General features: G+C 32.3%; 87 protein-coding genes and 4 pseudogenes. 65 read left to right on the forward strand and 26 right to left on the reverse strand.

Annotated elements, in window-relative coordinates; genetic code table 11:
- Positions 1-362: 362 nt before the first annotated feature.
- The 7 genes from rimP (at position 363) to RWR88_RS02090 (ending at position 6947) form a co-directional block, all read left to right on the forward strand.
- Positions 363-836 carry a ribosome maturation factor RimP gene (gene rimP, locus RWR88_RS02060; protein ID WP_006702587.1) on the forward strand — a complete coding sequence of 158 codons (474 nt, stop codon included), beginning with the start codon at positions 363-365 and terminating at the stop codon, positions 834-836.
- Positions 837-874: 38 nt separating this feature from the next.
- Positions 875-1984, forward strand: a complete 1110-nt coding sequence (nusA, locus tag RWR88_RS02065; RefSeq protein ID WP_314450402.1) for a transcription termination factor NusA — start codon at positions 875-877, stop codon at positions 1982-1984.
- 18 nt (positions 1985-2002) lie between these two features.
- Complete coding sequence (gene rnpM / locus RWR88_RS02070) at positions 2003-2305, forward strand: RNase P modulator RnpM (protein WP_006702589.1); 303 nt, start codon at positions 2003-2005, stop codon at positions 2303-2305.
- Positions 2292-2618 (forward strand): ribosomal L7Ae/L30e/S12e/Gadd45 family protein, encoded by a 327-nt coding sequence (locus RWR88_RS02075; protein WP_006702590.1) that lies wholly within the window; start codon positions 2292-2294, stop codon positions 2616-2618. Before rnpM ends, RWR88_RS02075 begins: the two co-directional genes overlap by 14 nt.
- 12 nt (positions 2619-2630) lie before the next feature.
- A complete protein-coding gene (infB, locus tag RWR88_RS02080; protein WP_314450404.1) occupies positions 2631-5006 on the forward strand; it encodes a translation initiation factor IF-2 in 2376 nt (791 codons plus the stop codon).
- A 36-nt stretch (positions 5007-5042) separates the two neighbouring features.
- Entirely contained in the window at positions 5043-5402 is a 360-nt protein-coding gene (gene rbfA, locus RWR88_RS02085) for a 30S ribosome-binding factor RbfA (RefSeq protein WP_314450406.1), read from the forward strand.
- 393 nt (positions 5403-5795) lie between these two features.
- The gene (locus tag RWR88_RS02090; protein ID WP_314450407.1) at positions 5796-6947 is read left to right on the forward strand and encodes a DUF819 family protein; all 1152 of its coding nucleotides are present in this window, start codon (positions 5796-5798) and stop codon (positions 6945-6947) included.
- Between the two features lie 210 nt (positions 6948-7157).
- Here RWR88_RS02090 and RWR88_RS02095 read toward each other — a convergent pair whose 3' ends face one another.
- Positions 7158-8003 carry a DegV family protein gene (locus RWR88_RS02095; RefSeq protein ID WP_314450408.1) on the reverse strand — a complete coding sequence of 282 codons (846 nt, stop codon included), beginning with the start codon at positions 8001-8003 and terminating at the stop codon, positions 7158-7160.
- Positions 8004-8187: 184 nt separating this feature from the next.
- Between RWR88_RS02095 and truB the strand changes: the two genes are divergently transcribed.
- The 27 genes and pseudogenes from truB to RWR88_RS02230 all read left to right on the forward strand — a co-directional run.
- On the forward strand, positions 8188-9090 hold the full coding sequence (gene truB, locus RWR88_RS02100; protein ID WP_314450409.1) for a tRNA pseudouridine(55) synthase TruB: 903 nt from the start codon (positions 8188-8190) through the stop codon (positions 9088-9090).
- A gap of 15 nt (positions 9091-9105) precedes the next feature.
- Positions 9106-10047, forward strand: coding sequence for a riboflavin biosynthesis protein RibF (ribF, locus tag RWR88_RS02105; protein WP_314450411.1), 942 nt, complete (start codon positions 9106-9108; stop codon positions 10045-10047).
- Positions 10048-10058: 11 nt separating this feature from the next.
- A complete protein-coding gene (locus tag RWR88_RS02110; protein ID WP_314450413.1) occupies positions 10059-10490 on the forward strand; it encodes a GNAT family N-acetyltransferase in 432 nt (143 codons plus the stop codon).
- 11 nt (positions 10491-10501) lie between these two features.
- The gene (gene purB, locus RWR88_RS02115; protein ID WP_314450414.1) at positions 10502-11797 is read left to right on the forward strand and encodes an adenylosuccinate lyase; all 1296 of its coding nucleotides are present in this window, start codon (positions 10502-10504) and stop codon (positions 11795-11797) included.
- 61 nt (positions 11798-11858) lie between these two features.
- The gene (gene efp / locus RWR88_RS02120; protein ID WP_006702601.1) at positions 11859-12422 is read left to right on the forward strand and encodes an elongation factor P; all 564 of its coding nucleotides are present in this window, start codon (positions 11859-11861) and stop codon (positions 12420-12422) included.
- A 113-nt stretch (positions 12423-12535) separates the two neighbouring features.
- Positions 12536-13183 carry an aspartate/glutamate racemase family protein gene (locus RWR88_RS02125; protein ID WP_314450415.1) on the forward strand — a complete coding sequence of 216 codons (648 nt, stop codon included), beginning with the start codon at positions 12536-12538 and terminating at the stop codon, positions 13181-13183.
- Positions 13184-13509: 326 nt separating this feature from the next.
- Entirely contained in the window at positions 13510-14550 is a 1041-nt protein-coding gene (gene hrcA / locus RWR88_RS02130) for a heat-inducible transcriptional repressor HrcA (RefSeq protein WP_314450417.1), read from the forward strand.
- Between the two features lie 14 nt (positions 14551-14564).
- Positions 14565-15128 carry a nucleotide exchange factor GrpE gene (gene grpE, locus RWR88_RS02135; RefSeq protein ID WP_314450419.1) on the forward strand — a complete coding sequence of 188 codons (564 nt, stop codon included), beginning with the start codon at positions 14565-14567 and terminating at the stop codon, positions 15126-15128.
- 45 nt (positions 15129-15173) lie between these two features.
- Positions 15174-17009: a molecular chaperone DnaK gene (dnaK, locus tag RWR88_RS02140; protein WP_314450421.1), complete on the forward strand. Its 1836-nt coding sequence runs from the start codon at positions 15174-15176 to the stop codon at positions 17007-17009.
- Positions 17010-17080: 71 nt separating this feature from the next.
- Entirely contained in the window at positions 17081-18265 is a 1185-nt protein-coding gene (dnaJ, locus tag RWR88_RS02145) for a molecular chaperone DnaJ (protein WP_314450422.1), read from the forward strand.
- A 298-nt stretch (positions 18266-18563) separates the two neighbouring features.
- Positions 18564-19127, forward strand: a complete 564-nt coding sequence (locus RWR88_RS02150) for a hypothetical protein (protein WP_314450424.1) — start codon at positions 18564-18566, stop codon at positions 19125-19127.
- A gap of 192 nt (positions 19128-19319) precedes the next feature.
- The gene (locus RWR88_RS02155; protein WP_314450426.1) at positions 19320-20051 is read left to right on the forward strand and encodes an ATP-binding cassette domain-containing protein; all 732 of its coding nucleotides are present in this window, start codon (positions 19320-19322) and stop codon (positions 20049-20051) included.
- Entirely contained in the window at positions 20035-20808 is a 774-nt protein-coding gene (locus RWR88_RS02160) for an ABC transporter permease (protein WP_314450427.1), read from the forward strand. Before RWR88_RS02155 ends, RWR88_RS02160 begins: the two co-directional genes overlap by 17 nt.
- On the forward strand, positions 20808-21533 hold the full coding sequence (locus RWR88_RS02165) for a hypothetical protein (RefSeq protein ID WP_314450431.1): 726 nt from the start codon (positions 20808-20810) through the stop codon (positions 21531-21533). The genes RWR88_RS02160 and RWR88_RS02165 overlap by 1 nt, the downstream gene beginning before the upstream one ends.
- 23 nt (positions 21534-21556) lie before the next feature.
- Entirely contained in the window at positions 21557-22228 is a 672-nt protein-coding gene (locus tag RWR88_RS02170; RefSeq protein ID WP_314450432.1) for a response regulator transcription factor, read from the forward strand.
- The gene (locus tag RWR88_RS02175) at positions 22213-23292 is read left to right on the forward strand and encodes a HAMP domain-containing sensor histidine kinase (protein ID WP_314450433.1); all 1080 of its coding nucleotides are present in this window, start codon (positions 22213-22215) and stop codon (positions 23290-23292) included. The genes RWR88_RS02170 and RWR88_RS02175 overlap by 16 nt, the downstream gene beginning before the upstream one ends.
- 172 nt (positions 23293-23464) lie before the next feature.
- A complete protein-coding gene (locus RWR88_RS02180; protein WP_314450434.1) occupies positions 23465-24034 on the forward strand; it encodes a hypothetical protein in 570 nt (189 codons plus the stop codon).
- A gap of 263 nt (positions 24035-24297) precedes the next feature.
- Positions 24298-25635: a magnesium transporter gene (gene mgtE, locus RWR88_RS02185; protein ID WP_006702613.1), complete on the forward strand. Its 1338-nt coding sequence runs from the start codon at positions 24298-24300 to the stop codon at positions 25633-25635.
- A gap of 18 nt (positions 25636-25653) precedes the next feature.
- Positions 25654-27483, forward strand: coding sequence for a translation elongation factor 4 (gene lepA / locus RWR88_RS02190; RefSeq protein ID WP_314450436.1), 1830 nt, complete (start codon positions 25654-25656; stop codon positions 27481-27483).
- 362 nt (positions 27484-27845) lie between these two features.
- A complete protein-coding gene (locus RWR88_RS02195; RefSeq protein ID WP_314450437.1) occupies positions 27846-28112 on the forward strand; it encodes a metalloregulator ArsR/SmtB family transcription factor in 267 nt (88 codons plus the stop codon).
- 1 nt (position 28113) lies between these two features.
- Positions 28114-28755: an SdpI family protein gene (locus RWR88_RS02200; protein ID WP_314450438.1), complete on the forward strand. Its 642-nt coding sequence runs from the start codon at positions 28114-28116 to the stop codon at positions 28753-28755.
- Positions 28756-28897: 142 nt separating this feature from the next.
- Entirely contained in the window at positions 28898-29083 is a 186-nt protein-coding gene (locus RWR88_RS02205) for a hypothetical protein (RefSeq protein ID WP_314450439.1), read from the forward strand.
- 57 nt (positions 29084-29140) lie between these two features.
- A complete protein-coding gene (locus tag RWR88_RS02210) occupies positions 29141-30316 on the forward strand; it encodes a hypothetical protein (RefSeq protein WP_314450440.1) in 1176 nt (391 codons plus the stop codon).
- Positions 30317-30458: 142 nt separating this feature from the next.
- Positions 30459-31058 (forward strand): abortive infection protein, encoded by a 600-nt coding sequence (locus RWR88_RS02215; protein WP_314450441.1) that lies wholly within the window; start codon positions 30459-30461, stop codon positions 31056-31058.
- The gene (locus RWR88_RS02220) at positions 31055-31897 is read left to right on the forward strand and encodes a nucleotidyl transferase AbiEii/AbiGii toxin family protein (protein ID WP_314450442.1); all 843 of its coding nucleotides are present in this window, start codon (positions 31055-31057) and stop codon (positions 31895-31897) included. Before RWR88_RS02215 ends, RWR88_RS02220 begins: the two co-directional genes overlap by 4 nt.
- A gap of 16 nt (positions 31898-31913) precedes the next feature.
- Complete coding sequence (locus tag RWR88_RS02225; protein ID WP_314450443.1) at positions 31914-32078, forward strand: hypothetical protein; 165 nt, start codon at positions 31914-31916, stop codon at positions 32076-32078.
- A 454-nt stretch (positions 32079-32532) separates the two neighbouring features.
- Positions 32533-32661: pseudogene (locus RWR88_RS02230) on the forward strand (transcriptional regulator); the annotation flags it as partial.
- A gap of 97 nt (positions 32662-32758) precedes the next feature.
- On the opposite strand, the pseudogene RWR88_RS02235 reads toward RWR88_RS02230, so the two are convergent.
- Together RWR88_RS02235 and RWR88_RS02240 are read right to left on the reverse strand one after the other, a co-directional pair.
- Positions 32759-32940, reverse strand: a pseudogene (locus tag RWR88_RS02235) (CPCC family cysteine-rich protein).
- Between the two features lie 31 nt (positions 32941-32971).
- Complete coding sequence (locus RWR88_RS02240) at positions 32972-33160, reverse strand: hypothetical protein (RefSeq protein ID WP_314450445.1); 189 nt, start codon at positions 33158-33160, stop codon at positions 32972-32974.
- 253 nt (positions 33161-33413) lie between these two features.
- Between RWR88_RS02240 and RWR88_RS02245 the strand changes: the two genes are divergently transcribed.
- From RWR88_RS02245 to RWR88_RS02295, 11 genes are all read left to right on the forward strand, one after another.
- A complete protein-coding gene (locus RWR88_RS02245) occupies positions 33414-34541 on the forward strand; it encodes a PD-(D/E)XK nuclease family protein (protein ID WP_314450447.1) in 1128 nt (375 codons plus the stop codon).
- A 164-nt stretch (positions 34542-34705) separates the two neighbouring features.
- On the forward strand, positions 34706-35683 hold the full coding sequence (locus RWR88_RS02250) for an SIR2 family protein (protein WP_314450449.1): 978 nt from the start codon (positions 34706-34708) through the stop codon (positions 35681-35683).
- Positions 35676-37571, forward strand: a complete 1896-nt coding sequence (locus RWR88_RS02255) for an ATP-binding protein (RefSeq protein WP_314450450.1) — start codon at positions 35676-35678, stop codon at positions 37569-37571. Before RWR88_RS02250 ends, RWR88_RS02255 begins: the two co-directional genes overlap by 8 nt.
- 365 nt (positions 37572-37936) lie before the next feature.
- Positions 37937-38305 (forward strand): hypothetical protein, encoded by a 369-nt coding sequence (locus RWR88_RS02260; protein WP_314450452.1) that lies wholly within the window; start codon positions 37937-37939, stop codon positions 38303-38305.
- Positions 38306-38369: 64 nt separating this feature from the next.
- Complete coding sequence (locus RWR88_RS02265; protein WP_314450453.1) at positions 38370-38714, forward strand: hypothetical protein; 345 nt, start codon at positions 38370-38372, stop codon at positions 38712-38714.
- A 297-nt stretch (positions 38715-39011) separates the two neighbouring features.
- Complete coding sequence (locus RWR88_RS02270; RefSeq protein ID WP_314450455.1) at positions 39012-40817, forward strand: DUF2075 domain-containing protein; 1806 nt, start codon at positions 39012-39014, stop codon at positions 40815-40817.
- Positions 40810-41112 carry a nucleotide pyrophosphohydrolase gene (locus tag RWR88_RS02275; protein WP_314450456.1) on the forward strand — a complete coding sequence of 101 codons (303 nt, stop codon included), beginning with the start codon at positions 40810-40812 and terminating at the stop codon, positions 41110-41112. The genes RWR88_RS02270 and RWR88_RS02275 overlap by 8 nt, the downstream gene beginning before the upstream one ends.
- 70 nt (positions 41113-41182) lie before the next feature.
- Entirely contained in the window at positions 41183-42448 is a 1266-nt protein-coding gene (locus tag RWR88_RS02280; protein WP_314450458.1) for a hypothetical protein, read from the forward strand.
- 45 nt (positions 42449-42493) lie between these two features.
- On the forward strand, positions 42494-42913 hold the full coding sequence (locus RWR88_RS02285) for a type II toxin-antitoxin system HicB family antitoxin (protein WP_314450460.1): 420 nt from the start codon (positions 42494-42496) through the stop codon (positions 42911-42913).
- 153 nt (positions 42914-43066) lie between these two features.
- Positions 43067-43471 (forward strand): YbgA family protein, encoded by a 405-nt coding sequence (locus RWR88_RS02290; RefSeq protein WP_314450462.1) that lies wholly within the window; start codon positions 43067-43069, stop codon positions 43469-43471.
- Entirely contained in the window at positions 43455-43823 is a 369-nt protein-coding gene (locus RWR88_RS02295; RefSeq protein ID WP_314450463.1) for a TIGR02328 family protein, read from the forward strand. The genes RWR88_RS02290 and RWR88_RS02295 overlap by 17 nt, the downstream gene beginning before the upstream one ends.
- A 68-nt stretch (positions 43824-43891) precedes the next feature.
- Here the strand turns inward: RWR88_RS02295 and hemH are convergent, their stop codons facing one another.
- Positions 43892-44989: a ferrochelatase gene (hemH, locus tag RWR88_RS02300; protein ID WP_314450465.1), complete on the reverse strand. Its 1098-nt coding sequence runs from the start codon at positions 44987-44989 to the stop codon at positions 43892-43894.
- 129 nt (positions 44990-45118) lie between these two features.
- Between hemH and RWR88_RS02305 the strand changes: the two genes are divergently transcribed.
- The 4 genes from RWR88_RS02305 to RWR88_RS02320 all read left to right on the forward strand — a co-directional run bounded on the left by RWR88_RS02305 (position 45119) and on the right by RWR88_RS02320 (position 47579).
- A complete protein-coding gene (locus tag RWR88_RS02305) occupies positions 45119-45601 on the forward strand; it encodes a prolyl-tRNA synthetase associated domain-containing protein (RefSeq protein ID WP_314450467.1) in 483 nt (160 codons plus the stop codon).
- A gap of 86 nt (positions 45602-45687) precedes the next feature.
- Entirely contained in the window at positions 45688-46254 is a 567-nt protein-coding gene (locus tag RWR88_RS02310; RefSeq protein WP_314450469.1) for a hypothetical protein, read from the forward strand.
- A gap of 9 nt (positions 46255-46263) precedes the next feature.
- Complete coding sequence (locus RWR88_RS02315) at positions 46264-47226, forward strand: LD-carboxypeptidase (protein WP_314450470.1); 963 nt, start codon at positions 46264-46266, stop codon at positions 47224-47226.
- A gap of 119 nt (positions 47227-47345) precedes the next feature.
- Entirely contained in the window at positions 47346-47579 is a 234-nt protein-coding gene (locus tag RWR88_RS02320; protein WP_006702633.1) for a YneF family protein, read from the forward strand.
- 80 nt (positions 47580-47659) lie between these two features.
- Here the strand turns inward: RWR88_RS02320 and RWR88_RS02325 are convergent, their stop codons facing one another.
- The 3 genes from RWR88_RS02325 to RWR88_RS02335 all read right to left on the reverse strand — a co-directional run bounded on the left by RWR88_RS02325 (position 47660) and on the right by RWR88_RS02335 (position 49135).
- The gene (locus RWR88_RS02325; protein ID WP_314450472.1) at positions 47660-47932 is read right to left on the reverse strand and encodes a type II toxin-antitoxin system YafQ family toxin; all 273 of its coding nucleotides are present in this window, start codon (positions 47930-47932) and stop codon (positions 47660-47662) included.
- On the reverse strand, positions 47932-48207 hold the full coding sequence (locus RWR88_RS02330) for a type II toxin-antitoxin system RelB/DinJ family antitoxin (protein WP_314077652.1): 276 nt from the start codon (positions 48205-48207) through the stop codon (positions 47932-47934). The genes RWR88_RS02325 and RWR88_RS02330 overlap by 1 nt, the downstream gene beginning before the upstream one ends.
- Before the next feature lie 298 nt (positions 48208-48505).
- Positions 48506-49135, reverse strand: a complete 630-nt coding sequence (locus tag RWR88_RS02335) for a 1-acyl-sn-glycerol-3-phosphate acyltransferase (RefSeq protein ID WP_314450474.1) — start codon at positions 49133-49135, stop codon at positions 48506-48508.
- Between the two features lie 335 nt (positions 49136-49470).
- Between RWR88_RS02335 and RWR88_RS02340 the strand changes: the two genes are divergently transcribed.
- The 12 genes and pseudogenes from RWR88_RS02340 (at position 49471) to phnE (RWR88_RS02395) (ending at position 60535) form a co-directional block, all read left to right on the forward strand.
- Entirely contained in the window at positions 49471-50109 is a 639-nt protein-coding gene (locus tag RWR88_RS02340; protein WP_314077657.1) for a 3-keto-L-gulonate-6-phosphate decarboxylase UlaD, read from the forward strand.
- A 20-nt stretch (positions 50110-50129) separates the two neighbouring features.
- Complete coding sequence (gene ulaG / locus RWR88_RS02345; RefSeq protein WP_179944358.1) at positions 50130-51194, forward strand: L-ascorbate 6-phosphate lactonase; 1065 nt, start codon at positions 50130-50132, stop codon at positions 51192-51194.
- 99 nt (positions 51195-51293) lie between these two features.
- Positions 51294-51704 (forward strand): annotated as a pseudogene (locus tag RWR88_RS02350) (PTS sugar transporter subunit IIA); the annotation flags it as partial.
- A gap of 24 nt (positions 51705-51728) precedes the next feature.
- Positions 51729-53225, forward strand: a complete 1497-nt coding sequence (locus RWR88_RS02355) for a PTS ascorbate transporter subunit IIC (RefSeq protein ID WP_314349577.1) — start codon at positions 51729-51731, stop codon at positions 53223-53225.
- An 87-nt stretch (positions 53226-53312) separates the two neighbouring features.
- Positions 53313-53597 carry a PTS sugar transporter subunit IIB gene (locus RWR88_RS02360; protein ID WP_314077662.1) on the forward strand — a complete coding sequence of 95 codons (285 nt, stop codon included), beginning with the start codon at positions 53313-53315 and terminating at the stop codon, positions 53595-53597.
- A gap of 21 nt (positions 53598-53618) precedes the next feature.
- Positions 53619-54311 (forward strand): L-ribulose-5-phosphate 4-epimerase, encoded by a 693-nt coding sequence (locus tag RWR88_RS02365; RefSeq protein WP_227931340.1) that lies wholly within the window; start codon positions 53619-53621, stop codon positions 54309-54311.
- Between the two features lie 9 nt (positions 54312-54320).
- Positions 54321-55157 carry an L-ribulose-5-phosphate 3-epimerase gene (locus RWR88_RS02370; RefSeq protein WP_227931339.1) on the forward strand — a complete coding sequence of 279 codons (837 nt, stop codon included), beginning with the start codon at positions 54321-54323 and terminating at the stop codon, positions 55155-55157.
- Between the two features lie 593 nt (positions 55158-55750).
- Positions 55751-56500 (forward strand): AAC(3) family N-acetyltransferase, encoded by a 750-nt coding sequence (locus RWR88_RS02375; RefSeq protein ID WP_314450476.1) that lies wholly within the window; start codon positions 55751-55753, stop codon positions 56498-56500.
- A 514-nt stretch (positions 56501-57014) separates the two neighbouring features.
- Positions 57015-58070: a PhnD/SsuA/transferrin family substrate-binding protein gene (locus RWR88_RS02380; RefSeq protein WP_314450478.1), complete on the forward strand. Its 1056-nt coding sequence runs from the start codon at positions 57015-57017 to the stop codon at positions 58068-58070.
- Positions 58071-58139: 69 nt separating this feature from the next.
- Positions 58140-58901 carry a phosphonate ABC transporter ATP-binding protein gene (phnC, locus tag RWR88_RS02385; RefSeq protein WP_314348987.1) on the forward strand — a complete coding sequence of 254 codons (762 nt, stop codon included), beginning with the start codon at positions 58140-58142 and terminating at the stop codon, positions 58899-58901.
- A complete protein-coding gene (phnE, locus tag RWR88_RS02390) occupies positions 58891-59709 on the forward strand; it encodes a phosphonate ABC transporter, permease protein PhnE (protein ID WP_314348988.1) in 819 nt (272 codons plus the stop codon). The genes phnC and phnE (RWR88_RS02390) overlap by 11 nt, the downstream gene beginning before the upstream one ends.
- A gap of 16 nt (positions 59710-59725) precedes the next feature.
- The gene (gene phnE / locus RWR88_RS02395; RefSeq protein ID WP_314450480.1) at positions 59726-60535 is read left to right on the forward strand and encodes a phosphonate ABC transporter, permease protein PhnE; all 810 of its coding nucleotides are present in this window, start codon (positions 59726-59728) and stop codon (positions 60533-60535) included.
- Between the two features lie 19 nt (positions 60536-60554).
- Here phnE (RWR88_RS02395) and RWR88_RS02400 read toward each other — a convergent pair whose 3' ends face one another.
- The 13 genes from RWR88_RS02400 to lspA all read right to left on the reverse strand — a co-directional run bounded on the left by RWR88_RS02400 (position 60555) and on the right by lspA (position 75652).
- Positions 60555-61169 (reverse strand): DUF624 domain-containing protein, encoded by a 615-nt coding sequence (locus RWR88_RS02400; protein WP_314450482.1) that lies wholly within the window; start codon positions 61167-61169, stop codon positions 60555-60557.
- 428 nt (positions 61170-61597) lie between these two features.
- The gene (addA, locus tag RWR88_RS02405) at positions 61598-65329 is read right to left on the reverse strand and encodes a helicase-exonuclease AddAB subunit AddA (RefSeq protein ID WP_314450484.1); all 3732 of its coding nucleotides are present in this window, start codon (positions 65327-65329) and stop codon (positions 61598-61600) included.
- Positions 65330-65332: 3 nt separating this feature from the next.
- Complete coding sequence (locus tag RWR88_RS02410; protein ID WP_314450486.1) at positions 65333-68902, reverse strand: PD-(D/E)XK nuclease family protein; 3570 nt, start codon at positions 68900-68902, stop codon at positions 65333-65335.
- 133 nt (positions 68903-69035) lie between these two features.
- On the reverse strand, positions 69036-69272 hold the full coding sequence (nrdH, locus tag RWR88_RS02415) for a glutaredoxin-like protein NrdH (RefSeq protein WP_006702652.1): 237 nt from the start codon (positions 69270-69272) through the stop codon (positions 69036-69038).
- 228 nt (positions 69273-69500) lie between these two features.
- Entirely contained in the window at positions 69501-69665 is a 165-nt protein-coding gene (locus RWR88_RS02420) for a hypothetical protein (protein WP_314450488.1), read from the reverse strand.
- A gap of 58 nt (positions 69666-69723) precedes the next feature.
- Positions 69724-70350 carry a thermonuclease family protein gene (locus RWR88_RS02425; protein ID WP_314450490.1) on the reverse strand — a complete coding sequence of 209 codons (627 nt, stop codon included), beginning with the start codon at positions 70348-70350 and terminating at the stop codon, positions 69724-69726.
- 79 nt (positions 70351-70429) lie between these two features.
- On the reverse strand, positions 70430-70990 hold the full coding sequence (gene frr / locus RWR88_RS02430) for a ribosome recycling factor (protein ID WP_314348994.1): 561 nt from the start codon (positions 70988-70990) through the stop codon (positions 70430-70432).
- Position 70991: 1 nt separating this feature from the next.
- On the reverse strand, positions 70992-71714 hold the full coding sequence (gene pyrH / locus RWR88_RS02435; protein WP_314450492.1) for a UMP kinase: 723 nt from the start codon (positions 71712-71714) through the stop codon (positions 70992-70994).
- Between the two features lie 99 nt (positions 71715-71813).
- Complete coding sequence (tsf, locus tag RWR88_RS02440) at positions 71814-72695, reverse strand: translation elongation factor Ts (RefSeq protein ID WP_314450493.1); 882 nt, start codon at positions 72693-72695, stop codon at positions 71814-71816.
- Between the two features lie 104 nt (positions 72696-72799).
- A complete protein-coding gene (rpsB, locus tag RWR88_RS02445; protein WP_314450495.1) occupies positions 72800-73570 on the reverse strand; it encodes a 30S ribosomal protein S2 in 771 nt (256 codons plus the stop codon).
- A gap of 167 nt (positions 73571-73737) precedes the next feature.
- On the reverse strand, positions 73738-74280 hold the full coding sequence (gene pyrR / locus RWR88_RS02450) for a bifunctional pyr operon transcriptional regulator/uracil phosphoribosyltransferase PyrR (protein WP_314450496.1): 543 nt from the start codon (positions 74278-74280) through the stop codon (positions 73738-73740).
- A 12-nt stretch (positions 74281-74292) separates the two neighbouring features.
- Positions 74293-75186: an RluA family pseudouridine synthase gene (locus RWR88_RS02455; RefSeq protein WP_314450516.1), complete on the reverse strand. Its 894-nt coding sequence runs from the start codon at positions 75184-75186 to the stop codon at positions 74293-74295.
- Between the two features lies 1 nt (position 75187).
- Positions 75188-75652: a signal peptidase II gene (lspA, locus tag RWR88_RS02460; RefSeq protein ID WP_314450498.1), complete on the reverse strand. Its 465-nt coding sequence runs from the start codon at positions 75650-75652 to the stop codon at positions 75188-75190.
- A 283-nt stretch (positions 75653-75935) separates the two neighbouring features.
- Here lspA and RWR88_RS02465 point away from each other — a divergent pair, with 283 nt between their 5' ends.
- Both RWR88_RS02465 and RWR88_RS02470 read left to right on the forward strand, forming a co-directional pair.
- The gene (locus RWR88_RS02465; protein WP_314450500.1) at positions 75936-76568 is read left to right on the forward strand and encodes a YkyA family protein; all 633 of its coding nucleotides are present in this window, start codon (positions 75936-75938) and stop codon (positions 76566-76568) included.
- A 7-nt stretch (positions 76569-76575) separates the two neighbouring features.
- Positions 76576-77769, forward strand: a complete 1194-nt coding sequence (locus RWR88_RS02470; RefSeq protein ID WP_314450502.1) for a putative glycoside hydrolase — start codon at positions 76576-76578, stop codon at positions 77767-77769.
- A gap of 155 nt (positions 77770-77924) precedes the next feature.
- Here RWR88_RS02470 and parC read toward each other — a convergent pair whose 3' ends face one another.
- Both parC and parE read right to left on the reverse strand, forming a co-directional pair.
- Positions 77925-80381, reverse strand: a complete 2457-nt coding sequence (gene parC / locus RWR88_RS02475; protein ID WP_314450503.1) for a DNA topoisomerase IV subunit A — start codon at positions 80379-80381, stop codon at positions 77925-77927.
- Position 80382: 1 nt separating this feature from the next.
- The gene (gene parE / locus RWR88_RS02480; RefSeq protein ID WP_314450504.1) at positions 80383-82431 is read right to left on the reverse strand and encodes a DNA topoisomerase IV subunit B; all 2049 of its coding nucleotides are present in this window, start codon (positions 82429-82431) and stop codon (positions 80383-80385) included.
- A gap of 173 nt (positions 82432-82604) precedes the next feature.
- On the opposite strand from parE, the gene plsY reads away from it, so the two are divergent.
- Positions 82605-83204, forward strand: a complete 600-nt coding sequence (plsY, locus tag RWR88_RS02485) for a glycerol-3-phosphate 1-O-acyltransferase PlsY (protein WP_314450506.1) — start codon at positions 82605-82607, stop codon at positions 83202-83204.
- 184 nt (positions 83205-83388) lie between these two features.
- Here the strand turns inward: plsY and RWR88_RS08690 are convergent, their stop codons facing one another.
- Positions 83389-83493: a helix-turn-helix domain-containing protein gene (locus RWR88_RS08690; protein ID WP_369011004.1), complete on the reverse strand. Its 105-nt coding sequence runs from the start codon at positions 83491-83493 to the stop codon at positions 83389-83391.
- A gap of 92 nt (positions 83494-83585) precedes the next feature.
- Between RWR88_RS08690 and RWR88_RS02490 the strand changes: the two are divergent.
- Positions 83586-84101, forward strand: a pseudogene (locus RWR88_RS02490) (endonuclease); the annotation flags it as partial.
- A gap of 35 nt (positions 84102-84136) precedes the next feature.
- Here RWR88_RS02490 and RWR88_RS02495 read toward each other — a convergent pair.
- The 3 genes from RWR88_RS02495 to RWR88_RS02505 form a co-directional block, all read right to left on the reverse strand.
- Positions 84137-86668, reverse strand: coding sequence for a DEAD/DEAH box helicase (locus tag RWR88_RS02495; RefSeq protein ID WP_314450508.1), 2532 nt, complete (start codon positions 86666-86668; stop codon positions 84137-84139).
- Positions 86669-86698: 30 nt separating this feature from the next.
- Entirely contained in the window at positions 86699-87514 is an 816-nt protein-coding gene (locus tag RWR88_RS02500; protein ID WP_314450510.1) for an abortive infection family protein, read from the reverse strand.
- 36 nt (positions 87515-87550) lie between these two features.
- Positions 87551-87732, reverse strand: a 182-nt coding sequence (locus RWR88_RS02505; RefSeq protein ID WP_314450513.1) for a helix-turn-helix transcriptional regulator, incomplete at its 5' end; no start/stop codon positions are given.

The raw sequence follows: 87732 nt of genomic DNA on the forward strand, positions 1-87732 counted from the left end.
AATCTGGGCTTATAGCCCCGGTTCAAACCACCCGTTAGACGGGTGGTCATGATTTCACAACAGCGCCCAATCCCAGGTGTTTCGGTCATAATACGAGGGTACGTTTAGGATGTAGTGTATGGAAATCTCATTAACGTTCTTTCGTTTAGCAAATGCGCTTCGCTGTTTGCTTGATGGGGTGCTATTTAAGATTGTTAGTTAGTTTGGTAGTAGCTCCATTATTGTTTCGCTCATCCGTTTGAGCGTTTTGTTTGATTGATATTTTTATCTGTGCTATACTATTTATGAATTAAGATGACGTGGAAAGGAGAGTGAGCAGGAATGCTCACTCTTTTTACGCAGTTATGTAAAGGAGGTTATCTATGAGTAAAGTTGCAGAATTAGTTTCAACACTCGCTTTGCCAGTTATTGAAGCAGAAGGGTTTGAATTAGTCGATTTAGAGTTTGTAAAAGAAGGGAAAAATTGGTTTTTACGTTTTTACCTTGACAAACCAGGTGGAATTGATTTAGATGATTGTGCGTTTATGAGTGAAAAATTTAGTGAATTATTAGATGCACAAGATCCAGATCCGATTCCTCAAGCGTATTTCCTTGAAGTATCTTCTCCTGGTGCTGAACGTCCTCTGAAAACTGAGAAAGATTTGAAAGAAGCGATTGGACAATATGTTCATTTATCTTTTTATCAACAAGTTGAAGGTGAAAAGTTTTTAGAAGGATTTTTAACAGAAGTAACTGATGAGTCAGTGACTTTAGAAGTGAAAATTAAAACGCGTAAAAAATCAGTTACGATTGTACGTGAAAATATTGCAAAAGCTCGATTAGCGATTCAATTCTAGGAATCAATTAGAAACATTTTTGACAAAGGAGTCACATTATGAGTAAAGAAATGATTAAAGCATTAAATATTCTTGAAGAAGAAAAAGGGATTTCTAAAGAAGTTGTGATTACAGCTTTAGAAGCGGCTCTTGTTTCTGCTTATAAGAAAAACTATGGACAAGCACAAAATGTTGAAGTTGAATTTGATGCTAAAAAAGGAAAAATGCATGTATACGCAGTGAAAGAAGTTGTGGAATATGTATTTGATTCAACACTTGAAGTGAGTATTGACGAAGCTCATGAATTACATAAAGCTTATGAAGTTGGAGATAAAATTCGTTTTGAAGTAACTCCAAAAGATTTTGGACGTATTGCTGCACAAACAGCGAAACAAGTCATTATGCAACGTTTAAGAGATGCTGAACGTACAAATATTTATAACGAATTTATCGAATATGAAAATGAAATTATGACAGGTGTAGTTGATCGTCAAGATTTCCGTTATGTATATGTGAATTTAGGTAAAATTGTTGCAGGAATGACAAAACAAGATCAAATTCCTACTGAAGAATATTTACCAGATCAACGTATTAAAGTATTAGTATCTAAAGTTGATAACACAACTAAAGGTCCATTAATTTTCGTAAGTCGTACACATCCAGATTTATTAAAACGTTTATTTGAACAAGAAGTTCCTGAAATTTACGAAGGAGTTGTAGAAATCGTTTCGATTGCTCGTGAAGCAGGAGATCGTGCGAAAGTTGCAGTACGTTCTAGAGATACGAACTTAGATCCAGTTGGTACTTGCGTAGGACCTCGTGGACAACGTGTACAAAATATCGTAAATGAATTAAATGGTGAAAATATGGATATCGTTGAATGGAACGAAGATCCATCTGTATACATTGCGAATGCATTAAATCCTGCACAAGTTGTGAAAGTAGATTTTGATTCTGATCGTAATAGCTGCATCGTTGTAGTTCCAGATCATCAATTATCATTAGCGATTGGGAAACGTGGACAAAATGCTCGTTTAGCTGCTAAATTAACTGGTTTCCGTATTGATATTAAATCAGAATCAGCTTATCAAGAATATTTAGACCAATTAGATTCAGAATTACCTACAGTTGAAGAAGCTTCAAGCGAAGAAGTTCAAACTGAAGAATAATCAAGAAGGAGGCATCTTATGAAAAAAAGAAAAGTTCCAATGCGTCGTTGTATAGCTTCTGGAGAAATGATGCCTAAGAAAGAATTGGTACGGATTGTTCGTAACAGTGAAGGTGTCGCTCAAATTGATCCTACTGGAAAAGTCAATGGAAGAGGAGCTTATATTACATTAGAACCGACTCTTGTTGAAAAAGCGTGGAAGAATCATTTATTTGAACGTCAATTAGAAATCGAAATCCCAGATAGTTTCTATGAAGAACTATTGCAATATGTGGATCACCAAAAAGCTAGAAAAGAGTTATTTAGTGATGGAAAGCATTGATAAAAAGAAAGCTCTCAATTTATTAGGTATGGCGACTCGTGCTCGTAAACTAATATCTGGAGAAGAGCAAGTACTGCAAAGTATTCAAAAAGAAAAAGTGAATCTCGTTATTTGTACAACAAATAGTAGTGAGAATACCGTAAAGAAAATCAAAAACAAATGTGAATATTATGAAATCCCTTTTATTCAGCAATTTACAACGGAAGAAGTTTCGCAGGCGATTGGAAAACAACGTTCGATTATCGCCATTGCTGATCAAGGTTTTACAAAAAGTCTGATGAAGATGAAAGGATTTAACGATATGAACGAATAGGAAGGTGAACGTATGTCAAAAACACGTGTATATGAACTTGCAAAAGAGTTAAAACTACCTAGTAAGGACATTATCGAAAAAGCAAAACAATTAGGCATTAGTTATAACAGCCATATGTCAACAATGGAAGATGGAGAAATCGCAACAATTAAAGCTTCAATGTCAACAAAGAAAGAAGCTCCAAAAAAAGTTGTTGAAAAGAAAGAAACTCCTGCGCCTAAAAAAGTAGAGGCAAAAAAAGAAGCAGCGCAACCTAAAAAGGAAACTGCTAAAAAAGAATCAGTGAAAAAAGCTGAACATAAACCAGCACATTCACCAAAACAACAGGATAAAAATCATCAACCAAACCAAAATCAAAATAAACATGGACATAAGAAGGAATCTATGCAAAAACAAGAAACAGTAGCAAACAAAGGACCAAAACATCAATCACGTGATGAAGAATCATATTCAAATCATCGTGAATCTAAAAAGAATAATGATTTCAAACGTGGAAATCAAAAACGTGGTGGCGAACGTAATCAACAAGAAAACTTTAATAAGAAAAATCGTCATCAAAAAAATAATCGTAAACAACAAAAGAATGCTGAACAAAAACCAGCAGTTCCAGCACGTAAATTCCATGAATTACCAGATGTATTAGTATATACTGATGGAATGACAGTTGCTGAATTAGCTAAAAAGATTAAACGTGAACCAGCAGAAATTATTAAAAAATTATTCTTATTAGGAGTAATGGCAACATTAAATCAAGGATTATCGAAAGATGCGATTGAATTATTAGCAGCAGACTATGGTATGGATGCTGAAGAAAAAATCGAAAAAGATATTTCTGATTTAGATGTATACTTTGAAGAAGCAGCTGCTGAGAGCGACTCACATGCAGTTCGTCCTCCAGTTGTTACAATCATGGGACACGTTGACCATGGTAAAACAACTTTACTTGACCAATTAAGAAATTCTTCTGTAGTAGCTGGAGAAGCTGGAGGAATTACACAACATATTGGTGCATACCAAATTAAAATTGATGGCAAACCAATTACATTCTTAGATACACCAGGTCACGCGGCATTTACAACAATGCGTGCTCGTGGTGCGGATATCACTGATATTACAATTATTGTAGTTGCTGCTGATGACGGTGTAATGCCACAAACAATCGAAGCAATTAACCATGCAAAAGCCGCAGATGTTCCAATTATTGTTGCTGTAAACAAAATTGATAAACCAGCTGCTAATCCAGGTCGTGTAATGCAAGAATTATCTGATTTAGGTTTAGTTCCTGAAGCATGGGGTGGAGATACAATCTTCGTTGAAATCTCTGCTAAATTCAATCAAAATATCGAAGAATTATTAGAAATGATTTTATTAGTAGCTGAAATGCAAGAATTAAGTGCAAATGCTAATCGTTTAGCCTTAGGTACAGTTATTGAAGCTCGTTTAGATAAAACAAAAGGACCTATCGCAACATTATTAGTTCAAGAAGGAACTCTTAAAGTTGGAGACCCTATCGTTGTCGGAAATACATTTGGTCGTGTTCGTGTAATGGTGAATGACCAAGGTCGTCGTGTGAAAACAGCTGTTCCAGCAACTCCAGTTGAAATTACAGGGTTAAATGCATCTCCACAAGCAGGAGACCGCTTCGTAGTATTTGAAGATGAAAAATCAGCTCGTGCAGCCGGTGAAGAACGTGCAAAACGTGCTTTAATTGAACAACGTAATGCATCAAGCCGTATTACTTTAGATAACTTATTCTCAACATTAAAAGATGGAGAAATGAAAGAAGTTAACGTCATTATTAAAGCTGACGTACAAGGTTCTGTAGAAGCATTAGCTTCAAGTTTACAAAAAATTGAAGTTGAAGGCGTACGTGTGAAAATTATCCATACAGCTGTTGGGGCAATCAATGAAAGTGATATTACTTTAGCAACAGCAAGTAATGCGATTATTATTGGTTTCAACGTAAGACCTACACCTCAAGCGAAGATTCAAGCTGAATCTGATCAAGTAGATATTCGTTTACACCGTATTATTTATAATGTTATTGATGAAATTGAAACAGCGATGAAAGGTATGTTAGATCCTGAATTTGAAGAGAAAATTACTGGTTCTGCTATCGTTCGTGAAACTTATACAGTATCTAAATTAGGTACAATTGCTGGTTCATATGTTACTGAAGGGGTTGTTAAACGTTCTAGTCAAGTTCGTTTAATCCGTGATAACATTGTTATTTATGAAGGTGAATTAGCAAGCTTGAAACGTTTCAAAGATGATGCTAAAGAAGTGAAATTAGGATTTGAATGCGGAATTATGATTGAAGGCTACAATGATATTAAAGTAGATGATATTATCGAAGCATTTGAAATGGTTGAAATTAAAAGAAAATAGTCATTAAATGATGGAATGAAGAGAGGAGAGTATCAAATGGCGAATTTCCGTGTTGGTCGTGTTTCTCAAGAGATTTTGAGAGAAGTGAATGATATTTTGTCAAAAAAAGTTCGTGATCCTCGTGTGCAAGAAATTACGATTACTGAGGTAGATGTAACGGGTGATTTACAAATTGCGACGGTTTATTATACAACTTTGCAAACTTTAGCGAGTGAGCGCCAAGCAACTGAGTGTGGATTGGAAAAATCTAAAGGTTTAATTCGTCGTGAATTAGGGAAACGTTTATCTCTCTATAAAACGCCTGAATTAATTTTTAAACGTGATGAGTCTGTTGATTATGGAAACCATATCGAAGAATTGTTGAAGAGTATCCAACAAGAAGACGAGGATCGTTAAATACAAGCAAAAAAATATGACTGCTAAAACAGTAGTAAAGGACGGCAGCAGCTTCGCAAAGCGAATCTCATGCCTAAAGTTCGAGCCTAGGTCTCGAACTTTCCTAGTAAAAGTAGCCAATTGGCTACTTTTACGCTTACTACTGTGGGCAGTCATTTATTTTATAACAAATAAAAAAACTCTCCTTAGTAGCTCCAGTAATGGAATCCTTTATCAGGATTCCATTACTGGAAAAATTGAGACCTTAGGCTCAATTTTTAGCAATGAGACTCGCAAAAGCGAGGCTGCTTGCGTCCCAAGCTACTACAGAGAAGTCAAATTTTATTTATAAAAAATAATAAATTTAAATTAACTGTGGTATAATAAAAACACTATGAATAAAAGAGGTGTGTTATGATTTCTGCAAATGAGACATGGATTCTTTGGTCCATTATTATCGTCATTGCAACAGCAAGTATTTATTTAGAAAATCATTATGAATGGGCATCGAAAATTAGTGGTCCTATTATTGGTTTATTAGCAGCAGCTACATTAAGTAATGTTGGCATCATTCCTGTTGAATCTCCTGTTTATGATCAAGTATGGGATGTTGTAGTTCCATTAGCGATTCCGATGTTGCTATTCACATGTGATTTAAAACAAATATGGAAAGAAAGTGGACGTCTATTAATGATTTTCTTAATTAGTTCTGTAGGAACTATATTGGGGGCTTTAGTAGGATATGCTTTCTTAGGAAAATTGATTCCCGTATTGAATCATATTGCCGGAATGATGGTTGGAAGTTATATCGGTGGTGGAGTTAACTTTGTGGCAGTTGCTTCTGCATTTGATATTCCAAAAGAATTAATTTCTGCAGCTACCGTAGCTGATAATTTATTAATGGTATTTTATTTCTTAATTTTATTAATGATTCCATCTATGGCATTTTTCAAAAAACATTTTAAATCTGCTTATTCAAATGAAGAATTAGAAGACTCTAAACAATATCATTCAAAAACAGTAGTAACGTTACAAGATATTGCCTTTGTATTTGCGATTGCAGTAGTTATTGTAACGGTAAGCTTTAGTTTATCAAAAGGAATTGCGACTCTTGGACAAAATAGTGTGATTCAATTTATTTCTAATAAATATTTGATTCTAACAACTTTAACAGTTGCGGCTTCAACAATTTTTTCTTCATTTTTCAAGAAAATTCATGGAGCAAATGAAATTGGAACTTTCTTAATTTATTTATTCTTTGTTGTAATCGGGATTCCTGCTTCAATTGAGGCAATTATTGCGAAATCTCCATTACTTTTAGTGTTCTGTGCCATTATGGTCTTTGTAAATATGTTCGTGACATTCTTAGGGGCAAAAGTGTTTGGATTTACCATTGAAGAAGCTATTTTAGCATCAAATGCAAACATTGGAGGCCCAACAACAGCAGCAGCCATGGCAGTATCAAAAGGCTGGCATCGCTTCGTAGCACCAACCATGCTAGTAGGAACATTAGGATATATATTAGGAACCTATATTGGAATATTAATAGGAAACTTACTCATGTAAAACAAAAGACAAACATCAACTTAGAAAAAACTAAGAAGATGTTTGTCTTATTTATTTGGAAAAAGACTTCCTATAGTAGTATGGGAACGATAAGCCTCTGGCTTATCGTTCAGGAAATTTTGAGATCAAAGGCTCAAAATTTAGGCATGAGACCGCAGGTCTGCTGCCGTCCTAATACTACTATCACAGGAAGTCTATAAAAAAGATAAATTATTTTGTTAGGTAAGTAACCGCCATTGCATCTACGCCTGTATGGCTCATAATAATTGGTGAAGTCATTACAATTGTAAGTTTAGCGTCTGGGAATAACTCACGTAAAGTATCGATTTGAGATTGATTAAACTCATTCAATCCAGCATGCATAATCCCAATTTCTTGAATCCCATTAGGGGAAGCTTTCATTTCCTCAAAAACTTCATCATATTTCTTTTGAAGAGACTTTAAACCTCTCCCTTTTTGAACAATTTCAATTTTACCATTGATGACTTCTAAGAATAGTTTAATGTTTAATAAATTCGAGAAAGCTCCCATGACACGACTAATACGGCCACCTTTAATTAAATTATCTAAGTTTAAAACCGTTAAATATAATTTTGTGCGTTGACGAGTACTTTCAATAACTTCTAAAACTTCTTCAGCACTTTTGCCTTCTTTGGCAGCATTCGCAGCTTCACGAACAATAATTCCCATTGAACGAGAAGTGAAGTCTGAATCAACAACCGTTACAGTTGATTCAGTAATATCTGCTGCTTGTCTTGCAGCATTTACAGTTCCACTAATCGAATTCATCAAGTGAATAGAAATAATTTCAGAACCGTCTTTTCCTAATTCATCATACAGTTCTACAAAACGACCAATAGAAGGTTGAGCAGTCATTGGTAATTCAGAACTTGCAATCATTTTATTTTTGAATTCTTCTTTTGTAATAGTTTCACCGTCTAAATAATGTTCCTCTTGAATGGTAATATTTAATGGAACTACATGAATATTGAAATCTTGGATTTCTTGTTCGGTTAAATCAGCAGTTGAATCTGTCACTATGATTATACGAGACATGTTGTCACTCCTTTTAACTTAATGTATTTCTATCATAGCATATTTTTTTACTAAACACCTAGCATTAATATTTTTTACTAAGGATAGAGGAGTATTCTAGCATAGGATTTGTTTTTTTTTAAGAAAATCTGTGATAAAATATGATAAGTTATTAAGTTAAATTTATTGAAAAAGGAAGAAATCAATGGACGGAATTTTACCACTATGGAAAGAAAAAGGAATGACTTCTTTCGACTGTGTCTTTAAAGTTAGACGCTTATTACAAACGAAAAAAGTAGGGCATTCAGGTACATTAGATCCAGAAGTAGATGGAGTTTTACCAATTTGTGTTGGAAAAGCAACAAAAGTGGTAGAGTATTTATTAGAATCCAATAAAGTCTATCAAGGAGAAATTTGTTTAGGGATTGCGACTGAAACAGAAGATGCTCATGGAGAAATTGTGAAACAAGAAGCGATTATGACTCCATTTACAACTGAAGAAATTGATGCCATGATGGAAACCTTTATTGGAGAAATTACTCAAATTCCTCCAATGTATTCTGCTGTGAAAGTTAATGGTAAAAGAATGTACGAATATGCTCGAAAAGGAGAAGTTGTAGAACGTCCAGAAAGAAAAGTAAATATCTACGAGTTTAAACGAACTTCGACTCCTAAATATGATGAAGTGACGAAAACACAAAAATGGACTTTTGAAGTTAGTTGCAGTAAAGGGACTTATGTTCGTACATTAGCTGTTGATTTAGGAGAAAAACTAGGAGTACCTTCTCATATGTCGCAGTTAACTCGTATTAAAAGTGGACCATTTATGTCAGAACAATGTGTGACCTTATCACAATTAGAAGCTTTAGTGGAACAACAGCAAGCAGAATCGATTCTTCGACCTTTAGAAGAAATGTTTAGTACATATCCTAGAGTAGATATTAGTGAGGAATTCATGACAAAAGTAAAAAATGGTGCCATTTTAACTACTAAAGAATTACCTCAAGTGGTAGAACCTTCAACTTTTTATATTGAAGGTGAATTAATAGCCTTATACGGACCTCATCCTGAGAAAAAAGGACTATTAAAACCGATTAAAATGTTTTAAGGAAAGAGAGATAACATGCAAATTATAAAAATCACCCATCCTTATGAACCTTCTCAAATTGTTCAAGAGCCGATTGTGTTGGCACTAGGATTTTTTGATGGAATTCATTTAGGGCATCAGGAAGTGATTCAACAAGCAAAGGAAAAAGCTCAAGAATTAGGCGTGAAATTAGCGTTAATGTCATTTGACCATCATCCTTCCATTATTTTCCAAGGAGCAGATCCAGATGAGTTACAATACCTTTCTCCTTTTGAAAGAAAGGTAGAGTTATTAGAAGAGTTTGGCGTAGATATTTTCTACGTTATTGATTTTACAAAAGAATTTGCTTCATTAAGTCCTCAAGAGTTTGTTGACCAATATATGGTTGGGCTAAATGCTGTAACGGTTGTTGCTGGATTTGATTACACTTATGGAAAAAAAGAGATTGCTAATATGGAATTATTACCCACTAATGCAAAAGAAAGATTTTCAATTGTTACGATTTCTGAACAGCAGACAGAAAAACAAAAAATTGGTTCAACAGCGATTCGACACTATTTAGAAACGGGTCAAATTGAAGAAGCAAATGCCTTATTAGGCTATGAATATACAATGATTGGAAAAGTTGTTCATGGTTTTGGACGTGGAAGTGCCTTATTAGGATTTCCAACAGCGAATATTGATGTTTCAACGGACACTTATTTATTGAAAAAAGGAGTTTACATTGTAGAAATTCAAGTAGAAGATAAGTGGTATCCTGCGATGGCTTCGATTGGAGTGAATCCAACGTTTAATGATGTAACGAAAATTACCATTGAAGTTTATATTTTAGATTTTCAAAGAGATATTTATGAATTCCCTGTAAGAGTAAAATGGTTACATTATTTACGAGACGAATTAAAATTCGATGGAGTAGAAGCACTTATTGCTCAATTAAAAGAAGATGAAGTAAATACTAAAAAATATTTTAAAAAATAATGGTGAAAAATATGTGGTACTTGAAAAATTTTGACGAATTATCTAAAAAAGAAGTCATTGAAATTTATAAAGCAAGAATTCAAACTTTTATTGTTGAACAACAATTAAATTATCAAGAAATTGATGAGATTGATAAAAGAGCGTGGCATTTATTTGAAACAGATGAAAATGGTAAAGTGATTGCTTATTTACGAATTTTCCAAGAAGTGGATGGAGCTCATATTGGACGTGTCATTGTTGATGAAGATTATCGTAGACAAGGAAAAGGAACTGCACTGATGGAAAGAGCGATAGAAATTTGTCAAGAATGGTATGTCGATCAGCCGATTATGATTCATGCACAAATGTATTTACAGCAGTACTATGAATCATTAGGCTTCGAAGTTTGGTCACAACCTTATCAGCTAGTTGGAATTGAACATATGGATATGATTTTAAAATAGGAGGCATTTGTATGATTACTCGTTACACAAGACCGGAAATGGCCAATATTTGGTCAGATGAAAATCGTTATCGTTGTTGGTTAGAAGTTGAGATTTTAGCTTGCGAAGCTTGGGCAGAGTTGGGAGAGATTCCTAAAGTTGATGTCCAAAAAATTCGTGAGAATGCTAGTTTTTCAGTGGAAAGAATTTTAGAAATTGAAGAAGAAACAAGACACGATGTTGTAGCTTTTACTCGTGCAGTGAGCGAAACATTAGGGGAAGAACGTAAATGGGTTCATTATGGTCTAACAAGTACAGACGTTGTGGATACTGCCTATGGTTATCAATTAAAACAAGCGAATGATATTTTACGCAAAGATTTAAGACGTTTCTTAGAGATTATCCAACAAAAAGCACTTGAACATAAATATACCGTCTGTATGGGAAGAACGCATGGGGTACATGCAGAGCCAACGACTTTTGGATTGAAGCTTGCATTATGGTATTCAGAAATGAAACGTAATATCGAACGATTTGAACGTGCTGCCCAAGGTGTTGAAGCTGGAAAAATTAGTGGAGCCGTTGGAACTTTTGCCAATATTCCAACTTCTGTAGAAGCGTATGTATGTGGGCAGTTACAAATTCGTCCTCAAGAAATTTCAACACAAATTTTATCGAGAGATTTACATGCGGATTATATTTCAACGATTGCTTTAATTGCGACTAGTATTGAAAAATTCGCCACTGAAATTCGTGGCTTGCAAAAATCAGAAACACGTGAAGTCGAAGAATTTTTTGCAAAAGGTCAAAAAGGTTCTTCTGCAATGCCACATAAGAGAAACCCGATTGGTTCAGAAAATATGGCTGGCTTATCAAGAGTGATTCGTGGACACATGGTAACAGCGTATGAAAATGTCAATTTATGGCATGAAAGAGATATTTCGCATTCTTCAGCAGAACGTATTATTATTCCAGATAGCACAATTTTACTAAATTATATGTTAAATCGTTTTGGTAATATTGTTAAGAACTTAACGGTATTTCCTGACCGTATGCTTAAAAATATGGATGCAACATTTGGATTAATTTATAGCCAACGTGTTTTATTGAAATTAATTGATAAAGGATTAAGCCGTGAAAAAGCTTATGACTTAGTACAACCATGTACAGCATTAGCTTGGGATGAACAACGTTCATTCAGAGAAATTATTGAAAACAACGAAGAAATTATGTCACATTTAACGACTGAAGAATTGAATGATGCCTTTGATTATCACTATCATATTCGACAAGTTGATGAAATTTTCCACAGAGTTGGACTTGACTAGTGCATTTTTCTAAAAAATATGGTATAAACGTATAGTAAACAAAATATGAAGGAGAGTTAACATGATTAACGTAAGTGATTTAAAAGCAGGAATGACTTTCATTCTTGATGGAAAATTAATTAAAGTGTTGGAAATCAGCCACCACAAACCAGGTAAAGGAAATACTGTAATGCGTATGAAAATCCGTGACGTTCGTAACGGATCAACAGTTGATACTACTATGAGACCTGATGAAAAAGTAGAACGTGCTCACATTGATACAAAAGACGTTCAATACTTATACAGCCAAGATAACGTTGGTGTATTCATGGACTTAGAAAGCTATGAACAATATGAAATTCCAGAAGAAACAATCGAAAACGAATTGAAATACATTTTGGAAAACATGGAAGTTAAAATTCAATTCTACGGAACAGAAGTAATTGGGGTTTCATTACCTTCAACAGTTGTATTACAAGTAACTGAAACTCAACCATCTATTAAAGGTGCTACTGTTACAGGTTCTGGTAAACCAGCAACAATGGAAACAGGATTAGTCGTAAACGTTCCAGACTTCATCGAAGCTGGCGAGTACTTAGAAGTAAACACTTCAGAAGGTACATACGTACGTCGTGCAACTAAATAATGAAGAAAGAAAAGAAACAGTTTGCGAAAGCAAACTGTTTTTTTGATACGCTTCTGTTTCCATTTCTACTATCCTATGTTACACTAGCAAAAAGTGAACAAGAGGTGATAGAGATGAAAATTGCAGTAATGGGTGGAACGCCTGTTGATTCAAGATTAGGAAAGGAATTATTAGAAAAGCATGGCTTTGTAGATATTTTGCCAGTGCCTATTTCGAATAATCCGATTGAACAAACAACTTTTCAATCTTCCTCTAGTGAATATAGAATGGCTTTTATGAGAGAAAAAGTTGAAAAACTACGTGCGGAATATGATGCCATTTTTGTTTATTGTAATTCTCTTAGCTCGGTAGTAGATTTTGATCAATTATCTCAGGAGTATGAGATGCCAATGATTACGCCAATGCAAATGTATCGTCAATTAGCAATGGATTATCAACAAGTAGCTGTAATGGCAGCAAACTCTCATGGATTAATGGGAGTGGAGAATAATTTATATAAAGCTAATCCTAGTTTACAAGTCATTGGAATTACGTTACTTGAATTAGTCAAATCGATTGAAGCCAATCTCTCACCAAAAGAAATTGCAACAAAGTTTGACTTTAGTAGTTTATTTTCATTTTTCAATGGAAGTAATGTAGAGGCTGTTATTTTAGGATGTACTCATTTTCCATATATCAAAGAAGAATTAGAAAGTTTGACCAAACTCCCAATTATTGACGTTGGAGAATACATGGTTCGCACCTTAAAAGAGAAACTATAATAAAGGTCAAAAAATATTAGACTGATATGTAGTAGCAAACTATAGGGAAAAATTAAGACTACTGTCTTAATTTTTAGCAATGAGACAGTGTTAGCTGGCTGCTTGCGACCTTGTTACTACATAGTACAGTCTATATATTATTAGATTATATAAGGTTATGTAAAAGGATAAAATCCCGATACATAGCCTTTTTTAATATATAAAAAATATTTTAAAAATCAGACTAAAGTCCGAGTGTTTTATTATTGACTTACTTTGACCAATATGATAAATTATACATGTGGTTAGCACTCGTCTTAGTCAAGTGCTAAAGAGAGGTGACCAAAATGTTAACCGATAGACAATTGCTAATCTTACAATCGATTATTCAACTATATACGGAAACATTAGAACCAGTTGGATCAAAAAAGTTGATGCAGCAAACGGGTTTAGCAGTTAGCTCTGCAACCATTCGTAATGAAATGATGAAACTAGAAGAGATGGGATATCTTGAAAAAAACCATTCCTCTTCAGGAAGAGTTCCATCGAATCAAGGGTATCGTTATTATTTAGATAATATTCTACCCGTTCAGAACAGTCCAGTTTCATTAAGTATTCGAAATCAAATCCGTGAAACTTTCCAACAATCGACCATGGAAATTCAAGATGTCTTTAAAGTTTCGGCAGATATTTTGTCGACACTGACGAATTACACAACAATTTCCATTGGACCCGAAGTAAGGAGTGCTACATTATCCGGATTTCGACTCGTTCGACTAGGGCTAAACCAAGTGATGGCGATTTTAGTCATGAGCAATGGTTTAGTTGAAAATAAAGTTTACTCGATTCCAAGTGCGATTGATGATTCCGACTTAGATAAAGTCGTTCGAATCATTAATGAGGAATTGATTGGCTTGCCACTAGAAACAGTTCTCCAACGTTTGAAGTCTGATTTACCAGCTTTAATGAATCGATATATGAATTCTCAAATTCAAATTGTTAAAGTGATTCAAGATATGATGAACCAATTTGAACAAGATAGACTCCATGTTGCAGGAAGAAGATATTTATTAAACTACTTCGACTCACATGCCAATGTCCATCATTTAAAAGAAATTTATCGATTAATGGATGACCAATCGAAGATGCACGAATTAGTGATGCCTTCTAACCGAGATATCCAAATTCGTTTAGGGTCTGAGATGGATGATCCATTATTAGGAGAATTTAGTATTATTACAGCAAGCTATGAAACTCCAAAACACGATAAAGGAATCATTGCTTTATTAGGACCTAAAAATATGCCGTATTCGAATGTCCTATCGATTGTTAAAGGATTACAAGAAGAGCTCACAACAACAATGGAGCAATATTATAAAAATTTATAAAAGGAGATGGAAGCTTGGAAACAAATGAAGAAAAAGACGTTCAACAAACTCAAAAAGTAGAAGAAGAGAAATCTCCTGAAGTAGAAGAGTTTGAAGAAACTGTCGAAGAAACCGAAGAAGTTGAGCCTTCTGTTGAAGAAAAATTACAACAAGAAGTTTCTCAATTAAATGACCAAGTATATCGCTTATCTGCAGAAATTGCGAATATTCAAAAAAGAAATGCAAAAGAAAGACAAGATGCAGCGAAGTATCGTAGTCAATCTCTAGCACAAAACTTATTGAATGTCATTGATAATCTAGAAAGAGCGATTGCCTCACCTAGTGAATCAGAAGAATCGAAAAATCTTAAAAAAGGGATTGAAATGGTATATGAAGGTTTCTTATATGCCTTAAAAGAAGAAGGTATTGAAGAAATTGAAGCATTAAATCAACCATTCGATCCAAATAAACATCACGCTGTTCAAGCAATTCCAGCTGAAGAAGGACAAGAAAGTGATGTTGTTGTTCAAGTATTTCAAAAAGGCTACATGTTGAAAGACCGTGTATTAAGACCAGCAATGGTTATCGTCTCTCAATAAGCCAACTAAAAAATTTAAAATTAAAATTATAGGAGTGTATGAATTATGAGTAAAATTATTGGTATTGACTTAGGAACTACAAACTCAGCAGTTGCTGTATTAGAAGGAAATGAATCTAAAATTATTCCAAACCCAGAAGGAAATCGTACAACACCATCAGTTGTAGCGTTCAAAAATGGTGAAATTCAAGTAGGGGAAGTTGCAAAACGTCAAGCTGTAACAAACTTAAACACTATTTCATCAATTAAACGTCATATGGGTGATGCATCATATAAAGTTGAAATCGAAGGTAAACAATATACACCACAAGAAATTTCAGCAATGATCTTACAATACTTAAAAGGCTATGCTGAAGAATATTTAGGAGAAAAAGTTGAAAAAGCAGTTATTACTGTACCAGCTTACTTCAACGATGCTCAACGTCAAGCAACTAAAGATGCAGGACGTATCGCAGGTTTAGAAGTAGAACGTATCGTGAACGAACCAACTGCAGCAGCTTTAGCATACGGTTTAGATAAAGTAGACCACGAAGAAAAAATCTTAGTATTCGACTTAGGTGGTGGTACATTCGACGTATCTATCTTAGAATTAGGAGATGGCGTATTCGACGTATTGTCAACAGCAGGAGACAACCACTTAGGTGGGGACGACTTCGATAACAAAATTATTGAATTCTTAGTTGCTGAATTTAAACGTGATAACGGAATTGATTTATCTCAAGATAAAATGGCAATGCAACGTTTGAAAGATGCTGCTGAAAAAGCTAAAAAAGATTTATCAGGTGTAACTTCAACACAAATTAGCTTACCATTCATTACTGCTGGTGAAGCTGGACCATTACACTTAGAAGTAACACTAACTCGTGCTAAATTCGACCAATTAACATTAGATTTAGTAGAACGTACAAAAGAACCAGTTCGTCGTGCATTAAGCGATGCAGGTTTATCAGCAAGTGAAATCGACCAAGTTATCTTAGTTGGTGGATCAACTCGTATTCCAGCAGTTGTAGAAGCTGTTCGTAAAGAAACTGGTAAAGAACCAAACAAATCTGTAAACCCTGACGAAGTAGTAGCAATGGGTGCTGCAATCCAAGGTGGAGTTATCTCAGGTGATGTGAAAGATATCGTATTATTAGACGTTACTCCATTATCATTAGGGATTGAAACAATGGGTGGTGTATTTACTAAATTAATCGATCGTAATACAACAATTCCAACAAGTAAATCACAAGTGTTCTCAACAGCTGCAGATAACCAACCAGCAGTAGATGTTCACGTATTACAAGGGGAACGTCCAATGGCAGCAGACAATAAAACTTTAGGTCGCTTCCAATTAACAGATATCCCAGCTGCACCTCGTGGTGTGCCTCAAATCGAAGTAACATTTGATATCGATAAAAACGGTATTGTAAATGTTCGTGCAAAAGACTTAGGTACTGGTAAAGAACAAACAATCACAATTAAATCTTCATCAGGTTTATCAGACGAAGAAATCGAACGCATGGTAAAAGATGCAGAAGCGAATGCTGAAGCAGATAAAAAACGTAAAGAAGAAGTAGATTTACGTAATGAAGTGGATCAATTAATCTTCACTGTAGATAAAACATTGAAAGAATTAGAAGGCAAAGTAGATGCTGAAGATGTTAAGAAAGCTGAAACAGCTCGTGATGAATTAAAAGCAGCTGTAGAAGCAAATGACTTAGAAGCAATGAAAGCTAAACGTGACGCTTTAAATGAAGTTGTTCAAAACTTATCTGTAAAATTATATGAACAAGCAGCAGCAGCTAGTCAAGCAGCTCAAGGAGCAGCAGGAGCTGAACAAGCAAGCTCTCAACCACAAGATGGCGTAGTAGATGCTGACTTCGAAGAAGTACAAGACTAATATAGAGCAAGTAAGAGTGGGAGAACTTCTTCCACTCGCTCTTTTGTAGAATGATATGATAAGGAGGGATAATGGTGGCAAAACGTGATTTATATGAAGTACTCGGAGTCTCCAAAGATGCCTCCGATGCAGATATTAAACGAGCTTATCGTAAATTATCCAAACAATACCATCCAGATATTAATAAAGAAGCTGGAGCGGAAGAAAAATTTAAAGAAATAGCAGAAGCTTATGAAATTTTAAGTGATAGTCAAAAACGAGCTGCGTATGACCAATATGGTCATGCTTCATACGATCCAAACTCAGGATTCTCTGGTGGCGGTTTTGGTGGCGGTTTTGAAGGCTTTGGTGGTTTCGGAGGTCAAGGATTCTCTGGAAGTTATACAGGTGGATTCGAAGATATTTTCGATACATTCTTTGGTGGCGGCGGTGGTCGTCGTGGAAATCGTGCCAATATGCCACGTCAAGGGGCAGATTTACAATATGTCATGGACTTAACATTTGAAGAAGCGATTTTTGGTAAAGAAGAAGTGATTCATTACCATCGTAATGCAGAATGTGAAACTTGTCATGGTACTGGTGCAAAACCTGGTACAGATCCTGTGACATGTTCTAAATGTCATGGTTCAGGTGTGATCAATGTTGAAAGAGCAACACCATTTGGTAGAATGATGTCTCAAACAACGTGTGATGTCTGTGGTGGTACTGGACAAGAAATCAAAGAAAAATGTGAGACTTGTCATGGGCACAAACATGTAGAAGAAACGCATAAAGTGAAAGTAAAAGTCCCAGCCGGTGTAGAAAATGGAAATCAAATGCCATTACGTGGACAAGGGGAAGCTGGAGAAAATGGCGGCCCTTATGGTGACTTATATGTGATTTTCCGTGTTGGTAAGAGCGATACGTTTGAACGTGAAGGGGCAGATATTTTTTATGAACTTCCAATCAACTTTGCTCAAGCTGCATTAGGAGATGAAGTGGATGTTCCGACTGTTCACGGCAAAGTGAAATTAAAAGTTCCTGCGGGAACTCAATCTGGTACGGTTCTTCGTTTAAGAGGAAAAGGTGCGCCTAGACTTCGTGGTAATGGAATGGGTGATCAGCATGTTACAGTACGTGTTGTAACACCTAAGCATTTAACGGACAAACAACGTGAGGCGATGCAGATTTTCGCAAAAGAAGCGGGTACTCATGTTGAAGGTGAGGGAACTTTCTTCGATAAAATGAAGGATGCTTTTAAGGACAGTTTTAAATAATACATTAAATTTTTGAATGACTTCCTGTCATAGTAGTATTAGGACGGCAGCAGACCTGCGGTCTCATGCCTAAACTTTGAGCCTAAGGTCTCAAAGTTTCCTATAAGATAAGCCAAGTGGGCTTATCTTACTCATACTACTATAGGAAGTCTTCTTTTTTTGTTCATTTTATGATTTTTTTCACAAATATATTGTATTTCCTTAATAAATCCATATAATTATAATTAGAAGGAGGACAGCGTTTTCAAATTTTATTTTAAGAATTACGAAACAAGAAGATGATTAGGGGGAGTTAACAATGAAATGGTGTAAAATTATAAAATTTATTATATTAGCATTACTTGTCTGTTCGGTTTCTCTTTTATCAAGTTGTTCAAAAGAAATAAAATATGCTATAAATCCTTATACGAACCTAACAGTTGATTCTGAAAATGATGAGAGCGATGAATTGTTATTTGAACGAGAAGGCGAAATAGATTCAACTTATCTAGAAAGAGCTAAGCAAGTATTTTTAGTAGACTATCCAAAAGAAGAGAAGGAACAATTAGTCGGTAAGACGATTACGATACGTGAACCATATACTCTTTTTAACAATAATAAAAACGTTTCTTTTCACTTTATGGTTTATGTAGAAGATGAGCCTTATGCTTATATTGGTTTAAGAAAAGTTGATAAAGATAAGTTTTCTACCTCATTTATGCAAGCGAAATTTTTGCCTGAGAGATTTCCGATGAAACATGGGTGTTATCGTTTTACAGCGCTTGATAATGGAATGCATATTGAATCTGTGAAGTATGATTCAACAAAGGAATATGGAAATTTGAATAATGTAGTTTATACTTTTGATCCAACAGAATTGTAATAGTTTTCGAATGACTTCCTGTTATAGTAGTAAAGGACGGCAGCAGCCTAGCAAATGCGAGTCTCATGCTTAGCCTACTACTATAGGGAGTCTTCTTTTTTTTGCATAAATTTTCTTTTTCATTGTTTTTCTGAAATTATTCTGAAGAGGGTACTCTACAATGAATTTATAAAGAGTATGAGGAGTGATTTTATGGAAAAAAATATTGAAATTAAGAATTTATGTAAAGTATATGGAAATATTACCATTTTAGACGATATAAATTTTGTAGCAAAGGAAGGGAGAGTGACTGCATTTTTAGGTCCAAATGGAGCAGGTAAAAGTTCTACCTTAAGAATATTATTAGGATTAGATCAAGCAACTTCGGGTAGTGCAACAATTGCAGGAATAAACTATAAAGATATCCGTAATCCTTTATTTGTTGTAGGAGCAACTTTTGATGGACTAGGATCACCTAGTGATCGAACGGTTTATCAACATTTAAGAATTGTGGCAGCCTCTAATGGAATTAAAAAAAGTAGAATTGATGAAGTATTAGCAGTAACGGATATTGCCCATAAAAAGCATGAATCCATTGGACATTTATCTCTTGGGGAGACACAAAGGGTTAGTCTTGCAACTGCATTACTAGGAAATCCACAATTTCTGATATTAGATGAACCGACAAATGGATTAGATCCTAGCGGTATTCGTTGGCTAAGAAATTTTTTAAAAGAACAATCTGAAAAAGGGAAGACTATCTTATTATCTTCTCATATTTTGTCAGAGGTAGAAGCTGTTACGGATGATGTAGTATTCATTCATAAAGGAAAAATTATTGCAAATGGAGAATTAAAGAAAATTATGAAGGATACGGTAAGTCTAGAAGAAGTCTTTTTCAACCTTATTCAAGAAGGAGGAAAAAAAGATGAAGTTATTTTATAGTGAATTATTAAAGATTACTTATTCCAAACTTTTCAAAATTGTTTTGCTAATCCTTTTTATCGTACAACCATTTTTTGCTTATCTTGGTATAAAAGCAGTTTTAGAAATAGGGTTACACGCTACTCCTGAGAATACAGCTATTTTGGCAGAAGCGATTCCTCCGATTGAATATTTAGGATTTGATACAGTTATGTTAGGAGTGATGCCAATGATTATTTTGGGTGCTGTTTATGGTGGAAATGAATTCAAAAATCATCAACTGCGAACTACTCTACTAGCTAATAGTAATAAGAAGAGATTATACTTTTTTAAATTAATAACGTTAACACTTTTATCAGCTATCCTTTCATTTCTATCGATTATAGTTACCATTGAAGTGGCTCATTTTACATTAGGAAATTTAGGACTAAGTGTTTTATTAAGTTTTAAAGTTTGGTACTTTATTTTATTGGCGATACTAGCATGGGTAAGTCTCACGATTTTATCTTACTTTATAGCTTTTCTATTTCGAACAGCTATTGCTAGCTTATTATTTTTAATTCCTCAAATTTATAATGTTGGGGAGTTTCTCTCTACTCATTTTGTATGGGGAAAGGTTCTTCCGGTTGCTTTAGGAAATAGCTTCATTGCATCATCGGAAATTAGATTCTCACCTCATCCATTTTGGACAGCTACTTTATTATTCCTTTGGGTTTTTATTTTTGGGCTAATTGCTTATTGTCAATTTAAAAAAAGGGATGTAGGAGGGAAATTTTAATGCTAGGAAATCAGATAAAAAGTGAATATTTAAAAATAATATATTACAAAGGATTATCGGTAACGTTAGTATTTTCTATTTTATTTCTATTAGCAATGTTACTGGCATTAAATCCTTCTTTTCTAATGATTAATGGAGATTTTATAGTGACACAGTTTTTGCAAAGTATCTATTTAGCGCAAACAATTTTTGCAGTTTTTTCTGCGGTGTTTTGGGGAAGAGAGTTTCTTAAAAGTTCTTTAAGGACAAGTTTATTATCGACCTCTAGTCGTGTGAAATTTTTTTGCATTAAGGTAATCGTAACTTTGTTATCGATTTTATGCTGTTTTTGTATAGCTATTGGAATAGGAATTGGATTAGTATCGTTTTATTTTAAATTTCAATTAAATCCAGAATTTGTAAGTTTACTATTGTCAAAACTTATTCCACCTATAATTGCTACGATTCAAATTAGTATAATTACATTCTGCTTAACGATACTTATGGAATCGATGGTTTCTTCTTTAACAATTGTATTATCCATGATATTAGGACTAGGGCAGTTATTATTACAATATTCTTCTATGATGAATGTACTTCCTGTATTGGTGACTATGAATAGTTTTTCTATCAAAGAAATTTCTATCTATCCAACTGTTACAGAAGGACTTTTCCTTCAATCATTATGGACAATAGTTTTTATTGGATTAGCCTATTACCATTTGCATCTAAAAAGTGTAAAATGAAAGCAAGATAGGAGTGTTGGGGTATGTCATATAAAATTCTAGTCATTGATGATGACGAATCTATTTTAAGATTAATCAAAAATATATTACAGTTAAATAATTATGATGTTACTACTAGAAATGGCATTGAGGAAGTAAATATCTGTGACTTTGTCGACTTTGATTTAATATTATTAGATATTATGATGCCACTAGATGGCATAGCGATTTGTAATGAAATTAGAGAACAGATTAAAGCGCCAATTCTTTTTATTACGGCTAAAGATATGGAGGAAGATTTAGTGAATGGATTGTTAGCAGGAGCAGATGATTATATTACTAAACCATTCTCAGTAAAAGAGTTTTTAGCAAGAATTAAAATGCATCTTAGACGTGAAGAACGAAATAGACAAAATGGTAAACGATTAGAATTTGGTTCGATTTTGATAGATATGAATTTAAAAACAGTTTTTGTTGAGGAAATTGAAATCAAATTAACGAACCGGGAATTTATGATTATACAGTTACTAGCTAGTCAAACCTCAAGAATATTTACCATTGAAGAAATTTATACTGTTGTCTATCCTAATAGTTCTAATACTCAATTTCGATCTATCTCTGAATATATGTATCAAATACGTTCAAAATTTAAACCCTACCACTTAAATCCGATTGAAACAATGAGGGGAGGCGGCTATAAATGGAAAATAAATTAAGCTTTAAACAACTTGTTCAAAAGACATGTCTTACCATTTTAGTAGAGTTTGTGATTGCTATTTTAGTATTGTACCTACTTCCATTATTGTCGATTTCTATTAAAGTCGCTGGTGAAGAAACAGCTCATCCTGTATTATTGAATATTTTTTCTTGGATATATATATGTATCGCTTTATTAGTAATTGTTAGTTTTAATATACGACAATTACTATTGCAAATTCATAAAGAGATGAATATTGTTTACCATCAATCCATGTGGTTAGAATCTAGTGATTTAACAGAATCATTAACGATTACAGAATTTATCGAAACGAATCAAAAAATTAATCAAATGCAACAACAAATCAAAGGGATGCTTGAAAAAGAACGACAACAAAAGGAAGCATTAGTGTTTAAAGTATCCGCAGCTTCCCATGATTTAAAAACACCATTAACTGTTATTCAAGGAAATTCTGAACTATTATCTCATTCAGCTATTGAAGAAAAATATCTCCCTTATATTCAAGATATCAATATAGCAAGCAATCGTATGATTGAATATATTAACCGATTACTATTGTATTCGAAAACTTTTTATGAGAACGAAAATGAATGGAAAGATTATTCCTTACAAGATGTCATCGAGTCTATTGAACAAGAAATCCATTATTTGCTAAAAGACAAAACTATTGTTACTTTCCAATATGATGAACAGCTAGATAAAAATACAACAGTTTATCTTCATTTGAATTATGTATTAAGAGCAGTGATGAATATGATGCAAAATGCTCTGGAATATAGCACAGCAGATAAAAAAGCAATAAAGGTTAATGTACAATACGCTTATCAGCAGTTAGTGATTAGTGTTTGGAATAATGGTTCCCATTTAACTGAAGAAACATTACAACATGCAGATTCATTATTTTATAGGAAAGATAAAAATCGAAAAATGAATGATTCACATTTTGGGATAGGACTAGCATTTGTTAAAAGGGTGTCAGAATTACATCATGGAACATTAGAAATTAAAAATGAAGATGATGGAGTGAAAGTAACGATTAGTGTTTATACAGGAAAAAAATAAAAAATAGTGACATAAATTTTTTTATCGTTCTAAATTAGAATAAAACGATTTTTTTCACAAAGATATTGTATTTCCCTAAAAAATCCATATAATTATAATTAGAAGGAGGATAGCGTTTTCAAATTTTATTTTAAGAATTACGAAACAAGAAGATGATTAGGGGGAGTTAACAATGAAATGGTGTAAAAATTTAAAATTTATTTTATTAGCATTACTTGTCTGTTCGGTTGCTCTGTTTTCGGGTTGTTCTAAAGAAATAAAATATTCTCCAAATCCTCATTTAAATGTAATAGTAGATTCCGAAAATGATGAAAGCGATGAATTATTATTCGAACTGAAAGAGCCATTCGATATGTCTTATGTAGAAGAAGCAAAACGATCTTTTCTTGATTTTTGTGATGAACAAGAAAAAAAAGAATTACAGGGAAAGACTGTAACAATTCGAGAACCATACAACATCTATAATACTCAATCTGAAAATCCGGGATTTCATTTTGTAGTGTTTGCCGACCAAGAACCTTATGCTTATATTGGTGTTTCAAAATATCCTAATGGTAAATTTTATGGTTCATATGTAAAAGCTGCAAATTTCCCTAAATGGTTAACAATGAAAAAAGGCTGTTATCGATACACTCTTATTAAGAATGGAAAAAAAATTGAATCTGTTAAGTATGATTCAGCGAAGAATTATGGAAATATAAATTCAATTCTTTATACCTTTACTCAAAAAGAATTAGAATGAATCTAATTAGTTATTCGATTAAATAGGATAATAAAACAATTTATTAAAGGAATTAAGCAATGTTAGAGAGCTTGATTCCTTTTTTCGTTATAATTACGGAATTGTACATGATTTTTATAACAATGATAAGATTAAGAACTTTAATATTTTCAAGCAAAATAATCTTACAAACAACAGAGATATCTTGAGGGTATCTCTTTTTTTATATCGCTAAAATATGGTATACTACTAATAGTATGTTTACAGAATGGAGTGATAAAACGATGGATATGTCCAAAGTCATTGAACAAATGGTTGAATCGAAAGATGTCAAAAGAATTAGGGAATTATTCAACCAGAATTATCCGATCGATATTGCTCTAGGATTGGAAGAAGTAACCGATGAAGTGCTTAAAAACTTCATGTATACTATTTCCAATACACGATTAGCTTCTATTTTAGAAGTTAGTGACCCCGAACTTCAAATTCGAATGTTAGAAAAATTACCTTTCCGACGTGTAGGGTTATTATTCCAACAAATGTCTAATGACGATGTCGTGGATATTTTAGGAAATCTGCCAATTGGAATTCGTAAAAAATATTTGAATATGATGAAGGGTTCTTCTCAAGATGAAATTCAAACGATGTTAAAATATCCTCAAGATTCTGCCGGAGGGATTATGACGACAGAATTTATTTCCGTGAAGGAACATTTAACCGTTGAAGAAACATTGACGAAGTTAAGAGAAATTTCTCCAAATACAGAAGTCATTCATACAATATTTGTCACAACATTCCAAAATCAATTAATTGGTTGGATTGATATTCGTGACTTATTTACAAATGAATTAGATGTCAGTTTACACGATTTAATGCATACAAATATTATTTCTGTAGTTCCTGAAGAAGACCAAGAGGAAGTTGCTCGTCTATCTTCAAAATATGACTTATCAGTTGTACCAGTAGTTAGTACGAAGGGCGTTTTAATTGGGATTATTACAATTGATGATATCGTCCACGTTCTTCAAGAAGAGCATCATGAAGATATGCTTTTAATTAGCGGGGTTGAAGGAACAGAAAGAATTGGTGGCCCATTTATCGAATCTATTAAGAAACGGACACCTTGGTTATTAATTAATTTAATTACAGCCTTTATGGCTTCAGCAGTTGTTGGGATGTTCCAATCAACGATCGAACAAGTGGTTGTTCTTGCGGTTGCCATGCCGATTATTACGGGAATGGGAGGAAATTCAGCTTCTCAAACTCTAGCTCTAGCAATTCAAGAAATTGCATTAGGACAATTATCATTGGAAAAAGACAAAAAGTATGTTTGGAATGAAATTGTTTTAGGCTGTATGAACGGACTTATTACTGGAGTTGTAGCGGCACTTGCGCTATATATTCCTTATCAAAACTTTTATTTATCGATTATTGTAGTTTTAGCGATGGCAATGAATTTAATGGTGGGAGCGATTTTTGGGTTCTTTGTACCTTTAGTTTTAAAAGCTATGAAATTAGACCCAGCCATTTCATCAACCATCTTTGTAACAACGGCAACAGACGTTCTAGGATTTTTCTTTTTCCTAGGAATTGCACAAGTCTTTTTACCGTTATTAATTTAGATATGAAGGAGCTTATGAATGAATTTAGAAGAAATGAGAAAACGACAAGAGCGCATCAGAAACTTCTCAATTATTGCGCATATTGACCATGGAAAGTCAACTTTAGCCGATCGTATTTTACAAGCAACAGATACTGTAGCTGACCGTGAAATGCAAGACCAATTATTAGACTCTATGGATTTAGAACGTGAACGTGGAATTACAATTAAATTAAATGCGGTTGAATTAACATATGATGCCAATGATAGAACAGAGTACATTTTTCACTTAATTGACACTCCAGGGCATGTAGACTTTACGTATGAAGTGAGCCGTAGCTTGGCAGCCTGTGAAGGAGCAATTCTTGTAGTAGATGCTGCTCAAGGGATTGAAGCTCAAACATTAGCGAATGTGTATTTAGCGATTGATAATGACTTAGAAATTGTTCCAGTTATTAATAAAATTGACTTACCTGCTGCAGATCCTGAACGTGTGCGTACTGAAATTGAAGATGTAATTGGAATTGATGCAAGTGAAGCCGTTCTTGCAAGTGCTAAAGTGGGAATTGGAATTCCAGAAATTTTAGAACAAATCGTTCGTAAGATTCCAGCACCTACTGGGGACTTAGAAGCGCCATTACAAGCGTTGATTTTCGATTCAGTTTATGATGCGTATCGTGGAGTAGTCTTAAATGTTCGTATTCAAAACGGAATTGTAAGACCTGGTGACAAGATTCAATTAATGAGTAATGGAAAAACATTTGATGTTGTTGACGTTGGTATTTTCTCTCCAAAACCAATTAGTCGTGATTACTTAATGGTTGGGGATGTAGGATATATTACAGCTTCTATTAAAACAATCCAAGATACTCGTGTAGGGGATACTGTTACATTAGCGAATAATCCAGCAAGCGAACCGTTATCCGGTTATCGTAAAATGAATCCAATGGTTTACTGTGGTTTGTATCCAATTGATTCTTCTAAATATAATGATTTACGTGATGCATTAGAAAAATTACAATTAAATGATGCTGCGTTACAATTCGAAGCAGAAACTTCTCAAGCATTAGGATTTGGTTTCCGTTGTGGTTTCTTAGGATTACTACATATGGACGTTATTCAAGAACGTTTAGAACGTGAATTTGATTTAGACTTAATTACAACAGCTCCATCGGTAATTTACCATGTTCAAAAAACTGATGGAACAGAAGTAGTGGTTTCTAACCCTGCTGAAATGCCAGATCAATCAAGTGTTCAATCGATTCAAGAACCATATGTAAAAGCATCTATTATGGTACCGAATGAATATGTAGGAAGTGTCATGGATATTTGCCAACGTAAACGTGGTACCTTTGTAACGATGGATTACTTAGATGAATATCGTGTTAATGTGATTTACGAAATGCCTCTATCTGAAATTATTTTTGATTTCTTCGATTCATTGAAATCAAGTACAAAAGGATATGCATCATTAGATTATGATTTAATCGGATATCGTGAAAGCAAACTAGTGAAGATGGATATTATGTTAAATGGTGAAGTTGTCGATGCCTTAAGTATTATCGTTCATAAGGACTTTGCTTATAATCGTGGTAAAGCCATTACGGAAAAATTAAGAACATTAATTCCTCGTCAACAATTCGAAGTGCCAATTCAAGCAGCAATTGGAAACAAAATTTTATCTCGTACAAACATTAAAGCACTACGTAAAAACGTATTGGCGAAATGTTATGGTGGGGACGTTTCTCGTAAACGTAAGTTATTAGAGAAACAAAAAGAAGGTAAGAAACGTATGAAACAAGTGGGATCAGTTGAAGTACCACAAGAAGCGTTCATGTCAGTGCTTAACCTTAACGAAGAAGAGAAATAGCATTTTAATAAACTTTTCTATTGTAGCAATGGACGGCAGCAGACCTACGGTCTCATGCCTAAAAATTGAGCCTAAGGTCTCAATTTTTCCAGTAAAAGAAGTCTTTCTAGACTTCTTTTACTCGTGCTACAATGGAGAGTTTTTTTATTTCCATTCATTTATGACAATAATATATTTCTTCCATTTGAATTTCTTAAAACGTACACAATAAGTCAGCTAAAGCTGTCTCATTGATAATACTACGGTAAAAAGTCATTTTTGTAATTATCTATTTAAAAATATTTTTAAATAACTCTTGCATTTTGATTTCAGAAGGAGTATTATCTATTTAAAGAAAATTTTAAATAGAAAGAGATGATTATATGTCTGTAAATGATATTTTGTCTGCATTATCGGATGAAAACCGTCGTAAGATATTAGAAATTTTACGACAGGGACGAACGAATACTGGAGACTTAGCACAGAGCTTACAAATCACACCACAAGCATTGTCGTATCATTTAAAAAAATTAAAAAAGGCAGATTTAATTTATGAAACAAAGGAAAAGAACTTTATTTATTATGAATTAAATTTAACCGTTTTAGAAGAAGCAATTGTTTGGATGAATTCAATTATTGGAGGAAATTAATATGTTAGTAGAACAAAGAAAGATTTATTTATTAGATGTCATTTTAACCTTTTTACCTATCTTACTTGCTTTATGCGTTGTTTGGTATGCTCCTGAGACAATCGTATCTCGTTTTGATTTGGAAGGAAATGTTGTCGCAACAGCTTCACGTTGGACAATTCTGATATTACCAATCCTCATTCTATTATTTTCAGGTTTGATGAAATGGATTGATGATAAAGAATTAGTTGGAAGTCAAAATAAGGAAGTTAGCCGTTATATTTTTAGACTCACATTATTATTGTTTAATGCTATTGCCTATTTTCAATTTGTCTTAATTTTGACAGGAGTTAGCATAGGTACACAAAAGGTACGTTTTCTTGCATTTCTTATGGGATTATTTATGATATTCATTGGAAATGTTAGTCCTAAAATCAAAGAAACGAATAAACACTTTGGGTTCCGTGTTCCATGGATTATGAATAAAGATGAAGCTTTTCGAAAAACACAACGATTCTTTGGATTTGCGAGCATGGTTTCTGGTGTAATCTTTATCTTAATTTCATTATTTGCGGGGAACAAATTAGCATTGTTTCTTGTAAGTATTGTTTTAGTACTAACGATTGGCATTACTATGGTGTATTCGTATAAAATTAGCAAATAAAGTATAAGTGACTTTTCTTCGTAATAGTTTTGGGTAATATTCTCAATTACTACGGAGAAAAGTCTTTTTTACATTGCTTTTTAATTTAATGAGCAGTATACTATCTGTGAAAACGATAACAACTTAAAGAAAGGAGATTATGATGCAAAAAGGGCAAAAATTATTAATCGGTATTTCTATTGTAGTAGGAGTGATATGTATTGAATTAAGTATGTATGTCATTCCTTTTATAGAAGAAGTTAAGGACTTTGAATTCCCTATGTTTGTCGTAGGTGTTATTCTTTGCATCATCTCCATTATTTTTGGAATTAGACATCAAAAAAGTTAAGGAGGGTAGAAGAATTGGGTTACAATCATTTATTTAACAGTAATAGGGGGAGTCTTTATGTTAGGAAAATATAGAGTAGTTAGTATTGTATTGTTAAGTATTTGTTTAGCTTCTTGTGGTCAACAGAAAAATACACAAGAAACAACGGTTCAAGAAAGTGTTACAACGGTGGAACAAAGTAAAACCACTAACTTTCAATTAGGAAAAGGAAGTAATCAGTTTAATACTGTTTCATTTAATGAAATGTTTAAGGACAAGAGTGTAGTCGCTCATTATGCAGATGAGTATCCAGACTTTATTCCGCAAATGTTATCAGAGGATGGAAAATTATACGGAAGTGTGGATCATGTTGGAATTTTGGAAATTGATTTAAAAACAAATACTCATTCATTGGTTCATGAAATGAGTGATGCAACAGTTTCCCATCAATGGGTTCGAGAAGTCGACAAAAATTGGGTATTTTTTGAGGAATATACAGACTCAAAAGAAAATGCAAACTTCTACTTATTGAATCGTACAACGGGTGAAGTTACAACTGTCAAAGAGAATGAAAAGATGCCACTAGTTCATCAGATTACAGCATTCTTTACAGAAGATTCGAAGTTAGTATTTAATATTGTTAAAGATAGTAAAGAAGATACATCTTTAAACACGCTTCATCAATTGGAAACAACAACGATGAAAGATAAAGTCATTGATCAAAATACTTTTTCACCGATTCAATTCAATGGAAAACTTTATTATATTCGCTATGATGCAAGTGCTAACCATTCAGAAGTTGTTCAATACGATATGAAGAGTGGAGAGAAAGAAGTAATGTTGACGCATCAAAGTGCAACAGAACATTTCAATCAATTATTTACGGACCAATATGAATTATATGTTTCACTAGGAACAGATTTGAAGAGTGGAACCATTTACCACGTCAATCAAGCAGAAAAGAAATATGATTGGGTGTATGGGTATACAAGCACAGGATTTATCCAACAAAATCACCTTGGATTCATGAGTTTCTCAGCAACTGATACTGAATCAGGACGATACAAAACACCTTATCGTTTGATTGACTTACAACATCAACATGAATATGACTATGATGGAAGCATGGTATTCCTATCAGAAAAAGGCATGGCATGGATAGCTTTCAAGAAAGATACAAAAGACATTCCAAAAGGTGAAACATTCCGAAACGAAAATTCAGAAATTCATTATGTTGAATTTGAAAGAAGATGAAAAGTGATATACAACTACAAGCTCCTAGAATGAACTAGGGGCTTGTTTGCACTATAAAGTTCTTTGAGGAAATTATTAGTATTAACTCTTGACTTTTGTTCTTAAAAACATTATATTTTAAGCACGAAAAGGTGGTGTTAGTATGAGTAAAAAAGAATTATTACTTGAAAAAATAAAGGAAAACAATGGAGTCATTACTACTAAACAAGTTATTGAGTATGGTATTCATAAAGACGTATTAAAAAATATGGTTATTAAAGAAGAACTGGAAAAAATTGCTAATGGACTATATGGACTTCCTGGAGAAAGTATTGATGAATATTTATACTTTACACATCGAATTCCGAAAGGAATATTTTCTCATGAAACCGCAGCTTATTTACATGGATTTACTACAAAATTGCCATTTAGTTATGTTATGACAGTTGCTATAGGGGATAATGTCAGTCGTGTAAAGTCTGTAAAAAGTAATATACTATTCAAGTATGTTAATAAAGAGTTTTATAAAATTGGGAAAAGCACTTCCCTAAGTCCATTTGGTAGAGAAATTGTAGTATATGATAAAGAACGTACGATATTGGATCTTATAAAAGACAAAGATAGAGTGGATACCCAAGTTTTTACTGAAAGCATAAAAAACTACTTTTCGAATAAAGATAAAAATATTTTACGTTTATCAACTTATGCTATGCAACTAGGAATGGAAAATGAGTTAAGAGCTTATACAGAGGTGTTGTTATGAAGACATCAGAACAAATTAAAGGAGCAATAAGAAATATATCTAAGAAAACTGGTGTAAATGCAAATTCTTTACTACAAATGTGTCTGTTTGAAGGGATACTAGAGAAAATTTCTAAATCTAAATACAAGAATCATTTTATCTTAAAAGGCGGTTTGTTGATTTCTTCGCTAATAGGTGTTGAAATGAGAAGTACACTTGATATGGATACAACTATTAGAGGACTTCCAATGAATGAAGAGAATATCTCAAAAATCCTTCAAGAGATACTGGAAATATATATTGATGCAGATATTGTATATCGTTTAGTAAAATTAGAACGTATTAGAATAGAAGATTTCTATGAAGATTTTTCTGCTACAATATCTTGTAGATATGGAAAAATTAATACGAATTTAAATATTGATATCACAACCGGGGATATTATTACTCCAAATGAAGTACAATATTTTTATGAAAAAATTTTAGAGGAAGGTAGTATTTCAATTTTGACATATACTATTGAAACTATTATTGCTGAAAAATTTGAAACAATTTCAAGTAGAAATATTACAACTACAAGAGCCAGAGATTTTTATGATTTGTATATGTTATATAATCTTTATAAAAGTAAGATTGACAAAAATATACTCAAGGAAGCAATAACACTGACCAGTCAGCACAGAAATTCTTATTCTTTAGTATTGCAAAATAAAGAGATAGTAAAATTATTTTATCAAAGCGATTCTCTAAAAAATTTGTGGGCGAAATATGTTCAAAACAATTCATATGCTAAAGATATTTCTTTCAATGATACAATATCAATTTATGAAGAGATTGGTTCTATTCTTGAAAATAATTAAGAAAAGAGGAGTAGGAATGAATAAGACTAATGCAATTGGTAGTAATTGGAAAGAGATTCGAAAAGAACTATTCTCACAAGAAGAAATTCATAAAACTGATGAAAGAGTTGCAAGTATTCGTAAAAAATTGAAGAAAAAAGAAAGAACAGCAAAAAAGATTAGAAATGTCCATGAGTATTAATTCTGATTAATAAAATGGAATCTATATAAAGTAATTATTAGTATCAACTCTTGACTTTTTTTCTTAAAAATATTAAGTTTTAAGTACAAAAAGAATTATTAATTGAAAAAATAAGGAGATAAGTAGTTATGAACACCGTACTTTGTATATACAGTTTAATGTTATGTATGTTAGCATTTTTTGCTTATAAAAATGAGTTAGGAATATCTATTACTTCAATTGTACTAGTTGTATTGTTAACATTTTTTGCAGGGATTCATCTGTTTTATACACATATCATTATTAAAGTAGTAATTTCCTGTTTGTTGTTATTGGTTTCGTTCATGTTTTTTGTGGATAGAAGGAAGAGTCTTAAGGAAGTACATTTGTCGCATCATATTATTAGATTACTGCTTCATTTAGTTTTAATATTTAATTTATGGGTAGTTTAGATTTAAAGAAAAGAAGAGTAGAAATGAATAAGACTAATGCAATTGGTAGTAATTGGAAAGAGGTTCGAAAAGAACTATTCACACAAGAAGAAATTCATAAAAGTGATGAAAGAGTTGCAACTATTAGTAAAATAATTGAAGAAAAAAGTAAGAACAGCAAAAAAGATTAGAAATGTCTATAAGTATTAATTTTGATTAATAAATTGGAATCTATATAAAACAAGCTCCTAGAACGAACCAGGGGCTTGTTTATGTTATTGGTAAGTCTTTTGCGTATGCTTCTTTAGCTTCAGATAGTGTCATTATATTAGGGCCCCATCAATATTCGTTTCACCAGTATTTTGCCAATGGCAGGTATCGCATATATCGTAAGTTTCAACTAGATTGCCACAAACGGGGCAATGAACGTGCTCCCAACCGTCAATGAATATTAATTCCTTTTTTCATTCTTACTCATCATTATCACCCATCAATAGATTTTGGACTTCTATAAACTACTTTTTTAATGTCATCGATTGTAATAGTAATCGTATCCCAGTCTTCAGGAGAGTCTCCAATATCAGCTATAAACGTATCTTCACTTAACTTATCTAGAATTGCTGCTGTTTGTCCATCTTTTAAAAGAACAGTATCAAATTCTTCTATATGCATATTAACACTACACTCATACGTATTTTCAGGGTTATTAAATCGTAAATATGCAAATAAAGCACTGTAAAACATTAGCTGTAGTACCAATTGAAAAATAAGAATTTTAACTACACCATGGCATTTCCCACAAAGCGCAAAAATAACAAATCATAGAGGCATCTACTGAGAAGTAGGTGTCTTTTTGCATCATTCATTGAAATCAAACATCGACTATGTTAACGTTAAGGTACTAACAAATTTAAAGGAAAATGACATGAAAAAGAAAACAACAAGCATCATAGAAGAACAATTACAACGACTAAACCGTTCCCCATTATTTGCCATCTCCTTAAGTGGAAAGGAATTATCTCATTCTAATTTCTGGGCATGGTTATTAGAACAAGAAGTCGAAGGAAAACATCCATTTATCGAAGTATTTATCCCTGATTTTTATCAAAATGGATGTACCTTCATATCAGTCGAAAGAGAAAAGAAACATGTGGATTTAACGATTACTTATAAAAACAAAGCCAATGAAACAGAAGTACTGATTATTGAAAACAAAATCAAATCTATTCCAACAAAAGAACAATTGATGAGATATGAAGAAGAATTAGGAAAACAAGACTTAACGATTACAGGAATTCTAACAGGATTATACGCCTCATTAGATATCCGAGATCTAGGAAAATGGTCATTCTTAAGTTACCAAGAAATTGCTAAACGTATCATAAATATCCAAGAACAATATCCAACAATGGATTTTGCAGATTATATCAGACAATATGCAGAGGATATCGAAGTACTCTATGACTTATTCCAAAGCAAAATGGAGCAAAATAAAGGCAAATACATTATTGGAGACAAAGACTTAGAAAAAATCCGCTATTCTGATATTTATGTAAAACTTAAAGGATCAGAATTCATGGAAGAAATTAATAAACGACTCAACTTTGAGAATTATAAAGAATGGACAAAACCAGTTTGCGGACTTAGTTTCAATCATAAGAAACCAACTCTCAGTATCGTGTTTTCTCAAAGAATTTATGGAGATCCAACAAAAGAAATTGGAATGATTGGTGTACAAATAGAAGGAGAACAATTCAGAATTTATGGAGGAGCTTCGCAAGAAGGTGATTATCACGAGAAAACAGTGATTGATAAATTATACAATTGCGATTACTTCAAGAGAAATTTTTCATTAGAAATCGCAAAACAAGGTCGTACTTCTAAAATGAGAAATAACTATTGTAAGTATGGAAATGTTGCAGCTAAATATTGCCATTGTTACCAATACTGGAAAATAGAGGATTTTAGATATGATGCTATTATTGATGAGTTAATGAAGCAAATGAAAATTGCAGAAGAGAAGATTATGGACGGCTTGACGTTTTCGGAGTAGAAGACGGCGTGAGCCGTTTTTTGTGTAAATAGGAATGATTAGTTAAATGTATTAATAGCATAAGTAATCAACTTAAAAAACACTATATATTGTACTATGATTGAAAATTAAAACAATATAATGTATGATATTTGTGTAAAAATATAAATTCAAGTAGGTGACATATGGGTGAAAAAGATATAGTAAAAACTATTCGTAAATTAGCAATTACTAAACAACTTAATTTTTTAATTGGATCGGGAGCTTCATTACCAGCTATTCCATTAATGAGTGATTATAGTGTAGAAAATAGGAATGATGCTTTACTCAAGAAGGTTATAGAAAAGAGTAAAATAATTTTAAGTGGTGAGGAAGCAATACAAAATGATACTGATATCTTAGAAACTATTCAAAATTATGAACGTTTTATATTGAGTATTATACAATTACTAAATTATTCAAATTCACGTCAAACTCCAAAAAATATAAATATATTTACAACAAACTATGACTTATTTATTGAAAAAGCGATAGATATTCAACAACAAAAAAACTATTTCGTATTTAACGACGGAAGTCGAGGATATTTTAATCGTATATTGGATAGTTCAAATTATAATAGCACTGCTTCATATAAAGGATTAAATGATAATTATATTAATGAAATCCCTTGTATATCGTTAATTAAGCCACATGGATCTGTAAATTGGGAAAAATTTCAATATAAAAATTCGAAATTTATAAAAGTAAATAATTTTGTTCCAGATAATCCAGTTGTTGTACCCCCTACCGGATATGAACAACAAGAAACTTTTTTAAATGATCATTTTCATGAGATGTTAAGAGTATTTCAATTGGAACTTGATAAACCTCAGTCTGTTTTATTTGTTATTGGGTTTTCATTTCAAGATAGTCATATTGCCAAAATGATACGAAGAGCATGCTTAAATCCTGAGTTAATGATATATATATTTGCGTATAATATCGAGGATAGAGTAAAAATCATGAAAAATTTAAATTATATTTCTGAAAATTTAAATTGTAAAATCTTAATTCCTGAAGATTTTGGAACATTATATGAAAATTCTATTCCATGTTTTACAATAAAAAATTTAACAGATTTACTAAACATCGGAAAAAATGAGGATGATTTTAATGATTGATATTTCAAAGAAAATTGGTGTTATAGTTGCTGTTGATGGAGATTCATCACAAGTTGGTATGTATAGTTTAACCAATGATGTTGAGTATATTTGGAGAGGGGAAATTTTAACAGGACCAAGAGTAGGTGCTTATTTGACAATTAATCAGAATGATATAAAGATTATAGCTTCAGTATCTAGTGAAAAAATGATTGATACTCAAAATAATGTTAAAAGTGAAGTTTTTGATAATAGATTTAGTAAGGGATCAGTAAATAGAATTTTAACTTTAAAGACAAAAGGTGTTATAGAAGGAAATAAATTTACAGTAACAAGTAAATATTGTCCAATGATAGGAAATGAAATTTCAATAACAACAAAAAAAGAATTAGATATTATTTATGGAGTAGAAGCAGTAGAAGATTCGATTTCCATTGGAACTTCAATTCTTGAAAATCAGCCGATTCATATCCCAATTAACAACTTTTTTCCTTCTCATATTGGAATTTTTGGAAATACTGGTAGCGGAAAATCAAACACATTGCATAAATTATATTTAGAATTATTTAGATCAAAATATAAAAATATGATACTACAGACTTCACAGTTTTTTATTATAGATTTTAATGGAGAATACACTTCTGAAAATATGTTTGGAATAAACCAAAATAACAAGTGTGTATTTAATATCAATACCAGAGTATATGATAGAAGTGATATGTTACCTATAAAAGAGGAATATATTTTAGATCCAGAAATTCTGTCTATCCTTTTTGATGCAAGACCTGCTACACAGGTACCATTTTTAAGACAAGCTTTAAAATTATATAAAGAAGTTACTTCTCGTAGCAAGTTTAATTTTGGTAATTTTGTTACAGGGACACTAAGAAAAATATTAACCTCAGGTAATTCTATTCCACAAGATAGCTTGGATAATTGGATAGAAACAGCTAAAAAGTATTCTGATAATAATGATGATATTTTTTCAGAAATAGAAAAAATTCAATTTAATTCATCTAAAAATAGTTACTATTATAAATGTGAAGAATTTATATACTTTAACTCAGGAAGTAAAGATTCGATTCCAGATTCAAGTTTAGAAAAAATCAAGCTAAATAGAATAATTGAAAAACTAAATGAAAAGTTTACTGAATCTCAAAATTTAATTGATCGTTTGTTAATTTTTTTAGATTTTCAAAAAGAACATCGAACAGCATGGGATAAAGTAAATAGAGAACACTTAATACCATTATTCAATAGAATTTATTCATCACTTGATAGTTTAAAAAAGGTTGTTTTAGTTACACCAGATATATCAGATTCTTTTAAGGGTGTAAATATTATAAACCTTATAAATGCAAATCAAGAAATTAAAAGATTAATACCAATGTTATTATCTAAAATGATTTATGATGAACAAAAAAAATTAGTTTCTAGTAATGTAGTAAATAATACTAAGCATCTTATTATAGATGAAGCTCATAATATTTTAAATTCTGAATTAAAAAATATAGGAGATAGTTGGCAAGATTATAGATTATCTGTTTTTGAAGAAATCATTAAAGAGGGAAGAAAATTTGGCTTTTATTTAACTTTATCTAGTCAGAGACCAGCAGATATTTCGCCTACTATTATGTCTCAACTTCATAACTATCTTATTCATCGGTTAGTGAATGAAAAAGATTTGAGAATGTTAGAAAGTACCATACCCACACTAGATAAGACATCCTATAATATGATATCAATGTTAGGGAAAGGGGAAGCTATTTTCACTGGAAAGGCTATAAAAATACCTGTGTTTGTTAAAGTTGAAAAAGAAAATCAAATTAGACCAAATAGTGATGATGTTGTTTTAACAGATATTTGGGCAAATGCTACTCAAGTAGAAGATTGGAAAATAAAATTCTAGTATCTTTTATAAATATTATTTTAAAAAGAAATCTCTATGAAATAATTTTATTACTAATGTTAAATATGGAGGAATAAAATTTTAAAAGGAACAACATATAGATGACGACTTTCTAATTCCACTCGGGAAATTGAAAATGAAATTACAACAAAAATAATATGGCGTCGTCTGGGAACAACATGAAGAAGAAGTAGATGTTAAGAGGAAAAATTTTAGAAAAAAATAATGCACTGGAGTTTATTTCAAATTCATTAAAAATGGAGAGGCGAATAGAATGATTAAATATTGTAATTATTCTAGTTGTTAATTTGAGATGGCTATTAGTGTAGCATATAGTTCTTTATTTAAATTTAGGTGGTGATTTTTTGAGTCGTAATAAGATTGAATGTAAGTTATGTCATAAGTTATTTGATTTTGATGAAATGAGTGAAGAACATTATCCAGCTAGGAGTGTTGGAAACGAAGATATTGTTTTGTTAGATATTATTAAAATGATAGATTTTTTTCAGACTGATGGAATGAAAAGATTTGAAAAAAGATATCTGCAAGGAGAAAGTATAGGACAAATTTCTGATGATATTTTTGACAATGAATTATCTCTGCCACTATATCCAAATGGACGTACTGCTAGAACACTTTGTAGAAAATGCAATACTTTTTTAGGAAAATATGATGAAGCGTATTTAAAGTTTTTTTTCTATAAATGGAGAACCAAAGATTGTAAAAGGCTTTAATAAAATAACTAAGCTTAAAATCATAAAATCAATTTTCGGAAAGTTTCTTTCTCTTCCTGAAACGATGGATGAGAAATTTGATTTTCTTGATTTTCTTAATGATGAATATGCTGTAGAGTATAGAGGAAAATGGAAGATATATTTTATAAAAAGAGATTTTAGCAGTGACATTATGGGAATGAGAGATATAGGTACAGGTAAATTAGAATTTAATGAAGGAGTGGTATACGAATTATCTGATGATAAGTTTATATTTAACCTTATGAATTTTGAGAAACATTCATGTTATGATATGACTAATTTATTTGATATTTTGAGAAAAAATTACAAATTGGTTACTGGTACTGGATCAAATGGTGGATACCATGCACAAGTACTACTTTCTCGTTTATTTAAAGAAATATATTGAATCTTAAGTTAATTACCTTTATTTGCTTCACTTTATAGAACCAAAAGTCGGCAATAGCCGTCTTTTTTTGCGCAATAAAACAAAAACTTCCATCTTAAAAGACTGGAGTTCCAAATTCAAAGAAACCAATTGCTTGTTTGTGACGCAAACATATGACGCTTACCTAGATAACGGCACGAGAACAAGACTTACTGTTGGTGAATGTATATTAGTACGTATTTATGAAAAAAACAAATATTAATTGAAATTATTTCATAAAGATATTATGATTACGGTAAGAAAGTTGGAGGTAGTTATATGGAGAGAATTGCTGAACCAATAATATATAATTTAGATTATACTGAAAAAATGGATAATCAGTATGAGATTGTTGAACTAAATGATGAAAGAGTAATTTTTAAGTTTCCTACTGTTTATATTGTTCATCACAAAAAGGATTCTAAGTATACTGTTTATGTCGGAGAAACTACAGATATTAAGAAACGAACTTTTCAACATTTAAAAGTAGATATAAAATCAAGAGAAGATTGGTTAAACTTTTCAGAGGAATCTGATGTAAAAATGTTTGTAATTGGACATGAAATGTTTAATAAATCATTAACATTAGATATTGAAAATAAATTAATGCATTATTTAAGTAGTACAGATACTGTAAGTGGTGTTAATAATAGACGATTAAATCAACAAAATGAATATTATACTTCAGATAATATGGAGACAATTTTTTCAAAAATATGGAGAAAATTGCGTTCGTTTGAACCAGATATTTTTCCTACTAGAAAAAGAATTGAAGACGCGGCTGTATTTAAAGCATCTCCATTTCATAAATTAACTCAAGAACAAGTAAACGCAAAAGAACAAATTATGTTAAGAATCGTTAGTAATATAGCCAATAGCATTTCTTCTAATGATGTAGAAAGTAAATTAATAATGGTGAATGGTGAAGCTGGTTCCGGGAAGACAGTTTTAATGAGTAATTTGTTTTATGAACTATCTCAGGAGTCTAGTTTAGGGAAAAGTGAAACTGTATTGAGTGGAATTACACCATATCTTTTAGTGAACCATGATCAGCAATTGAAAGTATATAAAGAAATTGCTAAAAAATTAGGTATTAATAAAAAGGGTGAAGAGAGTTTAGTTCAAAAACCAACAAGTTTTATTAATAATCATTCTCCTGAAAATAAAGTTGATGTAGTTATAGTGGATGAAGCTCATCTATTGTTAACACAAGGTAAGCAATCATATAGAGGTAAAAATCAGTTATTAGACTTATTAGAGCGAGCAAAAATAGTTGTAATTGTTTTTGATGAAAATCAAATATTATTAACTGAACAAGTCTGGGAATCAGAATATTTAGATAAGCTAAAACATGATTGTAATTTAAATCAAAATTACATTGAATTAAAAAATCAAATGAGAATACATTCTGGACAAGAAACAGTTCGTTGGATAAGAAATATTATTGATAATAACACCATAGATGATATTCCTAGAGATTCAAAAGGTTATGATTTAAAAATTTTTAATTCTCCATCTGAAATGGAAGAAGAAATTATAAGAAAAAATAATAATGAAGATATGGGCTTATCTCGTATGGTAGCTACTTATGACTGGGAATATAGTCAAAATAATGCCCCTGAAGGAGAGCTATGGAAAGTTACAGTTGGTGATTGGTCAATGCCATGGAATTTTGAACTCTTAAAGTCAAAATACAAAAAATCTAATAATTCTAAAAAGTCGATTAATGATAATTCATTAGCTTGGGCAGAAAATCCTCATTCTATTGAAGAGATAGGTTCTACATTTTCAGTACAAGGATTTGATTTAAATTATGTTGGTGTAATTATTGGTCCATCTGTAAGTTTTAAAGATGGTAAGGTTGTTTTCTTGCCAGAGCATAGTAAAAATAAAAAAGCAGTTCGCAATAGAACTTTTGAATCTGAGCATGAAAAACCAAAAAAACAAAAGTTTGGTGAAACATTATTAAAGAATGAATTGAATGTACTTCTGACAAGGGGAGTAAAAGGATTATATATTTATGCAGTAGATCCTGATTTACAAAGAGAATTATTAAAGAGACAGGGAGAAAAAAGTAATGCCTAATGAAAATAATATCAGTATGAAACGTATTAATAAATTTCATGATGATCATAAATGGAGACAGTTCCATAATGCAAAAGATTTAGCTTTATCCATTTCTATAGAATCTGCAGAATTATTAGAATTATTTCAATGGACAACAGCTGAAAAAGCAGTAGAAAACAAGTATGAATCTATTGAAGAAGAATTAGCAGATATTTTAATTTATTCATACACACTTGCAGAAAAACTAGGTATGGATATAGATGAAATTATAGAGAAGAAACTTGTTAAAAATTTAAAAAAATATCCTGTTTAGTTGATAGTATTTATTTGCAACTAATTTACTGTATACAGTGTAATAAAAAGTTTTTTTAAAAGGATGGATTATGTTACTAAAATTATTATTATTTTCAATAAATGAAGAATTAGAAATAAATAGAAATATTGTACTAAATTATTTATCGAAAAAATTTATAATAGAAAATGATAAATTATTTTTGAATAATATTTCATTCGATTACAAATTATTTGAAAGAGAAAATTCTGTATCATTATTTTTATCTAGTAATAATAGAGGTACTATTAAGGAAGCACAAGTATTTGATAGTGTAAGAAATACTATTATTTCAGGTAAAGAAAGAAAAGATTTTGGTATAGTTACTCTTTATAATGAAGCATCCAATTTATTTAATTCAAAGTTAAACAAATTAATTTCAGAGTTTGAAAATAGGTTACGACAAGTTATGTATTTAACTCTTATAAATGCATATGGTAGAGAGTGGGTTGTTAAATCATTCTCTAAAGAACAAAAAGATTACTTAAAAAATAAGAATATTAAAGTTTTAGATTTATTAGATAATATTTTTGAATCTTTAACTTTCTATGATTATATTGAATTTTTATTTACTGAGATTGCAATAATGACTCCTGAGACTGCTATTGAAGAAGCGTTATTAAAAATTGAAAATAATCTTTCAGATACTTTAACAATAAAAAATGTACTTTTATCTTCAAAACAAAAAATTTCACTGTGGAATAAGTTATTTAAAAAGAATTTTGATATTTTTAACAAAAAAATTTTAGAAGATATCAAAAATATAAGAAACAAAGTTATGCATAATAAAAATATTAGTTTTAAAGATTATTCAATGTATTCATCTTTATTAAAAAGGATTAATAAGGAGATAAATAAAGTAATTGATGTATTAGAAAATCAGGATTTTCTTAAAAATAAACCAGTTAAAGATGTAATAAATTCATTTAATCAAATCCTTATTAAAAATAATAATTTTTATAACCAGTTATTAGATATAAATAATAAGATATTAGAGCATTCTAAAATATTACAAACAACTTTTCAAAATATTGCTTTAAAGTTTAATCCAGCTAATCAAATCCTTATTAAAAATAATAATTTATACAACCAGTTATCAGGTACAAGTAATAAGATATTAGACCATTCTAAAATGTTACAAACGACTTATCAAGATATAGCTTTAAGTTTTAATCCATTGTTGAAAATGAGTGGAAATTTTTATAAACAAGAAGGAATGATTAAAGTCTTTAATAATATAGGTTATTATCAAACATTAATGTTAAATTCTTCAATAGGTAGTAATAGATTCAATTTTCCTACAAACAATCTATACTAACATCGTAGCAACATAACTGATTGAGTGTAATAACGAGGTGATAATATGTTCGTAACGTATCCAGCAATTTTTTATAAGAACAAAGACAATGAAGGTTACACAGTTGTATTTCCTGATTTAGAATATGGAGCAACTGAAGGTAGAAATGAAACAGAAGCTGTACAAATGGCACAAGATTATATTGGAAGTTGGTTATATGAAGATTATTTAGAGAATAAGGCTTTTCCAAAATCAAGTAGTATCGAAAATATCATAGTTGAAGAGGATGAATTTTCTGATATGTCTAAAACATTTGTTAGTTTGGTTGGAATGGACATTGCAGATTATGTTAGAAAAATAGAAACAAAAATTGTTCGTAAAAATGTTTCAATTCCAAGTTATTTAAATGAATTAGCAAAAAATAGAAATTTAATTTTTAGTCAAATTCTACAAGAAGCATTATTAGCTGAATTAAATCGTGTGTAAATTTTACCCTCGCCTAATCGTAGCATCATACGATTAGGCGAGGGTTTGCTAATTTATAATAAAAGTTCATAAATTTCCGGAATCACACTTTCAATGCTATAATGATGTAACAAGACATTCGTTAGTTAATTTCTAGTGTAAAGAAGGTGTAAAGTGAATCAAAAAGAAATCAGAAAACAATGTGAACAGATATGGGCAAGAAATAAATATTACGTATTGAGTAAATCGCATAAAGTTTATTTGGAAATAAGAGAATATTTAAAAGAACCAGAGGTTGAGTTAGAAGTGTTATTTCAACAAATCAATAAAGTGAATGAAATACAGGAAAGTAAAAAAGATTTTCATAACGCAATCCTTCATATATGGGGTTATTTTAAAAATACAGCTGAAAAAGACGAAAAAGATGAATTGTTTCGTTTACTAGATGAATATAGAACTACCGCAATAGATAAAAGTTCTATCATTCATTATATCCATACTTTATTAGAGAAATACCCCAATCACTATTTACAACAATCAACATTAATAACAGGAGAACAAGATGAGATTATGGCATGAACAAATGATACCAAAATTACCGAAGAATCAATTATTAGGACAGCATAGAGAATGTTGTGCGCTTAGGGGAAATGGATGGAATAAGAAACATAAAACAGTCGATTATGTGTTTTTATATTCTCCTTATCATCTATTTTGTTATCATACATTGATTATGAATGAGATGAATAATAGAGGCTATAAAGTAGCAACTGAGTGGCGAGATAAGAATTATCGTGGAAAGATTGCAGAAAGCTACTGTAATCTCGAGAAAGTAAAGACAAATACTCCAATTTATAAAGAACATAATGAAGCATATCTACAGGAATGTATCGAGAATTTACGAGTAAAAGGGATTGAAATTGAAGAGTAGTTAATCATATAAATGATGAAACCCTGCACCCAAAAGTATAGATTTTTTGGTGCAGGGTTCTTTATGTCTTATTGTTTTTTCTGTTTTGCACGTTGTTCTAACATTCGTTTAACGAACTCCGGCATTTTTACATTCTCTCTACCTTTTTTAGCAATTAATTTCTTTACAAATTCCGGCATTTGAATATCAGATTCTTGGTCTAGAATATCTTTTGATGTTTCTGGCGGTAACATTTCATCCAGTGTTTCTTCTTCCTGTGTTTTAATAGTGAAGCTTTCTGTTTCGTGAGCTCGAACCGTTTCGTATAAGGCTTCGACTAAGAGTGGATGATCATCTGGCATTGGTGGTCTGTGATAATGTACGCCAAACTCATCGCATAAGTCCTTACATTCGATATCATTGTCGTATAAAACTTCGATATGTTCGCTAATAAAGCTAATTGGAATGAAGATATAATGTTCAGGGTGTTCCGTTTGTTCTCGTAAGTATTCTAGTACATCTGGTTTCATCCATGGTAGTCCAATATCACTTTCGCTTTGCCATGTATGAGTGTACTGATGTTTTTTCAATCCTAATCTTTCTGCAATGATTTGTCCATTTTTGTAAATTTGGTCGATATAAGGATCTTCGAATTCCAATGCAATAACGGGTACGCTATGTGCTGAGAAGAATACTTTAAAACTTTCATCTTTGACTTCTTCGGTTAAAATCTTTTTAATTTCATTTTCCCAAAATTGTAGTAAGTTTGGATTATGATACCAATCTTTTACAACGTGAAAACGAATCGTTTTGCTTTCGATGAATTTCTCATATCCATAAATGGAGTAGTAAGAGTAATGGGGTTCAAGAGCTAAGCCAAGGCATTCTTCGATTCCGTCTTCTTCCATTTGTTTAACGACTTCTGGAATGAATGGAGAGGAGAATTTATTAGCAAAATAAACGGTATATTCTCCTTGTAGGCGTTCTTGTAATTTTGCGGCTTGCTGTTTCGAAATTTCTTGTAGAGGACTTCCACCAATTTTTTGGTAGTTGTCATACAAATGTTGAATTTCTTGATCTGTTGGGCGAACGCCACGTCGAATATTTGTAAAAAATCTTGCGATATCTTCAAAAGTATATCCTTCAGGTGACCCAAAGGTCATAAGTAAAATTGCTTTTTTTGTCATATAACCACTTTCCTATGTGAATTTTTTCTCATCATAACATGATTTAGTTCATCTGCATAGTAGTATACATTGAAAAGCAGTATACGAAGAGTTTATAATAAAGAAAACAAATGATAAGGGGGTTTTTCTATGTATCAAAAAGTAGTAGATCAATTAAATGAATTAGGCATTCCATTTCAAATTGTAGAACATGAACCTGTACTAACAACAGAACAAGCAGATCGTTTTATTGAAGGAATTGAAGGTGTTCGTACAAAGACAATGTTTTTAACAAATAAGAAAAAGAGAAATTTTTACTTAGTCATTATAGATGATGCAAAACGATTAGATATGGATGTTTTTAAAGAAATCGTAGAAGAAAATCGAATCAAAATGGCTTCAGCTGAAACGTTAAATGATAAAATGATACTCCTACCAGGAACTGTATCTCCATTTGGCTTATTAAATAATAGAGACAAAGATATTCAAGTATATTTCGATCAAGAAATTGTATCTGAAGAACGAATGTGCTTCCATCCAAATACAAATGAGAAGACGATTTTTGTTAATACGGAAGATTTGTTTACCTTCTTAAAAGAGATTGGATATGAACCGCACGTGATTCAGTTGTAAAGTGAAACTGACACTATCAATGAACTGCTAGTTTCCAGAAAAAATTAAATACTACAAAACTAACCCCAGAAGATTAGGAGAAATACATGACATATAAATTTTGGACCATTCAAAAAAGAGAAATTTTAAAAACAATTGAAGAGACAGGAATGTATATTCCGAAACGTCAATTAAGTGAATATGTACAAGGGAATGAAGAAATGACGGAGTTATATGACTTTATAACAGATTCCTTTAATCGATTGAATGATATTGAATTAGAAGGAGTGTTATTTGCTTTTGCAAAAGGGACTGAAACGGGAGTTTCATTTTTCCAAGACTATGAAGAATTTGTCACTTATATGAGAGAACATAAAGACGTTATTAAAGGTTTGTGGAAGAGATTTTTATCTGATGATTATGTGGTCATTGAAGTAGATTTTCCAAGAATTTATAATCCAATGTTTGTTGATTTAAATGACTTCCAATTTATTATGCCACCATTTATGTTAGTTCCACCATATACAGAGCAAGATTTTTTACAGATTGTACAAGCGTTAGAACAAGGGAAGTTTTACCCTTCTGTATTTCCAAGTTACATTATTCAAGGGCTTGTACCATTTTTACGAGATGAAAATGTGACAAATATTTATCCAATGTTTGAATTAGAATGAGGTGATGATATGAAAAAACTACAAAAAGGAATGCATATTCGAGTACTAAGTCCATCTTCGTCAATTGAACGAGTTGGCGGATTTGAAGCGAATAGGGCTGCTAAAGAAAGATTAGAAGAGTTAGGGTTTAGGGTTAGCTATTCAAAACATTATTTTGAGCATGACTTACTTGATTCTGCAAGTATTCAAAGTCGTGTGGAAGATTTACATGATGCATTTTTAGATTCTACAGTAGATGTCATTTTGGCAACCATTGGTGGATTTAATTCAAATGAGCTTCTTCCATATTTAGACTATGAGTTAATTGCGAAACATCCTAAAATCATTTGCGGATATTCCGATACAACTGCTATTTTAAATGCCATTTATGCTAAAACTGGAATGCTAACGTATATGGGACCATCCTATACAAGCTTTAAAATGAAGGAACTACAAGAATATCAAACAGCATCATGGCTTAAAGCATTAAGTAATACAAAGTATGAATTAACGCCAAGCAAAAAATGGGGGAGTAATGCTTGGTATTTACCAGATTCACCTTTGATGTTTCAACCGACAAAATGGAAAGTATACAACCACGGTAAAGCTACTGCAACTGCAATCGGTGGAAACTTATCAACCTTTTCATTATTAAGAGGAACTCCTTATGCTCCAAAACCAGAAGAGTATACCTTTTTCATAGAAAAATCTGAAGATAGCGACTACTTTGAATTTGACAGAAATTTAGCAGCATTATTACAAGCTTATCCGAATCCAAAAGCAGTACTAATTGGAAGATTCCCAAAAGAATGCCGTATGACTGAAGAATTATTATTGTATATATTAGACAAATATCCAGTCTTAAAACAAATCCCAGTGATGTACGACTTAGACTTTGCACATACACAACCATTATTTACGATTACTATTGGAGCAAAAGTAACGGTGGATACAGAGGAAATGTCTATTACAATGGATGAAAAAGGATTATAAAATATACAGTAAAAGATACGAAGAAAAGCACAAATTTTACAAAATTTTCAAAAAGCCTTTTCATTATTGTTATAATTTAGTACAATAGCAATGTAGATCAATGAAGGGAGAGAACTTGCATGAGTACAGGTGTATGGATTTTAATCGTCGTTGTAGCTGCTATCTTAGGAGCAATCGGTGGATTCTTTATCGCACGTAAAACAATGATGAATTACTTTCTAGAAAATCCTCCATTTGATGAAAGTATGATTCGTAGTATGATGACTCAAATGGGTCAAAAACCATCCGAACAAAAAGTTCGTCAAATTGCTGCTTCAATGAAAGCACAAGCAAAGAAAAATGCTAAAAAATAATTGAGTAGAAGAGTAGACGCTGTCTGCTCTTTTTGTTTTGATTGAAAGAAAAAGAAAAACCACTCAAAAGTGAGTGGTGTCTAAAATAAATCGGAATGTGAACCAGTATCGATTAAAGTTAAAGTTAAAATATCATTTTCTATAAGATAAATAAGTAGCCAATCCGGTTTAATATGACATTCATAATAACCAGTATAATCGCCTGTTAACATATGATTACGATATTTCGGTTCAAGTGGAATCCCTTGACTTAGTTGATAGATAACTTCTTCTAGTAATGAAATATCACAACCACGTTTCTTCATCATCTTATAACTCTTTTTAAACTTATTTGTAAATTTTAATTTATACATTATTCTTCATCCAATGCTTTAAAAAGTTCATTAATGCTTGAATACCCTTGAATATCTGGATCTCTTGAAATTCTTTTTGCATCTTCCATCGCTGCTAATGTTTCTTCATTATATTTTGGAACTTCAACTGAAAAAGGTAAACCACCTCTTAAAAGACATTGACGTAAAAAAATATTAACGGCACTAGACATATCAAGACCCAGTCTTGAGAATAAGACGTTTGCCTCTTCTTTAATGGTAGTATCAATTCTAATTTGAGTAGGACTTGTTGCCATATTCATTACCTCCTAATTTTCTTTAATTATATTACAAATGGTATACATTGTAAATTTTTTAGTTTTTCAATAGAATCAAAGATGGTGAAAATTAAACTCACGACTGACCGTCAAGAAATGCAACATAAGCACTAAATAAAAGCAAGAATCTCCACTCTACAGTGGCAGTGATAATCAGCCATGATTATCACAAAGGAAAATTTGAGACCAAGGCTCAAATTTTAGGCATGAGCCCCATAGGGGCTGCTGCCGTCCTCACTGTAGCAGTGGAGATTCTTGCTTTTAATTTATAAAAACATTATTTCCGTTTCTTCTCCGGAATCACATAAACAAAGTTAGGATTAATTTCTTTATCCAATTCATCGAATTTTTGAATTAATAATTCATCATATTGCGCTAATTCTTCCTTAGACAAACGTCCCTCAGGTAAATGAATTGGCTCCCCAATTTTTACAAACATCTTTTGACGTTTCAAAATGTTCATAAAAGTAAAAGGTCCCTGATAAACAATCGGTACAATCGGAGCTTTTGCCATACGAGCAATTGTTACAGCCCCACCTTTCATTTCATTAGAGTAACGAGTACCCGTTGGGAAAATCACTAAAGCTTTCTGATGTTCCTTAATCTGAGTAACCGGATGCTTAATTGCACTCGGACCAGGTTTCTCACGATTCACCGGAAACGCACCTAACTGACGGATGAACCATGCAAAAGGTTTCGGTTTAAACAATTCTTGCTTTGCCATCAATACTAATGACTTTGGATATACCGCAATCGCAATTAGTACTGGATCTAACCATGATCGGTGCGGAGCAACAATCACATACCCAGAATCCTTTGGCAGATTCTCCAAACCCGTTACTTTCGTAAATCCATTTAATAAGATAATTAATAAACGAACAATAAATATAGTTATTTTATAAATCATATGAAACTCCTTAAAAGTTGATTACTCAAACAGTATGAAGTAGAAAGGCATATTTTGCAAGATTTTCGATAAAAATTTTACAAAAAATCTTAAAGAAATCTTGTAAATAAAGAACTTTGACAAAAAAATCATAAAAATGAAAACGTTCATAAAACTCGATTAAAGATTGATTACACAAGATGCGTTGTTATAGAAAACGTTTTATTATATAATGGTTTCATTAATAATTACTAGTAATTATGAAATGATCATGAATTAAGAGACGTCTTAAAAGTTATGATTATTTCAAATTTTTGTGTGGCAAAAGCCCTGAGAGAGAAAAGGAGAATGACAAAATGGCAATTCCAAATTTACAAGTTGCATTAGACCATTTACGTATCGAAGATGCGTTAAAAGATGCACTTGCTGTTGGTAATGAAGTAGACATTATCGAAGCTGGTACAATTTTAATCTTGAATGAAGGGGACAAAGCAATTAAATGCTTACGTAATGTATTCCCTGATAAAGTTGTCATTGCAGATACAAAATGTGCCGATGCTGGATCAACAGTTGCTAAAAACTGTAAAGATGCTGGTGCCGACTGGATGACTGTCATTTGCTGTGCTACCATCCCTACAATGAAAGCTGCTCAAAAAGAAATTGGCACTTTACAAGTAGAATTATATGGTGACTGGACATTTGAACAAGCAGAGCAATGGCGTGAAGCTGGTATCGACCAAGTAATCTATCACCAAAGTCGTGACGCTCTATTCGCTGGAGCAACTTGGACAGAAAGTGATTTGAATAAAATCAAACGTTTAATTGAGATGGGATTCAAAGTTTCTGCAACTGGTGGATTAACAAAAGATACATTGAAAGTATTCGAAGGTATCGATATTTATACATTCATTGCTGGACGTGGAATTTACGCTACAGAAAATCCTGCACAATCAGCTCGTGAATTTAAAGAAGAAATTAGAAGAATTTGGGGCTAATCTCAAGGAAGGAAAGAAATATAATGGCAAACATTAAAGATGTAACAAAAGAATCATGGATTTTATCAACATTCCCAGAATGGGGTACATGGTTAAACGAAGAAATCGAACGTGAAGAAGTTAAACCAGGAACATTCGCTATGTGGTGGTTAGGATGTACAGGTATCTGGTTAAAATCAGAAAAAAACACTAACATCCTATGTGACTTATGGTGTGGAACTGGTAAACGTAGCCACGGAAACGGAAAAATGAAAACTGGACACCAAATGCAACGTATGAGTGGTTGCCAAAACTTACAACCAAACTTACGTACACAACCATTTGTTATCGATCCATTTGAAGTGAAAAATGTAGATGCTTTAGTAGTAACTCACATTCACTCAGACCACTTAGATATCAATACAGCAGCAGCAGTTGCTAACAACTGTCCAGAAGCTAAATTCGTTGGACCACAAGAAGTAGTAAACACTTGGTTAGGTTGGGGAGTTCCAGCTGAACGTACAATCGTTGTACACCCAGGAGACTCAGTGAAAATTAAAGACATCGAAATCGTTGCTTTAGAAGCATTTGACCGTACAGCTTTAGTAACTGCTAAAGATGGCGAAGTATTAAAAGGTAAAATGCCTCAAGATATGGACGAAATCGCAGTTAACTACTTATTCAAAACAAGTGGTGGTAACTTATACCATGCTGGTGACTCTCACTACTCAAACATGTTTGCTAAACATGGTAACGAACATGAAATCGATGTGTGCTTAGGTGCATACGGTGAAAACCCTCGTGGTATTACAGATAAAGTGACTTCAGTTGATATGTTACGTATGGCTGAATCATTAAATGCTAAAGTGGTTATTCCAGTTCACTATGATATCTGGGCTAACTTCCAAGCAGATCCTAAAGAAATTACAGAAATCTGGAAATTCAAAAAAGATCGCTTAGAATATAAATTCAAACCATTCATTTGGCAAGTAGGTGGTAAATACACTTACCCAACAGATAAAGATAAATTAGAATTTAACTTCTACCGTGGATTTGACGACGTATTCTCAGTAGAAAACGACGTTCCATTCCCATCATTCTTATAATATAAACATCTGATTGACCGTTACTACGGTAACGGTCAAATATTAAAATATAGATGTATACGATTTCTTAACTAAAATCGTCAAAAAGGAGTTTTATCAGTGTTAAAAGAAATTATTCAAAACAATCGTTTTAGTTTCCAAAAAGGTTTTTCTTCTTGGGAAGATGCGATTCGCACAGCGTGTCAACCATTGTTAGACCAAAACATTATTACTGCTGACTATCCAGGTTACATTATTAATAATGTTCACGAATTTGGTCCATACATTGTAATCGCACCAGAAATTTGCATTCCACATGCACAAGAAGGAAAAGGTGTTAACGAAACAGCGGTTGCCTTCATGAACGTTGAAGAGGCAGTTGACTTCGGACCTAGTTCTGAATATAAACCTCGTTTATTCTTTGTTTTAGCTTCAACTGACAATGAAAAACATTTAGGCAATTTATCAGAACTTGTAACATTAGTTGAAGATGAAAATATCATCAATGCTTTTGTTAATGCACGTTCAAAAGAAGATCTAGAAAAGGTGAATAATATGGAATTCTTATTTGGTTTTTGGCAATTTTTCTATACAAACATTTTTACTAAACCTCAATACTTTGTAGGTTTAATTGTATTAGTAGGTTACTTATTATTAGGTCGTAAATGGTATGACGCATTAGCTGGTTTTGTTAAAGCTGTTGTTGGTTATATGATTTTAAACGTAGCAGCTGGTGGATTAGTTTCAAACTTCCGTCCAGTATTAGCAGCTTTAGGTGACCGTTTCGGGTTACAAGCAGCAGTTATCGACCCTTATTTTGGTCAAGCAGCAGCAGAAGCAGCTTTAAAACAAGCTGGTCATGCAACTGGTTTAACAGTACAAGTACTTTTAGTAGCATTCTTAACTAACTTAGCACTTGTAATTTTCCGTAAATTAACTAAAGTACGTACTGTTTTCATCACTGGTCACATCATGGTACAACAATCAGCTACAGCTACTTGGTTAATGGCATTAGCTTTAGGTGACAATGTACAACAATTACAATTTGTAGTTTTATTAGGTATCGTGTTAGGGGTTTATTGGGCAGTAGCAGCTAACTTAACTGTAGAAGCAACTCAAGAATTAACTGAGGGTGGCGGATTTGCAATTGGTCACCAACAAATGTTCGGGGTTTGGTTAGTAGATAAATTCGCACACAAATTTTCAGGTAAAAATGACAAGAAAATTGAAGATTTAGAATTACCAGGATTCTTATCAATCTTTAAAGAATCAATCGTAGCAACTTCTATTTTGATGGTAGTATTCTTCGGAGCTATCTTATTAGTATTAGGTAAAGATTACTTAGTAAGCGTAAACGGTCAAGAAATCGTAGTGATGGCTTCTAAATTCAAAATGGCGACATTAAAAGAAGGTGACAACTTCTTCTTCTACATTTTACAAATTGCTTTAACATTTACAGTTTATGTACAAATTTTACAATTAGGGGTTCGTTTATTCGTTGCTGAGTTATCAGAAGCGTTCCAAGGTATCTCTAACAAATTATTACCAGGTTCTATGCCAGCCGTTGACTGTGCTGCTGTATACGGATTTGGTTCTCCAAACGCAGTAACAATCGGTTTCTTATTTGGGGTTTTAGGACAAGTAATTGCAATCTTAGGATTAATCGTGTTCAAATCACCAGTATTAATCATCACAGGTTTCGTTCCTGTATTCTTCGACAACGCTACTTTAGCAGTATATGCTAACCACAAAGGTGGTTTACGTGCTGCTTCAGTTATGACATTCTTATCAGGTGTTATCCAAGTTTTAGGTGGAGCAATCGCAGCTGGAGCATTTGGATTAGCAGCATTCGGTGGATGGCATGGTAACTTCGACTGGGATACAGTTTGGGTTGGATTTGGATTCTTAATGCAACACTTCCAATATGTTGGTTTAGGTATTGTATTAGTTATTCTTTTAGCAATCCCTCAATTACAATACAGCCGTAATAAAGAACATTATTTCTTAATCGCTGAAGATTACGAAACATATTTAGAAAACAAACAAGCTTAATTAGTTTTAAACAGAAAAATTTTATTATAAAATAGGTAACGGGTAAGACAGACTTACCCGTTATCAAATTCTAAAGGAGAGATATCAATGAAAGTATTAGCAGCATGTGGAAGTGGAATGGGTTCAAGCCAAATTATCAAAATGAAATTAACAAACGTATTCCGTAAATTAAATATTCCATTGGAAGTACATCACTGTGCAGTTTCAGAAGCAAAATCATCAGCTAAAAGCTATGATATGGTAGTTGTTTCTCAAGCATTATTAGACATCTTCGACGGATTAGATTTACCAAACACTAAAATCGTTGGTTTACAAAACTTATTATCAGAAAAAGAAATGACTGAAAAAATTTCAGCAGCTTTAGAGCTTTAATTAAAAAGGAGTCTTTTTATCATGGCATATGAAGCATTAAAACAACGTGTTCTTGAAGCAAACTTATTATTACCAAAACATAATTTAGTATTATTCACTTGGGGGAATGTTTCAGAATACGACCGTGAAGCTGGCGTTATCGCTATTAAACCTTCCGGGGTAGAATATGATGTAATGAAAGCAGAAGATATTGTTATTGTAGATATCGATGGAAATAAAATCGAAGGAGCTTTAAAACCATCTTCTGACTTAGATACACACTTAGAAATTTACCGTAATTTCCCAGATGTTAAAGGGGTAGTTCATACTCACTCAACTTGGGCAACTACAATGGCACAAAATGGCCAAGAAATTCCTGCATTTGGTACAACACAAGGGGACTACTTCTACGGAACAATTCCATGTACTCGTGCTATGACTGATGCAGAAATTAAAGGGGCTTATGAGTTAGAAACAGGTAAAGTAATCGTAGAAACATTTAAAGATAAAGATCCTAATGCAATTCCTGGTGTATTAGTATTTAACCACGGACCATTTGCATGGGGGAAAGATGCTTTTGATGCTGTTCACAACATTACTGTTTTAGAACAAGTCGCTAATATGGCTTGGCATAACTTAGTATTAAATCCAAACTTACAACCAATGTCTCAAACAATTTTAGACAAGCACTATTTACGTAAACATGGTGCGAATGCATACTATGGACAAGGGTAGGAGTTAAGCATGTACGAATTAGGACTATATGAAAAATCAATGCCAAACACATTATCATTCAAAGAAAAGTTAGAAACTGTTAAAGCAACTGGATTTGACTTTTTAGAAATGAGTGTGGATGAAACTGATGAAAAATTAGCTCGTTTAGAGTGGACGAAAGAAGAACGTCTTGAACTTGTTAAAACAATGTACGAAACTGGCGTTTCAATTCGTTCAATGTGTTTAAGTGGACACCGTAAATATCCATTTGGATCACATGACGCATCTGTACGTGAACGTAGTATGGAAATTATGGAAAAAGCGATTGAATTAGCAGACGATTTAGGAATTCGTGTCATTCAGTTAGCTGGTTATGATGTATACTATGAAGAAGGCGATGCAGATACATTAGAATTCTTTATTGATAACTTGAAAAAAGCTACTTTATTAGCAGCTCAAAAAGGAATCGTTTTAGGATTCGAAACAATGGAAACTCCATTTATGAATACAGTGGAAAAATCAATGCGTTTTGTAAACTTAGTAGATTCACCTTATTTACAAGTTTATCCAGATTCAGGAAACTTAAAAAATGCTTCTTTAGAACCTGGTGCGAAAAATGTTTATGAAGATATCGAATTAGGAAAAGGTCACATTGTGGCTGCTCACTTAAAAGAAACAATTCCTGGACATTATCGTGAAATTCCTTTTGGAACAGGACAAATTGACTTTAAGAAAATGGTGGACACTTTCTTATCTATTGGTGTTCGTCGTTTCACTGGTGAATTCTGGTATGTTGGACAAGAAAATTGGTTAGAGGATATTCATTTCGCTAACAAATTCTTACGTTCATATTTCCCAGAAAAATAATTGAAGAAATTAATGAAACATTCTTAGAGCAATCTAGGGATGTTTTTGCATACTTATGGACGTATAAGTGAATAACTATATTCTACCTCCCTGGGATGTTGCAGCGCCGCCAGCAGCCTTGCTATGCAAGTCTCATGGCTAAAATTCGAGCCTGTAGTCTCGAATTTTGCGGGAATATATATTTATATATATTCCTTTTGCAACTGAGAAAGGTAGAATCTAGTCATTCACTTTAAGTGTTTTATGTCGTTTATACTATATTCAAATAATATGTTCTTAACGTACAGATTCAGTATACATAGAAAATACATCATAGTAGCAAAAGCAATGAAAGTAGCAATAGCTACTTTTATTGCAGGGAAACTTTGAGACCTAGGCTCAAAGTTTAGCCATGAGACAGCTTTAGCTGGCTGCTGGCGACCTTGCTACTATATCAACAGTATTTTCAATGTATACTGAATCCTATTTATTTTTATTTTCTAATCGTTTAAAATAAATATACTGAGGCTACGTAAAAGAGGAGAGTGAGATAGTTGTATTCTTATATGAAAAAGTGTATTGATAAAAATTATATACCTATTACGAAGGATTTTTTGATTGATAAGTTTTCACAGTTAGGAATTAATCAAGGGGATACTTTATTAGTTCATGCTTCTTTATCTTCTTTAGGATATGTTGTTGGTGGTGCTGAAGCTTTGTTTTTAGCGTTAAGAGATGTTATTGGAGAACAAGGAACGATTGTAGTGCCTTCTCAAACGGTTGAAATTTCTGATCCTGCTAGTTGGCAATATCCTCCAGTGCCAGAAGAGTGGCATGATGTCATTCGTGATGCTATGCCTGCCTATTCAAAGGAGTTATCGTATAGTAAGGCTATGGGCGCTTTTAGTCAATTTATTGGAATTTTACCTGATTCCATTCGAAGTAATCATCCTATGTATTCTTTTACAGCGATTGGAAAGAAGGCTAGTGAAATTATTGGTCAGGATTCTTTTGATTTCCCGTTTGGAGACAAATCACCATTAGGAAGAATGTATTCAATAGGTGCTAAAGTATTAATGATTGGAACTGATTTTGAAACGAATACATCACTCCATTTAGCTGAAAATCGGTTGAATAGAGAAGTCATTTATGAAAAAAGTAAAATTTTAACGAAAGATGGAGAAAAATGGATATCGTTTAAAAATATTGAATTGGATATATACGATGACTATTTAGAAATTCAAAAGAACTTTACGGAACATTATACTGTTAATCATATTTCAATTAACGAAAGCAATGTTTATTTATTCGATATGAAAGAATGTGTCGATTTTGCTGAACACTATTATCAATTAAAGGAATAAAAAAGTGTTTTACATATAGATTCAGAATACATAAGAAAATACTCAAATAGTAGCAAAAGCAATAAAAGTAGCAATAGCTACTTTTATTGCAGGGAAACTTTGAGACCTAGGCTCAAAGTTTAGCCATGAGACAGCTTTAGCTGGCTGCTGGCGACCTTGCTACTATAAAAAGTATTTTCTATGTATTCTGAAGAAGTTAAAGAGTTAAATACCTTTTCAAACCATCACGAAAATAACTGAACGTTATAAAACAAAACGTTCGGTTATTTTTATATTTTTTGATATATAATTTGTTACATTATTTACTAATTATTCATTATCTATGCTTTCATGCATATAATGTTCGTGTTTTACACGTTTACACTGTTTGAAAATGAATTATTTTTATGAAAATGTATCTAAAAATGTATTTTTTAAGTAAAATCTCTTGTAATTATCGTTCGTATTTTGTATGATTGTACTTGAGGTTGAAAGTTCAATCTTGTAGAACACATATCTTAGGGGGATATATTTTATGAAGAAGTCTTTTTGGTCAAAATTAGCACTTGGAGTATCAGCAGCAGCTTTACTTGCAGCTTGTTCAAGTCAATCTAGTGATTCAGGTTCTAAAGGTAATGGATCTAAAACAATTGATACATTGAAAGTTGCATTTGTACCTTCTCGTGATCCAGAAGCGATTGTAACTGCTACTGAACCATTGAAAGAATTATTAAAGAAACAATTAGCTGATGAAGGTTATACCGTAAATAATGTTGAAATCAATGTTGGTACAAGCTTTGATGCAGTAGGGGAAGCTTTAGCATCAGGTACAGCAGATGTTGGTTTCATTCCTGGTGGTACTTATGTATTATTTGACAAAGAAGTTGATGTATTATTAACAGCAACACGTTCTGGTTTAGAAAAAAATTCATCGAATCCAAAAGATTGGAACGATGGTCAAGAAACAAAACGTTCTAATGAACAAGTTACTTCTTATAAAGGATTAGTAATTGCTGGCCCAACAGAAAAAGGGAAAGCAATTGCTGAAAAAGTGAATAGTGGTCAAGATATTTCTTGGGATGATTTAAATTCAGCAAACTGGGGAGTTTTAGGAACTTCTTCTTCTTCAGGATATATTTATCCTACATTATGGCTACAAGATAAATTCGGTAAAAACATTTCAGATTTACAAAATGTTGTTCAATCTGATTCTTATGCTTCATCTGCAGCTCGTTTAGCTTCAGGACAAATTGATATTATGGTTGGATATGCTGACTTACGTTCTGACTATGCTAAAAAATGGTCAAGTGAATATGGACGTTCAGATGAAATTTGGAAAGAAACAAATGTTATTGGTGTAACTCCAGATATTTATAACGATACAATTTCAGTAAGTAAATCTTCTCCAATTGTAGACGACGCATTCAAAGAAGCTTTTGCTAACGCAATGATCAAATTAGCTGGAACAGATGAAGGTAAAGAAGTAATTAAGATTTACTCTCATTCAGGATATAAGAAAGCTAATGCATCTGATTACGATAAAGAACGTGAAGCTCAAAAAGTTCTTAAAAAATTAAAATCAGGTAACTAAGGAAAGAAATGATGATCAAATGAGGGTTAGGAGCGAATCCTGACCCTTTTTTTGAGAAAGAGGACAGATATGATTAAATTTGAAAATGTTTCAAAAACCTATCCAAATGGAGTTAAAGGTTTAAAAAATATTAATTTAGAAATTGAACAAGGTGAATTTGTTTCAATTATTGGTTTATCAGGAGCTGGTAAATCAACTTTAATTCGTACAATTAACCGTATGATTGAAATTACAGAAGGAACTTTAACGGTAGATGGTACAAATGTATCTTCATTAAAAGGGAAATCTCTTCGTAAATTCCGTAGAAATAAAGTAGGGATGATTTTCCAATCATTTAATTTAGTAACAAGAACAACGGTTATTAAAAACGTATTAACTTCTATTGTTCCAGATATTCCATTTGTTCGTTCATTATTTGGAATTTATACAAAAGAAGAAAAATTACACGCTTTAGAAGCTTTAGATAAAGTGGGGATTGTAGATAAAGCCTTTATCCGTGCTGACCAATTATCAGGTGGACAACAACAACGTGTTGCATTAGCTAGAACTCTTGCGCAAAATCCTGAAATTATTTTAGCAGATGAACCTGTTGCGGCATTAGACCCAATTACTGCTAAGCGTGTAATGGAAGACTTCAGAAAGATTAATCAAGATTTAAATATTTCTATTTTACTTAATATTCACCATGTGGAATTAGCTTTAGAATATGCAGATCGCATTATTGGTATTCGTGATGGAGAAATTGTTTATGATGGTCCAAGTAGCCAAGTAACGAAAGAAGTATTAGATTTAATCTATAAAGGAAAGGCGGAGGAGTTACATGAAGGATAATAAACTCTTCGCTTCAAAAGAATTTACGTTAAAAAATGGTACTACAGTGACTGAGCCAAAATCAAAAGCTATTTTTGTTGTCATTGGTTTGTTAATTGCAGTGTATTTTTCAGCTAAAATTACTGGATTTAATTTACATACTATTTTAACACGTGGTGTTCAATTTTTTGTTATTATTGGTCGTATGTTTCCACCTGCCTGGGAATATTCAAGTAATATTTGGCAACCATTAATTGACACGATTAAAATGTCATTATTAGGTTCATTATTAGGATCTATTTTAGTAATTCCATTTGCCATTGTAGCTTCTAGTAATATTGTTAAAAATAAATGGATTATTAGTTTAAGTCGTTTATTTTTAAGTGTAGTTCGTACATTACCAACACTTGTAACTGCCTTAATTGCAACTTATATCTTTGGCTTAGGAACAATGGCTGGTACATTTGCGATTGCAACTTATACTTTTGCATACTGTGGTAAACAATTATATGAACAAATTGAAACAGTAGATATGGGAGCTTTTGAAGCAGCTGAGGCTTTAGGAGCAACAAAAGGTCAAGCTTTTACAAGTGCGATTATTCCTCAAATTTTACCAACTTACTTAGCAAGTTCATTATATTGCTTTGAAGGTAATGTTCGTTATGCATCTATTTTAGGATATGTAGGTGCCGGTGGTATCGGAATTATTTTAAATGAGAACCTTGGTTGGCGTGAATATGGTAATGTAGGGATGATTTTAGTAACATTATTCTTTACTGTAGTCATTATTGAATCAGTAAGTTACTACTTACGTACGAAATTAACATAGAAGGGGAGTTAAACACATGAATGAAGCAGTATTAAAACAATATGAAAAAGCTCCTCGTACTTGGATTGTTCAATTAGGCGTTTTATTCTTATTCATTATCATTTTTGCATGGTCTGGATCAACGATTGAATTAAGTAAAATTCCAGAAAATGGATTACAAATTTCTCAAAGTATTTTACAAGGGATTGTAACTCCTGAAACATCCTTATTGTTAAACTTTACAACGAAAGGTGTTCCATATTTATTATTAGAAACTATTGCAATTGCATTTCTAGGAACATTAGTAGGAGCAATTTTAGCAATTCCATTTTCATTTATTTCAGCAACAAATATTGTACCAAAACCAGTTGCAGTGATTGGACGTACAGCCATTATGGCCATTCGTACCGTTCCAACTTTAATTTACGGTTTAATGTTTATTCGTGTAACAGGTCCTGGTGCTTTTACAGGGTTGCTTACAATGTCTGTAGCTTCGATTGGGATGATTTCTAAATTATATATTGAAGCAATTGAAGACTTAGATTACAAGATTTTGGAATCATTAGATGCTAGTGGATGTAATTTCTATCAAAAAATTCGTTTTGGAATCTTACCACAATTAATCCCAGCATTCATTTCAACAGTTATTTATCGTTTTGATATGAACTTAAGAGATGCAACTGTTTTAGGGATGGTAGGTGCCGGTGGTATCGGTGCTCCATTAATCTTTGCCATGACAGCTTACAAATGGCATGAAGTAGGGGCTATCCTATGCGGATTAATCGTATTAGTATTAGTAATTGAATACTTATCAACGAAAATTCGTACTCATTTAGCACGTGGGTAAAATAAAAAAGCATGATGGTTTATCCTTCATGCTTTTTTTCTACTTTTGAAAACATTTTATGAAATAATGGAGCTAATGCATATCCCATTAATGAAATCCCGATAATTCCCATGAAATATAATACCGTTTCTTGGAAAATACTAAATCCGATTAAAATAACTGGAATTGCCAAAATAGCAACAGCTTCCTTTAAAGCAATAAAAATAAATAAATATCCATCACGAATATAACTCTTAATCGTACCAAAATACTGAGTTCTTGCTAATGAAATCAACATTGCAGTGATCGTCATAGATAGGAATAAAAAGAAAATTATCGCTAACATCATGCCAAAAATATTTTGAAAACTATACCAAAATTGAATCACATATACAGTAGCAGCAATGATTGCTGTATAAATTAAAGAGACAGCAACACGTACAAAGAATAAATGTTTCAATTCATTCCAGAACGTTTTCACTAAATAACCATCTTCATTTTCAGAAAACTTCATCATTGTATAAAACAAAGCCGCCAAAACAGGCCCAATCGTAACAATAGGAATACTAATCACAATTACAAAAAAGTTCAACAAAATAAAATCCGCCAACATCGTAGCAAATCGCCAAAAAGGACTTTCCTCATTAAATTTCATCCAAACCCATCCTTTAACTATATAAAATACAAAATACATTATACGATTAAGCCCAAAATTAAGCAAGTTTTCGTACATAACCTTATATTCCTAATTAAAAGTAAGAAATAATTGATACAGTAGCTAAAATAAACGTATGATAACGTAAAAAGTGAGAAATATTTTTTGTAGTATCAAAAGCAATAGAAACCAGCGGATTCTATTGCAGCAAAATTTGAGACCAAGACTCAAATTTTAGCCATGAGACAGCAAAGCTGGCTGCTGGCGTGCTTGATACAACAAAGGAATATTTCGAACGACACTTAGGTTTACATAATATATATTAAAGAAAGTTGTATATCGAAAAATAAACCAACCAACACAAATCCTCCACCATCAACCAAACAAACATAAAAGGACGCTCCTCACGAACGTCCTTCTTTCATCTATTAAACATTAGAAATATCAATTGATTGACCAATCGATAATAAACATAACATACGTTTTGTAACTTTCTTTTGATAACTTGTTTCTAATGCTTCAGCATATAAATTCAATTGCTGTTTATACTTATCAACGACTTTCTGTATTCCTTTTTGTGTAGGAACCACATGATCTGTCTTATAATCAAATAAGATAATCTCATCGTCTAATTCCACAAATCCGTCGATAATCCCGTGAATTAACATCGAATCTTCATTATCTGGTAAATGCTTAAAGATACGTTTTGCTGTTACAACATGTGAAAATGCTTGTTCACGGTTTAATAATGCTTGATGTTCCTGTATCCATTGTCCAAATTCACTTTGGAAGAAATGATAAACTTGGTCAACTGGAATTACTGTGGCAACTTCTTTTTCTAAAAATTGTGTCTCAACTAATTGTTGAATCGTTTCTTGAATGAATTCAGGAGTAATTTCCTTCGTTAAGTCTAATTTTTGCATTAATAAATGTAAACCGCTTCCACGTTCTGCAGCTGAAACTTTTTGTTTACTTTCTATAAAGCTTGGTTTCGTTAATTCAGACGTTAAGTAAATATATTGTTGAACAGGTTTATCTGATTGTTGAGTTTGTTCTTCTAAATGTGGTAATTGTTTCACATCTGGTTCTTCATTCATCCGTTTTATTTCAGATACACTCTGATAACTTGCGGTTGTAGATGCTAATAAATATGGATACGTTTGTTTTAATTCTTGTAGTAGTTTTGGAAGATTTTTAACTGTATTCCCTACTGCTTGCTTTTGTAACCACTCTTCTTCATTCATAGAAGCTGTTTCAGTTTCTTGTATCCAATTGAGCGCATTCTTTTTAATTTGTTCAAATTCAATTACTTCTTGATGGAATGGAACTTTATCCTGCTTTCTAAATGTAGCCATTAAAATCCAAGTTAAATAATTATCAACATGATAACGAAGAGCAAATGGTAATACTTCTTCATTCAAATCATCGATCATAGAATGTTCTTCTTTGAATTTTTCAAAATCTTTTAGAGAACCGACAATAATGAGTTTTTCACGTGCACGAGTCATTGCTACGTACAATTTTCTCATTTCTTCAGATAGTAATTTATTTTTCTCTGCTTTATAAGCCATCACATATGGAATGGTTGTATATTGAATTCTTTGAGGAAGTTGTAAATATTTAACACCTACTCCTAATTCATCACTACGAATGGCTTGTTGACGAATATCTTGTTGGTTAAATTTCTTTCCAGCATTCATTAAAAATACAACTGGATATTCTAATCCCTTACTAGCATGAATCGTCATGACACGTACTGCATCTTCTTCATCAGAAATTTGAGTAGGTTCTTCTAAATCTTGCTTTTTATGCTGCATTTGCTGAATAAATCGTACAAAATTACGTAAACCTTTAAAGCTAGAATCTTCGAAATCTTTCGCATACTTATATAAGGCATGTAAATTCAACACACGTTGCTGTCCAACAGATTGCCCATGTACATATGTTAAATATTTCGTATCCATATAAATTTGCCAAATTAGCGTACTGATTGACTGATGATTCGCAATATCTCTCCACGATTCTAATTGCGCTAAAAATGCTTGTACACGGTCTTTTAATTGCTGTTGTTGAGCACTATCATAATAAGTCACTTCTTCTAGTTTAAAATGCTCCACAAATTGAGCGCAAGCTTCATAAAACGAACAAGATTTATTGTGTTTACGAATATGAGCAAGATCTATTTCATCTAATCCAACGATTCCAGAACGTAAAACGGCTACAAATGGAATATCTTGAGTCGGATTATCAATAATTTTTAACGCTGACATCATAATGGCAATTTCTGTTCGTTTAAAATATTGAAGATTCTTTTGGACTAAAACAGGAATTTGATATTGCGTAAAGATTTCCTCAATTAATCCATTATTGGCTTTTGTTGGAGCTAAAATAACAATATCTTTATATTGAATTGGTCGTTTTTTCGGATTTTCCTTTGTACTTTCTTCATGCATGATTTCGAATTGATTCGCCATCATTTCTTTCATTTTACCTGCAATAAAATGAACTTCTGCAGTAGCTGAACTATCAATCATACTTTCTGTCTCTAATTCAGATGTTTCTTCTTCCTCATCGTTCAAATTAGTATTTTGAATAATATAGCATTCGCTAAATTTATCCGTATCCTCTGAATAATTTAAGTTTCCAGTTTTTAACGCTGCATCATCATCATAGTCAATTTGACCTAATTCATGGTCCATAATTTGTCTAAAAATTAAGTTGGTAAAGGACAATACTTGATCTCTAGAACGGAAGTTTTCAGCTAAAATAATTCGTTTACCGCCATTTTCATCTGCATAGGCTTCATATTTATCTCTAAATAAAGATGGATCTGCTAAACGGAAGGCATAAATCGATTGTTTCACGTCTCCTACCATGAAGAGATTATTCTCTTTAGCCACACTTGTTAAAATTGCTTCTTGAACACGGTTTACGTCTTGATATTCATCAATTAAAACTTCGGTAAATAGTTCTTGGTAATATTTTTTAGCAATTAGAACTCCATTTTTCTCAGTAGAAAGAATAGATAATGTATCATGTTCTAAGTCAGAGAAATCAATTTTATTAGAAGATTTCTTTTCTAATTGGAAAGCTTCATAGAATTTCAAAACAACTTGAGATAAATGCAACATCATTGGATAAATATCTCTTAAATGCTTCATTTGAACTTCAGGTGACTCGAAGAATGCAGTTGCTAATACTTGGTCTTCCCAATGTTTCTTTAAGCTATCTCTTTTACGTTTAATGGCTTGAACAGCTTCTCTATCCGTCGTTTCATCTTTTTTTGGAACAGTTGGGAAACGGTCAAATTTTACCTCTTGTGCTAATTTATAGGCTGCTGTGTAATTCCCACTTTCAAATGCTGAGTACACTTCTTGAATTTGTTGGGCATCAGCTTCAACCACATTTTTACACTTTTCAAATCCGGTTAATTCAGCTAATTTCAGTAATTCATCATAGGCAGAAACTAAATATTTTAATTCTTCTCGAATATAAGGAACAAATTGATCCTTAATAATCGGAATTTCTCCATAGTTATCCTTTGTTTCATATAAATCTGCTAAAGAAGAAATCCATTGTTTAGGATTTGGTTTTGAACGTGAAAAATCATATAGTTGATAAACTAATGTAGTAAATCCATCATCATTACGGTCGCTTGAAAAATAGCGCATTAATCCATCCATCCAAGAATGTTCTTCTAATAATTCATCTTGTATGTTTCTCCATACTTTTTCCTTTAATAAAGTTCCTTCCACTTCATTTAATAGTGAAAATACAGGGTCTAATTGACTTAAATAGAAATAACGACGAATGACTTTCATACAAAAACTATGAATCGTAGAAATCGTTGCATTTGGTAATAAACTTAGTTGTTTGACATACATATGCTTCTTAGCAAGATCTGTTTCTTTTGTAATAGCTTTTTCTAAATTTATCCGCAAACGTTCTTTCATCTCTTTAGCCGCAGCTTCTGTAAAAGTCACTATTAATAAGGAATCAATATTCACACCATCTTCGATATATCCCATAATACGGTCAACTAATACTTTTGTTTTTCCTGATCCGGCAGAAGCAGACACTAATAAATTATCCCCTCTTTGCCAAATTGCTTGCCATTGTTCAGGAGTTGCTTGTACTCCCTCTGGTTTTACTGGTATCATCGATTACGCCTCCTTTCCGTTTAGTTTCTCTCTCATCCAAGTTAAGTTTTCTTGAAGAGGCATTTTTGTTAAAAATTGGTAATTATTTTCTGGATTGGTTGCATCAAACATTGCTATTGCACTGAATTTTCCATTCACTGAATCAGCATATTCTTTTAATTCATCAAAAGGAGCAAGTTGATTTTCTCCATTTAAAATCTTTTCTCCAGCAGTTTTCAATTGATAGAAAGCAAAATCCATTAATAAATTGATGTCATCGGGAGCATAGACTTGACTTGTTGCCTTATATTCTCCATCTTTCTTAACTCCAAATGGTAATACAATCGAGTCTCCCGTTTCAAAATCAGGTTGAACTTGTTGCAGAACTCCTAAATCATTCGTTAATAAACCTGATAATTTATATTTCTTCAAACGAGTTTCTTCAAAATCTGCATCTGCTTTAATATCTTTTGCATTAAAGCTTGGTTGGAAAACATGCATATATAATCCACCATATGGAGTTACTGCTTTATTAAATTGAACAGAAACAATATTTCTAGCAACTGATAAATACGTTAAAAGTTGTAATTGAATCCCGTAACGTAATCGATTAATATCAAATTTTTGAGCTGAAGACTTATAATCAACTATTCCTAAATGATATCCCTTTTCAGTTTCTAAAAGGTCAATACGGTCAATTTTCCCACGAATAAATAAAGACTGTGTATCATTTAATGGAATTTCAATTTTCTTATCAGATTTTGCACCGAAAACAACTTCTGTTTTCCATGGAGTTACTTGTAATTGTTGCAATTGCAGTAATGCTGCAGCTAATGTTTGTCGAATCGTATCTTGTAGTAGCACTTTTGTCCAATTCATTCTAGGAGATGCGTTTAAAATTTGGAATCTTGCATCTTCATTCATAGAATCAAAAATTTCTTTTAATAATGTTTCGGTCGTTGTTTTATCAATAGAACGAATGTCTAGTTGTAATTCATGAACTTTACGAATAAACTGGTCAAATGTTTCATGGAAGTATTCGCCAGATCCAGCAGGAGTTAACTCGAACTCTCTACGTTCTCGTAAATTTAAACCATATTGTAAGAAATGACTAAATGGATCTTTATAAAATGTTTCCACTTGAGAAGTCGATAAATATAAATGATTTCCATAAAGTTCAGCAGCTAATTCTTTTGGTAATTGCTTGGCAATATTTAAATGGAATACACTGTTCACTAATGTGTGATATTGATTTTGGAAATCTTTATCCTGTTTTAATAAATGTGGTAAAGTAAGCCAAATTGATGGGATATCTTCTTCTTTGGAGAACTTATATTGACGTAGTTTTTGTAGTAACGTTGTAAATAATTCATGAATCGTTACAAAGTCGCCCTGCTCAAAACGTTCTTGTTGTTTTTGATTGCCATCCTGGGTAGTAATCTCAAATTTATTTAAAATACGTTCTACAAAGCTAGATGGTTTTAATTTAGCACCTTTATCCGTATGATGCATTGATAAATATAACTTTTCAGTTGCGGAAGTTAACACTTTATAAAATAAAAATGGCTCTACGGATTGTTTTTGAATCGTTGTTGGATGTAAGAAACGTCCAGTATCTAATTTACTTAATAAATATTCTCTTTCTTCATCGGTAATTAAACCACTCTCCTCTTCCATTCTAGGAAGGACGCCTTGAGATAACCCAATAACAAATGTAACCTTTTTAGGAGAATAACGGACAGAATCAATTCCAGTACATGTTAATTGGTCTAAAGTAGATGGAGCCATATTATAATGTGTATGTTCGAATCCTGTATGTAATAATAATTGGAATATTTCCCAATCAAATGGTTCATCTCCAAAAATATAAACATACTCTTCTAATAATTTTAAAAATTCATTCCATACTTGATCTTGTCTTCTAGCTGTTTGAATGTCCCCAATATTGGCAGCATGATTTCTCCAGTATAGGAATGCATCTGTTACTCCAATTTTTTCTAATAATTGATATAGGAGAGTGATTGCTTCTTTTGTTGTCTCAACTTTATCCAATTTCTTATAGAAAGGTTCTAATAAAGAGACGATTTGATCATGTAGTTCTTGTGCTTGTGTTAACTGTTGATTGAATAACACTTCTCTGCTACTTAAGCTATCTTCATCAATATTTTCAAGTTGATAATTCCACGTTTTACTTGAAATCCAATCTTTTCCTTCATAGCCTTGCGCTAGTATAATTGTTTCTGTTTCATCTAATTTTTGACGATAATGAATCAGTGCTTGTCTTAAATCCTCTTCCTCATTATCTTCACTCTTTGAATTTGCTCGATTTAGGGGCCAAAAACAATATTCACTTCTTAGAAGGTTCATAATGTCATGATAACGCCAAAAATGCTTCTGGATAGCAAAAATAGCGTCTAACACTTGAATGAGTGGATGATGCTCCATTGTATCGGATAAATCCATGAAATACGGAATTTGATACGTTTCTAATAAAGGTTGTAATAATGTTTGTTGTTCTTCTAAATTTCTCGATAAAATTTGAATATCTTGGTAACGATAGTTACCGCTATCGACTAAAGATTTAATCGTTGCTAATGTTTCTTGGATTTCTTGACGTTCATCTTCATAAGTAATCCATTGCAATGCATCGATTTTCTTAGATGAAGATTCAGAAGAAGTTTCAAAACCACCACTTGTTTCTAACCAATATTGCTCAAGTTCTAAAAAGTCAGGATGATAAGTCGTATTGGTCTCTTTTAATTCTTGTAAAACAGGTTTACTTTCATCAATCATTAACCAATTTAATAAGCGAGAAATTAATTGGCGATTGGAGTCAAATAACCCAGATTCTAACGTCTCTTTTGGTTTAAAGGCATCAGTTGTTGCAGTCGAATAAAACTCTACTCCTCCGCATGATTTCACTAAAGCATCAATTACTTCTAATTCCATTGCATTTAAGTGGTACGATTGATCAATGACAACATAAGTATTTGATAAATCCATAGATGAAATTTCTTGCGCTAATATCCGTAATAAATCTTCTGATTGAACAAAATCTTGTTTTAAATATTCTAAATAATGTTTATAAATGATGCCAAATTCTTTCAAACGTTGGTCAATTTCTTCATAAGAATCTTGTTCAAACCACTCAGTGAAGTCCTCTACTTCGATTCCACCTAAACGAAATTCTTGCATGACAGCAGATAAACGTTCAATAAATCCTTTATGACGAGATTCTTTATTAAAAAGTACTAATTCATCTTGATATTCGGATAAGATTTTTTGTAAAATCATACAAATTCCAACTTTGGATAATGAAGGACGTTGCAATGCAGCATGATCTCTTAAAAAATACCATGCCAAACGTTTAAAACTATACACTTGAAGCTTTGTAACAGCATAAGAATTCTTCGGTTGCTGTAATAATTGACCCACTTCTTGAATCATTTCTAATTCTGCAGAAAATTTAATATGATCCGGAACTAGATAAATCACTTGATTATTGCTAGATTGTTTTAACCAATCTGCAATTTTAGTAGCAATATGCGAAACTTTCGCACTTGTTTCTTTTGTTAGGATGACTTCGAAACTCATAAGAACCTCCAATCGTTTATTCTCCTTAACTTAACCATAGAACAATGAATTTGTAAACAAAAATAAAACGATTTTTCTACGTAGTAGGATACTACAATAGAAAAATCGTTTTTATAAATTTAGTTATTAAAATTTACCCAACTAGTTGTTCTAAGATATCTGGACGGAAACCGAAGAAAGGTTCAATTCCATCTGCAACTACAACTGGTAATGATTGGAATCCTAAAGCTTTCACTTCTTCTAAAGCTTCCTCTGATTCAAACACATCTTTAACCACAAATGGTACTTGATTATCCTCGAAAAATTGTTTAGTAAAGTTACATTGCATACAATTTGGTTTTGAATATAGTGTAATTTGACGATTTGACATAAACATCTCTCCCTTTTGTTTCATACAGGTAGTATCATACCTCATATTAGAATGAAATACAATATATTGTGCTTAAATTTTTTGTTTTATTTTTACAAACACAATATATTGGGATGGAACTGTTATAGTATAACGCCTCTAAACCTTGATATAAAGGCAAAAACAGCTTTAAGACAGATAAAAAATAAAAAGCTAAGCACTATATTTTGTACTTAGCTTTTACTATCATTACTTCTTTTCTGAATCTTTCAATCTTTTAATATTTGCAGCATAAATTGCGGCTCCAATAGATGCAAATACTGCGATCATCTTTTTCTCATTGAAAAAGACAGTAAAGACAACTACTAAATATATCAAAAATAAAATTGTTACGATAACACTTCTTTTTTTCATAACCCTGCCACCTAATTAATATGTAATCTTGGCAAAATTATATCATAAATGAGACAGATTAGTATACGCTTGGGTCAAATCCACGATTTGTTACGTAGCCATCTTTTTCCCAAATATTTTTCTTTTTCTTCTTCGTTTGTTCTTCTACTTTTTGTAAATCTTTTAATAGCGTTGTATTCGGTGGATGCGCATACCCTACTCTTGCTAAACTTTCTTCTACTAAAGTTTGTTGTAATAATTTTCCATCTAAGTAAACGTACATTAAAGCACGTCCATATTTATCTGTATAATCACCTACATCAAACTTACCTTCTACTTTTTTAGCTTTCTTTAACAGTTCTTCTGTTTTTTGTTTTGCTTGATCTGCAAATGGTTGAGCAGCTTTTCCTTCTTTAGCAGTCTCAGGTGTATCAATTAGTAATAAACGAATTTTAAAATCTTTTCCATCTAATTTAACATGGAATGTATCTCCATCGGCTACTTTTCCAACTTGAAGAGTATACATTTTTGATTTGTCATATCCAGAAAAATCTACACTACTTTCTACTTGTGTTTGATTAATATTCGATTTATTGGAAGATTTCTTTTGATTTTTCGAGAATAAACCAAGTCCAGAAATAACTAGGATAATGGCTAATATCGCTAACTTAACCAATAGAAATTGTTGTTTTTTCGTTAATTTCATAAAATCTCCTTTCAACGATTCAAAAAATAAGTGACAACAAATCTATTACGATTACTAAGATCTGTTGTCACTTGATGAATTATACTTCTAATAATTCTTTTTCTTTTACTTGTGCTAAATGATCAATGTTTTTAACACTGTCATCAGTTAATTTTTGAATATCTTTTTCATATCCACGTAAATCATCTTCAGTGATTTCTTTATTTTTTTCAGCTTTCTTTAAATGCTCAATAGCATCACGACGAATATTACGAACACTTACTTTTGCGCCTTCAGCTTCTTTCCCTACTTGTTTTGCTAATTCTTTACGACGTTCTTCTGTTAATTGTGGAATGACTAAACGAACAACACTACCATCATTTGTTGGAGTAATCCCAATATCTGACATTAAAATTGCACGTTCAATATCTTGTAAACTAGATTTGTCATAAGGTGTAATTAAAAGCATACGAGCTTCAGGAACTGTTACAGAAGCTAATTGATTAACTGGAGTTGGAACTCCATAATACTCAACTTGCAGGCGATCTAAAAGACTTGCGTTCGCACGTCCAGCACGAATTCCGCCTAATTCACGTTGTAAGGCATCTTCAGTTTTTTTCATACGTTCTTTAGTATTTGCAATAATTTCAGTTGCTGTCATATTATTTCCCCCTTACAGTTGTACCGATATTTTCACCAAGAACAACTCGACGAATATTTCCTGTTTCATTTAAATTGAAGACAACTAATGGAATATCATTATCCATTGATAATGAACTTGCTGTTGTATCCATTACTTTTAGTCCTTTTTGAATCAAATCTAAATGTGTTAATTCATTAAATTTAATTGCATTTGTATCGATACGAGGATCCGCACTATAAACGCCATCTACATTATTTTTAGCCATTAAAATAGCATCAGCTTCAATTTCAGCAGCACGTAATGCAGCAGCAGTATCTGTTGAGAAGTATGGATTTCCTGTACCACCTGCAAAAATAACAACACGTTCTTTTTCTAAGTTACGAATTGCTTTACGACGAATATAAGGTTCAGCAATTTGACGCATTTCAATAGAAGTTTGAACACGAGTAGGAACTCCAATGTTTTCTAATGCGTCTTGGAGTGCTAAGGCATTCATAACTGTAGCAAGCATTCCCATATAGTCTGCTTGTGCACGTTCCATTCCTACTTCTTCTCCTGTTACTCCACGCCAAATATTTCCGCCACCAACAACGATTGCAATTTGAACACCTAAATCATGAACTTCTTTAATTTCTTTAACAATTTCTTTAATAGTTGGAGGATTAATACCAAAACCTGTTTGGCCTGCTAATGCTTCTCCACTTAATTTTAATACAACACGTTTATATTTTGGTTCAACCATTGTAAGGACTCCTCTTATATAGATTCTTAGTAAATTAAGTCTAAAAAAAAGGGGAATAGAGGGCAGCTTCCTACCTTATTCCCCACTAATTGAAATCAATTATTTTTTAACTTGTCCCATTACTTCTTCAACGAAGTTGTCAACACGTTTTTCTAAACCTTCACCAACTTCATAACGGTGGAATAATTTAACTTTACCACCTTTAGAAGCAGCATATTTAGAAACTGTTGTATCTGGATCTTTAACGAATGGTTGGTCGTTCAAGCTGATTTCAGCTAAGAATTTGTTTAAACGTCCAGCAATCATTTTTTCAACGATATTAGCTGGTTTACCTTCGTTTAATGCTTGTTCTGTAAGAACTTTTTTCTCATGTTCTAATTCATCAGCAGAAACTTCTGAACGGTCAACATATTTAGGATTGATTGCTGCAACGTGCATAGCAATGTCTTTAGCAGCATCTGCATCTGAAGAACCTTCTAATACAGTTAACACACCGATACGTCCGCCCATGTGTAAGTATGCACCGAATGCATCTGCATCAGATTTTTCAACGATTTCAAAACGACGTAATGAAATTTTTTCTCCGATAACTGTAGTTGCTTCAGCAATTACGTCAGAAACTTTACCTTCTGGAGTAACGATTTCTAAAGCAGCTTCTAAGTTAGCTGGTTTGTTAGCTAAAATTACTTCTGATAATTTTGCTACTAATGCTTGGAATTTGTCGTTTTTAGCAACGAAGTCTGTTTCAGCATTTACTTCTAATACAACTGCAACGTTTCCATCTACTAATACGTTTGTAATACCTTCTGCAGCGATACGGTCAGCTTTTTTAGCTGCTTTTGCTAAACCATTTTCACGTAAATAGTCAACAGCTGCATCGATATCTCCTTCAGTTTGAACTAATGCTTTTTTAGCATCCATCATCCCTACGCCAGTCATGTCACGTAGTTGTTTTACTAATTGTGCTGAAATTTGTGCCATTTCAATTTCCTCCTAAATTATAAAAATTTACAAATATTATTTTTTAAAAAAAGCTGTTTGGATGAAAGATTTTTTTCGATTCCAAACAGCCTACTGGTTAGTGATTATTCAGCGTTGTCGCCTTCAACTAATTTTTCAATATCTTCTAATGAAGTATCTTTATCTAAGTCTTCTTCGTCAACTGCTACGTCTTCACCTTGGTTACCTTCAACGAATGCATCAGCCATTTTAGCTACGATTAATTTAACCGCACGGATAGCATCGTCATTTGATGGAATAACAACATCGATTTCATCAGGGTCACAGTTTGTGTCAACCATAGCAACGATTGGAATGTTTAATTTGTGAGCTTCTTGAACTGCAATGCGTTCTTTACGAGGGTCAACGATAAACATTACATCAGGAATGCGTGGCATATCTTTAATACCACCTAAGTATTTTTCAAGTTTGTCTAATTCTTTTAATAGAACGCCAACTTCTTTTTTAGGTAATAAATCGAATGTACCGTCTTCTTGCATTTCTTTAATTTTTTTCAAGCGGTTGATACGTGTTTGGATTGTATCCCAGTTAGTCAACATACCACCTAACCAACGATGGTTAACATAGTATTGACCTGTACGGATTGCTTCATCTTTAACAGCATCTTGTGCTTGTTTTTTAGTACCTACGAATAAAGCAATACCTCCGTCTTGAGCAACTTCACGCAAGTAGTTGTATGCGTCGTCCACTAATTTAACGGTTTTTTGTAAGTCGATGATATAGATACCATTTCTTTCTGTGAAGATGTATCTCTTCATCTTAGGGTTCCAGCGACGTGTTTGGTGACCGAAATGTACACCAGCTTCTAACAATTGTTTCATTGAAATAACTGCCATTTTTGTTTTCCTCCAATTTTGGTTTTATTTTTCCTCCCCAATTTTCATCGACAAGGGTACTTATTCCTAAGCACCACCCTTATCATCCAATTAGGTGTGAAATATGGTTTTTATACCGTTAGTTATATTACACTAATCTCTATTAGAATGCAACTATTTTGATACGGTCATTTTACTTTTTTTAGTTTAACGCATTCTTCATCATCCACTTCATGTAATTTCACTAAAATTTCTTCCGATAATGAAGTTGGAATGTTCTTACCGATATAGTCTGGTCGAATCGGTAATTCACGATGACCACGATCAATTAATACTGCTAAACTAATCGTTTTTGGGCGGCCATATTCCATTAAAGCATTCAATGCTGAACGGACTGTTCTTCCTGTAAAAATGACATCATCTACTAATACAACATTTTTTCCATTTAACGAAAATGGAATGTTTGTTCCGTTAATCACTGGATCAATGGTTGGATCTGGTTCGTGACGATCATCTCTGTATAAAGTAATATCAATTTCTCCAAGTAGGATTGGTTGATTTTCAATCGATTCGATTTTCTTTTGAAGACGTTTAGCAATATGTACTCCCCTAGTCTTTATTCCTACGAGTACTAAATCTTCAACTGTTTTATACTGTTCAATAATTTCATAAGAAATTCGAGTCATTGAACGATTAATTGTCGCTTCATCTAATAAGAATATTTCTGACATATCCATACTCCTCTACTGTAGTTCTTGAATTTTTTCTTCAAATTCTTTTGGTAATGGACTTTCAAAATAAAGTTTTTCTTGAGTGATTGGATGTACAAATCCTAAAGTTTCAGCATGTAAATATTGACCAAATTCTGTAGCATTTTTTCCATTTGGATGATACATTGGATCATTTAAAATTGGGTGATGAATGAATTCCATATGAGCACGAATTTGATGCGTTCTTCCCGTTTCTAAATTTAAACGTAAAACACTTGCCTCTTTTAAAGCTTGAATCACTGTAAAATGAGTAATCGCTTCTTTACCTTCTTTTTGAACACAACGTTTTAAACGGTTATGTGGATCTCTTGCTAACGGTGCATCAACTGTACCGGTAATATGTTCAAAACTTCCTTCTACAATTGCAACATAACTACGAGTCATTGAGTGATCCATTAATTGATTCGATAAGCCAACATGAGCTTTTGGCGTTTTTGCAACTACTAGTAATCCAGATGTATCTTTGTCAATTCGATGAACAATTCCTGGACGATATGATTCAGAACCCTTGGATAACTGATCCACATGGTAAAGCAATGCATTCACTAAAGTTCCAGTTGAATGACCTTTTGACGGATGAACTACCATTCCACTTGGTTTATTAATGACTAATAAATGTTCATCTTCATAAACTATTTCTAATGGAATATTTTCTGCAAGAACCGTTAATTCTTCCTCTTCTTCAATTTGAATCGTTACTTGGTCGCCATCTTTTGCTTTGTAGTTAGCTTTGACTACTTCCCCATTAACAGAAACAAATCCTGATTTTAACCATTGTTGTATGACTGAACGCGTATGCGATAATTCTTTTGTTAATATTTTATCCAATCTTTCACTTTTTTCTAAAGATAATTGTAATTGAATGATACTATTTTCCACTTTTTTCCTTCTTTCTTTCTACAATTAAAATATATAAAAATAAGGCTGCTACCCCAACTGTTAAACAAATATCCGCAATATTAAAAATAGGGAAATCAATAAATTCTAATTGAAACATATCCACAACATATCCTAAACGAACACGATCAATAAAATTTCCTAATGCTCCAGCTAATAACAAACTATAAGTTGTTAATGCGAATTTTGATTTACCTTTTTCTTGAAACATTAAATATAAAATAGCAGAAACACCAAAAGCAGTAATAATATAAAATACGAATTGTTGTCCTGCTAAAATCCCCCATGCTGCTCCCGTATTACGAATATAAAACCGCTTTACAATTCCAGGTATTAACTCTTGTCCTGTTTGCAAAGCAAAATTAGAAACAATCCAAAATTTCATCACTTGGTCAGCCACAATAAATAATAAACTTAAAAATAAATAAATAATCATAAAATACCTCTTTCTACTCTCGTTACCTCTATTGTACCTATTCTACTATTCTTCGTCAAACAAGAGAACAGAAGTTTTAATTCTTTCAATATTGGAATCAAAAATCTCGTTTTTTACTAAATTCCACCTAATTTTGCCCCATTTTCACATGAAAAACCTATCAAATCAGTTAATAATTTGTATATTTCACAAAAAAACTGTATAATGACAAAGTAATTTGTGTGTCTATAAATTAAGATGCGCGCATTCAATAAGAATGCAGCCTCAAAGTAAGGAGTGCGTTATGAAAAAAATTGCAACGAAGGTATTCTTGATTAGTGCAAGTTTGCTAGTATTTGCAGCCTGCTCTAATACAAAGAAGAGTGCTGAAAAAACTGTTCAAGAAGTACAAGATACCTTACCTGTGGTTGTTGATCATTTAAACAACATCCAAACTTTTGAAGCCAATTTGCAAAGTGATTGGGAAGATGATATCGCTGATGATTCGACTCTAGCAAATTACGCTAAGAAAAAAGGTAAAGTTTTTGATAATCTGCAACAAAGAAAAGATATTCAAAAACAAATTACTAAATCTTTAAAAGTGATTCGTGACGATGCGTCTCACCTTAGTAATTTACAAGACAAGGACTTGCCAAGTGTTGAAATTAAAATTGTAAGTTCAAACTTGCAAAAAATTGTCGAAAGTATAACAGATTATATTAAAAAATCTGAAGAACAATTGAATAATGAGCAAAAGTTCTTTGTTGAAATATCTGGAAATAAATTATCTAAAGATGATTTGAAAGATAAAATTAAAGAATTAAACGAAGCGGCATTGGAACGTCAAAAGATTCTAGAAGAAATTAATGAGCCTCTTTCTGCAATCGATAAACCAATCCGTATCTTAAAAGCTCGTTTAAATGCTAGAAAGGAGTAAGATGCTGATGAAAAAAATCGTAAGAATCATGCGTGTTCTTCTTCTAGGAATAGTTGTTCTACTCTTCCAATCTGTTCGTGCTGAAGAAGAAGTAACACAAAAGTTAACATTAAGAACCTCTAGCTTATTAAAAGTTCCAGTAAACTTCCCTACAACTAGTAGTTATGATTCTGGCATTAATATTCCATATCCCAAAGACGGTGTAAAAGGAATTTATGTACAAGCTTTTAGAGCAAAAGGTGAAGAACTAGATAAATTAGTTCGTTACGTAGACAAAACAGACATTAATGCTGTTGTCGTGGATGTTCGAGATGGTTATGGTAAAATTACAATGCCTTTAGAAACCGATAATCAAACAATCCAAAACAATACTGTTAATGAAATTACAGACACAAAACAATTACTGAAAACTTTGGAAAAACATCAAATTTATCCAATTGCTCGAATCGTAAGTTTTGGGGACCACTTAGTTCCTTACCAAAATCCTGATTTAACTTTCCGTACACAATTTGGTACTGTTTGGGAAAATGATGAAGGTGAAGCTTTCTTAAATCCATTCCTAAAAGAAAATTGGGAATACATTGCTGAAATTGCAGTAGGTGCTGCTAAAGCAGGATTTAAAGATATTCAATTAGACTATGTTCGTTTCCCTCTTGGATTTGAATTAGTAGAAAAATACTTAGATTACGATTTAGGTGATTATAGTGATTATACAGATATGGATGAAGCACGTATCGCTGCAGTTACTGATTTCGTATCATTCGTTCGTGAAAAATTAAAACCATATGGTGTTCACCTTTCTGCCGATATTTTAGCGCATGCGATTACTGCTTCTAAAATTGGTGGAATCGGTCAAAAATTCACGAATATCGCAGATCATGTAGATGTGATTTCTCCAATGATTTTCCCAAGTCACTGGGTAAATGGAGCTTTTGGGGTAAAAGATCCAGACAAGCAACCATATGATATTGTGACTCAATATATGAAAATTGAAAATGGATATGTAAAAGAATTAAATCCATCTCCTACTTCAAGACCATGGATTCAAGCATTCACAGCTGATTATTTAGGAGAAGGAAACTTCCAATTGTATACAGCTGATGTAATTAGTCAAGAAATTAAAGCTTTAAAAGAAGCTGGAATTAAAGAATATTTACTATGGAACGCAGCCAGTCAATATTCAACAGAAATTGATTTTTAAGACAAAGAAAAGACAGAATCAAAATTGATTCTGTCTTTTTTATACCCCAAAGACTTTCTATACAGGAAATTTTGAGACTAAGGCTCAAAATTTAGCTATGAACTTCGCTTCGCGAAGTTGCTAGCGTCCTAATACTACTATTTCAAGAAAGTCTATTAAACATTGTATACAAACTTCTTCAAGACCATTTTCGTTAATCCATCCGCATCATTCAACAATGCTGAACCATTACTTGTACGATCCACTAAACTTAAGTCCATTGGACGAATATCTTTCATTTCTCCATTTGTCGATACAATAACATATTCTTGTTTCGAAGTAATATTGCCATCTAAATAAACCACACGATGGGGATTACTCTTCAATTCTCTTAAAACCATTAATCCTCTCTTAGCTCTTGTAAGCATTGAAACTTCCAACACATTGAAACGTTTCACCGCTCCACGTTGAGTCGCTAAGAAAGCTGAAACGACTTTAGTTTCTGGACTATATACCATTGCTCCAGCAACAAAATCATCTTTTCTTAAATTAATCGCCTTAACCCCACTTGCAACAGTCCCAACAACTGGAACTTCACTTAACTCATAACGTAATCCAAACCCACAATGCGTTACAATAAAGATTTCTTGTTCTTGATTTGGAACGAGTTCAATCGATACCACTTCATCTGTAGCAGTTTTTAACTTAATCGCATTACTTGTACGAGTTTTATAGCCTCGATACGTATTAAATTCATTCAAAGCAGTTTGTTTTACAAGACCCTCTTTTGTAAAGAATACAACTGTCCAGTCTTGGTAAGCATCATTACTATCTTTTTCTTTCACCATGCCGGCTAAAATAATTTCGTTAGTCGCTAGAGAAATCGATTGGCTTAAATGATGCCCTACATCTTTCCATTTCGCTTCAGGAATTTCATGAACTGGTAAATGTAAATAATTCCCTTTAGACGTAAATAACACTAAACTATCTAACGTTGATACTTTTTGAACTAGTAAAACTTCGTCCCCTTCACGCAATCCATTCTCTTCAGGAGCACTTGAAGCAAACGAACGTGGACTAACTCGTTTGTAGTATCCTTGTTTTGTAGCTACTACATACACTTCTTCTTCCGGAATTAAAATCTCTGTTTCGATTTTAATTTCTTTAATTTCAGCTTGAATTTCTGTTAAACGAGTTGTCGCATATTTTTTCTTTAACTCACGTAATTCTTGCTTCATCACTTGTAATAACGTTTTTTCCGATTTTAAAATACTTGTTAAAGTCGCTACACGTTCATTTAAGTCCAATTTTTCTTCTTGTAAAATGGTAATATCTGTATTCGTTAAACGATATAATTGCAAGCTGACAATTGCTTCCGCTTGAGTCATCGTAAAATCATAGGTTTCGACTAATTTTTCTTTTGCATCTTTTTTATCATTACTATTACGAATTAATGCGATAACTTCATCTAAAATCGATAAAGCTTTCATTAAACCATCTACAATATGCAAACGATCTTGCGCTTTATTTAAGTCAAACTGTGTACGTTTTGTAATGACTTCTTTTTGATGAGCAATATAAGAATCTAAAATTTTCTTCAATCCAACTTGCATTGGACGTCTAGCATCAATGGCCACCATATTGAAATTATAATTAATTTGAAGTTCGGTATTTTTAAGTAAATAATTTAAAATCCCTTCAGCATTTGCTTCTTTCTTTAATTCAATTACAATTTGTAATCCAGTACGGTCTGATTCATCCCTTACTTCAGCTATACCTTCGATTTTTTTGTTTAGACGAATTTCATCAATCTTCTTCACTAATAATGCCTTATTCACTTCATAAGGAATTTCAGTGACAACAATTTGACTCTTTCCACCTTTAATGGATTCAATCGATGTTTTAGAACGTACTACCACTTTTCCTTTTCCAGTTTCATACGCTTGTTCTAATTCATCAATCCCTTGAATAATCGCTCCAGTTGGAAAATCTGGTCCTTTTACAAATTGCATTAATTCTTTAACCGTTGCTTTAGGATGATCAATGGTATGAATTGTTGCATCAATGACTTCCCCTAAATTATGCGTTGGAATTTCAGTTGCATAACCAGCAGAAATTCCCGTAGCACCATTGACTAGTAAATTCGGGAAACGAGCTGGTAAAACAGTTGGTTCTTCTTCTGTATCGTCAAAGTTTAATACAAAATCAACCGTTTTTTTATCTAAATCACGTAATAATTCTTCAGAAATTTTTGATAAACGAGCTTCCGTATAACGCATGGCAGCAGCAGGGTCTCCGTCCATACTACCGTTATTCCCATGCATTTCTACTAAAACATCTCTTAATTTCCAATCTTGGCTTAAACGCACCATCGCTTCATAAACAGATGAATCACCATGAGGATGATAATTACCAATTACATTACCAACCGTTTTAGCAGATTTTCTAAATTGTTTTTCGCTCGTATTTCCTTCTACAAACATCGCATATAAAATACGTCTTTGTACAGGTTTTAATCCATCACGAATATCTGGTAAGGCACGATCTTGAATAATATATTTGGAATAACGTCCAAAGCGATCGCCCATTACATCTTCAAGATTTAACTCTTGGATATCTTGTTGCAAGCTCATATTATTCCTCCTCCATTAATAGTGATAATTGTTCAACAGATGATGGAGAATTTACATCTTCTTTTGTAGCTTTCGAAACTTTTGGCTGTTCATTCACTGTTAAATGACCTTCTGTTTCTAAAATACTCTTTCCATCTTCTAAGCTAAATTCCACATGACTTTCAATCCATTTTCTACGTGGTTCAACTTTATTTCCCATTAATGTACTTACACGACGTTCCGCTTGTGCTTTATCATCGATTACAACACGAATTAGTGTTCTGGACTCAGGATTCATCGTTGTTTCCCATAATTGGTCTGCGTTCATTTCCCCAAGACCTTTGTATCGTTGTAGTAAATATCCTTTACCAACCTTTTTAATTTTTTCTTCTAATTCTTTTTCAGTCCAAGCATATTCTACGACTTGTTTTTTACCAGTTCCTTTTGAAATCTTGAACAATGGTGGTAACGCTAAATAAACTTTTCCTGCTTCAATTAATGGTTTCATATAGCGGTAAAAGAATGTTAATAGCAACACTTGAATATGAGCACCATCGGTATCCGCATCGGTCATAATGACAATTTTATCGTAATTACAATCTTCAATATTAAAGTCATTCCCTACTCCAGCACCGATAGTATAAATGATTGTATTAATTTCTTCATTTTTTAAGATGTCTGATAGAGAAGCTTTCTCGGTATTAATAACTTTTCCTCGTAATGGTAAGATTGCTTGGAATTTACGGTCACGTCCTTGTTTTGCAGAACCGCCAGCAGAATCTCCCTCTACTAAGTACACTTCATTCTTTTTAGGATTTTTCCCTTGAGCAGGTGTTAATTTACCAGATAGAAGGGTTTCTTTTTTCTTGCCTTTTTTCCCATTACGGCTTTCTTCTCTTGCTTTACGACTCGCTTCACGGGCTTCTCTTGCTTTTAGAGCTTTACGAATTAATTCTTGAGCAATTTCACCATTTTCTGTTAAGAAGATGCCTAGTTGTTCAAAAATCGTATTATCGACAATACTTCTTGCAGCAGGAGTTCCTAATTTATCTTTTGTTTGTCCTTCGAATTGTAAAATCTCTTCAGGAACACGTAATGAAACAATCGCAGTTAACCCTTCACGAACGTCACTACCTTCTAGATTTTTGTCTTTTTCTTTTAATAAACCAACTTTACGAGCATATTCATTAAAAGCTTTTGTTAAGGCAGTTTTCATCCCAACTTCGTGAGTACCACCATCTTTGGTACGGACATTATTAACAAATGATAAAATCGTTTCAGAATAGCCATCATTGTATTGGAAGGCAAATTCTGTTTCTACTCCATCAATCGTACTATTGAAATCTACAATTGGAGATAAAGTATCTTTTTCTTCATTTAAATATTGAATAAAATTACGAATTCCTTCTTCATAACAAAATTCATCACTTTTATCTGTTCTTTCATCCGTTAATGTAATGGTTAATCCTTTTAATAAAAATGCAGATTCACGTAAACGTTCCGCTAATGTTTCATACGACCAAACAATTGTTGAGAAAATATGTTCACTTGGTAAGAAACGAACAGTTGTCCCAGAACCTTTACGATTCGTTTTTTCTTTTTTGATCGAACTAACTTTTTCTCCACCTGTTTTAAATGTTTGAGTATATAAGACGCCATCTCGTAATACTTCAACTTCTAACCAATCAGATAAGGCATTTACTACACTGGCCCCAACCCCGTGAAGTCCTCCAGATGTTTTATATCCACCTTGTCCAAATTTACCACCAGCATGTAAAACGGTAAAAATAACTTGAATCGTTGGAATTCCTGAAGCATGTTTTCCTGTTGGCATTCCTCGCCCATTATCTCTAACAGATAGTGAGCCATCTTTATGAATTGTGACATCAATCTTACTTGCATATCCAGATAAAGCTTCATCGACTGCATTATCGACAATTTCATAGGCAAGATGATGCAATCCACGATGGTCTGTTGAACCGATATACATCCCTGGACGTTTTCGAACGGCTTCTAAGCCTTCTAATACTTGAATTGAATCATCATTATATTGGTTAGTGACTTTACTCATTCACGACTCTCCTTCTTCCTATTTATAAAACATATCTACTCTATCATACTTAATTTTTCAAATATTGCAAGAATTCTTCCTATCTCCCTTTAAAATCATACTAATTTTTTAAAATTATGCTATAATCAGTGAGTATAATTTAAATTTAACAGATAAAGGAGAAATACAGATTTATGCTATCCATTGTTTTAGGTGCTACGATGGCATACTTATTAGGATCCATTCCTTCTGGATTATGGATTGGACGTAAGTTTTTTCAAATTGATATTAGACAACACGGAAGTGGAAATTTAGGAGCAACAAATTCTTTTAGAATTCTTGGTAAAAAAGCAGGAAGTATTGTTTTACTGATGGATCTTTTAAAAGGTTCGATTAGTGTTCTTTTGTTAAAACAGATGGATTTACATGGAGTTTCCCCACTGATTATTGCGTTATTTGCTGTAATTGGTCATACGTATCCGTTATTTGCAAACTTTAAGGGTGGTAAAGCTGTTGCTACTTTTGCAGGAATTATTTTAGCGTATAAACCAGAATTGCTCATTCCTTGTTTATTTTTATTTGTTATTATTTTAGGGATTTCTAAAATGGTAAGTTTTTCAAGTATGGTCACTATTTCTATTGGTGTACTAGCATCGCTTTACTTCCAAGATATGGTTTTAACAACGATTGCTCTAATTGTTGATATTTTTATTATTTATCGACACCGTACGAATATTCAAAGAATTTTAAATGGTACAGAACCTAAAGTTGATATTTTTAAGCGTAATAAATAATTTAAAAACGTAAAAAAAGATAGGATGAAAAATATTTTTTGTTTGTGAGATCGCCAGTAGCCTCTTCAGCGGGTCTCATGACTTTCACTACAAAAAATTTTCTTCCTATCTTTTATATTTACATTTTTCTACTAAAAATTTCGAATACACAAAAAAAGTCAAACTTTTTGAGTTCCCTTCAACTTCAATGACTAACAATCAACCCCTGTTTCTCAAGAACTTTTAATGCTTTTTGGACGGTTGCAGGATTACATTCTTCCCTCTCTGCTAAAGTCCTTATGGGAGGCATTATTGTACCGGTACATACTTACCTCTTAAAACAGTTGCTCTTATCACAGATGCTATTTGTAAATATGGATACATATTCACTTAACCTTTATTAAAGTAAAAGAAAGCAAAGGCTACAAATATTGGGCAACCAAACATAACCTTAACACAATAGCTGAGTCTGTTATCTTTCTCAGAGAACAAGGTATTAAATCCATTAAGCAACTTGATGAGTACATCCAAAAAGCAGCCGATGAAAGGCAAAATTTACAGGATAAAATCAAGGTTATTGATAAGGAAATGGAACAGTTTATCCACTACGATGGAGCAAGTTCATATTGTCAAAAATATCGTGCCTATTACAAAAAATATAAGGTGAATCCGTCTGATAGGGCATTTTTCGAGGAATACAAAGCTCAGATCCCCCTCTAGGAAACGCTCTTTCTGAACTTAAAAAAGTCTTATTCCAAGCTTCCAAATTCAAAGGATAATTTAGCTGAGCTTAATAAATTACAAGAAAAAAAGAATACTATTATGCAGGAGTATTCTTCCTCAAAATCGACTATGGAAGAGCTTTACAAGATACGAAAAAATTATGGGATTTATATGGGTAAGGAGATAGAGAGATAGTTTTCTCCTCCATCTCTACTATTCCAACCACACTATTATAAATGGTATATATCTTCAATATAATTTTTTTCAAAATCTTCAACATTTAATTTGTACGTATTGAAGTAATTTTGAATTGTTTCATCCGATAACGAATTCAACTCGTATATTTTAATTTCATTTACAAATTTTTTCAAATTATCCTTTAGTTTTTTCAACCCATTTTTTCTCATCACAAAAACTTTTTCATTAAAATCTGCATCATATGCTAATTTTTTGGTCGGAATAATCATTATACGTAAAACATCAACAAATTCTCCATATTCATCTTTAAACCAACCACAATGATTATTAAATTGCCCAGCTTCAGACTTATTTATGGCATTTCGATTTTCATCCACTTCACTCTTACACTCAAAAAATACATATTTTTTTTGCGAAACACACCACAAATTATCTGGTCCCTTTCTGATTTCTTTGTCAGGTCGTTGGCTAACATAACCTAAAATTTCACCTAATTTTTTTAATGCAGATTCAAATTTTTCAGCAGCAATACCAAAAGAAAGATTTTCTATTACTTCATTTATATAAAGATTAAATTCCTCAAAACTATCATATTTACTAATATTTCTTTTGAAATTAATCATTCTATTTTCATCCAAAAAAGAGATTTTAGAATATGCAATCCCATCTTTTGGTTTTAATAAATGAGGATTTTTTCTAAATGCAGATCTTTGAAATGTTTCAGATTTTTCTGTTGAATACATATAAGCATATCTTGCCATCTGCTCCAAATACCACCCTTTTTCTAGATCATCACTAATGAAATTATCTATAAACTTTTGTGTCCTTTCTACAGCAAGTTCATATTCTCCTTGAGAAAATATTTTTTCTAATTCATTTTCTTCTGCATATCTTTTGTAAATTCTATTTTCTACACTCTCTTGAACTATTTCGTTCATTTCACTCGTGTAATATTCTTTCCAACCTTCATCCCTTTTTAAAATTTGATTTATTAGTGAAACAATTTGCTTTATAGGTTGGTCATCTTCTCTAATATCTTCCTTTGCCATTTTAGCAACTTCAAAACCAATTTCTATTTGTTTTTGAGTCTGAGATGAAAAATACTTCCTTGTTAAGACTCCTCTCATAAATTTCTCTATATCAGAGCCTATCACAAGGATAGCACAATAGTCTTTTTCTCCACGAACAGCTCGGCCTATTCCCTGTTCAATCTTTTGTGCTATTTTTTTATTTATAATTTCGCTATTAGGACAACATTTTTCTTCATATCTATCGGAATAGTTATTTAGAAATGGCATAGAATCCATTATTAAAACTCTACAGCTTTCATCTGGTAAATCAATGCCTTCATATCTATTATTTATTACAACAGTTTCTCCAAATTTACTTTTTCTTAAATCGTCAATCACAGAAAATAATTCTTCGTTATTATTAGGAAATTTTGAGCCTAATTTGTTGTAATAAGTAGCTCTTTTTGTATTTGGAACAATAGCAACAATTCCAAATTCCTTAGTATTCATCGATGCAAATTTAGTTGCAACTAAATCTCTATCACAGGTCTCATCTATTAACGATGGCATCAATACCATCTTTTCACCAGACCATCGTAATTTGGGATATACGATTGGATTAGTTACTGCATCACTTGAAAAATTTAATCCTTTGACAAAGAAAATATCTTCTTGAGTAGTTGCAGACATTAAAATCCTTCTATTAGCTCTTGAAAATGTTCCAAATTGCTCAACATTAACACTATACGGTGAAATTTCAATTCTTTTTCCTGATACAAAGCATGAATATTCTATTATTCTATCTTTCATCAATGGCCACACAAATTGAATTTCGTCTATTGAAGAATATTCAGATAGGATAGATAACAGTTCCATCCTTTTGCTATTCCACGCCCAATAAGGAACCATCATAAAAGTATCATATTCTCCTGCTTTAATATCTAAATAACTTCCTTCTCCCTGTTCTATTAAATCATCTGAAAATACCGTTAGTATCTTATTGTAAATGGTTTCATTATTTTTCCTGCTTATAGTTACAGTAAACGAATTCTTTAATACATCTATACACGCATGAGAATCGTCCAAAACAATTGTTCCTGTTTTTGTACAGTTATTACCTATTCCAAAAATTGATTTCCCATTAAATATTTTATGTGCATGAGTTATTAGTATTTTTTCACCTGATAAAAATTCATTCGGAATAGTGTTATTCCTATCTATAACACAAAATGGAATCCCGAACTTCTCTGCTTCATCACAAACTTGTTTAACTAGATAAATATTTGGACAAACATATACACAAGGTCCTTCTCCTAAATTAAGTGCTGATTGTAGCATTAACAAACCAATTAAAGTTTTTCCTTCTCCAGTATGTAGCTTTACAATAAGATCTCTTTCATCTTTTCTATTGTTATACCACTCATTCAAAGCATATTCTTGAACAGGTCTCAAAGGACCAGCAATACTCTTTCTATCAAGCGTATTATATAAATCAATAGGATTGGTAATTTTTGACTTACATTTTAAAGCAATTTTTTTCTTAAAATCGACCATTTTTAATACCTCCATTTAATTTTATCATTCTCATTTATTTTCATTTATTAATAAAAATGTATCCCATAAATAACGAACAAGAGTTATACTTGCCCCAACAGATAATTCTGCATGTCGTTTTGTTAATCCATTAAATTTTGCAGAACGACCATGTCCACTTCCATAATGATTTCTTAATTCAATTATTCCACTACTTAAACCATTAAGATTACCTGTAATTTGTTTCACAATTTTTTCTTCTTCTAAATCCATCGCCACGCCTTTATTGGGAATATTCAATGAACTTAGAGTTTGTTTTACAAGCTGTCCCATTTTTATTGAATCTTTTATAATTTCACCAGTGCTTTCAATGATTGTTTTACAACAACTTTCTAGTAATTCTTTTGATTTTCCTATTGCTTCTGTCGGATTTTCATTACACATTGCTACCATCAAATCTATTTGCTGATTCATATATTTACTAGAAAATTTTTTCTTTAACTCTTCTGATACTTTAGAAAATTTCTTAGAATTTTGTTTTTCTCTTTCAATAATTTCCTTACACTTATCATAAAGAGATTTGTATGTGCTTCCGCTATAAGCTCTATCATCTGATTCTATTTCTAAGGAATATCTCACTTCATAGTATTCCAGTAAATTATCCAATAATTTTACTACCTTATCATTATCTCCTTCATTTATAAATTCATTTAATGACTTACCCTTCGATAAATTATATGTCTCACACAAAGCTATTCCTACACTATTCAATGTGAATTCATCAAATCTATATGTAGAAAAATCTAAAACATACCCACCTCTATTTAACAAATCATTAAAGTATGTTCTTTCAATATAACTAATCATAAATTCCTCCAGTTCATTAAATTATTCCAACTTATATTAAGAATTGAACTTAATGCACTCTACTATTTCCTCAATATCACAATCCAATGTGTTGCAAATTCTAAGCAAAACATCCATAGTTACATATTGCCCATTCTTCATTTTATAAAATGTGCTTTTACTTACTTTTGCCTTTTCCATCAATTCATTATTTGTCATATCTAAATCAATTAGTTTTT

Source organism: uncultured Granulicatella sp. (genome assembly GCF_963528195.1).
Classification (GTDB): Bacteria; Bacillota; Bacilli; order Lactobacillales; family Aerococcaceae; genus Granulicatella.

Bases quoted from the DNA above. Each gene is read 5' to 3' on its own strand.
- lepA (WP_314450436.1), top strand. From the start codon at position 25,654: ATGAATTTAGAAGAAATGAGAAAACGACAAGAGCGCATCAGAAACTTC.
- RWR88_RS02340 (WP_314077657.1), top strand. From the start codon at position 49,471: ATGGCAATTCCAAATTTACAAGTTGCATTAGACCATTTACGTATCGAA.
- RWR88_RS02125 (WP_314450415.1), top strand. From the start codon at position 12,536: ATGAAAATTGCAGTAATGGGTGGAACGCCTGTTGATTCAAGATTAGGA.
- purB (WP_314450414.1), top strand. From the start codon at position 10,502: ATGATTACTCGTTACACAAGACCGGAAATGGCCAATATTTGGTCAGAT.
- infB (WP_314450404.1), top strand. From the start codon at position 2,631: ATGTCAAAAACACGTGTATATGAACTTGCAAAAGAGTTAAAACTACCT.
- RWR88_RS02255 (WP_314450450.1), top strand. From the start codon at position 35,676: ATGATTGATATTTCAAAGAAAATTGGTGTTATAGTTGCTGTTGATGGA.
- hrcA (WP_314450417.1), top strand. From the start codon at position 13,510: ATGTTAACCGATAGACAATTGCTAATCTTACAATCGATTATTCAACTA.
- RWR88_RS02410 (WP_314450486.1), bottom strand. From the start codon at position 68,902: ATGAGTTTCGAAGTCATCCTAACAAAAGAAACAAGTGCGAAAGTTTCG.
- lspA (WP_314450498.1), bottom strand. From the start codon at position 75,652: ATGATTATTTATTTATTTTTAAGTTTATTATTTATTGTGGCTGACCAA.
- RWR88_RS02160 (WP_314450427.1), top strand. From the start codon at position 20,035: ATGAAGTTATTTTATAGTGAATTATTAAAGATTACTTATTCCAAACTT.
- plsY (WP_314450506.1), top strand. From the start codon at position 82,605: ATGCTATCCATTGTTTTAGGTGCTACGATGGCATACTTATTAGGATCC.
- RWR88_RS02240 (WP_314450445.1), bottom strand. From the start codon at position 33,160: ATGCATATAGAAGAATTTGATACTGTTCTTTTAAAAGATGGACAAACA.
- RWR88_RS02420 (WP_314450488.1), bottom strand. From the start codon at position 69,665: ATGAAAAAAAGAAGTGTTATCGTAACAATTTTATTTTTGATATATTTA.
- RWR88_RS02355 (WP_314349577.1), top strand. From the start codon at position 51,729: ATGGAATTCTTATTTGGTTTTTGGCAATTTTTCTATACAAACATTTTT.
- RWR88_RS02295 (WP_314450463.1), top strand. From the start codon at position 43,455: ATGAGATTATGGCATGAACAAATGATACCAAAATTACCGAAGAATCAA.
- rimP (WP_006702587.1), top strand. From the start codon at position 363: ATGAGTAAAGTTGCAGAATTAGTTTCAACACTCGCTTTGCCAGTTATT.
- truB (WP_314450409.1), top strand. From the start codon at position 8,188: ATGGACGGAATTTTACCACTATGGAAAGAAAAAGGAATGACTTCTTTC.
- RWR88_RS02095 (WP_314450408.1), bottom strand. From the start codon at position 8,003: ATGTCTCGTATAATCATAGTGACAGATTCAACTGCTGATTTAACCGAA.
- hemH (WP_314450465.1), bottom strand. From the start codon at position 44,989: ATGACAAAAAAAGCAATTTTACTTATGACCTTTGGGTCACCTGAAGGA.
- nrdH (WP_006702652.1), bottom strand. From the start codon at position 69,272: ATGTCAAATCGTCAAATTACACTATATTCAAAACCAAATTGTATGCAA.
- RWR88_RS02335 (WP_314450474.1), bottom strand. From the start codon at position 49,135: ATGATTTATAAAATAACTATATTTATTGTTCGTTTATTAATTATCTTA.
- RWR88_RS02380 (WP_314450478.1), top strand. From the start codon at position 57,015: ATGAAGAAGTCTTTTTGGTCAAAATTAGCACTTGGAGTATCAGCAGCA.
- RWR88_RS02310 (WP_314450469.1), top strand. From the start codon at position 45,688: ATGACATATAAATTTTGGACCATTCAAAAAAGAGAAATTTTAAAAACA.
- frr (WP_314348994.1), bottom strand. From the start codon at position 70,990: ATGACAGCAACTGAAATTATTGCAAATACTAAAGAACGTATGAAAAAA.
- RWR88_RS02150 (WP_314450424.1), top strand. From the start codon at position 18,564: ATGAAATGGTGTAAAATTATAAAATTTATTATATTAGCATTACTTGTC.
- RWR88_RS02315 (WP_314450470.1), top strand. From the start codon at position 46,264: ATGAAAAAACTACAAAAAGGAATGCATATTCGAGTACTAAGTCCATCT.
- addA (WP_314450484.1), bottom strand. From the start codon at position 65,329: ATGATACCAGTAAAACCAGAGGGAGTACAAGCAACTCCTGAACAATGG.
- efp (WP_006702601.1), top strand. From the start codon at position 11,859: ATGATTAACGTAAGTGATTTAAAAGCAGGAATGACTTTCATTCTTGAT.
- RWR88_RS02320 (WP_006702633.1), top strand. From the start codon at position 47,346: ATGAGTACAGGTGTATGGATTTTAATCGTCGTTGTAGCTGCTATCTTA.
- RWR88_RS02200 (WP_314450438.1), top strand. From the start codon at position 28,114: ATGTTAGTAGAACAAAGAAAGATTTATTTATTAGATGTCATTTTAACC.
- rbfA (WP_314450406.1), top strand. From the start codon at position 5,043: ATGGCGAATTTCCGTGTTGGTCGTGTTTCTCAAGAGATTTTGAGAGAA.
- RWR88_RS02280 (WP_314450458.1), top strand. From the start codon at position 41,183: ATGTTACTAAAATTATTATTATTTTCAATAAATGAAGAATTAGAAATA.
- RWR88_RS02215 (WP_314450441.1), top strand. From the start codon at position 30,459: ATGAGTAAAAAAGAATTATTACTTGAAAAAATAAAGGAAAACAATGGA.
- phnC (WP_314348987.1), top strand. From the start codon at position 58,140: ATGATTAAATTTGAAAATGTTTCAAAAACCTATCCAAATGGAGTTAAA.
- pyrR (WP_314450496.1), bottom strand. From the start codon at position 74,280: ATGTCAGAAATATTCTTATTAGATGAAGCGACAATTAATCGTTCAATG.
- RWR88_RS02495 (WP_314450508.1), bottom strand. From the start codon at position 86,668: ATGGTCGATTTTAAGAAAAAAATTGCTTTAAAATGTAAGTCAAAAATT.
- RWR88_RS02175 (WP_314450433.1), top strand. From the start codon at position 22,213: ATGGAAAATAAATTAAGCTTTAAACAACTTGTTCAAAAGACATGTCTT.
- RWR88_RS02165 (WP_314450431.1), top strand. From the start codon at position 20,808: ATGCTAGGAAATCAGATAAAAAGTGAATATTTAAAAATAATATATTAC.
- RWR88_RS02275 (WP_314450456.1), top strand. From the start codon at position 40,810: ATGCCTAATGAAAATAATATCAGTATGAAACGTATTAATAAATTTCAT.
- RWR88_RS02270 (WP_314450455.1), top strand. From the start codon at position 39,012: ATGGAGAGAATTGCTGAACCAATAATATATAATTTAGATTATACTGAA.
- phnE (WP_314450480.1), top strand. From the start codon at position 59,726: ATGAATGAAGCAGTATTAAAACAATATGAAAAAGCTCCTCGTACTTGG.
- RWR88_RS02425 (WP_314450490.1), bottom strand. From the start codon at position 70,350: ATGAAATTAACGAAAAAACAACAATTTCTATTGGTTAAGTTAGCGATA.
- RWR88_RS02110 (WP_314450413.1), top strand. From the start codon at position 10,059: ATGTGGTACTTGAAAAATTTTGACGAATTATCTAAAAAAGAAGTCATT.
- RWR88_RS02220 (WP_314450442.1), top strand. From the start codon at position 31,055: ATGAAGACATCAGAACAAATTAAAGGAGCAATAAGAAATATATCTAAG.
- rnpM (WP_006702589.1), top strand. From the start codon at position 2,003: ATGAAAAAAAGAAAAGTTCCAATGCGTCGTTGTATAGCTTCTGGAGAA.
- RWR88_RS02195 (WP_314450437.1), top strand. From the start codon at position 27,846: ATGTCTGTAAATGATATTTTGTCTGCATTATCGGATGAAAACCGTCGT.
- parE (WP_314450504.1), bottom strand. From the start codon at position 82,431: ATGAGTAAAGTCACTAACCAATATAATGATGATTCAATTCAAGTATTA.
- RWR88_RS02325 (WP_314450472.1), bottom strand. From the start codon at position 47,932: ATGTATAAATTAAAATTTACAAATAAGTTTAAAAAGAGTTATAAGATG.
- dnaJ (WP_314450422.1), top strand. From the start codon at position 17,081: ATGGTGGCAAAACGTGATTTATATGAAGTACTCGGAGTCTCCAAAGAT.
- RWR88_RS02090 (WP_314450407.1), top strand. From the start codon at position 5,796: ATGATTTCTGCAAATGAGACATGGATTCTTTGGTCCATTATTATCGTC.
- pyrH (WP_314450492.1), bottom strand. From the start codon at position 71,714: ATGGTTGAACCAAAATATAAACGTGTTGTATTAAAATTAAGTGGAGAA.
- RWR88_RS02470 (WP_314450502.1), top strand. From the start codon at position 76,576: ATGAAAAAAATCGTAAGAATCATGCGTGTTCTTCTTCTAGGAATAGTT.
- RWR88_RS08690 (WP_369011004.1), bottom strand. From the start codon at position 83,493: ATGCCTCCCATAAGGACTTTAGCAGAGAGGGAAGAATGTAATCCTGCA.
- tsf (WP_314450493.1), bottom strand. From the start codon at position 72,695: ATGGCACAAATTTCAGCACAATTAGTAAAACAACTACGTGACATGACT.
- rpsB (WP_314450495.1), bottom strand. From the start codon at position 73,570: ATGGCAGTTATTTCAATGAAACAATTGTTAGAAGCTGGTGTACATTTC.
- RWR88_RS02075 (WP_006702590.1), top strand. From the start codon at position 2,292: ATGGAAAGCATTGATAAAAAGAAAGCTCTCAATTTATTAGGTATGGCG.
- RWR88_RS02225 (WP_314450443.1), top strand. From the start codon at position 31,914: ATGAATAAGACTAATGCAATTGGTAGTAATTGGAAAGAGATTCGAAAA.
- nusA (WP_314450402.1), top strand. From the start codon at position 875: ATGAGTAAAGAAATGATTAAAGCATTAAATATTCTTGAAGAAGAAAAA.
- RWR88_RS02305 (WP_314450467.1), top strand. From the start codon at position 45,119: ATGTATCAAAAAGTAGTAGATCAATTAAATGAATTAGGCATTCCATTT.
- mgtE (WP_006702613.1), top strand. From the start codon at position 24,298: ATGGATATGTCCAAAGTCATTGAACAAATGGTTGAATCGAAAGATGTC.
- RWR88_RS02365 (WP_227931340.1), top strand. From the start codon at position 53,619: ATGGCATATGAAGCATTAAAACAACGTGTTCTTGAAGCAAACTTATTA.
- RWR88_RS02155 (WP_314450426.1), top strand. From the start codon at position 19,320: ATGGAAAAAAATATTGAAATTAAGAATTTATGTAAAGTATATGGAAAT.
- RWR88_RS02205 (WP_314450439.1), top strand. From the start codon at position 28,898: ATGCAAAAAGGGCAAAAATTATTAATCGGTATTTCTATTGTAGTAGGA.
- RWR88_RS02360 (WP_314077662.1), top strand. From the start codon at position 53,313: ATGAAAGTATTAGCAGCATGTGGAAGTGGAATGGGTTCAAGCCAAATT.
- RWR88_RS02180 (WP_314450434.1), top strand. From the start codon at position 23,465: ATGAAATGGTGTAAAAATTTAAAATTTATTTTATTAGCATTACTTGTC.
- RWR88_RS02210 (WP_314450440.1), top strand. From the start codon at position 29,141: ATGTTAGGAAAATATAGAGTAGTTAGTATTGTATTGTTAAGTATTTGT.
- RWR88_RS02465 (WP_314450500.1), top strand. From the start codon at position 75,936: ATGAAAAAAATTGCAACGAAGGTATTCTTGATTAGTGCAAGTTTGCTA.
- RWR88_RS02245 (WP_314450447.1), top strand. From the start codon at position 33,414: ATGAAAAAGAAAACAACAAGCATCATAGAAGAACAATTACAACGACTA.
- dnaK (WP_314450421.1), top strand. From the start codon at position 15,174: ATGAGTAAAATTATTGGTATTGACTTAGGAACTACAAACTCAGCAGTT.
- RWR88_RS02330 (WP_314077652.1), bottom strand. From the start codon at position 48,207: ATGGCAACAAGTCCTACTCAAATTAGAATTGATACTACCATTAAAGAA.
- RWR88_RS02170 (WP_314450432.1), top strand. From the start codon at position 21,557: ATGTCATATAAAATTCTAGTCATTGATGATGACGAATCTATTTTAAGA.
- RWR88_RS02250 (WP_314450449.1), top strand. From the start codon at position 34,706: ATGGGTGAAAAAGATATAGTAAAAACTATTCGTAAATTAGCAATTACT.
- ribF (WP_314450411.1), top strand. From the start codon at position 9,106: ATGCAAATTATAAAAATCACCCATCCTTATGAACCTTCTCAAATTGTT.
- phnE (WP_314348988.1), top strand. From the start codon at position 58,891: ATGAAGGATAATAAACTCTTCGCTTCAAAAGAATTTACGTTAAAAAAT.
- RWR88_RS02370 (WP_227931339.1), top strand. From the start codon at position 54,321: ATGTACGAATTAGGACTATATGAAAAATCAATGCCAAACACATTATCA.
- RWR88_RS02285 (WP_314450460.1), top strand. From the start codon at position 42,494: ATGTTCGTAACGTATCCAGCAATTTTTTATAAGAACAAAGACAATGAA.
- RWR88_RS02500 (WP_314450510.1), bottom strand. From the start codon at position 87,514: ATGATTAGTTATATTGAAAGAACATACTTTAATGATTTGTTAAATAGA.
- parC (WP_314450503.1), bottom strand. From the start codon at position 80,381: ATGAGCTTGCAACAAGATATCCAAGAGTTAAATCTTGAAGATGTAATG.
- RWR88_RS02400 (WP_314450482.1), bottom strand. From the start codon at position 61,169: ATGAAATTTAATGAGGAAAGTCCTTTTTGGCGATTTGCTACGATGTTG.
- RWR88_RS02265 (WP_314450453.1), top strand. From the start codon at position 38,370: ATGGATGAGAAATTTGATTTTCTTGATTTTCTTAATGATGAATATGCT.